The 111,915-nt window shown below is 72.4% G+C and carries 100 protein-coding genes, 1 tRNA gene and 2 pseudogenes (2 of these 103 running past the window's edge); 46 read left to right on the top strand and 57 right to left on the bottom strand.

Features of this window, described 5'->3' with window-relative positions; genetic code table 11:
• On the bottom strand, positions 1 to 121 hold the start of the coding sequence (locus ACIPSE_RS19295; RefSeq protein ID WP_401664133.1) for a response regulator. 554 nt of this gene lie to the left of the window's left edge; only the first 121 of its 675 coding nucleotides appear in the window; the start codon lies at positions 119 to 121; its stop codon lies beyond the left edge, outside the window.
• A 302-nt stretch (positions 122 to 423) separates the two neighbouring features.
• A complete protein-coding gene (locus tag ACIPSE_RS19290; protein ID WP_401664131.1) occupies positions 424 to 3,114 on the bottom strand; it encodes a PAS domain S-box protein in 2,691 nt (896 codons plus the stop codon).
• Positions 3,115 to 3,449: 335 nt separating this feature from the next.
• Between ACIPSE_RS19290 and ACIPSE_RS19285 the strand changes: the two genes are divergently transcribed.
• From ACIPSE_RS19285 to ACIPSE_RS19270, 4 genes are all read left to right on the top strand, one after another.
• On the top strand, positions 3,450 to 3,824 hold the full coding sequence (locus ACIPSE_RS19285) for a response regulator transcription factor (protein ID WP_401664128.1): 375 nt from the start codon (positions 3,450 to 3,452) through the stop codon (positions 3,822 to 3,824).
• A 222-nt stretch (positions 3,825 to 4,046) separates the two neighbouring features.
• Entirely contained in the window at positions 4,047 to 5,003 is a 957-nt protein-coding gene (locus tag ACIPSE_RS19280; RefSeq protein ID WP_401664125.1) for a hypothetical protein, read from the top strand.
• A 334-nt stretch (positions 5,004 to 5,337) separates the two neighbouring features.
• Complete coding sequence (locus ACIPSE_RS19275; RefSeq protein WP_401664123.1) at positions 5,338 to 6,414, top strand: LacI family DNA-binding transcriptional regulator; 1,077 nt, start codon at positions 5,338 to 5,340, stop codon at positions 6,412 to 6,414.
• A complete protein-coding gene (locus ACIPSE_RS19270) occupies positions 6,411 to 7,349 on the top strand; it encodes a carbohydrate kinase (protein ID WP_401664120.1) in 939 nt (312 codons plus the stop codon). The genes ACIPSE_RS19275 and ACIPSE_RS19270 overlap by 4 nt, the downstream gene beginning before the upstream one ends.
• Before the next feature lie 76 nt (positions 7,350 to 7,425).
• Here ACIPSE_RS19270 and uvrA read toward each other — a convergent pair whose 3' ends face one another.
• Positions 7,426 to 10,488, bottom strand: a complete 3,063-nt coding sequence (gene uvrA / locus ACIPSE_RS19265; RefSeq protein WP_401664117.1) for an excinuclease ABC subunit UvrA — start codon at positions 10,486 to 10,488, stop codon at positions 7,426 to 7,428.
• Between the two features lie 225 nt (positions 10,489 to 10,713).
• On the opposite strand from uvrA, the gene ACIPSE_RS19260 reads away from it, so the two are divergent.
• Together ACIPSE_RS19260 and ACIPSE_RS19255 are read left to right on the top strand one after the other, a co-directional pair.
• Complete coding sequence (locus ACIPSE_RS19260; RefSeq protein WP_401664115.1) at positions 10,714 to 11,400, top strand: maleylpyruvate isomerase family mycothiol-dependent enzyme; 687 nt, start codon at positions 10,714 to 10,716, stop codon at positions 11,398 to 11,400.
• A 10-nt stretch (positions 11,401 to 11,410) separates the two neighbouring features.
• Entirely contained in the window at positions 11,411 to 12,067 is a 657-nt protein-coding gene (locus ACIPSE_RS19255; protein ID WP_401664112.1) for an MBL fold metallo-hydrolase, read from the top strand.
• Positions 12,068 to 12,318: 251 nt separating this feature from the next.
• On the opposite strand, the gene aroQ is transcribed toward ACIPSE_RS19255, so the two are convergent.
• Positions 12,319 to 12,792, bottom strand: a complete 474-nt coding sequence (aroQ, locus tag ACIPSE_RS19250; RefSeq protein ID WP_401664109.1) for a type II 3-dehydroquinate dehydratase — start codon at positions 12,790 to 12,792, stop codon at positions 12,319 to 12,321.
• 194 nt (positions 12,793 to 12,986) lie between these two features.
• Between aroQ and ACIPSE_RS19245 the strand changes: the two genes are divergently transcribed.
• Positions 12,987 to 14,261 carry an MFS transporter gene (locus ACIPSE_RS19245; RefSeq protein ID WP_401664107.1) on the top strand — a complete coding sequence of 425 codons (1,275 nt, stop codon included), beginning with the start codon at positions 12,987 to 12,989 and terminating at the stop codon, positions 14,259 to 14,261.
• Here ACIPSE_RS19245 and ACIPSE_RS19240 read toward each other — a convergent pair.
• The 7 genes from ACIPSE_RS19240 to ACIPSE_RS19210 all read right to left on the bottom strand — a co-directional run bounded on the left by ACIPSE_RS19240 (position 14,251) and on the right by ACIPSE_RS19210 (position 22,877).
• On the bottom strand, positions 14,251 to 15,351 hold the full coding sequence (locus ACIPSE_RS19240) for a calcium:proton antiporter (protein WP_401664104.1): 1,101 nt from the start codon (positions 15,349 to 15,351) through the stop codon (positions 14,251 to 14,253). The genes ACIPSE_RS19245 and ACIPSE_RS19240 overlap by 11 nt on opposite strands.
• A gap of 67 nt (positions 15,352 to 15,418) precedes the next feature.
• Complete coding sequence (locus tag ACIPSE_RS19235) at positions 15,419 to 15,730, bottom strand: hypothetical protein (protein WP_401664102.1); 312 nt, start codon at positions 15,728 to 15,730, stop codon at positions 15,419 to 15,421.
• Positions 15,731 to 15,858: 128 nt separating this feature from the next.
• Positions 15,859 to 16,860: a TerC family protein gene (locus ACIPSE_RS19230; RefSeq protein ID WP_401664100.1), complete on the bottom strand. Its 1,002-nt coding sequence runs from the start codon at positions 16,858 to 16,860 to the stop codon at positions 15,859 to 15,861.
• 246 nt (positions 16,861 to 17,106) lie between these two features.
• Entirely contained in the window at positions 17,107 to 19,059 is a 1,953-nt protein-coding gene (locus ACIPSE_RS19225) for a TerD family protein (protein ID WP_401664098.1), read from the bottom strand.
• A 50-nt stretch (positions 19,060 to 19,109) separates the two neighbouring features.
• A complete protein-coding gene (locus ACIPSE_RS19220; RefSeq protein ID WP_401664095.1) occupies positions 19,110 to 19,688 on the bottom strand; it encodes a TerD family protein in 579 nt (192 codons plus the stop codon).
• A 143-nt stretch (positions 19,689 to 19,831) separates the two neighbouring features.
• Positions 19,832 to 21,970, bottom strand: coding sequence for an excinuclease ABC subunit UvrB (gene uvrB / locus ACIPSE_RS19215; protein WP_401664093.1), 2,139 nt, complete (start codon positions 21,968 to 21,970; stop codon positions 19,832 to 19,834).
• 40 nt (positions 21,971 to 22,010) lie between these two features.
• On the bottom strand, positions 22,011 to 22,877 hold the full coding sequence (locus ACIPSE_RS19210) for an MHYT domain-containing protein (protein WP_401664090.1): 867 nt from the start codon (positions 22,875 to 22,877) through the stop codon (positions 22,011 to 22,013).
• Positions 22,878 to 23,154: 277 nt separating this feature from the next.
• On the opposite strand from ACIPSE_RS19210, the gene ACIPSE_RS19205 reads away from it, so the two are divergent.
• The 3 genes from ACIPSE_RS19205 (at position 23,155) to fdhA (ending at position 25,964) form a co-directional block, all read left to right on the top strand.
• Entirely contained in the window at positions 23,155 to 24,030 is an 876-nt protein-coding gene (locus tag ACIPSE_RS19205; RefSeq protein ID WP_401664087.1) for a glycerophosphodiester phosphodiesterase, read from the top strand.
• A 36-nt stretch (positions 24,031 to 24,066) separates the two neighbouring features.
• A complete protein-coding gene (locus ACIPSE_RS19200; protein WP_401664085.1) occupies positions 24,067 to 24,621 on the top strand; it encodes a methylated-DNA--[protein]-cysteine S-methyltransferase in 555 nt (184 codons plus the stop codon).
• Positions 24,622 to 24,731: 110 nt separating this feature from the next.
• A complete protein-coding gene (fdhA, locus tag ACIPSE_RS19195; RefSeq protein WP_401664083.1) occupies positions 24,732 to 25,964 on the top strand; it encodes a formaldehyde dehydrogenase, glutathione-independent in 1,233 nt (410 codons plus the stop codon).
• Between the two features lie 79 nt (positions 25,965 to 26,043).
• Here fdhA and ACIPSE_RS19190 read toward each other — a convergent pair whose 3' ends face one another.
• Positions 26,044 to 26,472, bottom strand: a complete 429-nt coding sequence (locus ACIPSE_RS19190) for a VOC family protein (protein ID WP_401664081.1) — start codon at positions 26,470 to 26,472, stop codon at positions 26,044 to 26,046.
• A 99-nt stretch (positions 26,473 to 26,571) separates the two neighbouring features.
• On the opposite strand from ACIPSE_RS19190, the gene ACIPSE_RS19185 reads away from it, so the two are divergent.
• Positions 26,572 to 27,480, top strand: coding sequence for a pseudouridine-5'-phosphate glycosidase (locus ACIPSE_RS19185; protein WP_401664079.1), 909 nt, complete (start codon positions 26,572 to 26,574; stop codon positions 27,478 to 27,480).
• Positions 27,477 to 28,385, top strand: coding sequence for a carbohydrate kinase family protein (locus ACIPSE_RS19180; RefSeq protein ID WP_401664076.1), 909 nt, complete (start codon positions 27,477 to 27,479; stop codon positions 28,383 to 28,385). The genes ACIPSE_RS19185 and ACIPSE_RS19180 overlap by 4 nt, the downstream gene beginning before the upstream one ends.
• Before the next feature lie 337 nt (positions 28,386 to 28,722).
• On the opposite strand, the gene ACIPSE_RS19175 is transcribed toward ACIPSE_RS19180, so the two are convergent.
• The gene (locus ACIPSE_RS19175) at positions 28,723 to 29,517 is read right to left on the bottom strand and encodes a methyltransferase domain-containing protein (protein ID WP_401664074.1); all 795 of its coding nucleotides are present in this window, start codon (positions 29,515 to 29,517) and stop codon (positions 28,723 to 28,725) included.
• Positions 29,518 to 29,807: 290 nt separating this feature from the next.
• On the opposite strand from ACIPSE_RS19175, the gene ACIPSE_RS19170 reads away from it, so the two are divergent.
• The gene (locus ACIPSE_RS19170) at positions 29,808 to 30,935 is read left to right on the top strand and encodes a magnesium and cobalt transport protein CorA (RefSeq protein ID WP_401664072.1); all 1,128 of its coding nucleotides are present in this window, start codon (positions 29,808 to 29,810) and stop codon (positions 30,933 to 30,935) included.
• 43 nt (positions 30,936 to 30,978) lie between these two features.
• Here the strand turns inward: ACIPSE_RS19170 and ACIPSE_RS19165 are convergent, their stop codons facing one another.
• The gene (locus tag ACIPSE_RS19165; RefSeq protein ID WP_401664070.1) at positions 30,979 to 31,407 is read right to left on the bottom strand and encodes a CBS domain-containing protein; all 429 of its coding nucleotides are present in this window, start codon (positions 31,405 to 31,407) and stop codon (positions 30,979 to 30,981) included.
• Between the two features lie 146 nt (positions 31,408 to 31,553).
• Positions 31,554 to 32,195 carry a uridine kinase gene (locus tag ACIPSE_RS19160; RefSeq protein ID WP_401664067.1) on the bottom strand — a complete coding sequence of 214 codons (642 nt, stop codon included), beginning with the start codon at positions 32,193 to 32,195 and terminating at the stop codon, positions 31,554 to 31,556.
• Positions 32,196 to 32,259: 64 nt separating this feature from the next.
• Between ACIPSE_RS19160 and ACIPSE_RS19155 the strand changes: the two genes are divergently transcribed.
• The 3 genes from ACIPSE_RS19155 to ACIPSE_RS19145 all read left to right on the top strand — a co-directional run bounded on the left by ACIPSE_RS19155 (position 32,260) and on the right by ACIPSE_RS19145 (position 35,236).
• Positions 32,260 to 32,988, top strand: coding sequence for a DUF2293 domain-containing protein (locus tag ACIPSE_RS19155; RefSeq protein WP_401664065.1), 729 nt, complete (start codon positions 32,260 to 32,262; stop codon positions 32,986 to 32,988).
• A gap of 133 nt (positions 32,989 to 33,121) precedes the next feature.
• Positions 33,122 to 33,601, top strand: coding sequence for a DUF1772 domain-containing protein (locus ACIPSE_RS19150; RefSeq protein ID WP_401664063.1), 480 nt, complete (start codon positions 33,122 to 33,124; stop codon positions 33,599 to 33,601).
• 147 nt (positions 33,602 to 33,748) lie between these two features.
• Positions 33,749 to 35,236: a glutamate synthase subunit beta gene (locus ACIPSE_RS19145; protein ID WP_401664061.1), complete on the top strand. Its 1,488-nt coding sequence runs from the start codon at positions 33,749 to 33,751 to the stop codon at positions 35,234 to 35,236.
• A gap of 28 nt (positions 35,237 to 35,264) precedes the next feature.
• Here ACIPSE_RS19145 and ACIPSE_RS19140 read toward each other — a convergent pair whose 3' ends face one another.
• Complete coding sequence (locus tag ACIPSE_RS19140) at positions 35,265 to 35,762, bottom strand: carboxymuconolactone decarboxylase family protein (protein ID WP_401664059.1); 498 nt, start codon at positions 35,760 to 35,762, stop codon at positions 35,265 to 35,267.
• A gap of 47 nt (positions 35,763 to 35,809) precedes the next feature.
• On the opposite strand from ACIPSE_RS19140, the gene ACIPSE_RS19135 reads away from it, so the two are divergent.
• Positions 35,810 to 37,240: a PLP-dependent aminotransferase family protein gene (locus tag ACIPSE_RS19135; protein WP_401664057.1), complete on the top strand. Its 1,431-nt coding sequence runs from the start codon at positions 35,810 to 35,812 to the stop codon at positions 37,238 to 37,240.
• Positions 37,241 to 37,388: 148 nt separating this feature from the next.
• On the opposite strand, the gene ACIPSE_RS19130 is transcribed toward ACIPSE_RS19135, so the two are convergent.
• Together ACIPSE_RS19130 and ACIPSE_RS19125 are read right to left on the bottom strand one after the other, a co-directional pair.
• Positions 37,389 to 37,643 (bottom strand): DUF397 domain-containing protein, encoded by a 255-nt coding sequence (locus ACIPSE_RS19130; RefSeq protein ID WP_109499478.1) that lies wholly within the window; start codon positions 37,641 to 37,643, stop codon positions 37,389 to 37,391.
• On the bottom strand, positions 37,644 to 38,504 hold the full coding sequence (locus ACIPSE_RS19125) for a helix-turn-helix domain-containing protein (RefSeq protein WP_401664055.1): 861 nt from the start codon (positions 38,502 to 38,504) through the stop codon (positions 37,644 to 37,646).
• Between the two features lie 224 nt (positions 38,505 to 38,728).
• On the opposite strand from ACIPSE_RS19125, the gene ACIPSE_RS19120 reads away from it, so the two are divergent.
• The 3 genes from ACIPSE_RS19120 (at position 38,729) to ACIPSE_RS19110 (ending at position 42,592) form a co-directional block, all read left to right on the top strand.
• Entirely contained in the window at positions 38,729 to 39,352 is a 624-nt protein-coding gene (locus tag ACIPSE_RS19120) for an ATP-binding protein (protein ID WP_401664052.1), read from the top strand.
• A complete protein-coding gene (locus ACIPSE_RS19115; RefSeq protein ID WP_401664050.1) occupies positions 39,343 to 39,783 on the top strand; it encodes a hypothetical protein in 441 nt (146 codons plus the stop codon). Before ACIPSE_RS19120 ends, ACIPSE_RS19115 begins: the two co-directional genes overlap by 10 nt.
• 877 nt (positions 39,784 to 40,660) lie before the next feature.
• Positions 40,661 to 42,592: an ABC transporter ATP-binding protein gene (locus ACIPSE_RS19110; RefSeq protein ID WP_401664048.1), complete on the top strand. Its 1,932-nt coding sequence runs from the start codon at positions 40,661 to 40,663 to the stop codon at positions 42,590 to 42,592.
• On the opposite strand, the gene ACIPSE_RS19105 is transcribed toward ACIPSE_RS19110, so the two are convergent.
• The 3 genes from ACIPSE_RS19105 to ACIPSE_RS19095 form a co-directional block, all read right to left on the bottom strand.
• Positions 42,570 to 42,758: a hypothetical protein gene (locus tag ACIPSE_RS19105; protein ID WP_401664045.1), complete on the bottom strand. Its 189-nt coding sequence runs from the start codon at positions 42,756 to 42,758 to the stop codon at positions 42,570 to 42,572. The two genes, ACIPSE_RS19110 and ACIPSE_RS19105, sit on opposite strands and share 23 nt — an antisense overlap.
• Before the next feature lie 166 nt (positions 42,759 to 42,924).
• Positions 42,925 to 43,623, bottom strand: coding sequence for a DUF899 domain-containing protein (locus ACIPSE_RS19100; RefSeq protein WP_401664043.1), 699 nt, complete (start codon positions 43,621 to 43,623; stop codon positions 42,925 to 42,927).
• A gap of 132 nt (positions 43,624 to 43,755) precedes the next feature.
• Positions 43,756 to 45,102, bottom strand: a complete 1,347-nt coding sequence (locus ACIPSE_RS19095; RefSeq protein WP_401664041.1) for an amidohydrolase — start codon at positions 45,100 to 45,102, stop codon at positions 43,756 to 43,758.
• Between the two features lie 126 nt (positions 45,103 to 45,228).
• On the opposite strand from ACIPSE_RS19095, the gene ACIPSE_RS19090 reads away from it, so the two are divergent.
• Complete coding sequence (locus ACIPSE_RS19090) at positions 45,229 to 46,182, top strand: endonuclease/exonuclease/phosphatase family protein (protein ID WP_401664039.1); 954 nt, start codon at positions 45,229 to 45,231, stop codon at positions 46,180 to 46,182.
• Positions 46,183 to 46,196: 14 nt separating this feature from the next.
• Here the strand turns inward: ACIPSE_RS19090 and ACIPSE_RS19085 are convergent, their stop codons facing one another.
• The 7 genes and pseudogenes from ACIPSE_RS19085 to ACIPSE_RS19055 all read right to left on the bottom strand — a co-directional run bounded on the left by ACIPSE_RS19085 (position 46,197) and on the right by ACIPSE_RS19055 (position 53,623).
• A complete protein-coding gene (locus tag ACIPSE_RS19085; protein ID WP_401664036.1) occupies positions 46,197 to 48,038 on the bottom strand; it encodes an FUSC family protein in 1,842 nt (613 codons plus the stop codon).
• A 215-nt stretch (positions 48,039 to 48,253) separates the two neighbouring features.
• Positions 48,254 to 49,453 (bottom strand): FtsX-like permease family protein, encoded by a 1,200-nt coding sequence (locus ACIPSE_RS19080; protein ID WP_401664034.1) that lies wholly within the window; start codon positions 49,451 to 49,453, stop codon positions 48,254 to 48,256.
• On the bottom strand, positions 49,450 to 50,133 hold the full coding sequence (locus ACIPSE_RS19075; RefSeq protein WP_401664032.1) for an ABC transporter ATP-binding protein: 684 nt from the start codon (positions 50,131 to 50,133) through the stop codon (positions 49,450 to 49,452). Before ACIPSE_RS19075 ends, ACIPSE_RS19080 begins: the two co-directional genes overlap by 4 nt.
• A 49-nt stretch (positions 50,134 to 50,182) precedes the next feature.
• On the bottom strand, positions 50,183 to 51,763 hold the full coding sequence (locus tag ACIPSE_RS19070; RefSeq protein WP_401664030.1) for a hypothetical protein: 1,581 nt from the start codon (positions 51,761 to 51,763) through the stop codon (positions 50,183 to 50,185).
• Between the two features lie 13 nt (positions 51,764 to 51,776).
• Complete coding sequence (locus ACIPSE_RS19065; protein ID WP_401664027.1) at positions 51,777 to 52,241, bottom strand: hypothetical protein; 465 nt, start codon at positions 52,239 to 52,241, stop codon at positions 51,777 to 51,779.
• Between the two features lie 230 nt (positions 52,242 to 52,471).
• Positions 52,472 to 53,109, bottom strand: a pseudogene (locus tag ACIPSE_RS19060) (nucleotidyltransferase domain-containing protein).
• Positions 53,110 to 53,167: 58 nt separating this feature from the next.
• Positions 53,168 to 53,623 carry a hypothetical protein gene (locus ACIPSE_RS19055; RefSeq protein WP_401664025.1) on the bottom strand — a complete coding sequence of 152 codons (456 nt, stop codon included), beginning with the start codon at positions 53,621 to 53,623 and terminating at the stop codon, positions 53,168 to 53,170.
• Between the two features lie 138 nt (positions 53,624 to 53,761).
• On the opposite strand from ACIPSE_RS19055, the gene ACIPSE_RS19050 reads away from it, so the two are divergent.
• Positions 53,762 to 54,361, top strand: a complete 600-nt coding sequence (locus ACIPSE_RS19050; protein ID WP_401664023.1) for a hypothetical protein — start codon at positions 53,762 to 53,764, stop codon at positions 54,359 to 54,361.
• Between the two features lie 183 nt (positions 54,362 to 54,544).
• Positions 54,545 to 55,102 (top strand): hypothetical protein, encoded by a 558-nt coding sequence (locus ACIPSE_RS19045; protein ID WP_401664456.1) that lies wholly within the window; start codon positions 54,545 to 54,547, stop codon positions 55,100 to 55,102.
• A gap of 14 nt (positions 55,103 to 55,116) precedes the next feature.
• On the opposite strand, the gene ACIPSE_RS19040 is transcribed toward ACIPSE_RS19045, so the two are convergent.
• Entirely contained in the window at positions 55,117 to 55,503 is a 387-nt protein-coding gene (locus tag ACIPSE_RS19040) for a hypothetical protein (protein ID WP_401664021.1), read from the bottom strand.
• A 218-nt stretch (positions 55,504 to 55,721) separates the two neighbouring features.
• Here ACIPSE_RS19040 and ACIPSE_RS19035 point away from each other — a divergent pair, with 218 nt between their 5' ends.
• Positions 55,722 to 56,135 carry a RidA family protein gene (locus ACIPSE_RS19035; RefSeq protein WP_401664019.1) on the top strand — a complete coding sequence of 138 codons (414 nt, stop codon included), beginning with the start codon at positions 55,722 to 55,724 and terminating at the stop codon, positions 56,133 to 56,135.
• A complete protein-coding gene (locus ACIPSE_RS19030; protein WP_401664017.1) occupies positions 56,132 to 56,719 on the top strand; it encodes a GNAT family N-acetyltransferase in 588 nt (195 codons plus the stop codon). The genes ACIPSE_RS19035 and ACIPSE_RS19030 overlap by 4 nt, the downstream gene beginning before the upstream one ends.
• A gap of 9 nt (positions 56,720 to 56,728) precedes the next feature.
• Here the strand turns inward: ACIPSE_RS19030 and ACIPSE_RS19025 are convergent, their stop codons facing one another.
• From ACIPSE_RS19025 to ACIPSE_RS19015, 3 genes are all read right to left on the bottom strand, one after another.
• Positions 56,729 to 57,781, bottom strand: coding sequence for a glycoside hydrolase family 6 protein (locus tag ACIPSE_RS19025; RefSeq protein WP_401664455.1), 1,053 nt, complete (start codon positions 57,779 to 57,781; stop codon positions 56,729 to 56,731).
• Between the two features lie 399 nt (positions 57,782 to 58,180).
• Positions 58,181 to 58,909 (bottom strand): aspartate/glutamate racemase family protein, encoded by a 729-nt coding sequence (locus ACIPSE_RS19020; protein ID WP_401664015.1) that lies wholly within the window; start codon positions 58,907 to 58,909, stop codon positions 58,181 to 58,183.
• 5 nt (positions 58,910 to 58,914) lie between these two features.
• The gene (locus ACIPSE_RS19015; RefSeq protein WP_401664012.1) at positions 58,915 to 60,417 is read right to left on the bottom strand and encodes an NCS1 family nucleobase:cation symporter-1; all 1,503 of its coding nucleotides are present in this window, start codon (positions 60,415 to 60,417) and stop codon (positions 58,915 to 58,917) included.
• A 145-nt stretch (positions 60,418 to 60,562) separates the two neighbouring features.
• On the opposite strand from ACIPSE_RS19015, the gene ACIPSE_RS19010 reads away from it, so the two are divergent.
• Positions 60,563 to 61,213, top strand: coding sequence for a GntR family transcriptional regulator (locus tag ACIPSE_RS19010; protein ID WP_401664010.1), 651 nt, complete (start codon positions 60,563 to 60,565; stop codon positions 61,211 to 61,213).
• A 27-nt stretch (positions 61,214 to 61,240) separates the two neighbouring features.
• Here ACIPSE_RS19010 and ACIPSE_RS19005 read toward each other — a convergent pair.
• The 3 genes and pseudogenes from ACIPSE_RS19005 to ACIPSE_RS18995 all read right to left on the bottom strand — a co-directional run bounded on the left by ACIPSE_RS19005 (position 61,241) and on the right by ACIPSE_RS18995 (position 64,505).
• Positions 61,241 to 61,614: pseudogene (locus ACIPSE_RS19005) on the bottom strand (hypothetical protein).
• A gap of 24 nt (positions 61,615 to 61,638) precedes the next feature.
• The gene (locus tag ACIPSE_RS19000; RefSeq protein ID WP_401664008.1) at positions 61,639 to 63,156 is read right to left on the bottom strand and encodes a YfcC family protein; all 1,518 of its coding nucleotides are present in this window, start codon (positions 63,154 to 63,156) and stop codon (positions 61,639 to 61,641) included.
• Positions 63,153 to 64,505, bottom strand: coding sequence for a M20/M25/M40 family metallo-hydrolase (locus tag ACIPSE_RS18995; RefSeq protein ID WP_401664006.1), 1,353 nt, complete (start codon positions 64,503 to 64,505; stop codon positions 63,153 to 63,155). The genes ACIPSE_RS19000 and ACIPSE_RS18995 overlap by 4 nt, the downstream gene beginning before the upstream one ends.
• 172 nt (positions 64,506 to 64,677) lie before the next feature.
• Between ACIPSE_RS18995 and ACIPSE_RS18990 the strand changes: the two genes are divergently transcribed.
• Positions 64,678 to 65,163 (top strand): RNA-binding S4 domain-containing protein, encoded by a 486-nt coding sequence (locus tag ACIPSE_RS18990; protein WP_401664004.1) that lies wholly within the window; start codon positions 64,678 to 64,680, stop codon positions 65,161 to 65,163.
• A 101-nt stretch (positions 65,164 to 65,264) separates the two neighbouring features.
• Here the strand turns inward: ACIPSE_RS18990 and ACIPSE_RS18985 are convergent, their stop codons facing one another.
• The 6 genes from ACIPSE_RS18985 to rpsA form a co-directional block, all read right to left on the bottom strand.
• A complete protein-coding gene (locus ACIPSE_RS18985; protein WP_401664001.1) occupies positions 65,265 to 65,708 on the bottom strand; it encodes a DoxX family protein in 444 nt (147 codons plus the stop codon).
• 98 nt (positions 65,709 to 65,806) lie between these two features.
• Positions 65,807 to 66,076, bottom strand: a complete 270-nt coding sequence (locus tag ACIPSE_RS18980) for a DUF6343 family protein (RefSeq protein ID WP_401663999.1) — start codon at positions 66,074 to 66,076, stop codon at positions 65,807 to 65,809.
• A 58-nt stretch (positions 66,077 to 66,134) separates the two neighbouring features.
• Positions 66,135 to 66,515, bottom strand: coding sequence for a tetratricopeptide repeat protein (locus ACIPSE_RS18975; RefSeq protein WP_401663996.1), 381 nt, complete (start codon positions 66,513 to 66,515; stop codon positions 66,135 to 66,137).
• A 50-nt stretch (positions 66,516 to 66,565) separates the two neighbouring features.
• On the bottom strand, positions 66,566 to 67,177 hold the full coding sequence (gene coaE / locus ACIPSE_RS18970; RefSeq protein WP_401663994.1) for a dephospho-CoA kinase: 612 nt from the start codon (positions 67,175 to 67,177) through the stop codon (positions 66,566 to 66,568).
• Between the two features lie 102 nt (positions 67,178 to 67,279).
• Positions 67,280 to 68,218: a PAC2 family protein gene (locus ACIPSE_RS18965; protein ID WP_401663992.1), complete on the bottom strand. Its 939-nt coding sequence runs from the start codon at positions 68,216 to 68,218 to the stop codon at positions 67,280 to 67,282.
• A 193-nt stretch (positions 68,219 to 68,411) separates the two neighbouring features.
• Positions 68,412 to 69,914: a 30S ribosomal protein S1 gene (gene rpsA, locus ACIPSE_RS18960; RefSeq protein ID WP_401663990.1), complete on the bottom strand. Its 1,503-nt coding sequence runs from the start codon at positions 69,912 to 69,914 to the stop codon at positions 68,412 to 68,414.
• A gap of 365 nt (positions 69,915 to 70,279) precedes the next feature.
• Here rpsA and ACIPSE_RS18955 point away from each other — a divergent pair, with 365 nt between their 5' ends.
• Together ACIPSE_RS18955 and hrpB are read left to right on the top strand one after the other, a co-directional pair.
• Complete coding sequence (locus ACIPSE_RS18955; RefSeq protein WP_401664454.1) at positions 70,280 to 71,092, top strand: class I SAM-dependent methyltransferase; 813 nt, start codon at positions 70,280 to 70,282, stop codon at positions 71,090 to 71,092.
• 4 nt (positions 71,093 to 71,096) lie between these two features.
• Entirely contained in the window at positions 71,097 to 73,685 is a 2,589-nt protein-coding gene (hrpB, locus tag ACIPSE_RS18950) for an ATP-dependent helicase HrpB (RefSeq protein WP_401663988.1), read from the top strand.
• Here hrpB and ACIPSE_RS18945 read toward each other — a convergent pair.
• The 3 genes from ACIPSE_RS18945 to ACIPSE_RS18935 form a co-directional block, all read right to left on the bottom strand.
• Positions 73,675 to 74,667 (bottom strand): DUF3068 domain-containing protein, encoded by a 993-nt coding sequence (locus ACIPSE_RS18945; protein WP_401663986.1) that lies wholly within the window; start codon positions 74,665 to 74,667, stop codon positions 73,675 to 73,677. The two genes, hrpB and ACIPSE_RS18945, sit on opposite strands and share 11 nt — an antisense overlap.
• A 22-nt stretch (positions 74,668 to 74,689) precedes the next feature.
• Positions 74,690 to 74,824 carry an SPW_0924 family protein gene (locus ACIPSE_RS18940; protein WP_401663984.1) on the bottom strand — a complete coding sequence of 45 codons (135 nt, stop codon included), beginning with the start codon at positions 74,822 to 74,824 and terminating at the stop codon, positions 74,690 to 74,692.
• A gap of 167 nt (positions 74,825 to 74,991) precedes the next feature.
• Positions 74,992 to 76,701, bottom strand: a complete 1,710-nt coding sequence (locus tag ACIPSE_RS18935; protein ID WP_401663982.1) for a lytic transglycosylase domain-containing protein — start codon at positions 76,699 to 76,701, stop codon at positions 74,992 to 74,994.
• 315 nt (positions 76,702 to 77,016) lie between these two features.
• Here ACIPSE_RS18935 and ACIPSE_RS18930 point away from each other — a divergent pair, with 315 nt between their 5' ends.
• Positions 77,017 to 77,871: a DUF4184 family protein gene (locus ACIPSE_RS18930; RefSeq protein ID WP_401663980.1), complete on the top strand. Its 855-nt coding sequence runs from the start codon at positions 77,017 to 77,019 to the stop codon at positions 77,869 to 77,871.
• 913 nt (positions 77,872 to 78,784) lie between these two features.
• Here the strand turns inward: ACIPSE_RS18930 and polA are convergent.
• Complete coding sequence (gene polA / locus ACIPSE_RS18925; RefSeq protein WP_401663978.1) at positions 78,785 to 81,511, bottom strand: DNA polymerase I; 2,727 nt, start codon at positions 81,509 to 81,511, stop codon at positions 78,785 to 78,787.
• A 283-nt stretch (positions 81,512 to 81,794) separates the two neighbouring features.
• Here polA and ACIPSE_RS18920 point away from each other — a divergent pair, with 283 nt between their 5' ends.
• The 9 genes from ACIPSE_RS18920 to ACIPSE_RS18880 all read left to right on the top strand — a co-directional run bounded on the left by ACIPSE_RS18920 (position 81,795) and on the right by ACIPSE_RS18880 (position 91,682).
• The gene (locus tag ACIPSE_RS18920) at positions 81,795 to 84,074 is read left to right on the top strand and encodes an FdhF/YdeP family oxidoreductase (protein ID WP_401663975.1); all 2,280 of its coding nucleotides are present in this window, start codon (positions 81,795 to 81,797) and stop codon (positions 84,072 to 84,074) included.
• 58 nt (positions 84,075 to 84,132) lie between these two features.
• On the top strand, positions 84,133 to 84,621 hold the full coding sequence (locus ACIPSE_RS18915) for a PaaI family thioesterase (RefSeq protein WP_401663972.1): 489 nt from the start codon (positions 84,133 to 84,135) through the stop codon (positions 84,619 to 84,621).
• Between the two features lie 40 nt (positions 84,622 to 84,661).
• Positions 84,662 to 85,072, top strand: a complete 411-nt coding sequence (locus tag ACIPSE_RS18910) for a hypothetical protein (RefSeq protein ID WP_401663970.1) — start codon at positions 84,662 to 84,664, stop codon at positions 85,070 to 85,072.
• On the top strand, positions 85,069 to 85,677 hold the full coding sequence (locus ACIPSE_RS18905) for a Tat pathway signal sequence domain protein (RefSeq protein WP_401663968.1): 609 nt from the start codon (positions 85,069 to 85,071) through the stop codon (positions 85,675 to 85,677). The genes ACIPSE_RS18910 and ACIPSE_RS18905 overlap by 4 nt, the downstream gene beginning before the upstream one ends.
• A gap of 287 nt (positions 85,678 to 85,964) precedes the next feature.
• Entirely contained in the window at positions 85,965 to 87,194 is a 1,230-nt protein-coding gene (locus ACIPSE_RS18900; RefSeq protein ID WP_401663965.1) for a branched-chain amino acid ABC transporter substrate-binding protein, read from the top strand.
• A 114-nt stretch (positions 87,195 to 87,308) separates the two neighbouring features.
• A complete protein-coding gene (locus ACIPSE_RS18895) occupies positions 87,309 to 88,241 on the top strand; it encodes a branched-chain amino acid ABC transporter permease (protein WP_401663962.1) in 933 nt (310 codons plus the stop codon).
• A 5-nt stretch (positions 88,242 to 88,246) separates the two neighbouring features.
• A complete protein-coding gene (locus ACIPSE_RS18890) occupies positions 88,247 to 90,073 on the top strand; it encodes a branched-chain amino acid ABC transporter permease (RefSeq protein ID WP_401663960.1) in 1,827 nt (608 codons plus the stop codon).
• Positions 90,074 to 90,078: 5 nt separating this feature from the next.
• Entirely contained in the window at positions 90,079 to 90,969 is an 891-nt protein-coding gene (locus tag ACIPSE_RS18885) for an ABC transporter ATP-binding protein (RefSeq protein ID WP_401663957.1), read from the top strand.
• A complete protein-coding gene (locus ACIPSE_RS18880; RefSeq protein WP_401663955.1) occupies positions 90,966 to 91,682 on the top strand; it encodes an ABC transporter ATP-binding protein in 717 nt (238 codons plus the stop codon). The genes ACIPSE_RS18885 and ACIPSE_RS18880 overlap by 4 nt, the downstream gene beginning before the upstream one ends.
• A gap of 84 nt (positions 91,683 to 91,766) precedes the next feature.
• Here the strand turns inward: ACIPSE_RS18880 and ACIPSE_RS18875 are convergent, their stop codons facing one another.
• Entirely contained in the window at positions 91,767 to 92,423 is a 657-nt protein-coding gene (locus ACIPSE_RS18875; RefSeq protein WP_401663952.1) for an ANTAR domain-containing response regulator, read from the bottom strand.
• 101 nt (positions 92,424 to 92,524) lie between these two features.
• On the opposite strand from ACIPSE_RS18875, the gene ACIPSE_RS18870 reads away from it, so the two are divergent.
• Positions 92,525 to 92,597 (top strand) — tRNA-Leu (locus tag ACIPSE_RS18870).
• A gap of 89 nt (positions 92,598 to 92,686) precedes the next feature.
• Here ACIPSE_RS18870 and pyk read toward each other — a convergent pair.
• Together pyk and ACIPSE_RS18860 are read right to left on the bottom strand one after the other, a co-directional pair.
• A complete protein-coding gene (pyk, locus tag ACIPSE_RS18865) occupies positions 92,687 to 94,126 on the bottom strand; it encodes a pyruvate kinase (RefSeq protein WP_401663950.1) in 1,440 nt (479 codons plus the stop codon).
• Positions 94,127 to 94,259: 133 nt separating this feature from the next.
• The gene (locus ACIPSE_RS18860; RefSeq protein WP_401663948.1) at positions 94,260 to 94,967 is read right to left on the bottom strand and encodes an SIMPL domain-containing protein; all 708 of its coding nucleotides are present in this window, start codon (positions 94,965 to 94,967) and stop codon (positions 94,260 to 94,262) included.
• Positions 94,968 to 95,129: 162 nt separating this feature from the next.
• Between ACIPSE_RS18860 and ACIPSE_RS18855 the strand changes: the two genes are divergently transcribed.
• Complete coding sequence (locus tag ACIPSE_RS18855) at positions 95,130 to 96,938, top strand: bifunctional metallophosphatase/5'-nucleotidase (RefSeq protein ID WP_401663945.1); 1,809 nt, start codon at positions 95,130 to 95,132, stop codon at positions 96,936 to 96,938.
• A 21-nt stretch (positions 96,939 to 96,959) separates the two neighbouring features.
• Here ACIPSE_RS18855 and ACIPSE_RS18850 read toward each other — a convergent pair whose 3' ends face one another.
• From ACIPSE_RS18850 to ACIPSE_RS18820, 7 genes are all read right to left on the bottom strand, one after another.
• Positions 96,960 to 98,111 carry a GDSL-type esterase/lipase family protein gene (locus ACIPSE_RS18850; RefSeq protein WP_401663942.1) on the bottom strand — a complete coding sequence of 384 codons (1,152 nt, stop codon included), beginning with the start codon at positions 98,109 to 98,111 and terminating at the stop codon, positions 96,960 to 96,962.
• Between the two features lie 37 nt (positions 98,112 to 98,148).
• Positions 98,149 to 99,570, bottom strand: coding sequence for a lysine N(6)-hydroxylase/L-ornithine N(5)-oxygenase family protein (locus ACIPSE_RS18845; RefSeq protein WP_401663939.1), 1,422 nt, complete (start codon positions 99,568 to 99,570; stop codon positions 98,149 to 98,151).
• Complete coding sequence (locus ACIPSE_RS18840; RefSeq protein ID WP_401663937.1) at positions 99,567 to 100,961, bottom strand: pyridoxal phosphate-dependent decarboxylase family protein; 1,395 nt, start codon at positions 100,959 to 100,961, stop codon at positions 99,567 to 99,569. Before ACIPSE_RS18840 ends, ACIPSE_RS18845 begins: the two co-directional genes overlap by 4 nt.
• Before the next feature lie 156 nt (positions 100,962 to 101,117).
• Positions 101,118 to 103,613, bottom strand: coding sequence for an aminopeptidase N (gene pepN, locus ACIPSE_RS18835; protein WP_401663934.1), 2,496 nt, complete (start codon positions 103,611 to 103,613; stop codon positions 101,118 to 101,120).
• A gap of 56 nt (positions 103,614 to 103,669) precedes the next feature.
• Complete coding sequence (locus ACIPSE_RS18830; protein ID WP_401663932.1) at positions 103,670 to 104,209, bottom strand: two-component system response regulator; 540 nt, start codon at positions 104,207 to 104,209, stop codon at positions 103,670 to 103,672.
• Between the two features lie 177 nt (positions 104,210 to 104,386).
• Positions 104,387 to 104,755 carry a chorismate mutase gene (locus tag ACIPSE_RS18825; protein ID WP_401663930.1) on the bottom strand — a complete coding sequence of 123 codons (369 nt, stop codon included), beginning with the start codon at positions 104,753 to 104,755 and terminating at the stop codon, positions 104,387 to 104,389.
• Positions 104,756 to 104,766: 11 nt separating this feature from the next.
• Positions 104,767 to 105,651: an AraC family transcriptional regulator gene (locus ACIPSE_RS18820; protein ID WP_401664453.1), complete on the bottom strand. Its 885-nt coding sequence runs from the start codon at positions 105,649 to 105,651 to the stop codon at positions 104,767 to 104,769.
• 140 nt (positions 105,652 to 105,791) lie between these two features.
• Between ACIPSE_RS18820 and ACIPSE_RS18815 the strand changes: the two genes are divergently transcribed.
• Together ACIPSE_RS18815 and ACIPSE_RS18810 are read left to right on the top strand one after the other, a co-directional pair.
• On the top strand, positions 105,792 to 107,525 hold the full coding sequence (locus ACIPSE_RS18815; RefSeq protein ID WP_401663927.1) for a beta-galactosidase family protein: 1,734 nt from the start codon (positions 105,792 to 105,794) through the stop codon (positions 107,523 to 107,525).
• Between the two features lie 55 nt (positions 107,526 to 107,580).
• A complete protein-coding gene (locus ACIPSE_RS18810) occupies positions 107,581 to 108,459 on the top strand; it encodes a hypothetical protein (RefSeq protein ID WP_401663925.1) in 879 nt (292 codons plus the stop codon).
• A gap of 10 nt (positions 108,460 to 108,469) precedes the next feature.
• Here the strand turns inward: ACIPSE_RS18810 and ACIPSE_RS18805 are convergent, their stop codons facing one another.
• Positions 108,470 to 109,390, bottom strand: a complete 921-nt coding sequence (locus ACIPSE_RS18805) for an SDR family oxidoreductase (RefSeq protein WP_401663922.1) — start codon at positions 109,388 to 109,390, stop codon at positions 108,470 to 108,472.
• 1 nt (position 109,391) lies between these two features.
• Entirely contained in the window at positions 109,392 to 110,132 is a 741-nt protein-coding gene (locus tag ACIPSE_RS18800) for an SDR family oxidoreductase (protein WP_401663919.1), read from the bottom strand.
• Positions 110,133 to 110,186: 54 nt separating this feature from the next.
• Here ACIPSE_RS18800 and ACIPSE_RS18795 point away from each other — a divergent pair, with 54 nt between their 5' ends.
• The 3 genes in view from ACIPSE_RS18795 to ACIPSE_RS18785 are tightly spaced (each overlapping or abutting the next) and all read left to right on the top strand, a layout consistent with a single transcriptional unit that may run on beyond the window.
• Positions 110,187 to 110,930 (top strand): enoyl-CoA hydratase family protein, encoded by a 744-nt coding sequence (locus tag ACIPSE_RS18795; protein WP_401663916.1) that lies wholly within the window; start codon positions 110,187 to 110,189, stop codon positions 110,928 to 110,930.
• The gene (locus ACIPSE_RS18790; RefSeq protein ID WP_401663912.1) at positions 110,927 to 111,742 is read left to right on the top strand and encodes a CoA transferase subunit A; all 816 of its coding nucleotides are present in this window, start codon (positions 110,927 to 110,929) and stop codon (positions 111,740 to 111,742) included. Before ACIPSE_RS18795 ends, ACIPSE_RS18790 begins: the two co-directional genes overlap by 4 nt.
• Positions 111,739 to 111,915, top strand: the 5' portion of a protein-coding gene (locus tag ACIPSE_RS18785; RefSeq protein ID WP_401663910.1) for a CoA-transferase subunit beta. The gene runs 555 nt beyond the window's last position; the window shows 177 of its 732 coding nt (coding positions 1-177); its start codon is at positions 111,739 to 111,741; the stop codon falls past the right edge of the window. The genes ACIPSE_RS18790 and ACIPSE_RS18785 overlap by 4 nt, the downstream gene beginning before the upstream one ends.

The raw sequence follows: 111,915 nt of genomic DNA, 5'->3' as shown, positions 1-111,915 counted from the left end.
CCTGGCCGGCCACCTCGTACCCGGCCCGTTCGCACAGGCTCGCCAGGCCCTCCCGGAGCAGGACGTCGTCGTCGGCGAGGACGACCCGTCCCCGCCGCTGCTGCTGTGGTGCGTCGTCCATGGTCCCGGCTCCCCGTTGCCCGGCCGATGCTGCGCCCAACAGCCTGCCGGAAGGGCGGGATTACGGCTAGCGGGAACCGGGTTTGGGTGCCTGCCCTGACGACAGACGAGCAGACGTGGACGATTCTCGTACCAGTGCGATCGGCGGTGCGCCGCGGATGAGCACGCGACGGCGGCCCGTGCCGCCCCAGGAAGCGGACGCCGGCCTCTGCGTCCGACACGACCGCCCGGTACGCACGCGAACGTCACCGAAGTCCGAGGTCCCCCCGCCCGGACGGCTCCCCCGGCGTGCGCCCCGGGCGGTCACGCGTAGGGGTGCGGGACGTCCAGGGGCAGCACCGCGCGCAGGGTGGTGCCCGCGCCGGGCGGGCTGCTGATGTCGAGTCTGCCGCCGCTCGCCTCGACGCGGTCGATCAGCCCGATCAGCCCGGAGCCGCGGCCCGTGTCGGCGCCGCCGACCCCGTCGTCGGCGATGACCATCTCCAGCCGGCCGTCCCGGATCCGGGCGCCGACCTCGACCACGTGCGCGTGCGCGTGCTTGGCGGCGTTGTTGAGGCACTCGGAGACGACGTAGTACGCGGCCACCTCCAGCCGCTCGGGCAGCCGCCCGCCGGGCAGCTCCAGGTCGAGTTCGACCGGGACGGCGCTGCGGCGGGCCAGGGAGCGCAGGGCCGGGCCCAGGCCGCCCCTGGAGAGGATCGCCGGGTGGATGCCGCGGGCCACCTCCAGCAGGTCCTGGAAGGCGTCGCCGAGCCCCTCGCCGATGTGCGCGATCTGCTCGGCGAGTTCCCGGGGCGGATCCGTGAGCAGGGACTCGGCCAGCTTCAGTTCGAGCTGGAGGGCGACGAGCCGCTGCTGCACCCCGTCGTGCAGATCGCGCTCGATCCGGCGCCGTGAGGCGTCCGAGGCGGCCACCACGCGCGCGCGTGACGCGGTCAGCTGGGCGCGGCTGTCGGTGTTGGCGATGGCGGTGGCGGCGAGTTCGGTGAAGTCGGCCAGCCGCGACTCGGTCCCGGCGGGCAGCTCCTCCAGCACGGACGTCGCGACGACGATGGCCCACAGCCGGTCCTCGACGACGACGGGCACCGCCACGGCGTGGCCGACGTGGGCCGCGCGCCCGGTCCTGGCGACCTCCTCGACCGCCTTGCGGCCGGCGCCCCGGCGGGCCTCGCGGGTGGCCCACTCGACCGCCTCGGGAAGGCCCCGGGAGGTGCCGAGGAGGGTGTCGCCGCCGTCGGGGTCGTGCCGCAGGACGGCCGCCCGGGTGCCCAGCAGGTCACCGACCTCGGTCGCCACCCGCTGGAACACCTCGGCCGCGGGGGCACCCCGGGCCACGAGCGTGGCGACGCGGCGCAGCGCCGCCTGTTCCCGGGTGGTCCTGCGGCTCTCGGTGACGTCACGGGCGGCGGCGTAGAAAAGGCCCACCTCCGGGACGGGCCGGGCGCTCCACTGGAGCCACCGTTCGGTGCCGTCCTCCCGCACGAACCGGTTCTCGAACCCGGCCAGCGCCTCCCCTCGGGCGAGCCGGTCCAGGGCGGTGCGGGTGGCGTCCCGGTCGGCCTCGTGCACGAACTCCAGGTACGGCCGGGCCAGCAGCGTCTCGGCGGGATGTCCGAGGGTGCGTTCGAAGGCGGGGTTGACCCGCTTGAAGTAGCCGTCGAGTCCGCAGATGCAGAGCAGGTCGAGGGAGAGGTTGAAGATGCCCTCCAGGTCGCGTTCGTCCTTCCTGCGCCGCCCCTGGGCCGCGGCGAAGGACGTCATGGCGCCGTTCACGCCGTCGGCGAGCCGGGCCCAGGTCCCGGCGTAGGCGGTGACGTCCGCGCGGTGGTCGGGCCGGTCGGCGTCGATCGCCGCCGTCATGGCCCGTAGCTCCCCCGCCAGCCGCTCGGCGGTCCCCCGCAGCTCCCTGAAGGCGCCGGCGACGTCCCCGAGCTCGTCGCGCCCCCTGTGCCGGATGTCGTACGCCAGGTCGCCGCGCGACACGGCCCGCGCGGCGACCGCGACCTCGCCGAGGGGCCGGACGACGGAGCGGCGCACGGCCAGGGCGAGTGCGGTGAAGGCCGTCAGGACGGTGAGGGAGAGCGTGAGGTCGCGCACCGCGCGGCTCCGCGCGCCGCGCGCGTCGTCCGCGGCGACGTCGGCCAGCCGCCGGGCGGCCCGGTCCTGGAGGTCGCGCAGGGAGTCGACGCGGGCCCCGGAGACGGCGAGCCAGGTGTCGTACGAGGGCCACGTCAGGGTGCTCGGGTCGGCGGCGTCGAGCAGGGCGCGGACCTGGCTCACGGCGCGGCCGGGTGCCCGTGACCGGATGCCGTGGAGCGCGTCGCCGAGTGCGGTGGTGGTGTTCCGGCGGAAGGTGTCCAGCTCGGCGTCCTCCAGCGCGGACCAGCGGCGGGCGGAGGCGGGGAGCGGGCCGGGCCCCTCGTCGAGCAGGACGGCGAGTTCGACGCGTTCGCGTTCGGCGGCCTCGACGGCCCGCAGCAGGGCGAGGTGGGCGTCGGCGGCCCGGCCCGACTCCCGGGTGGGGCGCCCGGATTCGAGCCGGGCGACGGCGTCGAGGAGAGACCGCGTGCTCGTCGAGTACCGCTGTGCCGTCGCGGGCGCGGTCAGTGCGCCGCTCTCCGTCAGGGCCCGCAGCGCACGCAGTCGGCGGCTCACCGCGCGGAGGCCGCCGGTGACGTCCGTGCCGGTCCAGGAGGCGGCACGGTGCTCGGCGCCGGCCAGGGCCTGCCGGGTGGCGCGCTCGGCCTCCTCGCGCTCGGCACGCGTGCGCGTGCCGGGCCGCAGCCGTGCCTCCACGGCGGCGGTCCGCTCCTGTGCGACGGCGTCGGAGACCTCCGTCACGGAGAAGGCCACCTCCGTCGCCGTGCGGAACGCGCGCAGCCGGCCGGCCTCCTCCCAGCGGGCGACCGCGCCGAACGCGATGAACGTCAGCAGGCAGGTCACCGGCAGCAGCACGAGGAGGGTCAGCTTGCGGCCCACGCTCAGGCGGCGCACGGCAGGACCTCGGCGCCCGGTGCGGGGAGAGGGGCGGCGGCCGGCGACGGCGAACGACGGCCGGGGCACCGGGGGCACGGGGCACGACGGCTGCGGCCGGTGCCGGTTTCCCTGAGCCATGCCCTCATCGCGCACCCCCACTCGACCGGACGTCCGCGGCTCCCCAGGGCAGTCCACATGCTACCGCGCGTCACCTTCCGCCCGCGCTGGGTGAGCGGCAACTGCCCGATTCGGCACAGGACTTCAGCACATTCCTGCTGCCCGTAAGCAACGCGCGTCGACTCTTTGCAGGTAACTGGAAAGCGCAATCAACCATCGGTTGGGACCCTGTCTGCATGTCCATGCGCTGTCTTCTGGTCGATGACAGCATCCGGTTCCTGGAGGCCGCGCGCAGCTTGCTCGAACGCGACGGGATCCCCGTCGTCGGCGTCGCCCTGACAGGCCCGGAGGCTCTCGCCCTGGCTGCCGAACTGGTCCCGGACCTCGTGCTGGTGGACGTCGACCTGGGCGGCGAGAACGGCTTCGACCTCGTGGTCGAGCTGGCCGTCCGCGTGCCGTCGGTCATCATCCTGATCTCCACGCACTCCCCGGACGACTTCGAGGAACTCGTCGCCGCGAGCCCCGCGCGCGGGTTCGTGCCCAAGTCGGCCCTCTCCGCCCGGGCGATCCGGGACGTGCTCGGCGACGGCGGGCCGGTCACCACGACGTGAACACGGGACGGCCGCACCCGTCGCGTCTCGGCCGACAGCGGGCCGCCCGGGGACTGCGGGTGTTGTCGGGACTAGGTCAACACGCTTCAATGCGGGGGAACTCGGGTCCGTGAACGACTGCGTACGGATGTGAAGACTCCTCCACACCGTCGGGGGTGGCCCCGGGTGACCCTCGCCGACGGTCTGACCAGCCGTCGTGAACACCCACAGAAAGGCCCCTGCATGCCGCACGCCACACAGCACGCGGACGACACGGCCGTCGCCGTCGCGGAACTGGACACGGCCCTGCGCGGCGGCCCCTTCCACGTCGCCCTGCGGGCCGCGATCGCCGCCCGGGGACTGCCGCTCCAGCGTGTGCAGCACCACCTGTCCCGTCACGGGGTCAAGGTCGGTGTCACGAGCCTGAGTTACTGGCAGCAGGGTGCGCGGCGCCCTCAGCGCCCCGAGTCGCTGCGCGCGGTGCGGGCGCTGGAGGAGATACTCCAGCTGCCGGAGGAGTCCCTGATACGGCTGCTCGCCGAGGCCGAGGAAGGCGCGTCCGGCCAGCGCCCCGCCGCCCGCTCCTACCGCTCGCTCGTCGAGGCCTCGGGCGTCCTGCAGCGTCTGCTGACCGACCTGGACGCGGCACCGGACAGCGGACTGCACACCCTCGGGCACCACGAGCGGGTCCGGATCGGCACCCGGCGCGAACTGCTCGGCCGTGAGTCGCACCACATCGTGCGCGCCCACAAGGAAGGCGTGGACCGCTTCGTGGCCGTGCACCACGGCGACCCGGGGTGCGCGCCGGAGCGCATGCAGGTGCACGCCCTGGAGAACTGCCGCGTGGGACGCGTGCGGCTGCACCACGACACCGGCGTGCTCGTCGCCGAACTCCTCTTCGGCACCCGGCTGCGGGCCGGTGACACCTACCTCTTCCGCTACGGCGTCGACGACGGCACGGCCGGCGTCTCGCGCGAGTATGTGCGCGGCTTCGGTCCGGCGGGCGGCCAGTACGCGCTCCAGGTGCGGTTCGACGAGAGCGCGCTGCCGACGCGCTGCCACCGGTTCACCCAGCACTCGGCGGCGGCCCCGCGCAGCAGCCGCCAGGAGCTTCCCCTCACCGGCCCGCACCGCTCGGTCCACATCGTGGAGCCGCGCGTGCGGAGCGGGATCGTGGGGATCGGCTGGGACTGGGAGTAGGGGCCGCCCGGACCGCCCATCCGGGAGCAGGCCCGACGGACCGTCCGCCCGGGAACAGGTTCGACGGGCCACCCACCCGGGAACAGGCCCGACGGCCCGCCCACCCGGGAACAGGTCCGACGGCCCGCCCACCCGGGAGCAAGGTCCGACGGACCGTCCGCGTCGAGGGGCGGCAGGGCACAAGGCCGGTCCGACGCGCACCGCGACCGCTGCCCGGCGGTGCGCGTAAACGCTTGCGCAAGCGTTTACGCGCACCGCCGGATGGGCTACCTTCCCGGCAGACGACCGTTCACCGCCGCCGGCCGTCGCCGGACCGTTCGGGGAGGGAGCGCCCATGGCGACCATGGCCGACGTGGCCCGCAGCGCGGGCGTCTCCGTGGCGACCGTCTCGCACGTCCTCAACGGCACCCGTCCCGTCCTGCCCCACACCCGGCAGGCCGTCCTCGACGCGATGGACGAGCTGGGCTACACACCGAACGCCCTCGCCCGCTCGCTGGTGACCTCCCGCACCCGCTCGATCGGGCTCGCGGTGTCGGCGATCGGCAACCCCTACTTCACGGAGATCCTCCAGGGCGTGGAGGCCGAGGCCCTGCGCCACGGCTACGGCCTCCTCCTGGCCGACCCGCACGACGACCCCGTCCATGAACGCGAGGTCGTCCAGCTGCTGCACGAGCGCCGCGTGGACGGCCTGATCGTCGCCCCCTCGGCGCAGCCGTCCGCGCTGCTCGGCTACCTGGAACGGCACCGGGTGCCGGCGGTCTTCCTGGACCGCCTGGTGGACGGCCCGCGGGACATCGACCAGGTGTGCGCCGAGAGCGCCGGGCCGACGGCCGGTCTGGTCACCCATCTCGCCGGGCTCGGCCACCGGCGCATCGGCCTGGTCGCGGGCCTGCCCGGGCTCAGCACCAGCAGCGAGCGCGTCGCCGGGTACCGCGACGGCCTCGCCGCGGCGGGACTGCCCTACGACGAGCGGCTCGTCGCCCATGGGGAGTCCGCGTCGGCCGGGGCGGAGCGCGCGACCGCCGCCCTGCTGTCGCTCGACGCGCCGCCCACGGCCCTGGTGACCGCCAACAACGCGATGACGCTGGGCGCGCTCAGGACGCTCCGCGACCGGGGGCTGTCGGTGCCGGGCGACCTGGCGCTGTGCTGCTTCGACGACTTCCCCTGGGCCGACCTCTTCTCGCCCCGGCTCACCGCGGTCGCCCAGCCGGGCCGGGAGATCGGCGTCCAGGCAGTGCGGGTCCTGCTGGAACGCCTGGACACCCCCGATCGGCCCGCGCGGACCCTGCGGCTGCCCTGCACGTTCGTCCACCGCGGCTCGTGCGGCTGCCCCGAGGAACCTCGGCCGTCCGCCGGCTCCCAGCAGCCCGCGGGCCGGTCCCCGCACTCCACGAAAGGACCCGTCTCGTGATCGTCGTCGCCGGTGAGGCCCTCATCGACCTGGTACCACAGGACACGGGAGCCCTCGCGGGGCTCACGCCGGCGCGCGGCGGGGGCCCGTACAACACGGCCGTCGCGCTCGGCCGTCTCGGCTCCCCCACCGCCTTCTGCTCGCGCGTCTCCTCGGACGCCTTCGGTGAGGCGCTGCTCGACGGGCTGCGGGAGGCGTCCGTGGACGTGTCGGCCGTGCAGCGGGGCCCGGAGCCGACCACGCTGGCGGTCGCCACGATCGACGGCGACGGCTCGGCCGCCTACTCCTTCTACGTCGAGGGCACCGCCGACCGTCTCTTCGCGGTGCCGCCCACGCTGCCGGCCGGTACGCGCGCGGTGTCCTTCGGAACCTGCTCCCTCGTCCTGGAGCCCGGGGCGAGCGCCTACGAGGAGCTGATGCGGGACGCCGCGGCCCAGGGTGTGTTCACCGCGCTCGACCCCAACATCCGGGCGGGGCTGATCCCGGACGCGGACGCCTACCGGGCCCGGTTCAAGAACTGGCTGCCGTCGGTGTCGCTGCTCAAGCTCTCCGAGGAGGACGCCCGGTGGCTGGGCGGCACCCCGCGCGAGTGGCTGGCCGCGGGACCGGCCGCCGTCGTGATCACCCGGGGCGGCGACGGGCTGACCGTCTTCACCCGGGACGGGGGCGAGTACGCGGTGCCGGGCGAGAAGGTCGCCGTCGTGGACACGATCGGCGCCGGTGACACCGTCAACGCGGCACTGCTGCACGGACTGTCCGGGCTGCACGGACTGTCCGGGCTGCACGGGCTGGACGCCCTGTCCTCAGACGGGCTCGCGGCACTGGGCCGGGACGACTGGGAGCGGCTGCTGCGCTTCGCGGCCCGGGCGGCGGCAGTCACCTGTTCACGGGCGGGGGCGGAACCGCCGTACGCGGCCGAGCTGGGGGGCTTCTGACGTTCGTGGCCCTGTGGACGACCGGTGCCCCGTGGGGAGGTTCCCACGGGGCACCGGCCTTTGTCCGTCCGCCGGCTCAGGCCTTGCGGGCCCTCGTCGTCTTCTTGGCGGGAGCCGCCTTCTTCACCGCGGCGGTCGCGGTCTTGGCGGTGGTCGCCTTCTTCGCGGCCGTCTTCGCCGTGGCGGTCTTGGCCGTGGCGGTCTTGGCCGTGGCGGTCTTCTTGGCCGCCGTCTTCTTGGCCGTGGACCGGGCCGTCGTCCCGCGCGGGGCCTTCACCTCGCTCGCGTCGCTGATGCGGTCCGCGCCGAGGACCTCCCGCAGGAACTTGCCGGTGTGGCTGGCCGGGACGCCCGCGACCTCCTCGGGCGTGCCCTCGGCGACGACGAGACCGCCGCCCGCGCCGCCCTCGGGACCCATGTCGACGACCCAGTCCGCGGTCTTGATCACGTCGAGGTTGTGCTCGATGACGATGACCGTGTTGCCCTTGTCGACCAGGCCCGACAGGACCTTCAGCAGCTTGCTGATGTCCTCGAAGTGCAGACCGGTGGTCGGCTCGTCCAGGACGTAGACCGTACGGCCGGTGGAGCGCTTCTGGAGCTCGCTGGCGAGCTTGACGCGCTGCGCCTCACCGCCGGAGAGCGTCGTCGCGGACTGGCCGAGACGGACGTAGCCGAGACCGACGTCCTTGAGCGTGTTGAGGTGGCGGGCGATCGCGGGGACGGCCTCGAAGAAGGACGTGGCCTCCTCGATCGGCATGTTCAGGACCTCGGCGATGGACTTGCCCTTGTAGTGGACCTCCAGGGTCTCCCGGTTGTAGCGGGCTCCGTGGCAGACCTCGCACGGGACGTAGACGTCCGGGAGGAAGTTCATCTCGATCTTGATGGTGCCGTCGCCCGCGCAGTTCTCGCAGCGACCGCCCTTGACGTTGAAGGAGAAGCGGCCGGGCAGATAGCCGCGGACCTTCGCCTCGGTGGTCTCCGCGAACAGCTTGCGGACATGGTCGAAGACACCGGTGTACGTCGCCGGGTTGGACCGCGGGGTGCGGCCGATGGGCGACTGGTCGACATGGACGACCTTGTCGACGAGGTCGTCGCCGTCCACGCGCGTGTGGCGTCCGGGAACGCTGCGGGCGCCGTTCAGCTCGCGCGCCAGGTGCGTGTAGAGGATGTCGTTGACCAGGGTCGACTTGCCGGACCCGGAGACGCCGGTGACCGCGGTGAACACACCGAGCGGGAACGAGACGTCGATGTCCTGGAGGTTGTTCTCGCGGGCGCCGTGCACCGTGAGCCGGCGGGACGGGTCCTGGGGGCGGCGGATGTCCGGCAGCGGGATGGACTTCTTGCCCGACAGGTACTGGCCGGTCTGCGACTCGTCGTTGGCGAGCAGCCCCTTCAGGTCGCCGCTGTGCACCACCTTGCCGCCGTGCTCACCGGCGCCGGGGCCGATGTCGACGACCCAGTCGGCGACCTTGATGGTGTCCTCGTCGTGCTCGACGACGATGAGCGTGTTGCCCATGTCGCGCAGCCGGACCAGGGTCTCGATCAGCCGGTGGTTGTCGCGCTGGTGCAGACCGATCGACGGCTCGTCGAGGACGTACAGGACACCGACGAGACCGGAGCCGATCTGGGTGGCCAGCCGGATGCGCTGGGCCTCACCGCCGGAGAGGGTGCCCGCCGCGCGGTTCAGGGAGAGGTAGTCGAGGCCGACGTCGACGAGGAACTTGAGCCGCTCGTTGACCTCCTTCAGCACGCGCTCGGCGATCTTCTTGTCGCGGGCGTCGAGCTTCAGCTCGCCCAGGAAGTCCGCGCAGTCGCTGATGGACATGGCGGAGACCTCGGCGATCGACTTCCCCATGACGGTGACCGCGAGGACGATCGGCTTCAGACGCGTGCCCTCACAGGTGGGGCAGGGCACCTCGCGCATGTAGCCCTCGAAGCGCTCCCGGCTGGCGTCGGACTCGGCCTCGCTGTGGCGGCGCTTGACGAAGGGGACGGCGCCCTCGAACGGCGTGGTGTACACGCGCTCGCGGCCGTACCGGTTGCGGTACCGCACCTCGATCTGCGTCTTGTGCCCGTACAGCAGGGCCTTCCTGGCGCGCTGCGGCAGGCCCGCGAAGGGGATGTCCGTGCGGAAGCCGAGAGCGTCGGCCAGGGCGTTGATCAGGCGGCCGAAGTAGTCCTTGGTGTGCCCGTGCGACCAGGGGTGGATGGCGCCCTCGTCGAGGGACTTGTCCTCGTCCGGGACGATCAGCTCCGCGTCGACCTCCATACGCGTGCCGATGCCGGAGCACTCGGGGCAGGCGCCGAAGGGCGAGTTGAACGAGAAGGAGCGCGGCTCCAGCTCCTCGAAGGACAGGTCGTCGTAGGCGCAGTACAGGTGCTCCGAGTACATGCGCTCGCGCTCGGGGTCGTCGGCGGGCAGGTCGACGAAGTCGAGGACGACCATGCCGCCGGACAGCCCGAGGGCGGTCTCCACGGAGTCGGTGAGGCGGCGCTTGGCGGAGTCCTTCACCGTGAGGCGGTCGACGACCACCTCGATGGTGTGCTTCTCCTGCTTCTTCAGCGTGGGCGGCTCGGAGAGCTGGACGGTCTCGCCGTCCACGCGCGCGCGGGAGTAGCCCTTGGTCTGAAGGTCCGCGAAGAGGTCGACGAACTCGCCCTTGCGCTCGCGCACGAGCGGCGACAGGACCTGGAAGCGGCTGCCCTCGGGCAGCTCCAGGACCTTGTCGACGATGGCCTGCGGCGACTGGCGCGAGATGGGCCGACCGCACTCGGGGCAGTGCGGCTTGCCGATGCGGGCGAAGAGCAGCCGCAGGTAGTCGTAGACCTCGGTGATGGTGCCGACCGTCGAGCGCGGGTTGCGGGAGGTCGACTTCTGGTCGATGGAGACCGCCGGGGAGAGACCCTCGATGAAGTCGACGTCCGGCTTGTCCATCTGACCGAGGAACTGGCGGGCGTACGAGGAGAGCGACTCCACGTAGCGGCGCTGGCCCTCGGCGAAGATCGTGTCGAAGGCCAGGGAGGACTTGCCCGACCCGGACAGGCCCGTGAAGACGATGAGCGAGTCGCGTGGCAGGTCGAGCGAGACGTTCTTCAGGTTGTGCTCGCGCGCGCCACGGACGATGAGACGGTCGGCCACGCCGGTCCGCACCTTTCTTGAGAGTGGTGACAGGGGCGAGGCCCCCGTGCTTGTTCAGACTAGGGGGAGCCACTGACAACGCCGGACGGATTCCCGGATGGGGAGAACAAATCCCGGTCATCCAGCATGCCCGACGCCGCGTCCGACGATATAGCACGTGCATTCGATTTATGGCACCGCTTCACCACCTTCACCCAAAGGTGTGGCGGGGCTAGGGTCGGCACCATGACTGATCACGCGCATGACCTGGCGTCTGTACGTGAGGCGACCGAACGGCTGCTCACCGCAGCCGCCAAAGTGGACAACGCGTCGGTGGCCGAGCCGTCACGGCTTCCCGGGTGGACCCGCGGCCATGTCCTCGCCCACCTGGCCCGCAACGCGGACGCCCTGGTGAACGTCCTCGGCGGACGCCCCATGTATCCGAGCGGCGAGGCCCGCGACGCCGACATCGAGCGGGACGCCCCGCGCCCACTGGACGAGCAGCTCGCTGACCTCCGCGACAGCGCCGCCCGCTTCCAGGACGCCGGGGCGGCGCCGGCGGACTGGTCGCGCACCGTGGAGCTGCGCAACGGGGTCACCGACCTGGCGTCCCAGGTGCCGTTCAGGCGCTGGGCCGAGGTGGAGCTGCACCACGTGGACCTCGGGATCGGCTACGAGCTGGAGGACCTGCCCGCGGAGTTCACGGAGCGCGAGACCACCTTCCTCGCCGACCGTTTCACGGGCCGCCCCGACGTCCCTCCGACCTGCCTCGCCGACGGCACGCGCGCGTGGAGCACCGGACGGGAGGGCGACGCCCCCGAGGTGACGGTGACGGGCGGTCCGGCCGATCTGCTGGGGTGGCTCGCGGGACGCCGGGACGGGGCACGGCTGACGGTCGAGGGGGGCCCGCTCCCGGCGCTGCCGCCGCTATAGGCTGACGGCCATGACGTACAGCGGACAGGTGACGGTCGGCGGCGCGGCGGACGTGCACGAGCTCAAGGACCTGATGATCACCAAGATCGCGGTCGGCCCGATGGACAACAACGCCTATCTGCTGCGCTGCCGGGCCACCGACGAGCAGTTGCTGATCGACGCGGCCAACGACGCGGAGACCCTGATCGGCATGATCGGCGACGACGGCATCGCGTCCGTCGTCACCACGCACCAGCACGGCGACCACTGGCAGGCGCTCGCCCGTGTCGTGGAGGCCACCGGCGCGCGCACGTACGCGGGGCGCGAGGACGCCTCCGGCATCCCGGTGCCGACCGACGTCCTGGTCGACGACGGCGACACCCTGCACGTCGGCCGCGTCGAGCTGACCGCGCGCCACCTGGCCGGGCACACCCCGGGCTCCATCGCCCTGGTCTACGACGACCCGCACGGCCACCCGCACGTCTTCACCGGCGACTGCCTGTTCCCCGGGGGCGTGGGCAACACCCGCAAGGATCCCGAGGCGTTCGCCCGGCTGATCAGCGACGTCGAGACGAAGATCTTCGCCCCGCTGCCCGACGAGACCTGGGTCTACCCGGGCCACGGCAACGACACGACCCTCGGCGCCGAGCGCCCGCATCTGCCGGAGTGGCACGCGCGCGGGTGGTGAACGGGGGCGCGGAGCGCACCGGTGCGGGCGGTGAGACGGAGCGGGCGCCCGGCGCACGGCGTCACCACGCGCGCCCCGTGTGAACGCTTCACTCACGCCCGTGTCACGCGCACGCTCCCCGCGCGCGTGGTCGCGAGGTCAACTGGTGGCAGCCCCGCGCGGGATGACGGCTCCGGCGCGGTACGGGCCGCCGGTCCTTCCGAACCCCGCCCTCGGCCGGCGGCCCCGGCGCGGCGCCCGGGTCGCGGCGCTCACGTGGCGGCCTGCCCCGTCCCCGCGAGCGCCGCGACCCGCTCCACGCCGAACGCGTACCCCTGCACACCGCACCCCGCGATGACACCGTTCGCGCGCAGGGAGACGTACGAGTGGTGCCGGAAGGACTCCCGCTGGTGGATGTTGGAGATGTGGACCTCCAGCACGGGCAGTCCGTCGCAGGTGTTGAGCGCGTCCAGGATCGCGACCGAGGTGTGGGAGTAGGCGCCGGGGTTGATGACGATCCCGCAGTGGTTCAGCCTCGCCTCGTGGATCCAGTCGACCAGTTCGCCCTCGTGGTTGGACTGCCGGAAGTCGACCGTCCCACCGTGCGCGGCGGCGGTCTTGGCGCACAGGGCCTCGACGTCGGCGAGGGTGTCGGAGCCGTAGATCTCCGGCTGGCGCTGGCCGAGCAGGTTCAGATTGGGTCCGTTGAGGATCATGATCGGGGCGTTGGCCAGGGTGCGGGGCACGGTTCCTCCGGTCCGTCAGGGGATGGCGATCCGTTCGAGACCGCTGCTCCGACCCGGTCTATCACGGTGCGCCACGGGGGTCCCGACCGGCGTACGGCAGCACCCGTCGGCACCACCGCGCGCCCCCGTAACCAGCGGTCACCGTGGGTAGTTGACGCGGCATGCACGACGTACGCAGCGTAAGCACGCCCTCCATGCCGCGGCTCGCCGCCGCCTCGCTCGCGGGGACGGCCATCGAGTTCTACGACTTCTTCGTCTACGGGACGGCCGCGGCGCTGGTCCTGGGCCCCCTGTTCTTCCCGACCTTCTCGCCGCTGGCGGGCACCCTGGCCGCCTTCGGGACCTTCGCTGTGGGGTTCGTCGCCCGGCCGCTGGGATCGGTGCTGTTCGGGCACATCGGGGACCGGCGGGGACGGCGTCCGGTACTCGTGCTGTCGCTGCTGCTGACCGGCGGCGCGACCGTCGCCGTCGGCTGCGTACCGGCGTACGACTCGATCGGGGTGGCCGCTCCCCTGCTGCTGCTCGCCCTGCGGTTCCTCCAAGGGCTGGGGCTGGGCGGCGAGTGGGGCGGGGCCGTGCTGCTCACCGCGGAGCACGCGCCGCCCGAGCGGCGCGCCCTGTGGGCGAGCTTCCCGCAGATCGGGCCCGCGGTGGGCTTCCTGCTCGCCAACGGCGTGATGCTGGCCCTAGCGGCGACGCTGACCGAGGCGCAGTTCGCCTCCTGGGGGTGGCGCGTGCCGTTCTGGGCGGCCGGAGTGCTGGCCGTGGCCGGGCTCTGGCTGCGCTCGTCGCTCACCGAGAGCCCTCAGTTCCTCGCGCTCGACGACCACGCGCGCGTGCCGCTCGCCGAGGTCGTCCGCGACCACTGGCGGCTGGTCCTGCTCACCGCGGGGGCGCTCGCGGTCGGCTACGCGATCTTCTACGCCGTGACGACCTGGTCCCTCGCGTACGCGACGGAGCGGCTGGGGGTGAGCCGTACGGTGATGCTGGCCTGCATCATGGCGGCGGTCGTGGTGAAGGGCGCGCTCACGCCGGTGATGGCGCTGCTCGGCGACCGGTACGGGCGCAGGCCGCTGTGTCTGGCCGGGTGCGGGGCCGCCGCGCTGTGGATGTTCCCCATGGTGGCGCTGCTGTCGACGGGTGCGCCGCTGCTGATGTTCCTCGGCTTCCTCGGGGCGCTGCTCGCGTTCATCACGATGTTCGCTGTGATCGCCGCCTATCTGCCGGAGCTGTACGAGCCCCGGGTGCGCTGCACGGGCGCCGCGGTCGGCTACAACCTCGGCGGGGTCCTCGGCGGCGCGCTGACGCCGATCGTGGCGACCGCGCTGGCCGAGCAGAGCGCCGGCCGGGTGCCCTGGGGCGTGGGGGCGTATCTGACGGGGATCGCGCTGCTGAGCCTCGGCTGCTTCGCGCTGCTGCCGGAGACGCGGCCGGTGCCGGCGGTCGCGGCGGAGCCGGTCACGGGTTGATCGCGAGTTCCAGGTAGGCCGCGAAGAGCACCAGGTGCACGCCGCCCTGGAGCGGGGTCGCCCGGCCCGGCACGACCGTCAGGGAGCTGACGACGACGGTCAGGGCGAGCAGCACCATGTGGGTGGAGCTGAGGCCGAGGACGAGCGGGCCGGAGAGCCAGATGGAGGCGAGGGCGACCGCGGGGATGGTCAGGCCGATGCTGGCCATGGCGGAGCCGAGCGCGAGGTTGAGGCTGGTCTGGACGCGGTCGCGGCGGGCGGAGCGCAGGGCGGCGATGGTCTCGGGCAGCAGCACCAGCAGCGCGATGATCACACCGACGACCGCGTGGTGCAGACCCGCGGCCTCCACTCCGGACTCGATGGTCGGCGAGACGCCCTTCGCCAGGCCCACGACGCCGATCAGCGCGAGCCCGAGCAGGCCGAGGCTGGTCCAGGCGATCCGGGCGGACGGGGCCTCCGCGTGGTCGTCCATGGTGATCACCTCGCCCTGGCGGGTGATCGGCAGGAAGTAGTCGCGGTGCCGCACGGTCTGGGTGGTGACGAACAGGCCGTACAGGATCAGCGAGGACACGGCGGCGAAGGTGAGCTGGACGCTGGAGAACTCGGGGCCCGGCTTGCTGGTGGTGAACGTCGGCAGGACCAGGCTGAGCGTGGCCAGGGTGGCGACGGTCGCCAGGGCCGCGCCGGTGCCCTCGGGGTTGAAGACGGCGGTGCCGTGGCGCAGGGAGGCGACGAGGAGGCAGATGCCGACGATGCCGTTGCAGGTGATCATGACGGCGGCGAAGACCGTGTCGCGGGCGAGCGTCGATCCCTTGTCGCCGCCGTCGGCCATCAGGGTGACGATCAGCGCGACCTCGATGATGGTGACGGCGACCGCGAGGACGAGGGAGCCGAAGGGTTCGCCGACCCGGTGCGCGACCACCTCGGCGTGGTGCACGGCGGCCAGGACGGCTCCCGCCAGGACCAGCGTCACCAGGGCGACGAGCACACCGGGCAGGTCCCGGCCCCAGGTGAGGGCGAGGAGGACGACCGCCAGGGCCGGCACGAGGGTGGTCCACCGAGTGGTCAGCGACCTGAGCCGAGCGATCATGACGCGATCCTCGCAGAGGGCTCCAGGCCCCGCATTCCGGCGTGCTCGCGGGGCCTGGCGCCTGTCATCAGAGCTCGTTCATCCTTTCGAGGTCGCAGTCGGTGAAGGTCGGTGGCCTGGTACAGAGTGCGGCCATCCCCTCGGCGAACCTGGTCGTCTCGGGGTCGTTGTTGTTGGCCATGGCTTCCTCGTAGGAGTCGAACTCGATCACCGCGAGGTAGCGGTTCGGCCGGTTCCTGTCCTTGAGGATGAGGCGGCGCGTGGGGCCGCCGCTGCGGCCCGCCGTGCGCTTGTCGGTCTCGTCGGCCAGCTCGCGCATCTCCTCGATGCGGTCGGTCTCGAAGTCGACGATCTGTACGAACTTGGTCGGTGCGTCCACGGGTTCCTCCACCCGGCCGTGCCTCTCCCGGAGCGGGAGCGTTCCGCACCCAAAGAAGCACCGGGAGCTTCGCTCGGCAATTCATCGCGCGAAGCTCCCGGTGCTGGTTGTTCCTACGTCGTGCGTGGTCAGGCCTCGATGCTGTCCTTCGGAGCGCTCTCGCTCCCGGACTGCGCCGCCTCGGCCGCCGCCTGCTTCCGGGACGCCCTCAGGCTGGTGATCGTGGTGACGATCAGGACGGAGCAGATCACGCCGAGGGAGACCGGGATGCTGATCTCGGGGACATGGACCCCGGACTCGTGCAACGCGTGCAGCACCAGCTTGATGCCGATGAAGCCGAGGATGATCGACAGGCCGTAGCTGAGGTGGACCAGCTTCCTGAGCAGGCCGCCGATCAGGAAGTACAGCTGACGCAGACCCATCAGGGCGAACGCGTTGGCCGTGAACACGATGTACGGGTCCTGGGTCAGACCGAAGATCGCGGGGATCGAGTCCAGGGCGAACAGGACGTCGGTGGTGCCGATCGCGAGCATCACGACGAGCATCGGGGTCATGACCCGCTTGCCGTTCTGCTCGATCCAGAGCTTGGTGCCGTGGTAGCGGTCGGCCACGCCGAAGCGGCGCTCGGCGGCCTTGAGGAGCTTGTTCTCCTCGAACTCCTCGTCCTCCTGGTCGGCCCGGGCCTCCTGGATGAGCTTCCAGGCGGTCCAGATCAGGAAGGCGCCGAAGAGGTAGAACACCCAGGCGAAGCTGGCGAGGATCGCGGCACCGGCTGCGATGAAGATCGCCCGCAGCACCAGGGCGATGAGCACGCCGACGAGGAGCACCCGCTGCTGGTACTGCGAGGGCACCGCGAACTTGGCCATGATCAGGACGAAGACGAAGAGGTTGTCGACGCTCAGCGACTTCTCGGTGATGAAGCCCGCGAAGAACTCACCGGCGGGCTGGCCGCCGCCGAAGATCAGCAGGCCGAACCCGAAGAGACAGGCAAGGGCGATCCAGACGACCGTCCAGATCCCGGCTTCCTTGATGGACACGTCGTGCGGCTTGCGGCCGATGAAGAAGTCGACCGCGATGAGGGCGGCGAGGCCCACGATCGTCAGGACCCACAGGGTCAGGGAAACATCCACTGCGCCTCCGGCAGTACGTAACGGTGGCAAATGTCAGCGCATCGCTGCCGGAGGTCTCTTCCACCCAAGGTGGGCCGACGCCCCGGGACCGGGCCCGATTCGTCAGGCCATGATCCGTATTGACGGGAACGCCGCAGTCGACAGGGAGTACTCCCCTCCGTGAGAAAGAAGGTACCCCAATCACCAAGGAAAGGTAAAGCGATTGGCAAAAGAAAGGTCAAAGCGCCTGGTCAGGCGACTTTACGTCTACTTGGTGCGGGCCTTGGCCACCTGTGCGAGGACCTGCCGGAGCACCTGGCTGCCCGCCGGGGCGAGCGAGGGCTCGTACGTCCAGGCATGCCCCACCCACGGGTCGGCGAGGTGGTCGTCCGGCACCGGCGTGAGTCGCAGCAGTGAACGCCACAGCGGGTCGAGCAGCGGCCCGTACGCGGACGCCTCCTCGCGGTCCGCGACCATCATCAGATGGACCCCGACCCGCGGGCCCTCGTCGGCGAGGTAGCGCAGCTGGGTCACGGCCCGGTCGTCGAAGCCGTGCGGGAAGTCGTTGACGATCAGGAGCTGCTCGGAGGTGTCGAAGCCGGGCGGGAGCGCGTCGGGGGCACCGCCGCGCACGGCCATCTGCACCAGGTCGACGCGCTGGGTGAGCCGCCCCAGCACCTGGGACACCCCGGCCGCTCCGACCGCGGGCGGCTCCGCGAGGACACCGGTGTGCACGAGCGGGGCCAGCGCCTGCGTCCCGGTGCCGGCCGGGTCGAGGACGTGGACGGTGAACTCGCCCGCCGGATAGACGGCGAGCAGCCGGGCGGCGTGCGCCACCGCGGTCTCCATCGCCAGCCGCTTGACCTCGTGGGAGTCGACGTAGGAGCCGTCGAGCGAGTCGGCCCGGCCCGCGTCGATCCACAGGCCCCGCTCCAGCGGCAGCCTGACCAGCATCGGGATGCGCAGCAGCGCGGCCTCGGGCAGATGCAGGTCGCCCAGGCGCACGGCCATGGGGATCTCCATCGGCACCCGGTAGCCGTGCCACACGGGGTTGTCCCAGCGGGCGTAGGCGGGCGGCAGCGCGGGCTCGACGACGTCGGACTCGGCGGTGAGCTGCGCGAGGTCCCGGTCGAGCGCGGCCCGCGCCTGGTCGACGAGCTGCGCGTGCTTGGCCTGGGCCGCGTCGCGCGCCGCGTCGCCCTGGCCGCCGATCCGGCTGCGCGGGTCGGACAGGACCTGGTCGAGCTCCTTCTCCATGCGGGAGTCGGCGAAGTCGACGGCGCTGCGGTACGCGGCCGTGGTGCGGGCGAGATCCTCGAACATGCCCCACACCTGGTTGTAGAGCCGCTCGTCCATGGACCAGCCGGTGGCGTCCCCCGCGACGGGCTGGGCGGGCTGCCCGGGCTGCGCCGGCGGCGCGGTGGGCGGGGGCGGCGGCGGGGCCGCGGTCTGGCGGCCCGGGTGGCTGTAGTTGATGGGGCCGCCGACGGCCGGCGTGGCCGCGGCGGGCTCGCCGACGGTGCCGGGGTCGGGCTCCTGCGCGCCCTGCGGTGCGACGGGAGCCGGGGTGCCCTGGGTGCCGTAGGGCGTGGTGGGCCGGCCCGGGGTGTCGGGGGTCTGGGTTCCGTACGAGCCGGTCGCGGCGTGCGGCGCGGGGACGGAGCGGGCCATGCCCTGGGCCACCGCGTCGTTGATGCCGGTGGCGAGGCAGTTCGCCTCGGACAGGCCCTGGTCGGTGAGGAGTTCGACGAGGCCGCCCGCGTAGCCCTGGCCTATCGCGCGGACCTTCCAGGCGCCCGGTCGGCGGTAGAGCTCCAGGGCGACCACGGCCGACTCGGTCTCCAGGCCGGTGATCGTGTAGGACGCGATCTCGGCGCCGTCGAGGCCGGTGACGGCGAGGAACGGGGCGGCCAGCCCGCCGAAGCGGACGGGACCGCCCACTCCGGTGGGCAGGGCGAGCAGCACACTGATCCGGTGCACGGCCTCCGGCACGGCGTCCAGGTCGACCGCCAGCCGGTGATCGGCGGCGGCCTGCCGTGAGACCTCCAGGCCCGGCAGGGTGGGCGCGCCCGGATGGGCCACCCACTCCACGCCGTGGACCTTGCCGTGCTCGTCGCCGAGCGTCGCGCCGGCCACGACCGGCTTGCCGGCCGAGACCCGGATCTCCAGGCGGGCCTGGGAGAGCGGGTGGTTCTGCCCCCGCACCAGCTCGGCCGTCATGCCTTCGTCCCCCTGTGTCGCTTCGGTGTCGTGTGCCGCTCGCCGGTGTCCTACAGGTGCGGCAGGATCGCCGGCATCAGGTCCTGGAACGTACGGCCGTTGGCGGGCGTGCCGAGGGCCGTCATCGTCCAGGAGGAGCCGGTGCGGTGCACCTTGGCCATGATCTGGGCGGTGTAGGCGCCGCCGCCCGCCAGCGTGTAGCGGGCCAGCTCCTGGCCGTTGGTCTCGTCGACCAGGCGGCAGAACGCGTTCTGCACCTCCTGGAACGTCTGGCCCGTGAAGGAGTTCACGGTGAAGACGATCTGGTCGATGTGGACCGGGACGCGGGCGAGGTCGACGAGGATCGACTCGTCGTCGCCGCCCTGGCCGGCACCGCCCACCAGGTTGTCGCCGGTGTGCCGCACCGAGCCGTCGTCGCTCACCAGGTGGCGGAAGAAGACGACGTCCACGGGCTGCTTGTCGGCGAACAGGACGGCCGAGGCGTCCAGGTCGATCTCCCGGGTACGCGAGCCGAACAGGCCACGCCGGGGGGCCGCCTGCCAGCCAAGACCCATGCGCACCGAAGTCAGGCTGCCGCCGTCGTTCTTCTGCAGACTGATGGCCTGACCCTTGGTCATGTTGACGGTCACGCGCTGATTCCCCTCTCGAACTGTCCCCTGTTGCCGCGAAGTGCGCGGTTGACCAGAACCCTATGCAAGGGCACTGACAATGCCGCTACCCAGGTCCGCACTTTGTGTCGGTCTTGCAACACAGAGCGTGGGACGGGGCGGGCTCAGGCCAGGCCCGCCTCCCGCATCTGACGCAGTTCCTTCTTCATCTCGGAGACCTCGTCGCGCAGTCGGGCGGCGATCTCGAACTGGAGGTCCGCGGCGGCGGCACGCATCCGCTCGGTCATCTGCTCGATCTGCTCGGTGAGTTCGGCCGCGGGACGGTCGGTCGGCACGGTCTCCTTGGCCTTGCCCTTGGCTCCCTTGGCCCCGGTGGCCGCCTTGCCGCCGAGCGAGGGCACGGGGGCCTTGGCGGCCTTGCCGTCCTTCTGCTTGCGGTAACCGCTGCCGAGCAGTTGCTCGGTGTCCACGCCCTCGCGGGCGATCTGCGCCACGATGTCGTTGATCTTCTTGCGGAGCGGCTGCGGGTCGATGCCGTGCGCCTTGTTGTACGCGACCTGCTTCTCGCGGCGCCGGTTGGTCTCGTCGATGGCCTTCTCCATGGCCGGCGTGATCTTGTCGGCGTACATGTGGACCTGTCCGGAGACGTTGCGCGCCGCGCGGCCGATCGTCTGGATCAGCGAGGTGCCGGAGCGCAGGAAGCCCTCCTTGTCGGCGTCGAGGATCGCCACCAGGGAGACCTCGGGCAGGTCGAGGCCCTCGCGCAGGAGGTTGATGCCGACCAGGACGTCGAACTCGCCGGAGCGCAGTTCCCGCAGCAGTTCGACGCGGCGCAGGGTGTCGACGTCGCTGTGCAGATAGCGCACCTGGATGCCGAGTTCCAGGAAGTAGTCGGTGAGGTCCTCGGCCATCTTCTTGGTGAGCGTGGTGACCAGGACGCGCTCGTCCTTCTCGGTGCGGGTGCGGATCTCGTGCACCAGGTCGTCGATCTGGCCCTCGGTCGGCTTGACGACGACCTCCGGGTCGATGAGACCGGTGGGGCGGATGATCTGCTCGACCACGCCGTCGCCGCGCGAGAGCTCGTAGGCGCCGGGGGTCGCGGACAGGTAGACGGCCTGTCCGACGCGCTCCTGGAACTCCTCCCACTTCAGCGGGCGGTTGTCGAGCGCGGAGGGCAACCGGAAGCCGTGGTCGACGAGGGTGCGCTTGCGGGAGGCGTCGCCCTCGTACATGGCGCCGATCTGCGGCACCGTGACATGCGACTCGTCGATGACGAGCAGGAAGTCGTCGGGGAAGTAGTCGAGCAGGGTGTTGGGCGGGGAGCCGGGCTCGCGGCCGTCGAAGTGCATCGAGTAGTTCTCGACGCCGGAGCAGGAGCCGATCTGGCGGAGCATCTCCAGGTCGTACGTCGTGCGCATCCGCAGGCGCTGGGCCTCCAGGAGCTTGCCCTGCTTCTCCAGCTCGGTGAGGCGCTCGCCCAGCTCCTTCTCGATGTCGTTGGCGGCGCGCTCCAGGCGCTCGGGGCCGGCGACGTAGTGGGAGGCCGGGAAGACGTACAGCTGCTGGTCGTCGCTGATGATCTCGCCGGTGAGGGGGTGGAGGGTGGACAGGGCCTCGATCTCGTCGCCGAACATCTCGATGCGGACGGCGAGCTCCTCGTAGACCGGGAAGATCTCGATGGTGTCGCCGCGCACCCGGAAGGTGCCGCGGGTGAAGGCCGTGTCGTTGCGCGTGTACTGGATGTCGACGAAGCGGCGCAGCAGCTGGTCGCGGTCGAACTCCTCGCCGACCTTCAGGGGGACCATCCGGTCCACGTACTCCTGGGGGGTGCCGAGGCCGTAGATGCAGGACACGGAGGCGACCACGACGACGTCTCGGCGGGTGAGCAGCGAGTTGGTGGCGGAGTGGCGCAGCCGCTCGACCTCCTCGTTGATCGAGGAGTCCTTCTCGATGTAGGTGTCCGACTGAGGGACGTAGGCCTCGGGCTGGTAGTAGTCGTAGTACGAGACGAAGTATTCGACCGCGTTGTTCGGGAGCAGCTCGCGGAACTCGTTGGCCAGCTGGGCGGCCAGGGTCTTGTTCGGGGCCATCACGAGGGTGGGCCGCTGGAGCTTCTCGATCATCCACGCGGTGGTGGCGGACTTGCCGGTGCCGGTCGCGCCGAGGAGGACGACGTCCTTCTCGCCGGCCTCGATGCGCCGTGCCAGGTCGGCGATGGCCGCCGGCTGGTCGCCGCTGGGCTGGTAGGAGCTGACGACCTCGAAGGGCGCCACCGAGCGTTCGATCTGGGAAACGGGCCGCATGGGGTCCACCGTACGACCCCGCACTGACAACGCGTGCTGATCAGCGGTTCTGCGGGGTGCGTGAGCCCCGGTGGCCGGTTCCCCGGCGGGGGCGCAGCGCGGGGCGGCGCCCGGAGTGGGAGACGGTCTCGTGGGCCGGGACGCCCGGCTTGTTCTCCAGGGTGGACCATTCGGGCTTGCCCATGACCATCAGCGGGTCGAACATCACGACGACGCCCGCGATCAGCAGGAAGGCGAGCGGGCCCACGAGCATCGGCGCGAGCAGTTCGGCGGCCGAGTCGCCGCCGGTGGGGCCGGAGCCGTTGTGCAGGTGGACGCTGAGGGCGGCCATGCCGGTGTAGTGCATGCCGCTGACGGCGAGCCCCATGACCAGGCTCGCGCCCACGCTCCACATCAGGCCCCTGACCTGGCCCGCGGCCCACAGGGCGGCGGTGGCGGCGACCATCGCTATGACGACGGAGGCGGCGACGGTGAAGGTGTTGTACTCCAGCGCTCCGTTGAGCCGCATGCCGGCCATGCCCAGGTAGTGCATCGAGGCGACGCCGAGGCCGGTGATGGTGCCGCCGGTGAACAGGGCGGTTCCGCGGGCGCCCCGGTAGCCGACGATGAAGATCCCGACGCCCACCATGACGATGGCGACGCCGAGGCTCGCGAAGGTCGTGGGCTTGTCGTAGTGGATCGGCGCGCCCGCGACGGTGAAGCCCATCATGGCGACGAAGTGCATGGTCCATATGCCGGAGCCGATGGCCGCGGAACCGAGGGCCAGCCAGCCGGGCCGCCAGGAGTTCGACACGAGCATGGCTCTGGTGGTGCAGCGCAGGCCGAGGGCCCCGCCCAGGCAGGCCATGAGGTAGGCCACCAGCGGTGTGACGAGTCCGTAGCTGAATCCGTCGACCGTGCCTTGCATGCGCGGCTACCTTCCGCCCTCTTGCGTCCCGGAATGTGCTGAAAAGCGCCCCCTCCCAGGACCGCGCGGGCGGTCAGGGTTGAGGCAGAGAGTATGACTCCCACCGGAATGGTCGAACGATTTTCCGGCAAAGAAACACGCCCTTGTCGCAGTTGTGCGGCACCAGTGAGCGGGGTTGGGCGACCTCGTTCGTTCTGTGGCCATTCTGCACTCCCCTGCCATTGACCCTCTGCTGTCACAGTGGAGCTGTACGTGATGCTCGACGCAAGGAGGCCGCATGCCCTCGCGCGCACTTGCCGCCACGACCACCGCACTCCTGATCCCCGCCGCCCTGCTGCTGCCCGCACCGGACGTCCGGGCGGTCGGGGACGGCGACCCGCCGCTCGTCATCGCCCACCGGGGCGCCTCCGCGTACGCGCCCGAGAACACCCTGGCCGCCGTGGACAGGGCCCACGAGCTGGGCGCCCGCTGGGTCGAGAACGACGTCCAGCGGACCAGGGACGGCGCTCTGGTGGTCGTCCACGACGACAGCCTGCGGCGCACCACCGACGCCGAGGAGGTCTTCCCCGGACGCAAGCCCTGGAAGGTGAGGGACTTCACGGCGGCCGAGATCGCGCGGCTCGACGCGGGCAGCTGGTTCGGGCCCGCGTACGCGGGCGCGCGCGTGCCGACGCTGGAGCAGTATGTGGAGCGGGTCGAGCGCAACGGCCAGAAGCTCCTGCTGGAGATCAAGAACCCGGAGCTGTATCCGGGCATCGAGGGTCAGATCCTGAAGACGCTCGCCAACGAGGGCTGGCTCGACCGGCCGCATCTCGCCGACCGGCTGATCGTGCAGAGCTTCAGCGTGGACACCGTGCGGACCGTCCACGAGCTCAAGCCCGGGGTGCGGACCGGGCTGCTCGGCACACCGGGTGTCTCGGACGTGTCCGGCTACGCGCGCTTCACGGACCAGATCAACCCCTCACGGACCACCGTCTCCACCGGGTACGTGGCCGCCGTCCACTCCTTCACGGGGCCGCACGGCAAGCCGCTGGAGGTCTTCTCCTGGACCGTGAACGACGCGGACAGCGCCCGCCGGGTCACCGAAGCCGGAGTCGACGGGATCATCACCAACACCCCCGACGTCGTCCTCAAGGCCGTCCAGGGACGCTGAGCGGGCGTTGTCAGTGGCGGACCGTACGGTGGGCGCATGGACAGCCATGGGCACAACGAGCAGCGGGTCGTGTGGGCCGTCGTCGGCACCGGCATCGGTCCGCTGCTGCTGGCCGCGAGCCGTGACGGCCTGGTCAACGTCGTCTTCCACGCGGACGAGGCGGTGCGCGACAGGGCGCTGGAGCGGCTCGCCTCCCGGCTGGGCGAGTCGCCGGCCGAGGCCCCGGACTCCCCGCTGCTGGCCGAGGCGATACGCCAGTTCGAGGCGTACTTCGCGGGCGAGCGGCGCGCTTTCGAGCTGCCCCTGGACTGGTCGCTGATCTCGGGCTTCAACCGGCAGGTCCTGCGCGAGCTGGCCGACGGAGTGCCCTACGGCAGCGTCGTGGGGTACGGCGATCTGGCCCGGCGGGTGGGGCAGCCGGGCGCGGCCCAGGCGGTGGGGACGGCGATGGGCGCCAATCCGCTGCCGGTGGTCGTGCCCTGCCATCGCGTCGTGGAGAGCGACGGCGGCATCGGCGGTTTCGGGGGCGGTCTGGAGACCAAGCGGAAGCTGCTCGCCCTGGAGGGCGTCCTGCCCGAGCCCCTGTTCTGACGCCGGCCGCGCGCGACGGCTGGCCGGAACGCCGGGGCGGTAGCAGACTCCGCCATGCGCACAGCCACTGGCATCCGAAGACTTCGGAGCCGAAGGGACGGCGATCACGCATGAGCGCAACCGGGAACAGGGCAGTCGCGTATCTCAAGCCGGGCGCGGTGGAGGTCAGGACGATCGACTACCCCACGCTCGAACTCCAGGACGGACCGGGGGTGGCTCCGGAGAACGTCGGCCGCAAGTGCCGGCACGGAGTGATCCTGAAGGTCCTCGCCAGCAACATCTGCGGCAGCGACCAGCACATGGTGCGCGGACGGACGACCGCGCCCGAGGGGCTGGTCCTCGGCCACGAGATCACCGGAGAGGTCGTCGAACGGGGGCCCGACGTCGAGACGATCGACGTCGGCGACATCGTCTCCGTACCGTTCAACATCGCCTGCGGGCGATGCCGCAACTGCAAGGAGCGCAAGACCGGCATCTGCCTGAACGTCAACCCGGCACGTCCCGGGGCGGCCTACGGCTATGTCGACATGGGCGGCTGGGTCGGCGGTCAGGCCGAGTACGCCCTGGTGCCGTACGCGGACTTCAACCTGCTGAGGTTCCCGGACCGGGACCAGGCGCGCGAGAAGCTGCTCGATCTGACCATGCTGTCGGACATCTTCCCGACGGGCTTCCACGGCGTGGTGTCCTCGGGCGCCGGTGTCGGTTCCACGGTGTACGTCGCCGGGGCGGGCCCGGTCGGTCTGGCCGCGGCGGCCTCCGCGCAGCTGCTGGGCGCGGCCGTCGTCATCGTGGGCGACCTCAACGCCGAGCGGCTCGCGCAGGCACGCGCCTTCGGCTGCGAGACCGTGGACGTCTCCCGGGGCGCCGTGGACGAGCAGATCGCGCAGATCCTCGGGGAGCCCGAGGTGGACGCCGCGGTCGACGCGGTCGGCTTCGAGGCGCGGGCGCACGGCCCGGACGCCCCTGAGGCGCCCGCGACGGTCCTGAACTCGCTGATGGGCATCACGCGCGCGGGCGGTGCCCTCGGCATTCCCGGCCTGTACGTCACCGACGACCCCGGCGGGATCGACGAGGACGCGAAGTCGGGGACGCTGAAGGTGCGCCTCGGGCTCGGGTGGGCCAGGAGCCACCGGTTCACGACCGGGCAGTGCCCGGTGATGAAGTACCACCGGGGTCTGATGATGGCGATCCTGCACGAGCGGGTGCACATCGCCAAGGCGGTCAACGCGACCGTGATCGGGATCGAGGACGCGCCGCGCGGCTACGCCGAGTTCGACCAGGGCGCGAGCCGCAAGTACGTGCTGAACCCGCACGGGGCGCTGGACGGGGTCCGTCCGGTCTGAGGTCCGGGCGGGGGCCACGCGCGCGTGCCCGTACGAGCGCCGTACGGGCGCGTCACGCGCGCGTGCGTCCCCGCCGCCGTCAGTCGTAGTGCCGTGCCTCGATGACGTTCCCGTCCGGGTCGCGGAAGTAGAAGCTGCGTGCGGCCCGGCCGCGGGCGCCGTAGGAGCCGTGGTCGACGGCCGAGACGGGCACCGCCGCCTCCTCCAGGCGGGCGCGCAGGGCGTCGAAGCCCTCGGCGGGCAGGGCCAGGCAGACGTGGTTGACCGGGTGGCCCGCGCTCTCGGCGGCACCGGGGAGCATCCGCATCCGTTCCGCCATGGACAGCGGCATCAGGTCGAGGATGGTCTCCTCGTTGAGCCGTACGGACGGAAAGGGCACCGTGCCCGCGGCGAAGTCGGCGAGCCTGAGGGGCGCCGTGCCGAGCGTCCGCTCGTAGAAGCCGGCCGACGCCTCGGGGTCCCGTACCCACAGGACGACATGGTCGAGACGCGTGGTGTTGTCCGTCATGCGTCCCAGGCTGGTGTCGTCCCCCACAGGCCGCAAGTGTTTGGCCGGGTGCCGCGCCCGCCAGAGTTGAGGGAGAACCCATCGACAGGAGGCGGGCGCGTGGTGCTGGTGGTTTCCGAAGAAGTGCGCGCGGCGATCGACGCGCGTCGACCCGTGGTGGCCCTGGAGTCCACGATCATCGCGCACGGGCTGCCACGACCGCGCAACCTCCAGGTGGCACTGGATCTTGAGGAGGTCGTCCGCGCGGAGGGAGCCGTCCCCGCGACGATCGCCGTCCTCGACGGACGTCCCCATGTCGGCCTGGACAAGGAGCAGTTGGAGCGGGTCGCGAACGAGGACGGCATCCGCAAGCTCGGCCACCGTGATCTGCCGCTCGCGGTGGCGTCCGGGGCGAGCGGGGCGACCACGGTGTCCGCGACGGCGATGCTCGCGGCGCTGGCGGGCGTCCGGGTGTTCGCCACGGGCGGGCTCGGCGGGGTGCACCGGGAGTGGACGGTGACCCAGGACGAGTCGGCGGACCTGGGGCTGCTCGCGCGGACCAGGATCACGGTGGTGTGCGCGGGCGTGAAGTCCATCCTGGACGTCCCGGCGACCCTCCAGCGGCTGGAGACCCTGGGGGTGGCGGTGGCCGGGTACGGCACGGACCGGTTCCCCGGCTTCTATCTGTCGGACTCGGGGCATCCCGTGGACTGGACGCTGGACTCGCCCGCTCGGGTGGGGGACGTGATGCGGGCGCAGGACGCGGTCGGCGGGCCCGAGTCGGCGCTGATCGTCGCCAACCCCGTGCCCGAGGAGCAGCAGTTGGACCCGGAGCTGCACGCGCGCGTGCTCGCCGACGCGCTGCACGCGTGCGAGGAGGCCGGCGTCACGGGCCAGGGGGTCACCCCGTTCCTCCTCGACCATCTGGTCCGGCACACCGACGGTGCCTCGCTGGAGGCGAACCTGGCCGCGGTGCGCGGCAACGTACGGCTGGCGGGACGGATCGCGGCGGCCTGGGCCGGGGCGTGACCTCCGCCGGGGGCGCACTGCTGGTCGCCGGGGACGTCGTCACGGACGTCGTCGCCCGGCACCGGGGGCCGCTCGCGCCGGGCACGGACACGGTCGCGGCCATCCGGACGGTGCCCGGCGGGGCAGGGGCCAACGTGGCCTGCTGGGCGGCGCACCGGGGCGCGGCGGAGGTCCGGATGCTGGGCCGGGTCGGCGCGGACGCGGCCTCGTGGCACGAGCGGGAGCTGGTGGCGTGCGGGGTGCGGCCGCTGCTGGTCGTCGATCCCGAGGCGTCGACCGGCACGGTGATCTGCCTGGTCGACGCGGGCGCCGCGGCCGAGCGGACGTTCCTCACGGACAGCGGCGCGGCCGTGCGGCTGGCTCCACGGGACTGGTCGCCGACGCTGCTGGACGGGGTCGCCCGACTGCATCTGTCGGGCTATCTGCTGTTCTCCGCGCCGGGCCGGGCGTTCGTGGAGGCGGCGCTGGCCTCGGCCCGCGCGCGGGGGGTGCCGGTGAGTCTGGATCCGGCGTCGGTGGGGTTCCTGACGGATCTGGGGGTGGACCGTTTCCTGTCCCTGGTGGACGGGATCGACGTGCTGCTGCCCAGCAGGGACGAGGCGCGTCTGCTGACGGGGCTGCCCGACCCGGCGGACGCGGCGGCCAAGCTGAGCCGCCACGTCCCGCTGGTGGTCGCCAAGCAGGGTGCCCGGGGCGCGCTGGTGGCCCGTTCCGGCGCCGTCGTCGCCCGTGTCCCGGCCGCGCCCGCGACGCCGAAGGACACGACGGGCGCCGGTGATGCCTTCACCGGCGCGTTCCTCGCCGCGCTCCTCGCCGGGGCCGGGCCCGAGGACGCGGCCCTCGAGGGGTGCCGGGCGGGCGCGCTCGCCGTCGGACGAGTGGGCGGCCGACCGCCCCACATCTGAGCGGAGCACCCGCCCTCCGACCCGCCCGCCCCACGGACCGGCGGCCTTGCGGACCGGCGGCCTCACGGATCGCCCGCACCAGGATCCGGCCGCACCGCGGACCAGCAGCCCTCCGGCCCGCCCGCCCCGCAAACCGGCCACGGCCACCCTGCGAACCAGCCGCCTAGCGGATCAACCACCCCGCGAGCCCGTGGCCATCGCGGAGCGGCCACCCCGCGAACCAGCCGCCGTCGCGAACCAGCAGCCGTTGCGGACCGCCCATCCCGAGGCCCGCCCACCCCAGGGCCCGCCCGCCCCGCGAACCACCCGCCTCCCGCCCGTCGCGAACCGCCCGCGGCTATTCCTTGCGTCCCCACGCCGAGATCATCGGTGCCGTCGCCAGGTCCATGCCGCCTGCCGCGACGTTCGCCAGGTGGCGGTCGATCTCCGCGTCCGTGGCGAGGCCGGCGGTGACGAGGTCGGTCCGGATCTGGCGGATCGTGGCGGACTCCAGGGCCGCGCAGGCGGGCGAGGTGAGGGGGAAGTAGGAGTCGGCCTCCACCCGCCGCAGACCGGCCTCGCGCAGCAGGCGGGGCAGGCGGCGGCCGTAGGAGAGGTCGGCGCCGCGGTCGGCGAGGAGGCCGCGGAAGCCCTGGCGCAGCCGGTTCGCGAGCTGTTCGGCGGGGCCGTGCTCGTCGGGGCAGGCCAGCGGCTGGAGGGCGGGATCGGCGTCCTCGACCAGGAGCCGTCCGCCGGGCCGCAGAGCGGCGATCATCGAGCGCAACGCCCTTTCCCGGTCCGGGACATGGACGAGGACGAGCCGGGCGTGGACGAGGTCGAAGCCCTCCCCCGGCGGCTCCTCCACGCCCACGTCGTGGACGCGGACCTCGACCGGCGGGCGGCCGGCCGGGGCGACCAGGGAGGTGTCGATGTCGGTGGCGACGACGCGTCCGGTCGGACCGACCTTCTTGGCGAGCCACGACACCACGGACGTGCCGCCGGCGCCGACCTCCCAGCAGCGCCAGCCGGAGCCGACGCCGAAGCCCTCGAAGTGCCGGAAGGTCGTGGGGTCGAACAGGGCGGCGAAGGCGTCGAAGCGCTCCCCCGCCTCGGTCCGCTGGTTGTCGAGGAGATACCCATCGGTTCGCATCATGTCCCGATCATCCCAGTTGTCCTGCTTGTCCATGGCGGTCGACTCTCCGGTGCGGGCGCGGTCGTACGACGACGAAGGTACGAGGCCACCGCCCGCCCCAACGCGCCGGGTTCAGCGGGCACTCGACGGGGGAACCAGGTTTTCCACAGGCGGGAACAGCGCGGGAACAAAGCGGAATGCCCTGCTCCCACAGGCTTGCACGGCTTTCACCCCGACCTGGCAGACTGGCGCGCCAGAACGCAGCGACGCGACGAGCGCGGACCCGTCCGAGGAGATCCGAGGAGAACCAGATGTCCATGGCAGGGAATCTGCGGAAGGTCACGAGCCTCGGCGGGGTGGGCGGCCTGCGCAAGGTGGCGAGGCTGGCGCGGCGCCGTCCCCGCGTCGACCTCAGCCACCACGCGCGCTCCCCCCTGGGCTCCTCGGTGGTGAACTGCGTGACCTACCGGGACGGCGCCCGGGTCCCGGTCGGCGCCGACCTCGTCGACTCGGTGCAGCAGGTGCGCAAGCACGGCCACGGTTTCGTCTGGCTCGGCCTCCACGAGCCGACGGACCAGGAGTTCGCGGGCATCGCCGAACTCTTCGAGCTGCACCCGCTGGCGGTCGAGGACGCGATCGAGGCCCATCAGCGGCCGAAGCTGGAGCGGTACGGCGAGACGCTGTTCGCGGTGTTCAAGACGGTCTGCTACGTGGAGCACGAGGAGCTCACGGCGACGAGCGAGGTGGTGAACACCGGCGAGATCATGGTGTTCGTCGGCGAGGACTTCGTCATCACCGTCCGGCACGGACGGCACGGCTCCCTGGGCCCGCTGCGCGAGGAGCTGGAGTCGGACCCCGGGCAGCTCGGCCAGGGACCGGCCGCGGTGCTGCACGCGATCGCGGACCATGTGGTCGACGACTATCTGCACGTCATCGACGCGGTGCAGGCGGACATCGACCAGGTCGAGACCGACGTGTTCTCCCAGGCCGGCGCACGGGCCGATCCGGGACGCATCTACCAGCTCAAGCGCGAACTCCTGGAACTGAAGCGGGCGGTGGTACCGCTGGCCCGCCCGATCGAGGAGCTCTCCACCCGGCCGATACGGGTGGTCGCGCCGGAGATACAGGCCTACTTCCGCGACGTCTCCGACCATCTGCTGCGCGCCAAGGAGCAGATCGCCGCCTTCGACGAACTGCTCAACTCGATCCTCCAGGCCCATCTCGCCCAGGTCACCGTCGCGCAGAACGAGGACATGCGGAAGATCACGGCCTGGGCCGCGATCGTCGCCGTGCCGACGATGGTCTGCGGGGTGTACGGCATGAACTTCGACCACATGCCGGAGCTGCACTGGAAGTACGGCTACGGCATGGTCGTCGGCGTCATATCCCTGGCCTGTCTGGCGGTGTACCGCGGATTCCGGCGCAACGGCTGGCTGTAGCACCGGAACCGGACCGCGAGGCGGGGGTGAGGGGTCAGGAGGGTCAGCGGGTCGTGCTCATCGCGTAGACGCTCTCGGCCCACGCGGCGATCTGGTCCTCCGTCAGATGCCGGGCCAGGTCGGCCTCGCTGATCATGCCGACGAGGCGCTTGTTCTCGATGACGGGGAGCCGGCGGATCTGGTGGCTCTGCATCTCCTGGAGCACGGCGTCGACATCGGCGTCCGCGTCGATCCAGCGGGGTGTCCCCTGGGCCATCTCGCCGGCGGTGACCTTGGCCGGGTCATGTCCCATCGCGACGCAGCCGACGACGATGTCGCGGTCGGTGAGGATGCCGCAGAGCCGCTCGTTCTCGTCGCTGATGGGCAGGGCGCCGACGCCCAGCTCGCGCATGAGCTGGGCGGCGCGGTCGAGGGTCTCGTGCGCCGGGATCCACTGGGCGCCGCGGTGCATGATGTCTCCGGCGGTGGTCATGAGGTACCTCCCGTGGCCGGACGGCCGGCGCGGCGCGGAGACGCTCCGCTAGTCCCGGCGCCCAACATTCTCGCCGCCTCGCCCCGCCGACGCACCCGGAACAGGGCGGACCGCCGGCCACCGGGCACCGGGCCGCGTCCGCCGGATCAGCTCCGCCACGCCGGATGCCGGGGGTCGTCGGCGCGGACGAGCACATCGGCGCTGCCGGCCGGGTCGGTCTCGGACGCGTAGCGCTCGAAGGCCTCCAGGGTCCACTGCTCGGCCTCGGGGGTACGGCGGCGCAGGGCACCCGTGGAGAGGAGGACGTGGACGCTCAGATCGAAGGGGAACCAGTGGCGCAGCAGGAGGGGGCCGTGCAGCAACAGGACGGCGCCGGGCGGGAGTCGGACGTAGGGGCTGCGGGTGGCGCGGTCGGTGTCGGGGTCCCACAGGTCGGGCAGGACACGGCCGTCGCCGCCGGGTTCGAGGGGGCCGAAGACCTCGCGCCACAGGGCGCCGGTGTCGAGCCAGCCGTCGTAGTAGGACTCCACGTCGTGGCGGCCGTACTCAAGGCGCAGGGAGGCGGGGCGCAGGAAGCCCCGGGCGCCGACGACGAGGGAGGGGCGCCCGCGGACGCGCAGCGCTTCGGCGACCCGTTCGGCGAGGTCCTCGGGCCGGGCCGCCGGGGCGCCGTCGAAGGCGATCCGCGGCCAGGGGCTGCCGTCGGCCGGTTCCAGGTCGAGCAGCCGGTCGGCGAGGAGGTCGCCGAGCCGGTCCCAGGTGATCGCTTCGAGTCGCACAGGCCCCATGATGCCTGCGGCGGGCGGCGCGCGCGGCGGTGGTTCACGGCCGTCCGGCGGGAATGTACCCGGTATGGCCCGCCTCGTGACGTCCCCGTACCGTGCCGGAACTCCCGTCCACCGGGGCGGACTTCTGGTGATCCAGCCGCTCGGGCGCAAGCAGTGCGCGCAGTGCCGTGGCGGTCCGCTGGCGCTGCTGGTGCTGGAGGAGGGGGCGCCGTGCTGTCTGGACTGCGCCGACCTCGGTCACCTGCTGTTCCTGCCGCGCGGCGACACGGCGCTGACGCGCAGGTCCCGGGAGGAGAGCGGGCTGTCGGTGGTGGTCGTCCGGTTCAACCGGCGCAAGGGGCGTTACGAGCGGCAGGGCGTGCTCGTCGAGGAGGCGGGGCTGGCCCGGGCCGAGGCGCGCTGTCTGGTGGACGCCGAGGCGCGGCGGCGGCGCCGGATGCGGGACGCCCGGCGGCGCGCGGCGGAGGACGTGCGCTTCACGGACGCGTTCGCGGCCGAGATAGGGCGGCTGTTCCCGGGCTGCCCGGCCGAGCGGGCGCGGGGCATCGCCGCGCACGCCTCGCTGCGGGGCAGCGGACGGGTCGGGCGGAGCACGGCGGGGCGCGCGCTGTCCGAGACGGCGGTGGTCTCGGCGGTGGCGGCGTCGGTACGGCATCTGGACACGCCGTACGACCAGTTGCTGATGAGCGGGGTGGCGCGGGGCGCGGCGCGGCGGCGGATCGCGCCGGTGGTGGAGACGGTGCTGGAGGGGTGGCGGGCGGAGCGGGGGGCGACGGGCCAGGGGGCGGGCTGAGAGCGGGCCGCTGGACGCTCGCGCATGCCCGGGCGCCGATCGGCCATGGTGGCGGGCGGCGGACGGGCATGGACTGGTGGTGACGGTTGGCGTCGGGCGGATGCCCGGCCGGACATGGGGATGGGGGAACGGGATGATCGAGGGTCCGTACTTCGTGCTGGTGGTGCTGGGCGTACTGGGGACCGGTCTGGTGGCCGGGGTGTTCTGCGCGTTCTCGACGTTCGTGATGCCGGGGCTGGCCGCGCTGCCGCCCGCGCAGGGGGTCGCGGCGATGCGTGCGGTCAACGTGGCGGCGCTGCGGCCCGCGTTCATGCTGGTGTTCCTCGGGTCGGCGGTGCTGTGCGCGGTGCTGGCCGTGGTGACGTTCGTGCTGTGGCCGGAGGGGAACACCGTGGAGCTGCTGCTGGGCAGCGCCCTGTATCTGTTCGGCTCGTTCGGGGTGACGATGGTGGCGAACGTGCCGCGCAACGACGCCCTGATGAAGCTGGAGCCGGGGACGTCGGAGGCCGCCGCGTACTGGCCTGCCTATGTGCGCGAGTGGACGGTCTGGAACCACGTCCGGATGATCGCCTCCGCCGCCGCGACGGTCTCCTACGTGCTCGCCCTGACGTGAGCGCGCCCGGCCGGGTCCGAGCCGGTCCGCCTCTCGCGCTCGGCCCGGCCGGGCCGAGCGCGAGAGGCGTATGAGTCGTATCGTGGCGAGGAGAGTGCCGCCCGATGACGCACGGCTCCGTCGCACGCGCACATGAGGGAGACGGCCATGGCCGATCCCAAGGGATTCATGACGACGCCCCGCAGGGACTGGCCGCGCAGGCCGGTCGGGGAACGGGTGCGGGACTGGGACGAGGTCTACGTCCCCGGAGCGCTGTTGCCCATCGTCGGCGCGCAGGCCGACCGCTGCATGGACTGTGGCGTCCCCTTCTGCCACGACGCCTGTCCGCTCGGCAATCTCATCCCCGAGTGGAACGACCTGGTCAGCCGGGACGACTGGCGGGCCGCCGCGGACCGGCTGCACGCCACCAACAACTTCCCCGAGTTCACCGGGCGGTTGTGCCCGGCGCCGTGCGAGGCGGGCTGTGTGCTCGCGATCAACCAGCCCGCGGTGACCATCAAGAACGTCGAGTGCGCCGTCGCCGACCGCGCCTGGGAGCTCGGGCTTGCGCCCCCGCGGGCGCCGGACCGGCTGTCCGGGCGGACCGTCGCCGTCGTCGGGTCGGGACCGACCGGGCTCGCCGCGGCGCAGCAGCTGACCCGCGCCGGGCACACGGTCGTCGTGTACGAGAGGGACGACCGCCTGGGCGGGCTGCTGCGGTACGGCATCCCGGAGTTCAAGATGGAGAAGCGGCATCTGGAGCGGCGCATCGCGCAGATGCGGGCCGAGGGGACGAAGTTCCGCACGTCCGCGGCCGTCGGCCGGGACATCGGGGCGGCCGAGCTGAAAGCACGCCACGACGCGGTCGTCATCGCCACGGGCGCGACCGCCTGGCGTGAACTGGACGTCCCCGGGAGGGAGTTGAGCGGCATCCATCAGGCGATGGAGTATCTGCCGCTCGCCAACCGGGTGTGCGAGGGCGACCTGGAGGCCTCTTCTCTGTCGGCCGCCGGGAAGCACGTGGTCATCGTCGGCGGCGGTGACACCGGCGCCGACTGTCTGGGCACGGCGGTGCGCGAAGGCGCCGCGTCCGTGAGCCAGTTGGACATCTACGTCCAGCCCGGCGCCGACCGCGACGAGGACGCCGAACCCTGGCCGACATACCCGAGGATCTACCGGCTCTCGGCGGCGCACGAGGAGGCGCGCGACCTGGTCACGGCTCCCGCGGCGGACGCGGACGCGCGCCTGTTCGCGGCGTCCACGCTCCGTTTCGGCGGGGACGCCGACGGCCGGGTGCGGTCGCTGCGTCTCGTCGCGGTCGACGCGGCGCGGCAGCCGGTGCCGGGCACCGACCGGTCCCTGCCCGCCGACCTCGTGCTGCTCGCCCTCGGGTTCTCGGGGCCCGACCGGACGGACGGGCTCATCGGGCAGCTGGGGCTGGCGCTGGAGGCGCGGGGCACGATCGCCCGCGACGCGGGGTTCGCGACGAACGTGCCCGGCGTGTTCGCGGCCGGGGACGCCGCCCGGGGGCAGTCGCTCGTCGTGTGGGCGATCGCGGAGGGCCGGGCGGTCGCCGCCGCCGTCGACCGCCGGCTGACGGGAACGTCCCGGCTGCCGGCCCCCATCGGCCCGTACGACCGCCCCATGACCGCCTGAGCCGGGCCCGCCGGGAACGCCGTACGGCTCAGGCGCGTTCGTCCGTCCCGGCGACCTTCCTCGTCGCGAGCGCCACCCTGTTCCAGGTGTTGATCGTCATGATCAGCGCGAGGACATGGGCCAGTTCCTCCTCGTCGAACCGGGCGGCGGCCTCGGCGTAGACCTCGTCGGGGACGCCCGCGCCGGCGACCAGGGTGACCGCCTCCGTGAGGGCGAGGGCGGCCTGCTCCCTCGGGGTGTAGAAGTGCCGCGCCTCGCGCCACAGGGGGACCAGCTGGAGCCGGTCCTCGCTCTCCCCCGCCTTGCGGGCGTCGTGGGTGTGCAGGTGCAGGCAGTACGCGCAGCGGTTGAGGTGCGAGGCACGGATCTGGATGAGTTCGACCAGCGCCGGGTCCAGTCCCGCGCGGGCGGCGGCGTCGAAGCCGACGAGGGCGCGGAAGACCTTCGGGGCGGCCTTCGCGAAGTTCAGCCGACCGGGAGCGGCACCGGCGGCGGGGGAGGCGATCGTGTCCGTGTGCGTCGTCATGTCCTCCAACCTACGAGCCGCAAAGACCTCCCGTAGGGTGCATTTCCATGGGGGAATCATGGGTCAATTCCGCGGAGCGGATCGGCTCCGACCTGCATCTGGAGCTGACCGCTCCGGGCGGGCGGCGGGCCGCGCTCACCGACGCGCTGCGCGAGGCCGTGCGCGGCGGACGCCTGGCTCCGGGGACGCGGCTGCCGCCGTACCGCTCCCTCGCCGCGGATCTGGGCGTGGCCCGCAACACCGTGGCCGACGCGTACGCCGAGCTCGTCGCCGAGGGCTGGCTCACCGCACGTCAGGGCTCGGGGACGCGGGTCGCCGAGCGGTCGGAACCGCTGCGCCCCCGCACGCGCGTGCCGAAGCGGACGCCCCCGCGCGCGCGTGGCCCCCTGCACGATCTGCGGCAGGGCGCCCCGGACGCGTCGGCGTTCCCGCGCACGGCCTGGCTGGCCTCCTACCGGCGGGCCCTCCAGCAGGCGCCCACCGAGGCGTTCGGGCCCGGCGACCCCGCCGGGCGGATCGAACTGCGGGAGGCGCTCACGGAGTACCTGGCACGCGCGCGTGGCGTGCGCACCGCGCCGGGACGGATCGTGGTCTGCTCCGGGTTCGCGCACGCGCTGCGGCTGCTGTTCCGGCCCGGGGCGGGCGTCCTGAGAGGCCCGCTCGCCGTCGAGTCGTACGGCCTGCCCTTCCACCGCGGGCTGCTCGCCGAGGCGGGCGTACGGACCGTGCCGCTGCCGCTCGACGAAGACGGCGCCGACGTCGGCCGGCTGGGGCGGGAGCGGGCCGTGCTGCTCACGCCCGCGCACCAGTTCCCGACCGGCGGGCCACTGCATCCGGCCCGGAGGGCGGCGGTGGCCGACTGGGCCCGCGCGCGGGACGCGGTGGTGCTGGAGGACGACTACGACGGGGAGTTCCGCTACGACCGCAGGCCGGTCGGGGCGGTGCAGGGGCTCGCCCCGGAGCAGGTGATCCTCGTCGGCTCGGTCAGCAAGAGCCTGTCACCGGCCGTGCGGCTGGGCTGGATGGTGCTGCCGGAGCGGTACGTCGAGGGGGTCCTCGCCGCGAAGGGCGAGCGGGAGGCGTGGGCGAGCGTGCCGGATCAGCTCTGCCTCGCCGACTTCGTCGCGTCCGGGTCCTACGACCGTCATGTGCGGCGGATGCGGCAGCGCTACCGCGGCCGGCGGAACCGGCTGGTGGCGGCGCTCGCCGAGCGGGCACCGCACATCGGGGTGACGGGGGTGGCGGCAGGGCTGCACGCGGTGCTGCGGCTGCCGTCCGGCACCGAGCGCTCCGCGGTCGAGGCGGCGCGGTGGCGGGGCGTGGCCCTGGACGGGCTGGCCGGGTTCCGGCACCCGGAGGCGGGTCCGGACGCGATCGGCCACGACGGGCTGGTCGTCGGCTACGCGAGCCCGTCGGAGCACGCCTTCGGGGCCGCGCTGGACGCGCTGTGCGAGGCACTGCCCCCGGCCCCCTCCTGAGGGTTCCGGCCGGGAAGGGGCCGCCCCGGCACCCGCACGGCACCGGCCCTACCGGAACGAGGGCCGATGCCCGCCGTGTGCGAACCGCCGCGATGCCGGGTCCGACGCTGCGTCACGACACGTGTCACTGCGCGACGGGCGGAACGTTTCACGAGAGCAGGAAGTCGGCCTCCCCCGCCTTGGCACCCTCGATGAAAGCCGTCATCTCGGCCGTGGTGTAGATCAGCGCCGGTCCGTCCGGGTCCGTGGACTGACGGACGGCGATCCGGCCGTCCGCGAGCTTCATGGCCTCCAGGCAGTTGCCGCCGTTCCCGCCGCTCCAGGGCTTGTGCCAGCCCTCGCTGCCCAGCTCCCGCGCGGGCATGCCGTTGTAGACGGGGATGCGCGGCTTGATGCGATCCATTCACAGCTCCTTGCGGAGATCCCGGAGGATCTCCTTCGTGCGATGTGCCGTAGCGGCCTGTGCCGCCGTGCGGTCCATGACCTCGAGGTAGCTCGCCACCTCTGCGCGCGCGTCGAGATAGACGGCGCCGGTCAGGTACTCGCTGTAAACCATGTCCGGAAGCTCCGGCACGGCGAATCGGAACAGCACGAAGGGCCCGTACGTGCCGGGGTGCGGCCCACTGGCGAACGGGGCGATCTGCAGCGTCACGTTGGGCAGCTTCGTTGCCTCGAGCAGTCGGTCGATCTGGGCACGCATCACCTCCGGGCCGCCGACAGGGCGGCGCAGCGCGGTTTCGTCCATGACCGCCCAGAACCTGGGGGCGTCGGGACGGGTGAGCAGTTCCTGGCGTCGTACTCGAAGGTCGACATGGCGCTCGATGTCCTCCGGCCGGGTCTGGCCGATCGCGCCGGACTTCAGGACGCCTCGCGCGTAGTCCTCGGTCTGGAGCAGCCCGGGCACGAAGTGCGGATCGTACGACCGGATGAGGCCGGCGGCGCCCTCCAGACTCACGTACATGGAGAACCAGCCGGGCAGGATGTCGTGGAAGCGCTGCCACCAGCCCGGCTTGTTGGCCTCCTCGGCCAGCCGTACGAAAGCCTCGGACTCCTCCGCGGAGACCCCGTAGAACTTCAGCAGGAGCTGGAGGTACGGGATCTTGAGGGCGACCTCGGCCGTCTCCATGCGCCGGATCGTCGCGGGCGCGACGTGCAGAACGCGGGCGGCTTCCTCCCGCTTGAGACCCGCGCGCTCCCGGAGGTCGAGCAGGCGCCGGCCGAGCACGACCTGGCCGACCGTCGGCGCGGACCGCGGCTCGCTCACCCTGCACCTCCCTGCCGAGTCGTTGAAAAGTTGGCCAAAACAATCCCGACAGCCGGGCGGCGCCATTCGAAGATCTATTCGAAGACCCGTTCGGATCTCCCGTGATCTCAACTGGCGCCGCGCAACATGCTGTTGCGAGCAGTGTGCCACGGCCGCGCAGACCGTCATACAGCACTCTGCAATTTTCAGAGTGACACTTGCCAAGTGTTCACGGCGGGGAGATAGTGGCAAGCGTGATTCCGTCCGCGCCCTTAGGAACAGATGCCGCCGTGGGACCCCACAACCTCGGTGGCGCTTGGGGAACAGGCCGCTTCGCCGGCCCCCTTCCCGAGCGCCGGTTCCGGTTCGAGCTGGCCGCCCATCCGGGGTCCGTGGCCCAGGCCAGACGCCTGACCAGGACCCGGCTGAACGGCTGGTCGATCTGCGAGGACACCTGCGACACGGCGGCCCTCGTCGTCTCCGAGCTGGTCACCAACGCGATCGTGCACACCGCGAGCAGCCACATCGTCTGCGAGCTGCACGACGAGGACGAACTGGTGCGAATAGCCGTGGGTGATCAGGGCTGCGCACCCGGCGAGCCGGGTGGCCCCCATCCGTGCGGGCCGCGCGCCGAGGAGGAGCACGGGAGGGGATTGCTTCTCGTCGACGCCCTGTGTCACGCCTGGGGCGCCCATGAGCACGACCTCGGTCTGCTGGTCTGGGCCGAGCTGCACCGCACCGCCGGTCCGGAACCCCGCGGCGACCTCGGCTGGGGCGCGCGCCCCAAGCCGGGTCCCGCCGGGGGCCCGGGCGGGGAGGACGACGAGGCGGAGGCCTTCCACCCCGGGACGGGGCGCCGATGGCTCTGAGCACCGCGCTGGGTGGCCAGGTCATGACCCTGGACACCCTGGTCCGTCTCAGGCGCGGACTGCACACGCCGGGCACGCCCCGGCGCCTGGTCGTCCCCGACGGCATGACGGCCCCACTGGGCTGCGACGCGGTGGCGGTACCCGCCCGCTTCGGCCCGCTGGTCATGCCCCGGCTGCCCCGCGTCGGCTGTGTCTACGCCGATGAGGCGCACTGGTGGTGGATCGTCCCGTCCGACTCGGACTACGCCCTGGAGTGGCCCGCGCCCGCGCAGTACGCCGCCGGCGCGGTCGTCCCCGACGCGCCCTCGACCCCCGGCCTGATCCACAAGCCCGAGGGCACGATCCCCTACACTCCGCCGATCCCCCTCTACCTGGCCCTGTGCCGCCTGACGGGCACGACCCCGGCCTGGTCCCGAGCCGTGAGCGCCTGACGGCTCCGCCTCCTGGCCTGAACGACGTCGGCAGGCACACGCCCGAACGGCACCCGCAGCCATCACCTCACACGGCACCGGCCCGCCCCACCGGCCCAGCCCGACCGACTCCCGCCGACGCCACCCGACCGGCCCCCGCCGCCCTGGACAACTACCGCCAGCGCCTGCCCGACCGGCCCCCGCCCCGGACGAACCCACAGGCGCCCGCCTACCCACCGGACCGACCAACCGACCGGGACGACACCCGCAGGCCCCAGCCCCACGCGGCACCGGCCCAGCCCGAACGACCCCCGCCGACGCCACCCGACCGGCCCCCGCCGCCCTGGACAACTACCGCCAGCGCCTGCCCGACCAGCCCCGCCCCGGACGGAACCCGCAACGCCCCCGGCACCCCGAGCAGAAACAGCGCCTCGGCCTCGCTGCGTGCAGCCAGGCCAGCCAGGTCAGCCGGGTCCGGCAGCCATAGCCGCCCGCCTGCCCACCGGCCACCGCCCACCGGCCCGACCAAGCCGGGACGGCACCCGCACCCCTGCCCGCCCACGACTGCACCCGCAGCTACCCGCCTGCCCACCCACCCGGCCCGGGACGACACCCCCGCACCGAGCCCGCCTCCCTGCCCACAACCATCCGCAGCGCGGCGCGCGCCCGCTCCGCGACGGCGTCCTCCGGGCCACTCGGCCGAAGCGGCCGTAGGGACACCCCTGCGCACATGACCGGTGCGGGTCCTGCCCACCACACGTCCGGCCCCGCCGAGGACCGACGCCCGCCGGAGGCTCAGGCGTACGCCCGCGCATACCTCCCGTCCCGCCCCGCGCTCTCCCTCCCGCATCCGCCTCCCGCGATAGTGGCCGTCCGTCCAAGGTGCGGGAGGCAGGCGTTGGCCGACAAGCAGGGCACGGGAAAACCCGAGGTCTCCGAGTCCGAGCAGCTCCTCTTCGGCGGGCCGCTGCGCTACGACACCGGCTGGAACCAGCATTCCGACGCCCGGCTGCGGCTGAGCTTCCCGGCGATGATGAAGAGCCTGCCGGGGCTGCTCGCGCTCAGTTTCCGGCTCGCCTGGCAGGCCGACCGGCGGGCCGCGAAGATCGTCCTGGCCGCCGAGACGGGCCGGGGTCTGGCCCAGGCGGTGAGCCTGCTGGCGGTGAACGGCGTGCTGGGCCGGCTGATGACCGGCGGCCCCATCGAGGACCGGCTGCGCGGCGCCGCCCCCGCGCTCGTCGCGATGGCCGCCGTGATGCTCGTGTCGGCGCTGCTGCGGGCCGCGTCGACGTACGCCACCGGCCGGCTGGAACCCAAGGTGGAGCGGGTCGCCACCGAGCGGTATCTGCAGCGCGCCGCGGCGGTCGAGCTGGCCGCGATCGAGGACCACGCCTTCCACAAGCTGCTGGACACCGCCCAGTACGGCGCCAGCTCCGCGCGCCGCATGATCGCCTACGCCACGCGGGTGATGAACGCGTCGATCTCGCTCGTCGCCGCGGCCGGCGTCCTGACGGTGCTGCACCCGGCGCTGCTGCCGCTGCTGGTGACGATGACCCTGCCGAGCGCGTGGAGCGCCCTGACCAACGCCCGCCGGCGCTACGAGTCCTTCCACACCTGGGTGCAGCACGCCCGCGCCGGGCATCTCCTCAGCGATCTGCTGATCGACCCGGGGGCGGCGCCGGAGATCCGGGTGCACGGCGTCGGCCCGTTCCTGCTGCGGCACTTCCGGGCGATGGCGGAGGTCGCGGAGGCGGAACAGGCGCGGCTCGCCCGGCTCGCCGCCCGGACGGGGCTGATCGCCGCGTTCTGGACGGGCCTCGCGACGGCGGCGACGTACGCGACGCTCGGCGGGCTGCTGCTCGCGGGCGCGATGGCGCTGTCCGTGGCGGGCACGGCGGTGATCGCGATCCGCTCGGGGTCGGCGAGCCTGGACAGCCTGGTCCTGGAGGTGAACCAGCTCCACCAGGAGGCCCTGTTCGTGGGCGATCTCCAGCGGCTGTACGTCGAGGCGGAGAAACGGGCCGTCCCGGCCGGCGGGGAGGACCTGCCCGAGGACACCCGGGAGATCCGCTTCGAGCACGTCACCTTCAGCTATCCGGGCGAGTCCACCCGCCCCGCCCTGGACGACGTGTCCCTGTCCCTGCCGCTCGGCCGGATCGTGGCGCTCGTCGGCGAGAACGGCTCCGGCAAGACGACCCTGGTGAAACTGCTGGCCGGGCTCTACAAGCCGGACCGGGGCCGCATCCTGTGGGACGGCGTGGACGCGGCGGGCGCGGACCGGCGGCGGCTGGCCGAGCGGATCGCGATGGTGGCGCAGGACTTCAAGCGGTGGCCGTTCACGGCCCGGGTCAATGTGGCGATCGGCCGTTCGTCGGCGCCGCTGACCGAGGAGCGGCTCACCGACTCGGTCGCCGAGGCGGGCGCCCAGGAGGTGGTGGCGGATCTGCCGCACGGTCTGGACACGCTGCTGGCCCGGCACTTCAGCGGCGGGCACGAGCTGTCCGGCGGGCAGTGGCAGCGGCTCGGCATCGCCCGCGCCGCGTACCGGCGGGGCCGCATCCTGATCGTGGACGAGCCGACGGCCGCCCTGGACGCGCGCGCCGAACTGGAGGTCTTCGAGAAGATCCGCGCCCTGGCGGGGACGGGGCAGACGGTGGTCCTGATCACCCACCGGCTGGCGTCCGTCCGCCACGCGGACCTGGTGCACGTGCTGGAGCAGGGCCGGCTCGTGGAGTCCGGCACCCCGGACGAGCTGCTGGCCACGGGAGGCGTCTACGCGGAGCTGTACTCGCTCCAGGCACGGCAGTTCACGGCACCGAAGGCGAGCTGACCGCCGTCTCCGCCGGGACCACGACCAGGAAGGCGTCCGTCGCGAGGTCCATCACGACCTCGGCGGGCATGCCCTCCATGCGCCGCGCGTGCGCGAACTCCTCGGCCGGCCAGGACCCGCGCGGCCCACCGGCGGGAAAGCGTTGGAGCACCGTTCGACCGTTCACCCTGCACCTCCCTGTGGCGCTGCTCTTCAATGAGTTAAACGCCGAAGACGGGGTGAACGCCTCGCGAAGTGACGGTACTGAGACGTAGTTGACACTGGTTCAACGCGGCGTGTGAGGAGCATCTCGTTCCTGTGACCGATCTGACCTGCACAGATGACCAGGAGTGTCAGTCCTCGTACTCGTCGTGATAACGGATTCGTTCACTCCCCGCAGGCGCCCCCAGTGCCGACGCGCGCCCCTCCGGTTCCTCCCACGCCTCCTGCCGGCCCAGCGCGGTGAGGTCGAGGAGGCTGGTGGTGGACCCGAGCCCGTCGAGCCCGCGCTCGTAGGCCGAGTAGGTGTGGAAGACCCGGTCGCGGTCGCGCAGGAAGCAGCTGATGCCCGGCCGCTCGACCGGCTCCCCCTCCGCCCCGAGGGTCACCCCGAAGTCCCGGTTGAAGTCGCAGCCGTACGACGAGTACCAGGGCAGCGTCCATCCCATCCGCGCCTTGAACGGCAGGATCTTGGTGTACGGCGCTCTCGACACCGCCGCGAAGGTCGTGCCCCGTGCCTTCAGATGCGCCAAGTGGCCGATCTGGTCCAGGAATCCGGAGCAGCTCCGGCAGCCCGCGTCCCATTCGGGCGCGAACATGAAGTGGTAGACCACGAGTTGGTGCCGGCCCTCGAAGAGGTCAAGCAGCGTGGCCTTCCCGTCGCCGCCCTCGAAGAGGTAGTCGGTGGCGTCGGTGTCGATCTCCACCATGGGCAGGCGCCGCCGTTCGGCGTTCAGCGCGTCGCGCGCGCGGGTGACCGCCTTCTCCTTGGCCAGCAGTTCCTCGCGTGCCGCGCGCCACTGTTCACGCGAGACGATCTCCGGAAGCGACATCGCTCCTCCTGTGCCGACGGTCCGTACAGGGGTGGTGACCGAGGGGCGGGACGGAACTCATCGCTGCGCCGGAAAGTTTTCTTCCGGCCCAGGTCGGCCCGGGTCCGGAAAGTGCTTCCGGCCGTGGCCGGCCTACGTGTCGTACTCCTGGACGCGCCTGCCGTGGCCACGGTCGAGCAGGGCGGGCAGGCGTCCCGCCAACTCCCCCACCACGGCGGGCACGTCGATGGTCAGCAGCTCCCGGTCCCGCATCAGGATCCGGCCGTCGACGATGGTCGTGCGCACGTCGGAGGAGCGGGCGCTGTGCACGAGGGTGGCGGCGAGGTCGTGGACGGGCTGGGTGTGCGGTCCGGACAGGTCGACGAGGACGATGTCGGCGCGGCGGCCGGGCGCGATGCCGCCGATCCGGTCGCCGAGGCCGACCGCGCGGGCGCTCTGGAGCGTCGCGTGGTGCAGGGCCTGACGGGCGGTCAGCCAGCGGGGGTCACCGGTGGCCGACTTCTGGACGAGCGCGGTGAGCGCCATCGACTCCCACACGTCGAGGGAGTTGTTGGAGGCGGCGCCGTCGGTGGCGAGGCCGACGGGAACGCCGATCTCGCGCAGGGCCCGCACCGGTGTGGTGGTGGGCCAGGCGAACTTGAGGTAGCCGCGCGGGGCGCTGGCGACGGCCACCCGGCCGCCCGCCTCCTCCAGCAGGGGCAGGTCGCGGTCGAGGATGCCGGTGCCGTGCGCGATCAGGACGTCCGTGTCGAGGATGCCGGTGCGCCGCAGGACCTCGATCGGGGTGACGCCGTGCCGTTCGAGGCTCACCTGGGTCTGGTCGCGGTTCTCGGAGGCGTGCAGATGGACGGGGAGGCCGTGGGTGCGGGCCAGTTCGGCGGTGGCGGCGAGGTCGGCGTCGTCGACGGTGTAGGGGGCGTGCGGGGCGAGGGCGGTGGTGATGCGGCCACCGGCGGCGCCGCGCCGGCGCAGCGCGAACTCCAGTGATCCGGCCCGGCCCTGAGGCCCCTGGGAGGTGAAGAACGCCTCGCCGAGGTGGGCGCGCATCCCGCACTCGGCGACCACGTCCGCGACCGCGTCCATGGAGAAGTAGTGGTCCGCGAAGCAGGTGACGCCGCCGCGGATCATCTCGGCGCAGGCGAGGAGCGCGCCCAACTCCACGTCCTTCGCGGTGAGGTTGGACTCGACGGGCCAGACGACGTCGTTGAACCACTCCTCGGTGGGCAGGTCCTCGGCGACGCCGCGCAGGGCGACCATGGGCGCGTGCGTATGGCAGTTGATCAGCCCGGGCAGCGCCACCTGCCCGCGGGCGTCGACGCGCTGGCGTGCCTCGACGGGGGTCGCGGCGTCGCTGACGGACTCGATGACGCCGTCCCGTACGACGATCGTGGCGTCCTCACGGAACCCGATGCGCTCGTGCTCGTCGTGGACGAGGACGGTGCAGCCGGTGACGGCGAGGTCGGCGGGAGAGTCGGTCATCACGCCAACGTACGGCGTCGTCGTCGGGTGGCGTGAGCCGAACCGCGCATCCGGTCCCGGCTCTGTCGCGCGGCCGTGCGGTCCAGCACCCTGATCCCACCACCGTCCCTCCGGAAAGGCGCCGGCATGCTCCTCGCCACCTGGAACCTGGAGAACCTGTACCGACCCGGCGGCCCCTTCGGCCCCGCGGACAAGGCCGCCTACGAGACGAAGCTGGCCGCGCTGGCCGCCGTGATCACGGAGCTGGATCCGACGCTGCTGGGCGTGCAGGAGGTCGGCGACCCGGAAGCGCTGCGGGACCTGGTCCCCCTGCTGGGCGGCGACTGGCACACCGCGCTGTCCCGGCACCCGGACGGCCGGGGCATCCGGGTCGGCTTCCTCAGCCGGACGCCGCTGGAGGTGCTGTCCGACACGAGCGCGTTCCCGGCGGGGCTGCGGCCCGTGCAGGCGGACGACGAGGGCGCGGTGGCCGCCGCGACCGGCCGGGGCGTCCTCGCGGTGGAACTGGCCACCGGGCAGGGCCCGTTGAGGGCGGCCGTCTGCCATCTGAAGTCGAAGCTGCTGTCGTTCCCGGGCGGCCGGTTCCAGCCGCGCGACGAGGGCGAGCGGGCCCGGTTCGGGGCGTACGCGCTGTTCCGGCGGACGGCGGAGGCGACGACGCTGCGCGCGCTGGCCGACGACCTGCTCGCGGGGGACGGCCGCGCGCACGGCGTGGCGGTGATGGGCGACCTCAACGACGAGGTGCAGGCGGCGACCACGCAGATCCTGCTCGGCCCCCAGGGTTCCGAGATCGGCACCCCCGGCTACCAGAAGCCCGACCGGGGTGACGCGGCGAGGCTGTGGAACGTGGCCCCGATGATCCCGGCCGACCGGCGCTACTCCCGCGTCAACTCGGGGCGCCGTGAGCTGATCGACCACATCCTGGTCAGCCACCGCCTGGTCTTCGGGGTGACGGCCGCGGGCACGGGCCTGCCGGGCGGGGAGGCGCCGCGGCTGCCGTCGGTGGACGCGGACCCGGCGGACCGGCGCGGCAGGCCGGGGTCGGACCACGCGCCGGTGTGGGTACGGATCGAGGACTAGAGCGGCTCAAGCAGTCATACGGCCAAGGGCAGTTCGGGGAGCCGCAGGGGCATGTGCCGCCGGTCGTCGGCGAGTTCCTCCAGCAGTGCGGCGAGCTGCCGTCCCAGCTCGGGCCCGACGGCGCCCCGGTCCTCGAGGTGGACGGCGCAGGCGGTGGTGGTGTCGACGAGCCGTTCGAGGGTGCCGGCGAGTTCGGCGGCACCCTCCGAGTGCCGTGCGAGCGAGGGGAGTTCGGCGGCGGCCAGCGCGATCGCGGTACGGGCTTCGGCGAGCGCGCGGTAGGCCTCCCGGCGCAGGGTCCAGCGGGTGCCGCGGCTGTTCTCGCCCAGGACGTGCGCGAGATAGGCGTGCGCGGCGCCGCCCGCTGCGGCGATCCGGGCCCGTACGCCCCCGGCGCGCTGTCCCGGCATCGGCAGATGTCCGACGACGAGCACGATCGCGCAGGCCAGCAGCGTCTCCACGATGCGTCCCGCGGAGGCCTGGGGCTCGCCGCCGACCATGACGAGCGCCAGCACGAGGACGGTGACGGCGGCGGTCTGCGCGGCGAAGTGGCGGGTGGCGACGGGAATGAGCGCCCCACAGACGGCGACGAGCGCGACGAGTCCGCCGGGCCGGGGCAGCACGGCGGCGAACCCGGCGAAGACGAGCGCGCCGAGCACCGTCCCCGCGGCCCGGCACAGCACCCGGGACACGAGCGGCCCGAGGTCGGGCTTGACCAGGAAGACGGCGGTGGCGGGCAGCCAGTACCAGTGCTCGTGGGCGCCGTACCAGCGGGCGTGGTGCAGTGCCTGGGCGATGGCGACGCTCGCGCCGAAGCAGAGGGCGACCCGCAGCCCGTACTCCCGTCCGCCGCTCCCGAAGGCGGCCCGCAGCACCTCGCGGGCGGTCCGCTCGCGCAGGTGCAGCGGCCGTCCGCTGCCCTGGTCGAAGGCCTCGGCGGCGTGCAGCAGGGCGTCGTCGAGGGCCCGCAGGGCGGGCGCGGACCGGCCGGGCGCGGGCAGCGGCCCGGTGTGCGCGTTGTCCCGTACGGCGGTGGCGAGCAGCCGGGGTCCTTCGGCGGCCCGCGCGCCCACGGCCTCCCCCTCCCAGGCGAGCGCGGTGGCGGCCTCGGCGAGCGGGAGGGCGGCGGCGTACTGCGCGTGCAGCCGCCGCTCGGCGGAGGAGGAGGCGTACCGGCGCAGGCGGGGCCCGCCGAGCGCGTCCTGGGCGTGGTCGAGGGCGGCGGTGAGCCCGGCGCGCCGGACGGGTGCCCGCTCCGATCCCGCGGCGTCGAGCAGATCGGCGACGGCGTCGTACACGGCGGCGACGGCGTGCCGCTCCCCGTCGAACCGGAAGTCGCCGGCGAGCGCGCCGGGCGTGGGGAGGGCGAGCCGCAGCGCCAGCAGCCATCCGGCCCCGCCGAGGTAGGCGAGCGCCCGTTCCCAGTCGCCCTCCGGCAGCGGCATCCCGGCCCCGATCGCCGCGGCGACCAGCAGTTGCGTGCCCGCACCGGACGCCACGGGTCCCACGGCGCTCATCCCGCCCGCGACCAGTCCGAGCCCGGTGAGCAGGAGGGTCAGCGCGACGGGCCCGAGCCGGTCCCCCGCGAACGTCCCCACGTACAGCCCCGCGGCCCCCGCCGACGCGGGCACCCCGAGCCGTCGCACGGAGGCCCGCCGGCTGCCCGGCCGGTCGTTCACCCCGGCGAGCATCGCCCCGATCGCGGCCACCACACCGAGCCCGGTACGCCCCGCGACCACGGCGGCCAGCAACAGCGGCCCCGCCGCCAGCGCCCCGCGCGTGACGGCACTCCAGGGAACGGGACCCCGCTGGGCGCGGAGCGCGTGGGCAATCCAGGGCGGCAGAGCGAGAGACACGAGCGACGGCTCTCCTGTCGTATCGACGGCGGGTAACGCCTTCGGGCGACGGTGGCCGGGCTGTCACCTTCCACGGTAGGGGGTCGGGAGGGGAGGAAGGGGGCGAGGGTATTTCGGGGGTGTGACGGTTGTTCGGGGGTGTGACGGCTGACGGGAAAGGGGGGCCCTTTGTGAGCGCGATGCCCTGGGGAAGCGTGAACGGGGACCGGGACCGGTCAGGCCCCGGCGCGCGCCGTGAGATACGGGTCACGGCGCAGGGCGTCCCGGCTGCCGAGGAGCGTGCCGAGCGCGAGTCCGACGGTGGGCAGTGTCAGCGCCGCGACGGCCCAGGCCGGTCCGGGCAGCGCGTCCGGGACGGTGATGGGCAGCCCGAGCAGGTCACTGAGCGATCCGGCGGCGGCGACCGAGATCCCCGCGCCCACGAGGACACCGCCCACACCCGCCACCGCGCCGGAGAGCACCGCTTCCCCGAGCAGGATGCGCCGCAGCTCGCCCCGGCCCACGCCGAGGATCCGCAGCACCCCGAACTGCCCGATCCGCGCCCGCGCGCTGTCCGCCGCCCGTACGGCGCCGAGCCAGACGGCTGCGATCGCCAGCACCAGGACCCCGACCCGCATGGCCAGGTCCGCCGCGCCGAAGAGGCCCGGCAGATCGCGTACCCGGTCGGACACGGCGGACGCCGAGAACCCGTCGTCCTGGAGTGCGGCCACGGCCGCAGCGACCTGCGTCTGGTGACCGACCACGGCCACGGCGCTCCGCGCGCCCTCCCGGTCGCGGAACGCCTCGGCCGTCCGCCCGGCACGTGCCGCGGCCAGGAAGGCGGCGCTCTCCTCGGCGAGATAGGCGGCCCCGGGCCCGTCGGCCTGCCAGCTCGGGTCGTACAGGGCGACGATCCGCAGCCGGACGACGGCGGTGGTTCCGGAGGCGGCACCGGTGGCCCGGGTGTACCCGAAGGCGACGGTACGGCCGAGGAGCGGGGTGAGGTCGCTGCCCTGTGTGGCGGCGGGGAGCACGACCTCGTCCCGGCCGAGTCCCGCCGCGGGAACGGCTCCCCGGGTGACGGGAAGATCGTCGCCCGGGGTGAGGGTGTGGGTCGTCAGGTCGTACGTCCCCTCGTCCTCGGCGTACAGCACGGAGGGGTAGTCGGCGACGACCTCGCGAACGCCGGGTACACCGCGGGCGTCCCGCAGCGCGGAGGACGTGAGCGAGCGGACCGACGAGTCCCCCTCGAACGAGGACAGTTCGATCTGGGTGAGCCCGCCCGACCCCAGCACGTCCCGCTCTACGGCACCCGCGGCACCGGCCGCCACTCCGGCGGCGGTGGTCAGCAGCGCGGCCAGAACGGTGAGGGTGGGCAGGGCCCGGCGCAGCGAACGCCCGTCCCGCTTCCAGGTGCAGAGGCTCCAGCGGCTCATCGCAGGTTCTCCTCGCGGGCCGCGGTGAGCACGCCGTCGTCGAGGACGTACCGCTGCCGGCACGTCCCGGCGAGCGCGGGGTCATGGGTGACGAGCAGGACGGCGGCCCCGCGCCCGGCGCAGGAACGCAGGGACCTCATCACGGCGTTGGCGCTCTTCGGGTCGAGTCCCGAGGTCGGCTCGTCCGCCAGGATCAGCACCGGCTCCTTCACGGCGGCGCGCGCGACGGCGATGCGCTGCCGCTGGCCGCCGGAGAGTTCGGTGACCGGCGCGTCGGCGAGCTCCGCCATGCCGAGTTCGCCCAGGAGCGCACGGGCCACCGAGCGGTGCCGTTCCAGGCGGGGGCCGAAGGCGGCGGCGACGTTCTCCCACGCGTTGAGGAACGACAGCAGACCGAGGTCCTGAAGAACGATGCCGATCGAACGCAGCCGCAGCAGGTCCCGCTCCGCCATGGTCAGGGCGTCGATGTCGGTACCGGCGACCCGCAAGGTCCCCTCGGCCGGGGCGAGGATCAGCCCGAGCAGCGCCAGCAGTGTGCTCTTGCCCGATCCGGAGGGCCCCTCGACGGCGGCCGTGGCCCCGCGCTCCAGGACGAGATCCGCCCGAGCCAGTCCGCCCCCGGACGCATAGGTGAAGGCCAGCCCCTCGGCCACGAGGGCGGGCGGTGCAGCGGTGTTCATGGTCGGGGTGTCCTTACCGGGAGGGGAGAGAGGAGCCGTTCGGCTCGGCTCAGGCGAGGAGGTAGTAGGCCGCTCTGGTGGCGTCCGCCGTGGCGGCTCCGCCCGGTGAATCGGCGTAGAGATCGGGGAACTCCGCGTCCCGGCAGCGCCGTACGAGGCCGGGAAGGTCGTCCCAGAAGGTCTGCGGGATGCTCTGGTCCGAGGCGAGGGCCGCCTCGACCGCGTCCGAGGCACCGGGCAGATCGCCTTCCCGCAGAGCCTCACGGGCCTGCGCGACCAGATCGGCGCCGTCCGCCAACCGCCGCGCCTGCGCCGTGCATCCCGCGTCCGCGAGGACGACAATGACGCGGAGCGAGCGGGAGGAGAGCCCGGCGCCCTCGTCCGCGGGCAGGTCGACGGCCGTAGCGCGGCATCCCAGGCCGAACTCGGCGCGCGCCGCCATGGCTCCGTACCAGCCGCGCTGGTTCTCGGCGGTGAGCCGGGCGGGAACCGTGAGCGCGGAGGCCTCCTCGGCGCCTTGGTCGGCCTGTGGTCCGCAGTCCAGGGACAGGCGGTGACAGGTCATGGCGAGCAGGATCCGGTCGGACGGTTCGAGGCCGGGATCCGACCCCATGCGCGTCAGCTTCTTCGTCAGCCAGGCGGGAACGTCCTGCTGACGTGCTCCGGCCGTCAGGGCGCGCGCCGCGTTGTAGGTGGCGGTGAGCGTGCCCAACTGCGCCGGGGACTTGGCGACGAGCCCGTCGGAGCGGATCGCGTCCACCGGAGCGGGCAACGACGCGGCGGAATCGGCGGCGCCGATCCGCAAGGCGCGCCGGACCAGCCATCGGGTCTGGCTGTCGGGGTCGCTCAACGAGGGCTTCAGACAGACGCGGGTCGATGCTGTCAGCCGTTGGCTGAGCAAGGTGAGCGCGGCTCGCTGAATGGGCTCCTGCCGTGCGCAGTCGGTCCGGGACAGCACATCGGCGTCCCGCAGGACCCGCGTGGCCCGTACGTCGACACCCGCCGCCCGCAAGGCTTCGACAGCGTGCAGAGCCGGGACGGGCCGGTCGGTACGGGCGGCGTCCGCGGCCAGGCGCTCCAGGGCCCCGCGAGGGATCGGGGCCCCGTGTCCCAGACAGGCCAGCGTCCGCACGAAGGCAGCCCGGGTGGCGAGCGAGGTCAGTGCGTCGTCCTCGGGGTCCGGCGCGCGCAGGTAGGCCAGCGCTTCCCTCTCGGCAGACTGCCGGATGCCGGCACGGTCCAGGACCTCCGCGGCCTCGACCGACCTGGAACCCTCCAGTGACAAGCACACGTAGTGGGCCCGCCAGGCAGGCGTGTCGAGTGCTTCGGTACGGGCCAGATCCGCAAGGGCGTCGGGACGGACAGCGGGGATCGATGCGCCGGTGCGGTGTCCCGGGGCCAACGCGGCTTCCAGACGCCCGTACGCGGTCGGGTACAGCGCGGGATCGCGCCCGACATCGGTACGGGTGGCGCGTACGAGGTCGTTCGCTCCGCGCAGTGCGGCGAGTTGGCCGGGCAGTTCACCGCCGGGTGGCCCGGGCCGGGCCACCGTTCCCTCGTCGGCCACGGAGACCGCGAGGGCCACAGCGGCGATCGCTGCCAGTGCGGTGACGATCACACGGTTCTTCACGGCGGATCACCGTTCAGTCGTTGGCGCAGGCCGAGGCGAACGCCTTGACGCCGGCGTTGAAGGCACCGCCGTCGGAGCAGGTGGTGATGCTGGTGTTGAGCGATCCGCCCGGGTCCGCGATCCCGCTGACGTCGGCGATCCAGGTGTTCTTGTTCGTCCAGCTCACCTGGCGCGTGTTCTCGCTCACGTAGGTGCCGCTCGGGCTCAGCGAGAGGGTCGCCTGCCAGCCGTTCGCCTTCACGGTGGCCGTGTTCGTGATCTTGCGGACCTTGTACTTCGACCCGCCCTTGGTGGTCTTGGTCGACGTCTTGAACGAGCACTTGTCGGCGTACACATTGCAGTGCCAAGCGTTGACCTCGACCTTCGCCCCCGTGCCGGGCAGCGGCGTCGAGCCGGTGTCGGAAATGGCCGCGCCCGGCACGGCGGTCCCCACCAGCAGGACTCCGACGAGGTGCGTGGTCAGCAGAGCCTTCTTCATCCGTGTCTCCCCGTTGCTCCCGGCACCACGGCGCGTCCGCGCGCTTCGGTTTCCTCTTCGGCCGGGGACCGAGACTGTACGGGTCGGGGAACTGGGCGGAACTGACCGAAAAGCGACGGATGGATCTGCTCTCGTCAACGTTTCTGCAGAACACGGCCGACGTGGCCTCGGCGTCCACGGTCAGCCGCAGCGGCTGGGGCAGTCCCGTTCAGGCCAGCCGGAGGTGCACGTCATTCACCCCTGGGTGTGACACCGCACGTCGCGAAGAGCGCTTGTGTCTCGGACACGGCGTGCAGTCGGCCGTCAGGATCCTTGCGAAGGTCCTCGATGATCCGGTCCATCCCCCGGAGGCCGGCGCGCTCCAGCAGGCGCTTCTCGTTGGTGACCCATTCGCCCCGGGACGCGAGGACGCCGCGGGCGGCCTGGGTGGCGGCGGTGGCGAGGGCGCCGGCCAGTTCGGTGAGGCGGGCGGCGGCGGGGCGGTCCTGGCGAGGGTGGCATGGGCGGCGTCGTGCCAGCGGGTGCCGGCCACGGTGCGCTGGGGTGCGGGGTAGGTGCCGGGGCGCGGGAGTTCGCCGTGCAGGACCTGGTTGATCGCCAATTCGGCCACGAGCAGGTAGCTGGGGATGCTGGCGAGATGGAACAGGAGCGGCTCGACGTGGAACCTGCCTCCCCGTGCCTGCGCCGACTCGTGCTCGACGACGTCGAGATCCTGGTAGTGGACGTCCACGCGCTGCCCTTCGACGGTCAGCCACGCCCCGCAGTTGAAGACGCCCCCGCCCCATCCGCCCACTTCGAAGACCTCGCCCGCCCAGCTGACGGCACGGAGGTCGTCGGGGTCGAAGGCGCGCTGGTAGGAGACCACCAGGTCCCAGTCGCTGTCCGGACGGGTTCCAGGTGATTTCGGGCGCGGCGACCGCCGGCGGTCAGCCCGTCGCCGGTGCTCCGAAGTCCGCTCCCGAAATAGCGCTCAGTTGTTCCTCGATGTGCAGCAACGGCTCGCGCAGGGCGGTGAGTTCGGTGCGCATCGCTGCGGCTTCCGGCCAGGACGCCTCATGGTCGAGAGGTGCGGTGCCCCCAGGGCGACAGGCCTCGTGGGCGGTGAGCCGGGGGTGCCAGGCAGTGGTGAAGGGGCCGATGACGTCGTTGACGAGGGCGTCGCAGAGGCCTGGAACGGTCGGCTGCCCGGCGGCGGCGCGCGTGACGGATGTCCCGTACGCGCGCAGAGTCGCCCGGGTGAAGTCGAGCAAGGACTTCAGCGAGGTCAGCGCCTCACGCAGGCTGCCGGTTCCGGAGTCGAGTTCCTGCACCCCGACCCGGGTGACCAGCTCGACCTGGATGTCGTAGGCGGCCATCCGTTCCGACTCGCTGGACGTTGCCATGGGTGCCTCCTTCCGACCGCCGGGAAAGGCCAGCGTAACCGGAACGCAGCAGTCCGACTGATGGGCGGCGGCCGGCAGATCTCACGCACGGGCACCCGGAAGCCGACTTACCCTACTCTGGTACCGGGGAGGGTGATCATGACCAACAGACAGCGCAGACGACGTCGACCGAGTGGTCCCACTCAGGTCACGGCCAGGCTGGCGATACCGTTCGTCGGCGACATCACGGGCACATGGGAACCGGCCGACGCGGAACGCAGCGCGGCATGGGAGCTGTATCTGGAGCTCGTCACCCGCGTGTCGGTCGAGGAACTCGACCCCGAAGACGGCTTCCTGCGTGAGGCGTTGTCGTCGTTCTACACGTTCTTCAACACCACCCGCGACATCCTGCGCCGCTACGGCCCCGACGTGGCACCGCCGCTCGCGCCGGGCCACGTCAGCTTCGGCGTCCTCGCGGTGACCGTGCTCAACCGGGTGCTCCGCCCACTGCTCGCGCAGTGGCACCCCCGCCTCGCGGCGTACGAGTCGCAGCGGCCGGAAGGGCACGACCCCGTGGCATGGGAACGGCAGTGGGAACACGCGCAGGCGCTGCGCGAGCGGATCGGCGAGGTGCGCCAGAGCCTCGTCTCGCTGGCCCGGACCTTGCAGGAGGTAGCGGACGTGAGCGACCTGATCAACCTCCCGGCGCCCAGGGCTCCCGAGATGAACACCTCCCCTCCCACGCCGCAAGGGGCCTGACCCTCCCGGCGTCCGCCCGATTGTCAGTGGCACGCGTTATCAATGAACTCGTCACTCAGCGTAACGACGGGGGAGCGTGTCATGGCTATGGACGGCGGGCGGCGTGGTGGGGGTTCGGCGGGGTGGGGGGTCGGGGGGCATCTCTCGGTGGCCGGGTTGCGAGGGCGGGGGTGGACCGTGGGGATGGTGCGGCGGCTGCTCGGGGAGCCTGATCTGCTGCTGCGGAACCCGCACTTCCCCTCGGCTCCGCAGAGTCGTCTCTACCGGCTGGAGCGGATCGAGGAGGCCGAGCGGACCGAGGAGTTCCGGGCTGTCGCCGCGGCTGCCGCGCGGCGTTCCGCGGCGGCGCGGGCCGTGGCGCTGCGCAGGCGCCGGGAGGTGCTCGCGCGGATCGCGACGGAACCGATCGACGTGCCACGGCTGTCCCCGGAGCAGCTGACGGCGCTGGCCGTCGATCACCACACCCGTCTCGACGGGGAACGGGCCCGTCGGCGTGACGAGCCCGCCGCGGCGGGCGGCGTCGAGCCCGCGCGTCTGGCCCGCTGGAAGGTCGACTACCTGTGTCACCGGCTCACCCGCCACGGCGAGTTGCTCGCCGGGTTGCAGGGCGCGACCGGGCGCGCGGCGGCGGAGGAACTGCTCACCCGGAGGATCTGCGCGGCCGTCTCGGAGGCTTACCCGGAGCTCGCGGCGGAGTGCGAACGGCGGCTGAGGGAGCGGGGGAAGGGGGCGCGCTCGTGACCGCCGCTCCTCCCTCACGCCTCCCAGAGGTCCCTGTGGCGATGCCGGGTCGGCGGAAGGTCCAGGTCCTCCGCACACGTCAGCAGCGCCTCCTCAGAAGCCGCCGCCCGCAGGGTCAGCCGGGCGGAGGCCCGGAAGCGTTGCAGGGCGGCGCGGGCCCGGCGTTCGTACGGGCTCGTGGACCGGTCGCCGACGGCGCGGGCGTACGTGTACGACGTGAAGCGCCGCACGACCCGCCTGGGCACGGGCCGCCGTCCCTCACGCCGGACGCGCCGCGACTCGGCGTGCGTGCGGCGGAGGTCGGGGACGGCGTTGCCGGTCCACGGCCCCGGCAGACCGAGCGACCAGAAGGCGGGGAGGGTGCGGTGCCGGCTGGGGACGTGGTGGGCGGTGCGTGCCATGGTGAACCTCCGGCTCCCCGCGTCGGACGGTGGAGTCCGCGAGAGGGGATCCCAAAGAGTAAATCGGATGCGGTGTCGGTGTGCCCTCTGGATGATCGGTTGGTTGGCTGTCCTCTGCTCGCGCCCCGCCGTCCGCTCTCGTTCTCGCCGTCCAGGCGCGCCCCGCCGTCCGCTCTCGTTCTCGTCGTCCGCTCTCGTTCCCGTCACCGGAGCTTCCCGTGATCCAGCGTGTCACCGTACCCACCCTGTTCCCGCCGCCCACGTACGCGCACGCCTCCGTCGTGGAGGCCGGTACGAAGCTCGCGTTCCTCGCCGGGGCCGTGCCGCTCGACGCCGAGGGGAGACTCGTCGGAGAAGGGGATCCCGTACGGCAGGCCGAGCGGGTGATCGCCAATCTCGGGGAGCAACTGCGCGCGGTGGGCAGCGACTTGGCGCATGTCGTGGCGACGGACGTGTACGTCGTGAGCGCTGAGCCCTCGGCGCTGTCCGCCGTCTGGGAGGTGGTGGAGGCCTCCGGGCTCAGCGCGGGCCCGCACTCCTCGACGCTGCTCGGCGTGGCCTGCCTCGGCTACACCGGTCAGCTGGTGGAGATCACGGCGACGGCTGTGGTCCCGGAGGAGACCCGCGCGTGACCTCCCCGAACCCGAACCCGACCCCGCATCCTCCTCGCCCCGCGATCACCCTCCGCCGTGCCACCGCCCCCGACGCCGCCGCGACGGCCGACGTCTGGCTCCGCTCCTTCACCGCGGCCCTGCCGACCGTCGTCCGTCCCCGGTCGGACGACGAGATACGGGACTACATCCGGGACGTGGTCGTACCCCACCGGGAGACATGGGTCGCACAGGCCACAGAAGCGTCGGACTCGTCAGATACGTCGGATGCATCGGATCCCTCGGACGCATCCGATGCGTCCGAGGCTTCAGACACCCCTTACCCAGGCCGCGGCAGCAGCGCCATCGTCGGGATGATGGTCCTGAACGGCGGCCTCCTCTCGCAGCTCTACCTCGCCCCCGACTGGCGCGGCCGGGGCATCGGGGACCGGTTCATCCGGCTCGCCAAGGACCGCTCCCCCGACGGCCTGCACCTGTGGGCGTTCCAGGTCAACGAACCCGCCCGCCGCTTCTACGAGCGGCACGGCTTCGTCGCCGTCGAGTACACGGACGGCAGCGGCAACGAGGAACGCGAACCCGATGTGCGCTACGAGTGGAGGCCGTGAACGCCCGTGTCATCCGCGGGCGTTGCGCGCCAGCTCCAGTGCGTAGGACGGCCACCACTCGCCCGCCGCCGGTCCGCCCCGGCAGGTGCCGTCGGATTCGCCGGGCCGTTTGATCCACAGGTAGGCGTCGATCGGCGCGGCCCCCGTGACGGTGGTCGGCGCCCGGCCCAGTGCCCGGCCCGGCGGGTTGCACCAGCTGCCCACGGAGGCGTCGGCCCCGACCGTACCGGTGTAGGGGCCGTTGCCGTTGCGGCTGGTGTCGACGACGTAATGCTTGCCGCCGAGGTCCCGCGACAGCCGGTCGCCGTACGTGGAGGTGGCCGCGTCCGTCTGGAAGTTGGAGACGTTGAGGGCGAAGCCGTCCGCCTGGGCGACACCCGACGCGGTGAGCCCGTCGACCAGGCGCCAGGGCTCGGGGATCCAGGAGGAGTTGCCCGCGTCGAGGTAGACATGGGTGCGGGGGCGGCGGGTGAGGCGGTCGACCGCGTAGGCGAGCAGGGCGTAGCGCTCCTCGGCGACGACTCGGGTGCAGCCGGCCACGATCTGGGCGACGGCGTCCGGTTCGACGACGACGTAGCCTCCCCGGTCGCCGAGGGCGGCGGCGAACTCGTCGACCCAGCGGCGGTAGGCGGCGCCGTCCGGGGCGCCGCCGCTGGAGAACTGCCCGCAGTCGCGGTGGGGGACGTAGTAGGCTACCAGCACGGCGAGCCGTCCCGCGCGGGCGGCGGCCATGGTGCGGGCGCGCACGACCGGACCGGGGTCGGGTCCGACGAGCCATTCGGCCTGGGGACGGGTGGAGATACGTTCCAGCAGCGCGGCGTCCGTGAGCCAGCCCTCGCGCCGCCACTCCGCCACCTGCCGCGCGGCCCGCGTACCCGGATCGGTCCACAGCTCCTCACCGGACATCCCGAGGGAGATCCCGAGGGACACCCCGCGCACCCCGCGCACCCCGTCACCGGACACCCCAAGAGACACCCCGGGCGAGGCCACCTCACGCGCCCCCGCACCGGGCACCCCCAAGGACACCTGGCGGAACCCCGCCCCCGCCCTCCCGAGGGACACCCCGCCGAACGCCCTCTCGTCGAACGCCCCCTCGTCGTACGCCCTCTCCCCGAACACCCTCTCCCCGAACGCCCCCTCGTCGTACGCTCCGGCGCAGCACAACCCGCCGAGCACCGCGGCAACCGCGGCGACCGCGGCGACCGCGGCGACCGCGGCGACCACCAGCCCGCGCGAGACCCCGACGGCACGCCGCCGCACCCCGCGCCCTCGTGCGCCACCCGTCCCCGTCCCACACGCCCGCACCCGGGACGTCCCCGCCCCACGCGTCCGCCCGCCGGGCGTCCATGAGAACAACCTGCCCACAGCGCGACTCCGTTCCGGCGGTGGCCCGCCCTGACGGGGAGTCTGCGACCGGGCGGCGCCCGGCGGGACGTACGACCGGACGGGCGGGCTGAAGGATCACCCCGACGGAGGCGCCTGCCGCCCCCAGACCCGGCGTTTGGGCAGCGGCCGGGCGTAGCCGCCCGCGCGGCTGGTGCTCAGCCCGAGCCCGACCAGCGACTCGGCGAGCTTCACGGCGGCGCCCACCCCGTCGACGACCGGGAGGCCCAGTTTCCGGCCCACGGCCCGCTGGAGGCCCGTCATCCCGGCGCAGCCGAGGACGAGGACGTCGGCGCCCGCGTCCCGGACGCGTTCGGCGGCGGCGAGGAAGGCGGCCTCGGTGCGGTCGGCGTCGGTCAGTTCCAGGACGCCGAGGCCCGTGCCGACGACGGCGACGCAGTTGCGGCCGACCCCGGCGAGTTCGAGGCTGTCCTCGATCTGGCCGCAGGACCGGCCCAGGGTGGTGACCACGCCGTACCGGCGGCCCAGCAGGCAGGCCAGATGGGCGGCGGCCTCCGTGATGTCGACGACGGGGACGTCGACGAGTTCACGGACGCCCTCGCGCCCGTGCTCGCCGAAGCCGGCCATGACGACCGCGTCGTAGGCGGGGCCGTCGTAGGTGCGCAGGGCGTCCAGGACCGCCGCGGCGGACAGATAGCTGTCGAGCCAGCCCTCCGCGGACTCGGGGCCCCAGTGCGGGGTCAGCCCGGTGACGGTGGTGCCCGGACCGGCGGCGGCCCGGGCACCTCGTACGATCTCCTCGGTCATCTCCCGCGTGGTGTTGCAGTTGGTGACGACGATCCGCACGTCCGTCAGACTCCTTCCTCCGCTGTCGCCCCCGCGCTCTCGCCGGCGGCCTGCTCGGCGACCGGCCGCGCGCGCTCGTCGCGGCACAGCAGCGCGTACAGGCCGGCCGCCAGGGCCGTGCCGATGAACCAGGAGTACGGCGCCACGTCGCTGAACGTCGTGACCAGGGCCAGGACGGCGGCGACCGCGGCGGCCGGGAGGAAGGCGGCCAGCGCCTTCGGGTTGACGCCGCCGCGGTAGTAGTAGCGGGAGCCCGGGGCGCCGGAGAACAGGGCGTCCACGTCGATCCGGCCGCGCTTGACCCAGTAGTAGTCGAGCATGATCACGCCGAACAGCGGGCCGAGGAAGGCGCCGAGGCCGCCGAGGAAGTAGTTGACGACCGTGGGGTTGGAGAACAGGTTCCAGGGCGTGACCACCAGGGCGGCGACCGTGCTGATCAGACCGCCGACCTTGAAGCTGATCTTCTGGGGCCACACGTTGGCCAGGTCGTAAGCCGGGGAGACGAAGTTGGCGACGATGTTGACGCCCATGGTGGCGATGGCGAAGGTGAGCGCGGCGAGGACCAGGACCCAGGTGCTGCCGACCTTGGCGACGAGTTCCGCCGGGTCGGTGATGGCCTCGCCCCACACCTCCAGGGAGCCGGCGGTGACGATCACCGAGACGACGACGAAGGCCGTGGAGTTGATGGGCAGGCCCCAGAAGTTGCCGCGCCGCACGGTCCGGTAGTCGGGGGCGAAGCGGGAGAAGTCGCAGAAGTTGAGCATGAGCGTGCCGTAGGTGGCGAGGATGAGCCCGATCGCGCCGAACCACTGCCGCCACTGCTCGCCGACCGGGACCGGGTGCGGGGTGGAGGTGAGCGAGATGGACCAGCCGGCCTTGGACAGCACCCACACCGCCAGCGCGATCATCACCAGCCAGATCGCCGGGCCGCAGAAGTCCTGGAACTTGCGGACGGACTCCATGCCCTGAGTGATGATCAGCGCCTGGATCAGCCACAGCGACACGAAGGACAGCCAGCCCAGCGCGTCCAGTCCGAGGAACGAGCTGTGCGTCCACGACTCCAGGCCGGGCCAGGCGGCGAGCAGCATGACGTTCACCGCGACGGAGGCGAGGTAGGTCTGGATGCCGTACCACATGATGGCGATCACGGCCCGGATGAGGGCGGGGATGTTGGCGCCCCAGACGCCGAAGCTGATGCGGCTGACGACGGGGAAGGGGACGCCGTGGCTCTGGCCGATGCGGCCCATCCAGTTCATGCCGACGTAGATGAGAACGAAGCCGACGAGGAGCGAGGTGAAGACCTGCCACACGTTCATGCCGAGGACGAGCAGACCGGCCGCGAACGTGTAGTTGCCGAGGTTGTGGACGTCGGACATCCACATGGCGAAGAGGTCGAAGACCTTCCAGTTCCGCTTGCCGGCGGGGGCGAGGTCTTCGTTGGTGAGCCGGGGGTCGGGGACGAACGCGGTCGGGGTGCCTGTGGCGCGGGCACTTCCGGCGAGGGACACGGGGCCTCCAGTGACGGGGACGGGAGAGCGCTGCAGCCGTTTGGTATACCAAACTGCGGACATGGTCCCGCCGTCAAGCGTTCCGACCGATGTCCGCCCCGTTACGGGTCCGTAAAAGCCCCCTCGCGTCGGCGAAGATGGGCCCATGACGAAGATCGAGCCCCTCGGCGCGGTGCGCGAGCGGGTCCTGGCCGCGCTGCGGCAGGACATCATCGCGGGCCGCATCGGCCCCGGCGACCGGCTCGTGGAACGGGAGCTCGCCGAGCGGTTCGGGGTCTCCCGGGTGCCGGTGCGGGAGGCGGTCCGGGCCCTGGTCGCCGAGGGGTTCGTCCACTTCGAGACCCCGCGCCGGGCCGTCGTACGCCGTCTCACCCCGAAGGACGTGGAGGAACTCTTCGAGCTGCGCGAGGCGTTGGAGGTGTACGCGGCGGGGCTGGCGGCGACGCGGGCGACCGCCGAGGCCCTGGCCGAACTGAGGGACCTGCTCGACCAGGCGGCCACGGCCACGCACAAGGGCGACGCGGAGACCATCACCGACGCCAACACCCGTTTCCACGACCGCATCCTGGCCCTGGCCGGCAACAGCCTGCTGATCTCCGTCATGGAACCGGTCGACGGCCGGCTGCGCTGGCTGACCCGGCGGAACGAGGAGTGGCCCCAGCTGCTCACCGAGCACAAGGAGCTGTACGAGGCGATCGCCTCCGGCGACCCGGAGCGGGCCCGCGCGCACGCCCTGCGCCATGTCCGGGCCAACCACCGCTCGACGGTCAGGCACCTGTTCGGGGAACCGGCCTGAGAGGACGCCCCGCCCGTACACCCCCCGCTACACGTCCGCCGCCGCGCGCGGCACCCCGCGCAGCATCCGCGGCGTCAGCCGTCCCGTGAACGTGGTGCGCCGACTGACGTGGCAGCAGCCGAAGAGGTCCAGCCCGTCGAGGGAGACCGGCGAGGTGACGCGGACGCCGCGCGGCTCCAGCCCGTCGCCGGTCGCCGTGGACGTCGGCTGCGAGGCTAGGCCGACGACCGGCAGGCGCGCGTCGGGCGGCCCGAAACCGGGCACGGGCCGCCCCCAGCAGGTCTGGTCTGGTCGGCGAAGGCGGCCCGTTTCGTCCGGGCGACCTCCTCGCGCCGGTCGACGAGACGCGGGCAGGCCCGGCAGCCGGCGACACGCCGGTCGAGTGCGGACGGGGCGGACAGGGCGGACACACCGCCACCGTACGGCTACGTCCAGGCCGCGCCCACCGCCACGAACCCGCAGATCAGCAGGAACAGGACCGCCAGGAGCGGCCACACGAACCGCAGGTAGCGGTCGTAGCCGACCTTCGCGAGGGCGACGCCGCCGATGGTGACGGCGGTGGTCGGCACCCAGAGGTTCATCCAGCCGCTGGCCGACTGCCAGGCGGTGACGACGACCGCGCGCGAGACGCCCGCGAAGTCGGCGAGCGGGGCGAGGATCGGCATGGCGAGGGTGGCGTGACCGGAGGTGGAGGGGATCAGGAAGGCGAGCGGGAGGTTGACGAGGAACACCAGGATCGCGAAGACGCCCGCCGACGTGCCGTCGACGACGCCCTCGATGGAGTGCAGGACGGTGTCCGTGATCTGCGAGTTGTTCATGATGACGGTCACCCCGCGCGCCAGGACGATGACCAGCGCGGGCGAGATGAAGTCGGCGGCGCCCTGGACGATCGTCGCGCTGAGCTTCTGCTCGCCCATCCGCGCGACCAGCCCGATCAGCACGGCCGCGCAGAGGAAGAGCGCGGCGAGCTGCGGGAAGGACCAGCCGAGCTCGAAGCCGTACGGGGTGGCGTCCGCGTCCCCGGTCAGGGCGCTGGACCAGGGCACCACCGAGAAGATCATGAAGGCGAAGACGAGGGCCATGGCGACGAGGACGGCCTTGTGCAGGGCGGTCAGCTCGGGCGCCTCGTCGGCCACGGCCTGGTCCCGGTCGCCGGGCAGGAACCCGGTGAGCGACCGCGCCGGGTCCCTGCGCACCCGGCGCGCGTAGCGGATGACGTACGCGACCGTCACCGCCGTCAGCACCACCCACATCACGAACCGCAGCACGATCCCGTCGCCGAGCGAGATGTCCGCCGCGGAGGACGCCACCCCGGTCGCGAAGGGGTTGACGGTCGAGCAGAGCACGCCGATGCCCGCGCCGAGGATGATCGTGCCGACGGCGACCATCCGGTCGTAGCCGAGCGCGAGCATCAGCGGCACGATCAGGCCGTAGAACCCGAGGGTCTCCTCGGCGAAGCCCTCGACCGTGCCGAGCACCGAGAAGACCACCATGATCCCGGCGATCAGCAGCGCGCCGCGGTCGCGCAGCCGGTGCGCGAGACGGGCGATGCCCCGGTCGAGGGCGCCGGTCGCGAAGACGACCGTGATGAACGCGCCGATCGCGAGCACGAACAGGAACACGCCCGCGCTGCCGTACAGTTCACCGGCCAGGTCCGGGCCGACCTGGCCCGACTTCGCGTCCTGGACGCCGTAGAGGCCGTTGACCGGGGCGAGGAAGAGGTCGTCGAGGCGGTCGGCGAAGCTCTGCGTGGAGTCGACGCGGTGGTACGTGCCCTGCACGGGCGCGCCCGAGTCGTCGCGGTCGTACTCCCCGGCGGGGATCAGGAACGCCACCAGCCACACGGCGACGGTGACGATCGCGAGGACGGTGAGCGCGCTCGGGAAGGTGAACTTCCTCCTCGGCCGCGGCTCCCGGGTCGGCGGGGCCTCGGTGACGCTCATCCGGCGGCCCCGGCACGGAAGTCCGCGGCGTACCGCTCCACGAAGGCGCACATCGCGACGACGGTGTTGCGCAGCTCGTCGAAGAGCACCCGTTCGTTGGGGGCGTGCAGATTGCACATGCTGTCCTGCGCGCCGAACAGCAGCACCTCGGCCCCGGGCGCCGCCTCGGCGAGCCCGTTGACCAGCGGGATCGACCCGCCGGTGGCGACGTACGACGGCTCCGTCCCCCAGGCCTCGCCGAGCGCGGCGAGCGCGGCACGGTAGGCGGGTCCGCCGGTGCGGGCCTCGTAGCCGGGCCCGGTGTCGCCGGGGGTGACGGTCAGCGGCACGCCGAAGGGGCGCAGCGAGCGCAGATGGCCGACGAGCCGGTCCTGGGCCTCGCGCGGGTCCTGCCGCGGATGGAACCGCAGGTTGAGCTTGGCGCGGGCGTACGGCACGACGGCCGAGGCCGCGTGGTCGACGCCCGGCGCGTCCAGTCCGACGACGGTGATCGCGGGGCCGCTCCACAGCCGCTCGCCGAGACTTCCGCTGCCGACGAGCGGCACGCCGTCCCGCACACCCGCGAGCTCCCGGAACTCCTCCTCGGTGTACGTCGTCCCGGTCCACTCCTCGCGCCGCAGCCCGGCCACGGCGACGTCACCGTGCACGTCGTGCAGCGTGGCCAGCGCCTTGAGCAGGACGACGAGCGCGTCCGGGGCGGCGCCGCCGAACTCCCCGCTGTGGCGCGGCTCGTCGAGGGTGCGGACCTCGACGGTCACCTCGGCGGCGCCGCGCAGCGCGGTGGTCAGGGTCGGGGTGCCGGGGCGCAGATTGCCGAGGTCGGCGATGACCATGGCGTCGCAGGCGAACCGCGCGGGGTCGGTGGGCGGGTACGCGTCGAAGGGGCTGCCGTACTCCTCCTGCCCCTCGAACACGATCTTGATCCCGACCGGCGGTCGCCCCTCGAACGCCCGCAGCATCCCCAGGTGCGCGATGACGTTCGACTTGTCGTCGGCGATCCCGCGCGCCCGCAGCCCGCCCTCGACGGGCGTCGGCTCGAAGGGCGGTGACAGCCAGAGATTCTCGTCGCCCGGCGGCTGGACGTCGTAGTGGGAGTAGAGCAGGACGGTCGGTGCGGCCGGGTCGGGCGGCGGGATCTCGGCGTGGATCACGGGCGCGGTACCGGGCAGGTCGATGCGCTCGATCCGTTCGACCCCGGCCTCGCGCAGCAGGTCGACGAGCAGGTCGTGCGCATCCTGGACGGGGCCCGCGGGGTATCCGGGGAACGCCACGGACGGGATCGCCGCGAGCCGCTCCAGGTCGGCCTTGAGTCCGTCCATCAACCCGTCGACCTTGGCCGCTGTACCCATGCCGCTCCTCGCTGCTCCCTGGCCCGGGGCCTGCCCCGCCGTGTTCCCACAGCCTCGGGGGGCGGGGTGGGGGCCGCATCCGGGGTGGGCCAGGAGGAGGGCGCGGGGCAGCGGGCGGGCCGCTGGGGGAAATCCCTTCGGAGCGGTCCGCGGGGGCGGCTAAGGTCGGGGCATGGTTGCTGAACGTGCGGATGACGGCGGGAAGGCCGCGGTGGCCGCCGCCGAGGCCGCGGCTCCCCCGGGCGGGGAGACCGTCCGGGTCGACAGCTGGATCTGGTCCGTCCGCCTGGTCAAGACCCGCTCGCAGGGGGCCGCGGCCTGCAAGGGCGGCCATGTCCGGGTGAACGGCGAGCGGGTCAAGCCGGCCCACTCCCTGCGCGTCGGCGACGAGGTACGGCTCGTCCACGAGGGCCGGGAACGGATCGTCAAGGTCAAGCGCCTCATCCGCAAGCGGGTCGGCGCCCCCGTGGCCGTCGAGTGCTACGCCGACAACAGCCCGCCGCCCCCGCCCCGCGAGGCCGTCGCCCCCGCCGGTGTCCGTGACCGGGGTGCGGGCCGCCCCACCAAGCGGGACCGCCGTGAGATGGACCGGCTCAGAGGAGTGGCCGCCCCGCCGCACCCCTCCCCCGGCACCGGGGGCCGCGCCGAGGGACGCTAGGAACAGCTCCGGCGCGCACGGCGACGGCGTCCGGTCCGGCCCTTCGGCCCTCCGGACGCCACAGCCCTGCGCGTCGATGCCGGCATCGGCACGACGACCGTTCACGCTCCTCGTCGCACCAGCCGCGGCAGCCGGGCGTTCTGCTCGCGCCGGGCCCAGGCCACGAGGGCCAGCGGGACGATCAGGATGAGCGGTGTCGCGGCGTTCTCCCCGTCGAAGACGGAGACCTGGACGACGAACGCGCCCACCATCAGCCCGCTCAGCGCCAGCGCCGCCACCGACTGGAGCACGGGCACCAACAGGGCGACGGCACCGGCCAGTTCGAGGGTGCCGATGACGTACATCCCCGTGTCGCCCCAGCCGATCTCGGCGAAGCTGTCCACGGCGGCGGGGAGCGCGATCAGCTTGGGCAGCGCGCTGGCGACCGCGAAGAAGAGGGCCAGCAGCACCTGCACGGTCCGCAGGGCGGCGCGGGCACGGCGCCCACGAGCGGTCGCGGACTCGGCGACGACGGGGGCGGCGGCGGAGGCGGTGATCTCGGACATCGGGGTCTCCTGTGGGAAGCGAAGCGGTGCGTCGTGCTGTCACAGGGATGGACCGCGCCCGGCACCGGAACTCATCGCTTCCGGGCCGGGCAGTCGCCTCAGCCGTCCGTGTTCCCCCGGCTCGGCCGGTACGGCGGGACGTCCGGGCCCGGCTGGTAGTGGGGGCCCTGGCGGATGTGGTGCAGGACCACGGTCAGGTCGACGGTCGTCACCAGCCACAGCACACCGCAGGCGATCGCCCAGCCGGGACGGCCCACCAGGGCGAACGCGGCCGTGCCGAAGATCGCCCAGGCCACGCCCCACAGACACAGCCACAGGCGGGCCCGCAGCGCGCTGCGCGCGGTCTTCGGCTCACTGCCCGTACGCATCGGGACCACCACTCTCCCCGCCAACGTACTCCCCCGGCGCGCCGGGGGCCGCACCCCGCTACGACTCGAAGCGGGCGGCCTTCAGGTACCGCGGGTTGGGGTCCAGTGCCGCCGCCAGCCGGAAGTGGCGCTTGGCCTCGTCGGGGCGGGCCTGCCGCTCGTAGGTGCGGCCGAGCGCGAAGTGCGCGAACGCGTTGTCCGGCTCCCGCTCCAGGACGATCGTGAACTCCAGCTCCGCGGGCCGCAGTTGCGCGGCGGCGAAGAAGGCACGTGCGCGCAGCAACCGGGCGGCGGTGTTCTCGGGGTGCGCGGCGATGACGGAGTCGAGCAGTTTCACCGCGCCCCGGGGGTCCCGCGCGGCGAGCAGCTGCTCGGCGGCGCGGAAGTCGATGACATGCGTCTCCGGAGTACGTCCGGTCGAACCGCTGGTCTCGGGCACGGCAGAGTCCTTCCCTCTCTCGACGGGTTCAACGCCCGCGACGCGCAGGGCTATTCCGCCGGCTGCCCGGCGGCCCGCCGCGTCAGCAGCGTCCACACCTCGCGCACCCGGCGCCGCAGCTGTTCGAGGGGGACGTCGTTGTCGACGACGACGTCGGCGATCTCCAGCCGCTTCTCCCGGGTCGCCTGCGCGGCCATCCGGGCCCGGGCGTCCTCCTCGGTCATGCCGCGCAGCCGCACCAGCCGGTCGAGCTGGGTCCCGGGGCTCGCGTCGACGACGATCACGAGGTCGTACAGCGGCGCCAGCCCATTCTCGGCGAGCAGCGGCACGTCGTGCACGACGACGGCGTCCTCGGCGGCGGCCGACTCCAGGGCGCGGGAGCGGGCCCCCACCAGGGGATGCACGATCGCGTTCAGCACGGCGAGCCGTTCCGGGTCGGCGAAGACGATGGAGCCGAGCCTGGGCCGGTCCAGCGTGCCCTGCTCGGTGAGCACGTCCGTCCCGAAGGCGTCGACCACCGCGGCGAGCCCGGGAGTACCCGGCTCCACGACCTCGCGCGCGATGCGGTCCGCGTCGATCAGCACGGCGCCGCACTCGACGAGCAGCCGTGACACCTCGCTCTTGCCGGCGCCGATCCCACCGGTCAGGCCCACTTTCAGCATGAGCCGAAGCTTAGGTCCTGCCTCCGGCGGCGGAACCCACCGGTCGCCGGCCGCCCTGCCGGTGCGCCCAGGGGACGGTGCGGAAGTCCCGCACAGCACCCCCTAGTTGTCGCCCTCCCGCTCCGCCAGGAAGCGCTCGAACTCCTGCCCGATCTCGTCGGCCGAGGGGATGTCCACCGGCTCGGCGAGCATGTTCCCGCGGGTCTCGGCGCCCGCGGCGGCGTCGTACTGGTGCTCCAGTCCCTGGACGAGGGAGACCAGTTCCTCGTCGCCCTCACGGATCTGCCGGTCGATCTCGGTCTGGGTGCGGTGGGCGTCGGTGCGCAGGGCGTGCGCGATGCCCGGCAGGACCAGGCCGGTCGCCCCCGTGATGGCCTCCAGGACCGTCAGGGCCGCGTCCGGGTAGGAGGAGCGGGCGATGTAGTGCGGGACGTGCGCGGCGACGCCCAGCACGTCGTGGCCTGCCTCCATGAGGCGGTACTCGACGAGCGCCTCGGCGCTGCCGGGGACCTGCGCCTCCTCGAAGGGGCTGCGGTGGCCGGGGACGAGGTCGGTGCGGCTGCCGTGCGGGGTGAGGCCGACGGGGCGGGTGTGCGGGACGCCCATCGGGATGCCGTGGAAGTTCACCGACAGCCGGACGCCGAGCCGCTCCACGATCTGCTGGACGGCCACGGCGAACCGCTCCCACTCCACGTCCGGCTCCGGTCCCGACAGCAGCAGGAAGGGCGCTCCGGTGGCGTCCTGGACGAGCCGTACGTCCAGCGTGGGGACCTCGTAGTCGGTCCAGCGGTCGCGTTCGAAGGTGAGCAGCGGGCGGCGGGCGCGGTAGTCCACGAGCCGGTCGTGGTCGAATCTGGCGACGACCTGGTGGGGCAGCGAGTCGAGCAGCCGGTCGACGATCTGGTCGCCGGTCTCGCCCGCGTCGATGTATCCGTCGAAGTGGTAGAGCATGACAAGGCCTGCCGACTCCTGGGCGAGCGCCACGTCGACGACGGCCAGGCCCTTCGGCTCCCATGCGTACAAACCCTGCGGATCAAGCACAGTGACCGCTCCTCCTCGTGTTCGTACTGCACAACGCCCTTCAGGAGAGGGGCATTCCCGCCCGGGGCGCTGATCAGGCACCTCTTACGGCCTTCTCATGCCCCGTTCCACCGCGTCACGAGCCCGGACACGCCGAAGGCCCGTACCTCGGAAGGTACGGGCCCTCGATCAGGATCTACTGCTCAGAGCGTGTTCAGCTCTGGCCGCCCGCGAGCTTCTCGCGGAGCGCGGCGAGCGCCTCGTCCGAGGCCAGGGCACCGGAGGTGTCCGCGCCCTCGGAGGAGTACGAGCCACCGCCGCCGCCCGCGACCGGAGCCGCACCGGCAGCGTCGCCGCCCTCGGCCGCGGCAGCGGCGTCGGCCTCGCGGCTCTTGATGACCTGCGCCTGGTGCTGCTCGAAGCGGGTCTGCGCCTCGGCGTACTGGTTCTCCCACACCTCACGCTGGGATTCGAAGCCCTCGAGCCAGTCGTTGGTCTCGGGGTCGAAGCCCTCGGGGTAGATGTAGTTGCCCTGGTCGTCGTAGGACGCGGCCATGCCGTACAGGGTCGGGTCGAACTCGACCGAGGCCGGGTCGGCACCGAAGGACTCGTTGGCCTGCTTCAGCGAGAGGCTGATGCGACGGCGCTCGAGGTCGATGTCGATGACCTTGACGAAGATCTCGTCGTTGACCTGGACGACCTGCTCCGGGATCTCCACGTGGCGCTCGGCCAGCTCGGAGATGTGGACCAGACCCTCGATGCCCTCGTCCACGCGGACGAACGCACCGAACGGAACCAGCTTCGTGACCTTGCCGGGCACGACCTGGCCGATCTGGTGCGTGCGGGCGAACTGCTGCCACGGGTCTTCCTGGGTCGCCTTCAGCGACAGGGAGACACGCTCGCGGTCCATGTCGACGTCGAGGACCTCGACGGTGACTTCCTGGCCGACCTCGACAACCTCGGAGGGGTGGTCGATGTGCTTCCAGGACAGCTCGGAGACGTGGACCAGACCGTCGACGCCACCCAGGTCCACGAAGGCACCGAAGTTGACGATCGAGGAGACCACGCCGGAGCGGACCTGACCCTTCTGAAGGGTCGTGAGGAACGTCTGGCGGACCTCGGACTGGGTCTGCTCCAGCCAGGCACGGCGGGACAGGACCACGTTGTTGCGGTTCTTGTCCAGCTCGATGATCTTGGCCTCGAGCTCCTTGCCCACGTAGGGCTGGAGGTCGCGAACGCGGCGCATCTCGACCAGGGAGGCCGGGAGGAAGCCACGGAGGCCGATGTCGAGGATGAGACCACCCTTGACGACCTCGATGACGGTACCGGTGACGATGCCGTCCTCTTCCTTGATCTTCTCGATCGTGCCCCAGGCGCGCTCGTACTGGGCACGCTTCTTCGAGAGGATCAGGCGGCCTTCCTTGTCCTCCTTCTGGAGAACAAGGGCTTCGATCTCGTCACCGACGGCGACGACCTCGTTGGGGTCGACGTCGTGCTTGATCGAGAGCTCGCGGCTCGGGATGACACCTTCGGTCTTGTAACCGATGTCGAGGAGAACCTCGTCCCGGTCAACCTTGACGATGACGCCGTCGACGATGTCGCCATCGTTGAAGTACTTGATCGTCTCGTCGATAGCGGCGAGGAAGGCTTCCTCGTTACCGATGTCGTTGACCGCAACCTGCGGGGTGGTGGCGGTGGTCTCGGTGCTGCTCGTCATGTGGGAAAGGGCTCCGGTACGGACATTGAGTCGTAGGTACTGCTACGCCGGGAGCCCGTATCGCTCTGAAGAAGCCGGACAGCCAAGGAAGCGCCCCACCGACAAAGGGTGATGCGCCTCGACAACCGAGGGGACATACAACAGATGCGAGCGCAGCCTGCTACGTCTGAGGTGCGCAGGCCCGCAGCGCAACTTGTAGCATACGGGGGCAGCCGGGCAGGGTCAATGCGCGAAGGCGCACACCCGGGGCGGATCGCCGCATACCCGGCACAAGAACTGTCTCACCAGGCCGCGCAGGCCCGGGGAAACCTCTTCCGTGACACCCGTGGGGTCGGGTTGGAGGGAAGAGTACGACGAGGGAGCCGATCATCCAAGAGCGCGAGGCGTTCGAGCCGGAAGCCACCCGCCGCGCGGCGGACGTGTCCGAAAGCTCCCGGGCCAACCGGGGCTGGTGGGACCGGAACGCGGACGAGTACCAGGTCGAGCACGGCACGTTCCTCGGGGACGACCGCTTCGTCTGGGGCCCCGAGGGGCTCGACGAGGTGGAGGCCGAACTGCTCGGCCCGCCGGAGGACCTCAAGGGCAGGCAGGTGCTGGAGATCGGCGCCGGGGCCGCCCAGTGCTCCCGCTGGCTGACCGCCCAGGGGGCCCGCCCGGTCGCCCTGGACATCTCCCACCGCCAGCTCCAGCACGCCCTGCGGATCGGCGGCGCGTTCCCGCTGGTCTGCGCCGACGCCGGCGCGCTGCCCTTCGCGGACGGCTCCTTCGACCTCGCGTGCTCGGCGTACGGGGCGCTGCCCTTCGTCGCCGATCCGGTGCTGGTGCTGCGCGAGGTGCGCCGGGTGCTGCGGCCGGGCGGCCGGTTCGTCTTCTCCGTGACGCACCCGGTCCGCTGGGCCTTCCCCGACGAGCCGGGCCCCGAGGGACTCTCGGTCTCCGCCTCCTACTTCGACCGCACGCCGTACGTCGAGCAGGGCGAGGACGGTCAGGCGGTGTACGTCGAGCACCACCGCACGATCGGCGACCGGGTCCGGGACGTGGTCGCGGGCGGGTTCCGCCTGGTCGACCTGGTCGAGCCGGAGTGGCCGGCCTGGAACACGGCGGAGTGGGGCGGCTGGTCCCCCCTGCGCGGCAACCTGATCCCGGGAACGGCGATCTTCGTGTGCGAGCGGGACTGACCGCGTGATACGCCGTGACGCCCTGGACGCCCTTCCCGTACGCGGCGCCCTGCCGGGGCTGACCGGCGCCCTGGAGGCGCACGGCACCGCCGTGCTGGTGGCGCCGCCCGGCACCGGCAAGACGACGCTCGTGCCGCTCGCGCTCGCCGGGCTGCTCGACACCGGCGCTCCCGCGCGCCGCGTGGTCGTGGCGGAGCCCCGGCGGATCGCGGCCCGGGCCGCCGCGCGCCGGATGGCGTGGCTGCTGGGCGAGAAAGTCGGGCAGAGCGTCGGGTACACCGTGCGCGGGGAGCGGGTCGTCGGGCCGCACACGCGCGTGGAGGTCGTGACGACGGGTGTGCTGCTGCAACGGCTCCAGCGGGACCAGGAGCTGTCCGGGGTCGACGCCGTCGTCCTCGACGAGTGCCACGAGCGCCATCTGGACGCCGACACCACGGCGGCCTTCCTGTGGGACGTGCGGCAGACGCTGCGCCCGGAGCTGCGGCTGGTGGCCGCGTCGGCGACGACCGACTCCGCGGGGTGGGCGCGGCTGCTGGGCGGTGCGCCGGTCGTCGAGGCGGAGGGGGTGTCGTACCCGGTGGAGACGGTGTGGGCACCGCCTGCGCGTCCGGTGCGCCCGCCGCACGGGATGCGGGTGGACCCGGCGCTGCTGTCCCATGTGGCGTCGGTGGTGCGGCGGGCGCTGGCCGAGCGGACCGGGGACGTGCTGTGCTTCCTGCCGGGCGTGGGCGAGATCGCGCGGGTCGCGGGGCAGCTCGGCGGGCTCGGTGACGTGGAGGTGCTCCAGGTGCACGGGCGGGCGCCGGCCGCCGTGCAGGACGCGGTGCTGGCGCCGGGCGAGCGCCGGCGGGTGGTGCTGACGACGTCCGTGGCGGAGTCCTCGCTGACGGTCCCGGGCGTGCGTGTGGTCGTCGACTCGGGCCTCGCCCGGGAGCCGCGCGTCGACCACGCGCGCGGGTTGAGCGCGCTGGCGACGGTGCGGGCCTCGCAGGCGGCGGGACGGCAGCGGGCGGGCCGGGCCGGGCGGGAGGCGCCGGGTGTGGTGTACCGCTGCTGGACGGAGGCGGAGGACGGGCGCCTGCCGCGCTTCCCGGCGCCGGAGATCAAGCTGGCCGACCTGACGGCGTTCGCCCTCCAGGCGGCCTGCTGGGGCGATCCGGACGCCTCGGGGCTGGCGCTGCTGGACGCGCCGCCCGCGGGGGCGATGGCGGCGGCCCGGTCGGTCCTGACGGCCATCGGCGCCGTGGACCCGGCGGGCCGGGCCACCGGCCGGGGCGCGCGGCTCGCCCGGCTGGGGCTGCATCCCCGGCTGGGCCGGGCCCTGCTGGACACCGGCGGGGAGGGTGCCGAGGTGGTGGCGCTGCTCTCAGAGGAGGTGCCCCGGGAGTACGGCGACGACCTGGCGGCGGCGCTGCGCACCGCGCGGCGCGGGGGTGACGCGTACGCGGGGCGCTGGCGGGCCGAGGTGCGGCGCCTGCGGGCGGTCGTCGCGGACCGGGACCGGGACCGGACCGGAGGGCGGGACGAGGAGCGGACCGAAGCACCGGCCCAGGAGCGGACCGTACGCCCGTCCCACTCCTCCTCCCCCTCTTCCCCCTCCTCCCCTTCCCCCGCGTCCTCGGACGAGCGGATCGCCGGTCTGGTGGCCGCGCTGGCCTTCCCCGAGCGGCTCGCCCGCGCGGACGGCGGCTCCTGCCTCATGGCGTCCGGGACCCGGGCCGAGCTGCCGGAGGGGAGCCGACTTCGGGGCGCGCCGTGGATCGCCGTGGCCGCGGCGGACCGTCCGGTGGGCAAGGGGCACGCGCGCGTGCAGCTCGCCGCGGTGGTGGACGAGGACATGGCCCGGTCGGCGGCGGCGTCCTTGTACTCGCGCGGCCAGGAGGTCCGCTGGGCCGACGGGGACGTGGTGGCGCGGCGGGTGGAGCGGCTGGGGGCGATCGAGCTGACGGTGCGGGCCCTCAGGGACCCGGACGCGGCCCTGGTGCGCGGGGCGCTGCTCGACGGGCTGCGTACGGACGGGCTCGGGCTGCTGCGGTGGTCGGCGGAGGCGGGGGTGCTGCGGCAGCGGCTGGCGTTCCTGCGACTGCACCTGGGTGACCCGTGGCCGGACGTGTCCGACGAGGCGCTGCACGCGCGCGTGGACGAATGGCTGGAACCGGAGCTGGGCCGGGCGCGGCGGCGGGCGGATCTCGCGCGGATCGACGCGGGTGCCGGGCTGAACCGGCTGCTGCCGTGGGCCTCCGGTGAGGCGGGCCGGCTCGACGAGCTGGCCCCCGAGCGGATCGCCGTACCGAGCGGGTCCAGGATCCGGGTCGACTACGGCGATCCCGGACAGCCGGTGCTCGCGGTGAAGTTGCAGGAGATGTTCGGGCTGCACGCGTCGCCGTCGGTGGCCGGGGTGCCGCTGCTGGTGCATCTGCTGTCCCCCGCGGGCCGGCCCGCCGCCGTCACCGCCGATCTCGCGTCATTCTGGAGGGACGGCTACAAGGGTGTGCGGGCCGAGCTGCGGGGCCGCTATCCGAAGCATCCGTGGCCCGAGGACCCGGCGGACGCCGAGCCGACGCGGTTCACCAACGCGCGGCTCAGGCGGTGACCGGCTCGGGGTCGCCGACGTCGGCGGGCAGCGGATCGGCGGGGCGCCGGGCGCGGTACTCCAGCCACAGGGACAGGGCGAGCAGCAGGATCCCGAGGCCGAGGAAGCCCCAGGGGAGGTAGGAGGTCATCAGCAGGACGAGGGTGCGGTTGGACTTGACGAGGTCGACGGTGTACTCGATGTAGTCCTCGCGCATCTTCACGTGTCCGGCGAAGGCGGTGACCTTCTCCCGGCCGCCGAGGAGGGTGCCGCCGCGCAGTTCCTCCTTGTGGATCTCCTCGCCGTAGACGGGGGCGCCGGTGGTGGGCTCGACCCAGAACTTGCGGACCGTGGTGTACCAGCGGGTGGTGCCGGTCTTCGCGACCTGCTCGGGCGTGATGCCCTCGACGGGCATCGACTTGGGGAACCTCACCTGGGTCCAGGGGATGGTCTGCTCGAAGTAGTAGACCTCCAGGCCGCGGAAGTTCTGGGTCCCCTCGTAGTGGATGGGGCTGCTGGTGCGGGTCTGCGCGTCGAAGTACTCGTAGTCCCGTTTCTCCGTCAGGAAGGGCCACTTGAACTCGATGCCCTCGCGTTTGACGGGGTCGCCGTCGACCATCTCGCCGGTGGCGTGGACGGGGTCCTGGGTGTGGGCGTCGAAGATGTAGCGCTCGGGGATGTGGGCGACCATCTGGCCGTCGGGGCCGACGGCGTAGGAGAGGCTGTCCCAGACGACGACGTCCTTGCCCGCGGTCTTCTCGATCTTCTCGGAGGCTTCGACGTTGCCCTTGAGGGTCTGCACGATGGTGATCTCGGGGACCTTCTCGGCCTGGAGCGTCGTGTAGTTCAGGAGGGTGGCGTCCTTCGCCTCCAGGACCATGTCCTGGTACTGGTTCGCCGGGACCTTGGCCAGGCGCGGGAAGGCGTACCAGCGCAGCAGTGGGGACAGGGCCGTGCAGAACACGGCGAGGGCGAGCAGGATCAGGCTGGCCTTGCGGCGCATCTCGGCCTCCCTCCCGGGGCGGTCACGGGTGTGACGGCACCGTCGTCAGCAGCGGTTTCGGGGAGGTCTCACCGGCCGGCGAGCCCATCGCGGTGATCGTGAACACCAGGGCGAGCGCGACGGCCAGGCCGATCGCGGCGGCGATCAGGGCACGCATGACGGCCTCCCACCGAGCGGAACTGATGCATCGTCAGGTCCGGCACCGTAGCAACGGGCGGGTGAGATGAGAACACGTCGCGCACACAACGGCGGCGCCCCCTCGAAGAAGAGGGGGCGCCGCCGTCGTCGTGCGGGAGCGGGACCGGGTACGGGAGCGGGTGCGGGTCAGGCGCTGGGGCTCGCGGAAGGCGTGGCCGACTCGCTCGCCGACGGCTCCGGCGTGGCCGTCCCGGCGGGCTCGGTGACCGTCAGCGTGAGGGTGAGCGTGGCGCCGCCCGCCGTCTCGATGCGGAGCAGGTAGGAGCCGGCGGTGTCGTCCGCGTACAGCTTCGGGAGCTTCAGCAGACCGTTCTCGTCCGTCTTCAGACCCGTCAGGTCGCGTACGGCGTTGCCGTCGGCGTCCTTGAAGTAGGGGCCCGTGTCGTTCGGGGTGGTGTCGAGCAGTGAGGTGATCAGCGTGGCGGAGACCGCGACGTTGTCCGCGACCTCGCCCTGGTACGTCGCCTTCACCTCGACCTGCTCGGCGAACTCGCCGCCCGTCTCGCAGGTCAGCGCGGTGGAGGTGGTGCGGGCGAGGGCACTGGCGACGCGCTCGGTGACGGTGGCCGTGTAGTCGAGGCCGGTGACCGTGCGGCCGACGACGGTGGTGCGGATCGTGAAGTCGCCCGTCGTCTCACCGGCGTACAGGACCGGCGCGACCGCGACGCCCGTGCTGTCGGTGAGCACCGTGGCGACGCTCTCGCCTCCGCTGAAGGTGGCGTCCGAGTCGCCGACGATCGTGAAGCGGACGCGGACCTTGCCGACCGCCACGCCCTGCGAGGTCTCCGCGCGTGTGCTGATCCGCTTGGTGAACGCGTCGCCCGCCGTCGCGGTGAGCTTGGCGGTGCCCGCGTCCTCCAGGTGGTCCACCGTGTCGGTGGGGGTGGGCGTGGGCGAGGTCGGGGTGGTGGGGGTGGCCGGGGTGGTCGGCGTCTCCGAGGGCGTGGTGGGGGTGGCGGGCGTCGACGGCGTGGTGGGCGTGGGTGTGGGGCTCACGTCGACGGTGTCGTCGCTGCGGTTGCCCGGGAGGGTGCCGGTGCCGTCCGGGATCTCGTGGGTGCCCTTGCGGTAGTACTCCAGCCACGACAGGACCGTGGTCAGGTAGTCCTGCGAGTTGTTGTAGCTGAGGATCGCGCTCTTCAGGTCGGCCGGGACGGACAGGTCCCAGCCGAAGCGGCACAGGTAGTGGCCCGCGGCGAGCGCGGCGTCGTAGACGTTGTTGGGGTCCTTCTTGCCGTCGCCGTTCCCGTCACGGCCGGCCCACTCCCAGGTGGAGGGGATGAACTGCATCGGGCCGACCGCGGCGTCGTACGTGCTGTTGCCGTCGTAGACGCCGTTGTCCGTGTCCTTGATGAGGGCGAAGCCGTTGCCGTCGAGCTGCGGGCCGAGGATCGGGGAGGTCGTGGTGCCGTCGGCGGTGACGCGTCCGCCGCGGGCCTGGCCGGACTCGACCTTGCCGATCGCGGCGAGGAGCTGCCAGGGCAGGTTGCAGCCGGGCTTGGCCTCCTGGAGCGCCGCCTCGGCCTTCTTGTAGGCGTCCAGGACGGTCGCGGGTATGCCGGCCTCGCTGGACACCGGGTCCCCGATGACGCCGGTGGTCGGCGAGGGGCTGGGGCTGTCGAGCGGCGGCAGGTCCATGTAGTACGGGGAGTCGCCGGTCGCGCCGTTGTCGTCGGCCGCGTCGGGGGCGGGCTGGGCGCCGGTGGTGGTGGATCTGCCGTCGGCGTCGACCGTCACACCGGGCGCCTGGGACGCCGAGAGTGCCGCGACGGCCGCCGCGGCGACGGTGGTGGCCACCGCCCCCTTGCGCAGCCTCCTGCCGATGTGCGCCGCCATAGCGTGAACCCCTCCCGTCGGCGCCCGAGCGCCGTTCTCCGACGTGCGTGTCGTCATCTACTGACGATCGACCCGCCCCGCGGGTTGCCCTCGCGGCAGCTTTCGATGCCGCGCACTTCACCGGTCTCGTGTTCGACCCGTACTCCCCGGCACGGGGACTCAGGTGACCCTACGGCAACTTCGTTTGCACGGGCACCTGTTCGTGCCCGGTTTTCACCGGTTGGCCATGTCCTGGTTGCCCACCCGGGACGTCTTGGCGAAATCCGTGTCCCTTCATACTGTTCCGGTCCCCGTCGCCGCCCTCCGGGAGCCCTCTTGCCGTTCACGCTGAGCCACGCCGCCGCCGTCCTGCCCGCCGTGCGCGCCGACGGGACCGGCCGAGGTCGGCTGATTCCCGCCGTTCTCGTGGCGGGTTCCTTCGCGCCCGACATGACGTACTTCGCGGCGAGCGTGCTCGACGGGGCGATGGAGTTCGGGGAGTTCACGCACTCCTTCACGGGCGCCTTCACCGTAGACGCGCTCGTCGCCTGGACTCTGGTGTGGCTGTGGCTCGTGGTGCGGGAGCCGCTGGTGGCGTTGGCACCGGCGAAGTGGCGGGGGCGGCTGGGGACGCTGCTGGGCTGCGGGACGCCCCGCGCGCGGGTGACACCCCCGCTGGTGCTGCGGTGGTACGCGTCGGCGGTGCTCGGCGCGCTGACGCACGTGGTCTGGGACGCGTTCACGCACCACGACCGGTGGGGGATGCGGCTGTTCCCGGTCCTCGGCCACACCATCGCGGGCTCACCGCTGTACTGGTACCTCCAGTACGGCAGTTCGGCGGTCGCCGCGGTCGTCATCGCCGTGTTCGTGGCGCACGCGCTGCGGCGCACGCCCGCGCGGGACGGAGCGGCGGGTGTGCCGGTGCTCTCGGTACGGGACCGGTGGGTGGCCGGGACGCTGATCGTCGGCTGCGCGGTGGTCTGCGCGGTGCAGCGGGCCGCACGCTGGTGGACCTACTGGAAGGCCACCGCCAAGCCGTGGGAGCTGATCCCCTCGCTCTGCTTCGGCGGCGGCGCGGGACTCGTCGTCAGCGGGCTGCTGTACGCCGTCGCCGTCAGGGTGTGGCGCCCGGTTCCGGCGTCCTGCGATCCGGCCGAGGCCGGTCGGGAACGGAGCGGTTCGGCCCGGTGACGGGGGCGAGCGTCGCCGTGAAGACGGTGACGGTCCGCGTGGGACGCGGCCTCTGCAGCACGGTGAGGAGCAGCGCCAGATAACCGCGGGCCTGGTCCGCCCACAGCCTCACCCTGGCCTCCACCTCCGCCCGCCGGGGCCTGCGCAGCGACGCCCTGAGGTCGGCCGGGACGCGTGCGGTACTGGCATCCGCCGCGTGGGGCGGGACCGCCGGGGGCCGTGGCGCCGGTTCCGCATCGGTGCCCGCCTGCGCCGGGGCGTGATGCCGGTGGAGCGTGCGTATACCCATGCCCGCATCCTTACGGGCGGAAGCCGGGGGCGGCGAGTGGGGCGGTGGTTACGGGGGCCAGGTGAGTGACGGTCCCTCCGGGGGCGAGCGGGGATGAGCCGGGGGGCCTCGGGTGGAGGCGGACGGGTGCTCGACCGGCCCCACCGGGGGCGAACGGGGACGAGCGGTGGGCCTCCGGCGGGGCGGGCGCTCGGCCGAGGTTGGGCGGGGGCGCATGGGGGTGGGGTGGAGGCTGCGACATCCGCTTTAGGGGAGCGGTGCTCGTGAGTGCCCTCGGGGGCGCAGCAAGCCAGCAGGGACTACCCAGAGGCACCCCCGGGACGGAGCCGCGCCGCACCAGCGCTGTCCGACCGCCGGCCGGGACCGGCTCGCAGGGCGCCCGGCGCCACCTGCGGGGCGGGGCCCGGGGTCACGTCGGCCGGCGGTCGGTGCGGCGGGGAACCCGTCCGCGCCGCACCACGGTCATCTCGTCGCCGCTCGCCGCCGGAGGCGTCTCGCGGCCCGGCGCTCGTGGAGCCGTGCCCGGCCCCCCGCCCCGCCGCCCACGCCCGGTGCGAGCCCGATGCCGCCCCGCACAGCGAGCCGCACCCGGACAAGGGGCCCGACCCACTCGCCACCCGAGGGCTAGTGCGCCGCCGATTCCCAGTCCGGGCCCACGCCGATCGAGACGTCCAGCGGGGCGCGGAGCTGGACCGCGTCGGCCATTTCGCGGCGGACGAGTTCCTCGACCCGGGGGCGTTCGCCGGGGGCGATCTCCAGGACGATTTCGTCGTGGACCTGGAGGAGCATCCGGGAGGTGAGCCCGGCCGCCCTCAGAGCCTTGTCGACGTTCAGCATGGCGATCTTGACGATGTCGGCGGCCGTGCCCTGGATGGGCGCGTTGAGGGCCATGCGCTCGGCGGCCTCTCGGCGCTGGCGGTTGTCGCTGTTGAGGTCGGGGAGGTAGCGGCGGCGGCCGAAGAGGGTCGCCGTGTAGCCGGTGGCCCTGGCCTCGTCGACGACCCGGCGGAGGTAGTCCTGGACGCCGCCGAAGCGCTCGAAGTAGGTGTCCATGAGCCCGCGCGCCTCAGCCGGTTCGATGTTCAGCTGCCCGGAGAGGCCGAAGGCGGACAGACCGTAGGCCAGGCCGTACGACATCGCCTTGATCTTGCGGCGCATCTCCGCGTCGACGGCGGTGCGGTCGACGGAGAAGACCTGTGCGGCGACCGTGTTGTGGAGGTCCTCGCCGGAGGTGAACGCCTCGATGAGGCCCTCGTCCTCGGAGAGGTGGGCCATCACGCGCAGTTCGATCTGGCTGTAGTCGGCCGTCATCAGGGACTCGAAGCCCTCGCCGACGACGAAGCCGCGCCGGATGGCCCGGCCCTCGTCGGTGCGGACCGGGATGTTCTGGAGGTTCGGGTCCGTGGACGACAGCCGGCCCGTCGCGGCCACCGTCTGGTTGAAGGTGGTGTGGATACGGCCGTCCGCCGCGACCGTCTTGATCAGGCCCTCGACGGTGACGCGGAGCTTCGCCTGCTCGCGGTGGCGCAGCATGATGACCGGCAGCTCGTTGTCCGTCTGGGCCGCGAGCCAGGCGAGCGCGTCGGCGTCCGTGGTGTAGCCGGTCTTCGTCTTCTTCGTCCTGGGCAGGCCCAGTTCACCGAAGAGGACTTCCTGGAGCTGCTTGGGCGAACCGAGGTTGAACTCGTGCCCGGCGGCGGCGTGGGCCTCCTTGACGGCCTGCTGGACGGCGCCGGCGAACATCTGCTCCATGGCCTCCAGATGCGCCCGGTCGGCGGCGATGCCGTGCCGCTCCAGCCGGGCCAGGAGCGCGGAGGTCGGCAGCTCCATGTCCCGCAGGAGGTCGGCCGCGCCCACCTCCTCCAGACGGCCGCCGAACGCCTCGCCGAGGTCGAGGATCGCGCGGGCCTGCACCATCAGTGCCTCGGCCTCGGCACCCTCGTCCGCGCCGAAGGCGAGCTGCCCGTCGGCCGCGGCGGCGGGCGCCAGCTCCCGGCCCAGGTACTCCAGGGACAGGGCGTCCAGGTCGAAGGAGCGGCGGCCGGGCTTGACCAGGTAGGCGGCGAGCGCGGTGTCCATGACGACGCCCTCGATGCTCCAGCCGTGCTCGGCGAAGACCCGCATCGCGCCCTTGGCGTTGTGGAAGGTCTTGGGCCGGTCCGCGTCGGCCAGCCACGCCGCGAACGCGGTCTCGTCGGCCTCGTCGAGCTGGGACGGGTCGAACCAGGCGGCGGGCCCGTCGCCCGTGGCGAGGGCGATCTCGGCGACCGAGCCGGTGCCGAGCGCCCAGGTGGCGACGGTGGCGACGCCGAGGGGCTCGCCCGCGTGCCCGGTCAGCCAGTCCGCCAGCTCGCCGGTGGCGAGGACCTTGCCGTCCAGTGCGACGCCCTCGGCGACGACCGGGGCCTCCTCGGCCTCCTCGGCGCCCGGGTCGACGGCGAGGAGCCGCTCGCGCAGGGAGGGGTTGCGGATCTCCAGGGTGTCCAGGACGACCGCGAGGGCCTTGCGGTCGTAGGGCGCGCGCTCCAGTTCGGTGACCGTCCTGGGCAGTTCGACGGTGCGGACCATCTCGGTCAGGCGCCGGTTCAGCTTGACGGCCTCCAGGTGGTCGCGGAGGTTCTGCCCGGCCTTGCCCTTGACCTCGTCGACCCGCTCGACCAGCTCCGCGAACGAACCGAACTGGTTGATCCACTTCGCGGCGGTCTTCTCGCCGACTCCGGGGATGCCCGGCAGGTTGTCCGACGGGTCGCCGCGCAGGGCCGCGAAGTCGGGGTACTGGGCGGGGGTCAGCCCGTACTTCTCGAACACCTTCTCCGGGGTGAACCGGGTCAGCTCGGAGACGCCCTTGGTGGGGTAGAGCACGGTGGTGTGCTCGGTGACGAGCTGGAAGGAGTCGCGGTCGCCCGTGACGATCAGCACCTCGAAGCCCTCGGCCTCGGCCTGGGTGGCGAGGGTGGCGATGACGTCGTCGGCCTCGAAGCCGTCCACCGCGAAGCGGGAGACGTGCATGGTGTCGAGGACCTCGCCGATCAGCTCGACCTGGCCCTTGAACTCGTCCGGGGTCTTGGAGCGGTTCGCCTTGTACTCGGTGAACTCCTCCGAGCGCCAGGTCTTGCGGGACACGTCGAACGCCACCGCGAAGTGCGTGGGCGCCTCGTCGCGCAGCGTGTTGGCCAGCATCGAGGCGAAGCCGTAGATCGCGTTCGTCGGCTGGCCCGTCGCGGTGGTGAAGTTCTCCGCGGGCAGCGCGAAGAACGCGCGGTACGCCAGTGAGTGCCCGTCCATGAGCATCAGGCGCGGACGGTCGCCGCCGGGGGTCTTGTCGGTCTTCTTCGATGCTGTCTCTGCCACGCCCCCGATCCTGCCACGCCCCACTGACAGTCAGGCCCGCCCGGCACCGGCGGCACGGAAGAAGCGGCACCGGCGGCACAGTGCGAGCGGCCCCGGCGGCACGGTGAAGGCGGCACCGGCGGCACGGTGGAAGCGGCCCGGCCGCGGGCCGCGCACCCCTCGCGGCCACCCCTTCCGCCGCCCTGCCGCCACCCCTTCCACCGCCCCTGCCCCACCGCGCCGTCGGTCACGCGTGCGAGGATCGGAGGTACAGCTCGCACGTGTACGCGAAGGAGAGTGCGCGATGGCCACCAAGCCGCCTCAGAGCGATCCCGTCCAGGACGCCCCGGAGGTCGCCGCGCCGAAGCACGTGGCCGCCGGGCTCCCCGCGGTCGGGCACAGCCTGCGGATGTCCCAGCAGCAGATGGGCGTGAAGCGCACGACGCTGACACTGCTGCGGGTCAACCAGAAGGACGGCTTCGACTGCCCGGGCTGCGCCTGGCCGGAGCCGGAGCACCGGCACACCTTCGAGTTCTGCGAGAACGGCGCGAAGGCGGTCGCCGAGGAGGCCACCCTGCGCCGGGTGACGCCCGAGTTCTTCGCCGCGCACCCGGTCGCCGACCTCGCCCACCGCAGCGGCTACTGGCTGGGGCAGCAGGGGCGGCTCACGCATCCCGTGTATCTGCCCGAGGGCGGCGACCGGTACGAACCGGTGTCCTGGGAGCGGGCCTTCGACATCGTCGCCGAGGAGCTCCAGGCCCTGGACTCCCCCGACGAGGCCCTCTTCTACACCTCGGGCCGCACCAGCAACGAGGCCGCGTTCCTCTACCAGCTGTTCGCGCGCGAGCTCGGCACGAACAACCTGCCGGACTGCTCCAACATGTGCCACGAGTCCTCGGGTTCGGCCCTGACGGAGACCATCGGCATCGGCAAGGGCAGCGTGCTGCTGGAGGACCTCTACCGGGCCGACCTGATCGTCGTCGCCGGCCAGAACCCCGGCACGAACCATCCGCGGATGCTCTCCGCGCTGGAGAAGGCCAAGGCGAACGGCGCGAAGGTCATCAGCGTCAACCCGCTGCCGGAGGCGGGCCTGGAGCGGTTCAAGAACCCGCAGACCCCCAAGGGCCTCACCACGGGCGCCGCGCTCACCGATCTGTTCCTCCAGATCCGCATCGGCGGCGACCAGGCCCTGTTCCGTCTCCTCAACAAGCTGATCCTGGAGACCGAGGGCGCCGTCGACCAGGCGTTCGTCGACGAACACACCCACGGCTTCGAGGAGTTCGCGACCGCGGCCCGCGCCGCCGACTGGGACGAGACGCTCGCCGCGACCGGCCTCACGCGCGCGGAGATCGAGGAGGCCCTGCGCCTGGTGCTCGCCTCGGAGCGCACCATCGTGTGCTGGGCGATGGGTCTGACCCAGCACAAGCACTCCGTGCCGACCATCCGCGAAGTGGTCAACTTCCTTCTGCTGCGCGGCAACATAGGCCGGACGGGCGCGGGCGTGTGCCCGGTGCGCGGCCACTCCAACGTGCAGGGCGACCGCACGATGGGCATCTTCGAGCGGCCCGCGCCGGCGTTCCTGGACGCGCTGGAGAAGGAGTTCGGCTTCGCTCCCCCGCGCGAGCACGGCTACGACGTGGTGCACGCGATCCGCGCGCTGCGCGACGGCAGGGCGAAGGTGTTCTTCGCGATGGGCGGCAACTTCGTGTCCGCCTCCCCCGACACGGAGGTCACCGAGGCGGCCATGCGGCGCGCGCGGCTGACCGTGCACGTGTCGACGAAGCTGAACCGCTCGCACGCGGTGACCGGCGCGCGGGCCCTGATCCTGCCGACGCTGGGCCGCACCGAGCGCGATCTCCAGGGCGGCGGCGAGCAGTTCGTGACCGTCGAGGACTCCATGGGCATGGTGCACGCCTCCCGGGGCCGGCTGGAGCCCGCGAGCACGCAGCTGCTGTCCGAGCCGGCGATCGTGGCGCGGCTGGCCCGCCGGGTGCTCGGCGAGGGGTCCCGCACCCCGTGGGAGGAGTTCGAGAAGGACTACGCCACGATCCGGGACCGCATAGCCCGCGTGATACCGGGCTTCGAGGACTTCAACGCGCGCGTGGAGCACCCCGGCGGCTTCGCCCTGCCGCACGCCCCGCGCGACGAGCGCCGCTTCCCGACGGCCACCGGCAAGGCCAACTTCACCGCCGCGCCGGTGGAGTTCCCGGAGCTTCCCGAGGGCCGTCTGCTGCTCCAGACGCTGCGCTCGCACGACCAGTACAACACCACGATCTACGGCCTCGACGACCGTTACCGGGGCATCAGGAACGGCCGCCGGGTCGTCCTGGTCAACCCCGGGGACGCGGCGCGGCTGGGGCTCGCCGACGGGTCGTACGTCGACCTGGTGAGCGAGTGGCGGGACGGCGTCGAGCGGCGCGCGCCCGGCTTCCGGGTGGTGCACTACCCGACGGCGCGCGGCTGTGCGGCGGCCTACTACCCCGAGACCAACGTCCTGGTCCCGCTGGACTCCACCGCCGACACCAGCAACACCCCGGCCAGCAAGTCCGTCGTCGTCCGTCTGGAACAATCGGCGACCGACTGAGCGTTTGCTCAGTCGGATGTGTTCCAGTGAGCGATCCCGACGAACGGAGCCGGGCCCGATGGGCGAGCAGCAGCAAGTGACGTTCCCGCAAGAGGTCATCGACGAGTACGCCGCTCTCGGCGTGGATCTGCCCGCCCTGTTCTCGGCGGGGCATCTCGGCACGCGGATGGGTGTCCAGATCGTGGAGGCCTCGGCCGAGCGGGTCGTCGGGACGATGCCGGTGGAGGGCAACACCCAGCCGTACGGGCTGCTGCACGGCGGTGCCTCCGCGGTGCTGGCGGAGACCCTCGGCTCGGTCGGGGCGATGCTGCACGGCGGCAGCTCCAAGATCGCCGTGGGGGTCGACCTCAACTGCACGCATCACCGGGGCGCCCGCTCCGGTCTGGTCACCGGCGTGGCCACGCCCGTGCACCGGGGCAGGTCGACGGCGACGTACGAGATCGTGATCAGTGACGAGGAGGGCCGCCGGGTGTGCACCGCGCGGCTGACGTGTCTGCTGCGTGACGTCCGTCCCGGCGACGGGGCCCCGGTCGGCGTGGACCGCTGACCTCTGGCCGGGCCGGGCCCCGAGGGCCTAGCGTCGGGACATGCGAACGGGAGGCGCCCGCGCGGCGCTCGGGGTCGGGGCGGCACTGGGGCTGGCGCTGCTGACGGTCACCGGATGCGGAGGATCCGCCTCCCGAACCGCATCGGCACCGACACCGACACCGGTTCCGACACCGGCTTCCGGCCGCCCCGCACCTCCCGAGGACCTCTGCGCCCGTCTCGTGGCCCACTGGTCGCGCGAGGTGCTCGACACGGACACCTACGGCGACTACCAGTCGATGGGCCTGTCGAACGGCCAGTACGAGATCCTCATCGGTGTCGTGGACGCCGCGCGGGCCGCGAGGAAACGTGAAGGTCCCGCCGCCGCGGACGAGTTGATCGACCGCCGGGCCCGCCGGGGCTGCGTGGAGTGGTACCGCGACGGCGGTCCCGGCGACGGGCCCTGGCAGTGAGCGGCGTCGGACCGGTCGAACCCGGCGAGGGCACGCACACCTGGGATCTCCTGGAACCCGACGTCCCGCGTCCGCCCCGTGGACGCCTGGGGACGTTCTACGGCCGCCACCGCCGCGCCGCGCTCGCCACCGTGACCGCCGTGACCGTCCTCGCCGGCGGCGGCTACCTCTACGCGACCCGGCCCGAGCCGCCCGCGCCTCCCCCGCCGCCGTACCCGTCGCAGGTCACCGACCTGCACTACCTCAGTGGCGAGCCCGGCCCGGCGGGCGACGAGGCGCGCGGCTTCAGCTTCTCGCTGGAGCTGCGGGTGCTGGCCGGGCCGCCCGTGACCGTGGAGCGTATTTCCCAGCCGTACGCGGGGATGTCGGTCACCTCGTCCCCCAAAGCCCCTTTCCGCACGAATCCCGGCACCACCCGCAAGATCGTCGTGACCATGCACGTCACGCAATGCCGGAAAGTGCCATGGAACGCCGGACTCCCTTTCCTGGACGTAACTCTACGTAATACGCGCGCAATAGAAGTCCACAGCTACATCCTCGGACAGCGGTATGCGCAACACCTGTCAGAGGCCCTACAGGTAGCCTGCAGCAACGGTTTGGAGTAATTACCAAAACCCCCGAGACGCCTGAACAACCCTGGGCGGATCCTGCGGGTTCTCACAATGCGGACCGGGCGAATCGGCCTGAATTCCGCTGTTCCACCCAGTCAGTACCGCTCTGCATTACGACGTGTCATAACAAGAGAGTCACAGCCTGAGTCAGACCCTCCTCCGCGATCCCCGCACACGCTTAGAGTCACGCCCAGTCACCGCGCCACCGAATACCACTTCGCGCCAGCGCATCGACTCGGCGACTTCTATGGGGGAGCGCCGCGCCAGTGAAAGGACGAATCGTGCGTCAACGTTCGCTCATCACCGTCACCGCCGCGCTGGCGGCGGGAGCACTCACCCTCACCGCCTGCGGCTCGCGCGACGATGACAGCGGCTCGGACTCCGGCAGCGGCGGCACCAAGGTCGTCATCGGCGTCGACGCCCCGCTGACGGGTGACCTGTCCGCGCTGGGTCTCGGCATCAAGAACTCCGTCGACCTCGCCGCGAAGACCGCCAACAAGCAGAAGCTCGTCGACGGCGTGACCTTCGAGGTCAAGGCCCTCGACGACCAGGCGCAGCCGTCCTCGGGCCAGCAGAACGCCACCCAGCTGGTCGCCGACAAGAACGTCCTCGGCGTGGTCGGCCCGCTGAACTCGTCGGTCGCCGAGTCCATGCAGAAGGTCTTCGACGACGCGAAGCTGGTCGAGGTCTCCCCGGCCAACACCAACCCGGCGCTGACCCAGGGCACCAACTGGCAGACCGAGAAGGCGCGCACGTACAAGTCGTACTTCCGCACCGCGACCACGGACGCCATCCAGGGCCCGTTCGCCGCGCAGTACGTGTACAACGACGCCAAGAAGAAGAAGGTCTTCGTCATCGACGACAAGAAGACCTACGGCGCCGGTCTGGCCGCCACCTTCACCGAGGAGTTCAAGAAGCTCGGCGGCACCATCGCCGGCACCGAGCACATCAACCCGGACACCAAGGACTTCTCCGCGGTCGCCACCAAGGTGAAGGCCTCCGGCGCGGACGTCGTCTACTACGGCGGCGAGTACCCGCAGGCCGGTCCGCTGAGCAAGCAGATCAAGGCCGCGGGCGCCAAGGTCCCGCTGGTCGGCGGTGACGGCATCTACAGCGCCGACTTCATCAAGCTGGCCGGCGACGGCGGCACCGGTGACCTCGCCACCTCGGTCGGCGCGCCCGTGGAGGAGCTCGCCTCCGCCAAGGAGTTCGTGGCCAACTACAAGACCGCGGGCTACAAGGAGGCCTACGAGGCGTACGGCGGCTACTCCTACGACTCCGCCTGGGCGATCATCGAGGCCGTGAAGAAGGTCGTCGAGGACAACGACGGCAAGCTTCCCAGCGACGCCCGCGCCAAGGTCACCGAGGCCATGCAGAACGTCTCCTTCGACGGTGTGACCGGCAAGGTCTCCTTCGACGAGTACGGCGACGCCACCAACAAGCAGCTCACCGTGTACGCCGTCGAGAACGGGACCTGGAAGGCGGTCAAGTCCGGCACCTACACCGGCTGATCCTCACTCCCGCATCATCCTGAGCCGCGCGGGGCGCTGTTCCACTGGCGCCCCGCGCGGATCCACATCCGGCCCCATCCGTCGAAACATCCGAAACGCCTCGGAGGACATGCGGTGAACGAACTGCCGCAGCAGCTGGTCAACGGCCTGCTACTGGGATCCATGTACGGGCTCGTCGCCATCGGCTACACGATGGTCTATGGCATCGTCCAGCTCATCAACTTCGCCCACGGCGAGATCTTCATGACCGGAGCGTTCGGCGCTCTGACGATCTACGTGTACGTGCTGCCCGACGGCACCTCCATGTGGGTCGCGCTGCCGCTGATGCTCATCGGCGCCGCCCTGGTGTCGACCACCTTCGCCGTCGGAGCGGAACGATTCGCTTACCGACCCCTCCGCAGCGCGCCACGCCTCGCGCCGCTCATCACCGCCATCGGTCTCTCCCTGGCGCTCCAGCAGGCCGTGTGGGCCTGGTACCCCGAGGCGAAGTCCGCCCGGACCTTCCCGCAGATCCCCGGCGGACCCTTCGAGATCGGCAATGTCACCATCCAGACCGGTGACATCTTCCTGCTGGTCGCCGCCCCCATCAGCATGGGCGTCCTGGCCTACTTCGTCATGAAGACCCGCACCGGCCGCGGTATGCAGGCCACCGCGCAGGACCCGGACACCGCCAAGCTCATGGGCGTCAACACCGACCGGATCATCGTGGTCGCCTTCGCCCTCGGCGCGATCTTCGCCGCCGTCGGCGGTGTCGCCTACGGCCTCAAGTACGGCCAGATCGACTTCCGTATGGGCTTCATCCTCGGTCTGAAGGCCTTCACCGCGGCCGTCCTCGGCGGCATCGGCAACATCTACGGCGCCATGATCGGCGGCGTCGTCCTCGGTGTGGCCGAGACCCTGGCCACCGCCTACATCGCCGACATCCCCGGCATGGACAAGTTCGGCAGCCAGTCCTGGGCCGACGTCTGGGCCTTCGTACTCCTCATTCTCGTGCTGCTGCTCAGGCCCCAGGGTCTGCTCGGCGAACGCGTCGCGGACAGGGCGTGACACCGATGACCACACAGACCACCGACACCACCGACGCCCCGGCCGGCAAGACCGGCGCCCCCCGCGGCCTCATCGGCATCCCGGCCGCCACCGGCCGCGCGCTCGCCCTCGGCGGCAGCGTCCTGACGATCGTCTCCACGTTCCTCGCGTGGACCTGGACCTCCGCCTTCCCCGGCGACCTCACCGTCTACGGCTACCCGGGCGGCCTCCAGGTCCTCGTGCTGGTCGGCGGCGTCATCGCCACCCTGTTCTGCCTCTCCTCCTACGGGGTCAGGGGCCTGGCCTGGCTGACCCCCGCCGGTCCCGACGCGGCCATCCGGTTCGCCACCCTGGCCGTCTTCGCGACCAGCTGGTACACGGTCCTCGCCATCACCGTCGACCTCGGCGGTGTCGTCAACCTCGAACCGGGCGGCTACATCGTCGCCGTCGCGAGCCTGGCCGCCTTCCTCGGCGCTCTCGCCCTGCCCTTCGAGCGGCCCGAGCCCGACCCCGTCGACCCCGACGACACCGGCTGGGAGCTCTTCCGGCACGAGAGCGGCCAGAAGTGGCAGACGCTCAAGGCCGCCTTCGCCGCCGGCACCCCGCGCCGCCTCGGCACGCTGCCCTCGTACGCCGAGATCCTGGTCATCGTCGCCGTGCTCGCCGTCGGCCTGACCGTCTTCACCTACGGCATCGGCACCGAGTACGACGAGCAGTTCATCGGCTTCCTGATCACCGCCGGCTTCGGCTTCGCGGCGCTCAACAAGGCCGGTCTCGTCGCCCAGGCCTCGCAGATCACCGCCCGGCACCAGAACATCACCATCTGCGGTGCCTTCGTCGCCGCCGCGATGTTCCCCTTCACCCAGACCGACGACCAGTACGCGACCATCGGCGTCTACATCCTGATCTTCGCCACCGTCGCCCTCGGTCTGAACATCGTCGTCGGCCTCGCCGGTCTCCTCGACCTCGGCTACGTCGCCTTCCTCGGTGTCGGCGCCTACGCCGCCGCCCTGGTCTCCGGCTCGCCCAGCTCGCCGTTCGACGTCAAGTTCCCGTTCTGGGCCGCCGTCCTCGTCGGCGCCGCCGCCTCCCTCGTCTTCGGTGTCCTCATCGGCGCCCCGACGCTGCGGCTGCGCGGCGACTACCTCGCCATCGTGACCCTCGGCTTCGGTGAGATCTTCCGGATCACCGTCAACAACCTCGACGGCACCTCCGGGCCCGACCTCACCAACGGCTCCAACGGCATCTCCTCGATCCCGAACCTCAACATCCTCGGGTTCGACTTCGGCCTCGAACACAGCATCGCCGGGTTCACCATCGGCCGGTTCGCCAACTACTTCTTCCTGATGCTGCTCATCACGGCCGTCGTGGTGCTGGTCTTCCGCCGCAGCGGCGACTCCCGCATCGGCCGCGCCTGGGTCGCCATCCGCGAGGACGAGACCGCCGCGCTCGCCATGGGCATCAACGGCTTCCGGGTCAAGCTGATCGCCTTCGCGCTCGGCGCCTCCCTCGCCGGCCTCGCGGGCACCGTCCAGGCCCACGTCACCTACACGGTGACCCCCGAGCAGTACCTCTTCGCCGGGGTGATCCCGCCCAACTCCGCCTTCCTGCTCGCCGCGGTCGTCCTCGGCGGCATGGGCACCATCAGCGGACCCCTGATCGGCGCGTCGCTGCTGTTCCTCATCCCCAACAAGCTCCAGTTCCTCGGCGACTACCAGCTCTTCGCCTTCGGCCTCGCGCTCATCCTGCTGATGCGTTTCCGCCCGGAGGGTCTGATCCCCAACCGGCGGCGCCAGCTGGAGTTCCACGAAGACGCGGAAGCGCCCACCGTCCTGACGAAGGCAGGGGCCTGACCACCATGACCACGGACACCACCACCGCCGCCACCGGGACGACCGTCCTCGACGCCCGCGGCGTGACCATGCGCTTCGGCGGTCTCACCGCCGTGCGCAATGTCGACCTCCAGGTCAACAGCGGCGAGATCGTCGGTCTCATCGGCCCCAACGGCGCCGGCAAGACGACCTTCTTCAACTGCCTCACCGGCCTCTACATCCCCACCGAGGGAGAGGTCCGCTACAAGGGCACCGTCCTGCCGCCCAAGTCCTTCAAGGTGACCGCCGCCGGCATCGCCCGCACCTTCCAGAACATCCGTCTGTTCGCGAACATGACGGTCCTGGAGAACGTGCTGGTGGGCCGTCACACCCGCACCAAGGAGGGCCTGTGGAGCGCCCTTCTGCGCGGCCCCGGCTTCCACCGCGCGGAGAAGGCCTCCCGGGAACGCGGCATGGAGCTCCTGGAGTTCGTCGGCCTCGCGAACAAGGCCGACCACCTGGCCCGCAACCTGCCCTACGGCGAGCAGCGCAAGCTGGAGATCGCCCGCGCGCTGGCGAGCGAGCCCGGTCTGCTCCTGCTCGACGAGCCCACGGCCGGCATGAACCCGCAGGAGACGCGGACGACCGAGGAACTCGTCTTCGCCATCCGCGACCAGGGCATCGCCGTCCTCGTCATCGAGCACGACATGCGCTTCATCTTCAACCTCTGCGACCGCGTCGCCGTGCTCGTCCAGGGCGAGAAGCTCGTCGAGGGCGACAGCGCCACCGTCCAGGGCGACGAGCGCGTGGTCGCCGCCTACCTCGGCGAGCCCTTCGAGAACGCCCCGGGCGACGCCGAGGCCGCGGAGGTCGAGGCGGCCGAGGCCCAGGCCGAGACCACCAAGGACGCCGCGCCCGGCAAGGAGACCGACCGATGACCGCTCTGCTCGAAGTCGAGGACCTCCGGGTCGCCTACGGCAAGATCGAGGCCGTCAAGGGCATCTCGTTCAAGGTCGAGGCCGGCGAGGTCGTCACCCTGATCGGCACCAACGGCGCCGGCAAGACCACCACCCTGCGCACCCTGTCGGGGCTGCTCAAGCCGGTCGGCGGCCAGATCAAGTTCGACGGCAAGTCGCTCAAGAAGGTCCCCGCCCACGACATCGTCGCGCTGGGGCTGGCCCACTCCCCCGAGGGCCGGCACATCTTCCCCCGCATGACGATCGAGGACAACCTGCGCCTCGGCGCCTTCCTGCGCAACGACCGGCAGGGCATCGAGAGCGACATCCAGCGCGCGTACGACCTCTTCCCGATCCTGGGAGAGCGGCGCAAGCAGGCCGCGGGCACCCTGTCCGGCGGTGAGCAGCAGATGCTGGCGATGGGCCGCGCGCTCATGTCCCAGCCGAAGCTGCTGATGCTGGACGAGCCGTCCATGGGTCTGTCGCCGATCATGATGCAGAAGATCATGGCGACGATCGCCGAGCTGAAGTCCCAGGGCACGACGATCCTGCTCGTCGAGCAGAACGCCCAGGCGGCGCTGTCGCTGGCCGACCACGGCCATGTGATGGAGGTCGGCAGCATCGTCCTGTCGGGCAGCGGCCAGGACCTGCTGCACGACGAGTCGGTGCGCAAGGCGTACCTCGGCGAGGACTGAGACCGCCCGCTCGTCCGTACCGACGACGAGGCCCGCGCCCCCGGAAGGGGACGCGGGCCTCGCGCGTGCGGGGGTGGCCCGGGGTCAGCCCTTGGCCGCCTTCTTCTCGTCGGCGTCCTGGATGACGGCCTCCGCGACCTGCTGCATCGACATGCGGCGGTCCATCGACGTCTTCTGGATCCAGCGGAACGCGGCCGGCTCGGTGAGGCCGTACTCCGTCTGGAGGATCGACTTGGCGCGGTCGACGAGCTTGCGCGTCTCCAGCCGGAGCGTGAGGTCGGCGACCTCCTTCTCCAGCTCCTTCAGCTCCGTGAACCGCGAGACGGCCATCTCGATCGCCGGCACGACGTCGCTCTTGCTGAACGGCTTCACGAGGTAGGCCATCGCGCCCGCGTCCCGGGCCCGCTCGACGAGGTCGCGCTGCGAGAACGCGGTCAGCATCAGGACCGGCGCGATGCGCTCCTCGGCGATCTTCTCGGCGGCCGAGATGCCGTCCATCTTCGGCATCTTCACGTCGAGGATCACCAGGTCCGGCTGGTGCTCACGGGCCAGCTCGATGGCCTGCTCGCCGTCACCCGCCTCCCCGACGACGGTGTAGCCCTCCTCCTCCAGCATCTCTTTGAGGTCGAGGCGGATCAGCGCCTCGTCCTCGGCGATGACGACACGGGTCGTCAGCGGAGGCACGTGCGACTTGTCGTCGTCGGGCGCGTCTACGGGCTGGGGCGACTCGGGGGCGGTCACGGGGGCTCCTTGATCAGGGCGGGGTGCTGCTGACAAGAGCCTACAGAGCTGCGATAAGGTAGGGGCACGGCGGGTGACCGCCTACCTTTGTTTTACAGGGCGCCCCGGTAGCCCAGCGGTAGAGGCAATGGTCTCAAACACCATCCAGCGTCGGTTCGAATCCGACCCGGGGTACTTTTCCTTCGATTCCAAGTTTCCATTCTGGAAGCGGCTGTCCGGGTGGATCCCGGGCCCCGACGACAGCCGCGCCCCGCGCCGAGCCGCTACTTCGGACTGTCGTCCTCACCGATGTGGTGCACGCGCACCAGGTTCGTCGCCCCGGCGACACCGGGCGGGGAACCGGCCGTGATGACGACGATGTCGCCCTTCGCGCAGCGCCCGTGCTCCAGCAGCAGTTCGTCGACCTGGTCGACCATCGCGTCGGTGGAGTCGACGTGCGGGCCGAGGATCGTCTCGACGCCCCACGTCAGGTTGAGCTGCGACCGGGTGGCCGGCTCGGGGGTGAAGGCGAGCAGCGGGATCGGCGACCGGTAGCGGGACAGCCGCCGCACGGTGTCGCCGGACTGGGTGAAGGCCACGAGGAACTTCGCGCCGAGGAAGTCGCCCATCTCGGCGGCGGCACGGGCGACGGCACCGCCCTGTGTGCGGGGCTTGTTCCGTTCGGTCAGCGGCGGAAGGCCCTTGGCGAGGATGTCCTCCTCGGCCGCCTCGACGATCTTCGCCATCGTGGTGACGGTCTCGACGGGGTACTTGCCGACGCTCGTCTCACCGGAGAGCATCACCGCGTCCGTGCCGTCGATGACGGCGTTGGCGACGTCGGAGGCCTCGGCCCGGGTGGGGCGGGAGTTCTCGATCATCGAATCGAGCATCTGCGTGGCGACGATGACGGGTTTGGCGTTGCGCTTCGCCAGTTTGATCGCGCGCTTCTGGACGATCGGAACTTGTTCGAGCGGCATCTCGACGCCCAGGTCACCGCGCGCGACCATGATGCCGTCGAACGCGGCCACGATGTCCTCGATGGCCTCGACCGCCTGCGGCTTCTCGACCTTGGCGATGACGGGAAGGCGGCCGTGCCCCTCCTCGTCCATGATGCGGTGGACGTCGTCGATGTCCCGCCCGGACCTGACGAAGGACAGGGCGACGACGTCGAAGCCGGTGCGCAGCGCCCAGCGCAGGTCGGCCTCGTCCTTGTCGGAGAGGGCGGGGACGGAGACGGCGACGCCGGGGAGGTTGAGGCCCTTGTGGTCGGAGACGACGCCGCCCTCGACGACGGTGGTGCGGACGCGGGGTCCGTCGACCCCGGTGACCTCCAGGCAGACCTTGCCGTCGTCGACGAGGACGCGTTCACCGGCGGTGACGTCGGCGGCGAGTCCGGCGTAGGTGGTTCCGCAGGAGTGGCGGTCCCCCTCGGCGCCCTCCTCCACCGTGATGGTGAAGGTGTCGCCGCGTTCAAGGAGTACGGGACCTTCGGTGAAGTGGCCGAGGCGGATCTTCGGGCCCTGAAGGTCGGCGAGGACGCCGACGCTGCGGCCCGTCTCCTCGGAGGCCTTGCGGACGCGCTGGTAGCGCTCCTCGTGCTCGGCGTGCGTGCCGTGGCTGAGGTTGAAGCGGGCGACGTCCATTCCGGCTTCGACCAGGGCTTTGATCCGGTCGTAGGAGTCGGTGGCGGGGCCCAGGGTGCAGACGATCTTCGCTCGGCGCATAACACGACCCTACGGCTTACCGGCCGGTAGAGAATTCGCGCCGTGTGGCCCACCAACAACCTTTGGGTGAAGGGTTGTTGACAAGGGTTGAAGTGTGCGGGCGGATGCTCCGATGAGCATTCCGGCGTGCGGTTCACAGCGTCGGCGGTCGCATGGTGAAGCGGGCGTTCACCTGTGCGTGCACCTGCTGGCGCTGGGGCTCCAGGTCCAGCGGCGCGGGTCCGGCGTCCTCGGCGGCGAAGGAGGCGGCGCGCATCCGGGCGGCCGGGGCGTAGGGGCGGGCCTCCTCGGCACCGATGTCGGCGAGTTCGACGAGCGCGGCGAGCGTGGTGCCGAGGGCCTCGGCGTACTCCCGGGCGCGCTGCACGGCCTCGCGGACCGCCTGGCGGCGGGCCTCGGCGTGGACCGGGGAGCCGGGGCGCAGCGCCCACCAGGGGCCGTCGACCCGGGTGAGGTCGAGGTCGGCGAGGCGGGTGGCGAGTTCACCCAGCGCGGTGAAGTCGCTCAGTTCCGCGGTGACATGGACCTGGCCGTGGTAGGCGTGGACGCGTTCGCCGCGCCCCTTCTCGCGGAGCTCGGGGGTGACGGCGAAGGCGCCGGTCTCCAGGCGTTCGACGGCGTCCCCGTAGCTCTTGACGAGGTCGAGGACGGCGGCGTTGCGGCGGGTGAGGTCGTCGAGGGCGGCGGCGCGGTCCTTGCCGCGGGCGAGGACGGTGACGCCGATCCGGGCGATCTCCGGGTCGACTTCGAGCCGCGCCTCGCCCCGGACGGCGACACGGGGCGCGTCGGGGGTGCCGTAGGGGACGAAGGGTCCGGTGCCGCCCGTTTCCGCTGAAGTCATACGACCCACTCTGTCACTTCTTGACGGGTTACGGGTCGGCCGGTTCACCGCTTTGGTCACCGGATCGAAACCTCTTGGGTCTATTGCCGTCCGTCATGCGCGGGTCAGAATCTACGCGCGTTATCTACGCGCGTCGTTGACGTATCGCGAGGAGTTCGAGAGATGCCGTTGAACCGCAGGAAGTTCCTGGAGAAGTCGGCCGTGACCGGAGCGGGTGTCGCGCTGGCGGGCGCCGTGGGTGCTCCTGCGGCCCAGGCCGCCGGGAACAAGGGTCCCAAGGGCAAGCCGGTGAAGCGCTACTCCCTGACCGTCATGGGCACGACCGACCTGCACGGGCACGTCTTCAACTGGGACTACTTCAAGAACGCCGAGTACACCGACACCAAGGGCAACGCGCAGGGCCTGGCGCGGATCTCGACGCTGGTGAACCAGGTGCGACAGGAGCGCGGCCGGCACAACACGATGCTGCTGGACGCGGGCGACACGATCCAGGGCACCCCGCTGACGTACTACTACGCGAAGGTCGACCCGATCACCGCGAAGGGTGGTCCGGTGCACCCGATGGCGGCGGCGATGAACGCCATCGGGTACGACGCGGTGGCGCTCGGCAACCACGAGTTCAACTACGGCATCGAGACGCTGCGCAAGTTCGAGGAGCAGTGCCGCTTCCCGCTGCTCGGCGCCAACGCGCTGGACGCGAAGACGCAGAAGCCCGCGTTCCCGCCCTACTTCATGAAGACGTTCCGCCCCGCCGCCGGTCCGCCGGTGAAGGTGGCCGTGCTCGGTCTGACGAACCCGGGCATCGCGATCTGGGACAAGGCCTACGTCGAGGGCAAGCTGACGTTCCCGGGTCTGGAGGAGCAGGCGGCGAAGTGGGTGCCCAAGCTGCGGTCGATGGGCGCGGACGTCGTCATCGTGTCGGCGCACTCGGGCTCCTCGGGCACCTCCTCCTACGGTGACCAGCTGCCGTACGTCGAGAACTCGGCGGCGCTGGTGGCGCAGCAGGTGCCCGGCATCGACGCGATCCTCGTGGGCCACGCGCACGTGGAGATCCCGGAGCTGAAGGTCACCAACACGGCCACGGGAAAGACCGTCGTGCTGTCGGAGCCGCTGTGCTACGCCGAGCGGCTGTCCCTCTTCGACATCGAGCTGGTCCTGGAGAAGGGCTGCTGGAAGGTCGAGTCGGTCGCGGCGTCGCTGCTCGACTCGAAGACGGTCGCCGACGACCCGAAGATCACCAAGCTGCTGAAGGACGACCACGACGTCGTCGTGGAGTACGTCAACCAGGTCGTCGGCACGGCGACCGAGACCCTGACGACGGTCGAGGCGCGGTACAAGGACGCACCCATCATCGACCTGATCACCAAGGTCCAGGAGGACGTCGTCAAGGCGGCGCTGGCGGGCACGGAGTACGCCTCCCTGCCGGTCATCGCGCAGGCGTCGCCGTTCTCGCGCACCTCGGAGATCCCGGCGGGCGACGTCACCATCCGGGACCTGTCGAGCCTGTACGTCTACGACAACACCCTCGTGGCCAAGCTGCTGACGGGCGCTCAGGTCAAGGCGTACCTGGAGTACTCGGCGGAGTACTTCGTGCAGACGGCGGCCGGCGCGGCGGTGGACGTGGAGAAGCTGACGAACGCCAACAGCCGTCCGGACTACAACTACGACTACGTGTCGGGTCTTTCGTACGACATCGACATCGCGCAGGCCGCCGGCGCGCGGATCAAGAACCTCACCTACAACGGTGCGGCGCTGGACGACGCCGAGCAGTTCGTGTTCGCGGTGAACAACTACCGCGCCAACGGCGGCGGCGCGTTCCCGCACGTCGCCTCGGCCACGGAGATCTGGTCGGAGTCGACCGAGATCCGCACCCGGATCGCGGAGTGGGTCACCGCCAAGGGCGTGCTGGACCCGGCCGACTTCGCGTCGGTGGACTGGAAGCTCACCCGCGAGGGCACGCCGGTCTTCTAGAAGCTCGGAGCCGCCGGAGGCTCAGAGTTTGAGGAGGGACAGGTCGACGGCGTCGGCCACCGCCTTGGCGCCCGCGTCGTTGAGGTGGAGGCCGTCGCCGGCGTTGTACTCGTCGCGGATCCGGTCGGGGCGGTCCGGGTCGGCGACGGCCGCCGCGATGTCGATGACGGCGTCGAAGGGATGGTCGGGGCCTCGGAGCCAGTCGTTGACCTGGCGGCGCACGGCCTGTCCGCCGGGAGTGTCGACGCCGTCGTAGACGGTTCCGGCGTAGGGGCCGAGGGTGCCGCCGATGACGGTGAGCCCGGCGGCGCGGAGCCGGCCGGCGAGTTCGGTCAGACCGGCGACGAGCGTGTCGGCGTCCGGGATGTCCGCCGGGGGTTCGGGGAACGACTGGGCGCCGGGCAGGCCGAGGTCGTTGAGGCCGATGTGGATCAGGACGTGGCTGACACCCGGCACGGCGAGGACGTCGTGGTCGACGCGGGACAGCAGACGGGCGCCGACCCCGTCGGTGAGCAGCCGGTTGCCGGAGATGCCCTGGCCCACGATCCAGCCCCGGTCCAGACGGCGGCCGAGCTGGGCGGGGAAGCTGTTCGCGGTGCCCGGTGTGGTGAAGGCGCCCTCGATCCAGGAGTCGCCGAACGCGACGGCGATCCGGGTGTCCTCGGGGGCGAGGACATCGACACCGGTCAGGTAGTGGCCGGTGGGCAACTCCTGCGCCCCGGTGAGGACTTCGGCGGTGAGCCGGTCGCCCGGGACGGCGTACCCGGTGTCGTAGGGGACGGCCGTGTAGGTGCTCAGGCCGGTGGCGCCGGGCAGATGGAGGCTGACGGTGAGCTCCTGCCCGGCGCGCACGGGGCGTTCGACGGGGTCGCTGACGGTCTCCTCACCGGCGGCGAGGGTCACCGTGGTGGAGCCGGAGAAGCTGAGCGGGGTGTCGCTCGCGGGGTCGATGCCGCTGCCATGGGTGCGTACGGCGAGGTGGGCGCCGCCGATGCGCAGGGGCTGTGTGCCGTAGCGGTTGCTCAGGTGCACACGCAGCGCCTCACCCCCTCCCGCGAGCCGCAGGGACTGTCTGACGGTCTGGTCGGTGAAACCGCGGGGCTCGAACAGGCTGAAGCCGAGATGCGGGTCGATGACGGCGGCGCGGTGGGCGGCGATCCAGGTGGCGGTCATGCAGGGGCCAACAGGGGCGCCGCCCGTCGCATTCCGTTCAGCAGCCCTCGACCAGCGGGGTGAGGACCGCCGGTTCCTGGCGGGCGGCGGGGACGCGGGGCTGCGGTTCGAGGCCGAAGGTCGTGAAGGCCGTTCGGGTGGGGAGCGGGTAAGGGGTTTTCCCCGTCAGGGAGTTGAGGATCGTCGCGCTGCGCCAGGCCGCGAGGCCGAGGTCGGGGGCGCCGACGCCGTGGGTGTGGCGTTCGGCGTTCTGGACGTGGAGGGAGCCGGTGACGGACGGGTCCATGACCAGTCTGAACCGGTCGTCGACGCGCGGGCGTTCGCGGCTGTCGCGGCGCAGGTAGGGGTCCAGTCCGGCGAGGACGCGGTCCAGGGGGCGTTCGCGGTAGCCGGTGGCGAGGACGACGGCGTCGGTGGTGAGCCGGGAGCGGCTGTTCTGTTCCGTGTGTTCGAGGTGGAGTTCGACCTTGGTGGCGGCGAGGCGGCCCGCCGTGCGGACGCGGACGCCGGGGGTGAGACGGACGTCGGGCCAGCCGCCGTCGAGGCTGCGGCGGTACAGCTCGTCGTGGATCGCGGCGATGGTGTCCGCGTCGATGCCCTTGTGGAGCTGCCACTGGCCGGCGGTGAGACGGTCCCGGGCGCCTTCGGCGAGGGCGTGGAAGTAGCGGGTGTAGTCGGGGGTGAAGTGCTCCAGGCCGAGCCTGGAGTACTCCATGGGGGCGAACGCGGGGGTGCGGCCGAGCCAGTGCAGGCCCTCGCGGCCGGCTGGGCGCGCTCTGAGCAGGTCGAGGAAGACCTCGGCGCCCGACTGCCCGGTGCCGATGACGGTGACGTGGTCGGCCGCGCGCAGCCGGTCGCGGTGGGCGAGGTAGTCGGCGGCGTGCAGGACGGGGACGCCTGCCGCGTCCACCAGCGGCTTGAGGGGGTCGGGGACGTACGGTTCGGTGCCGACGCCCAGGACGATGTTGCGGGTGTACGTCCGGCCGAGCGCCTCCGCCTCGCCGTCGGCGTCGAGCTGGGTGAAGTCGACCTCGAAGACGTCGCGTTCGGGGTTCCAGCGGACGGCGTCGACCTGGTGGCCGAAGCGGAGTCCGGGGAGGCTGTCCGCGACCCAGCGGCAGTAGGCGTCGTACTCGGCGCGCTGGATGTGGAAGCGCTCGGCGAAGTAGAAGGGGAAGAGCCGCTCGCGGGTCCTGAGGTAGTTGAGGAAGCTCCAGGGGCTCGTGGGGTCGGCGAGCGTCACCAGGTCGGCGAGGAAGGGCACTTGGACCCGGGCGCCCTCGATGAGCAGGCCCGGGTGCCAGTCGAAGGCGGGGCGCTGGTCGTAGAAGACGGCGTCGAGTTCGGTGAGGGGCTGGGCGAGCGCGGCCAGGGAGAGGTTGAAGGGGCCGATGCCGATGCCGACGAGGTCGCGGGGGCTGTCGGGCTCGTGGTGGGGCGGGGTGGGGGTGGTGCTCATCGGGGGGTGTGTCCTTCCACGAGTCGTGCGACGAGAGGGAGCAGGGCGGCCAGGTCGTCTGCCCTGGTACGGGGGTTGAGCAGGGTGGCCTTGAGCCAGAGCCGGTCCTGCGTCCGGGCCCGGCCGAGGACGGCGCGCCCGTCGGTGAGCAGCGCCCGGCGTACGGCGGCGACGGTGTCGTCGTCGGCCCGCGCGGGGCGGAAGAGGACCGTGCTGAGGGTGGGGGCGGCGTGGAGCTCGAAGCCGGGGTGGCGGTCGATCAGGTCGGCGAACTCCCGCGCGCTCGCGCAGACCTGGTCGACGAGACGGCCGAGTCCGGTGCGGCCGAGGGTCTGGAGCGTGACGGCGATCTTGAGGATGTCGGGGCGCCGGGTGGTGCGCGGGGAGCGGCCGAGGAGGTCGGGCAGTCCGGCCTCGGTGTCGTCGTCGGCGTTGAGGTAGTCGGCGCGCTGTCCGAGGACGGCGAGGTCGCGAGCGTCCCGGACGGCGAGGAGGCCGGCGGCGACGGGCTGCCAGCCGAGCTTGTGCAGGTCGAGCGTGACGGTCGCGGCGGCGTCCAGGCCGGTGAGCAGATGGCGGTGGCGGGCGCTGAACAGGAGCCCTCCGCCGTAGGCGGCGTCGATGTGGAGGCGGGCGCCGTGGGAGCGGCAGACGGCGGCGATCCGGGGCAGCGGGTCGATGAGTCCGGCGTCGGTGGTGCCCGCGGTCGCGGCGACGAGATGCGGGCCGGGGAGACGGGTGAGGGCCTCGTCGAGGGCGGCCGGGTCGAGGGTGCCGGTGGGGGTGGGCAGGATGTGCGGCTCGGGCAGGCCCAGCAGCCAGGCGGCGCGGGGCAGGGAGTGGTGGGCGGCGGCGCCGCAGAGGAGACGGACGCCGGGGTGGGTCTCGCGGGCGAGGAGGAGGGCGAGCTGGTTGGACTCGGTGCCGCCGGTCGTGACGAGCGCGTCGGGGGCGGAGGCGGCGGACGGGATCGCCGGGCGGTAGACCTCGGCCGCCAGGGCCCGGGTGACGGCCGCTTCCAGCTCGGAGGCGCCCGGTGCCTGGTCCCAGGAGTCCAGGGACGGGTTGAGGGCGGAGGCGGCGAGGTCGGCGGCGGTGGCCACGGCCAGCGGCGGGCAGTGCAGGTGGGCGGCGCACAGGGGGTGGGCCGGGTCGGCGGCGGTCTCGGCGAAGGCGGTGACGAGACGGCGCAGGGCGTCGGGGTCGCCCTCGTCGGGCAGCGGGTCGCCGAGGGCGGCCAGGAGACGGGCGGCGACCGGTCCGGAGCCGCCCGCGGGGAGGGGGCCGCCGCGGGCGCGGGTGCCGTCGGCGAGCGCGTCGAGGACGGTGTCGAGCAGCGGGCGCAGGGCGTGCGGGCCGTCCGGGCCCGAGGCGAGCGGCACGGTGCTCATGAGGTCCTCCCGGGCGCGCTGGTCTAGAGGAGTCCAGCTTGGATGCGGCCTGGTGGGCGCGCCCGGGAAGCTCAACGATCGGTACCCGAAAGGGGGTACGTCCGTGCGGGGAAAGCGTGTCGGGGTCCGCGGGAAGGTCCCGCGGACCCCGTGGGGTTACCGCTGTCTCACCCGCAACGCGCGGGCGAGGTCGTCGAGTTGGTCGACGAGCTTCCTGCGCAGGGCGGGGGTGGGCTCGCCGTCGCTCAGACAGCTCTCGCCGAGGCGGAGGGTCTCGGCGTCGACGGCGTGCACGGGGAACGCCCAGCGTCCGGCGGCCTCGGCCATGGCGGGGCCGCGGCGGGCGGCGAGCGCGAGGGCGTCCTCGTAGAAGCGGGCGACGTACGGGCCTACGAGGTCGGCCTGTTCGGGCTGCCAGAAGCCGCGGGCGGTGGCGGTGAAAAGGTAGTTGGAGAGGTCGTCGCCGCCGAACATGGACGCCCAGGCCTTCTCCTTGGCGTCGGCGTCGGGCAGTGCGGCACGGCAGCGGGCTGCGCCCTCCTGGCCGGTGGCGGAGGGGTCGCGGTCCAGTTCGGCGGCGATCGTGGCCTCGTCGGTGGCGCCGAGGACGGCGAGCCGGCCCAGCACGCGCCAGCGCAGCTCGGGGTCGAGTTCGGGGCCGCCGGGCACGGTCCCCTCGGCGAGCCAGGCGGCGATGGTGTCGGGGTGGGCGGCGACGTCGATGAAGTGGCGTACGGCGATCAGGCGCAGGCCGGGGTGGTCGCCGTCCTCGGTGCGGCGGATGAGGTCGCGGCACAGGGAGGTGAGGGTGGCCAGGGCGGCCGGGCGCTCGTCGGGGGCGAGGTAGCGGTCGGCGACCTGTCCGGCGGCGAAGGCGAGGACGCCCTGGACGAGGGCGAGGTCCGTCTCGTGGGGCAGATGGGCGCGGGCCGTCTCCAGGTAGGCGGCGGCGGGGAGTTCGCCGTCGCGGACGGCGTCGCGCAGGGCGTTCCAGACGACGGCGCGGGTGAGCGCCTCGGGCAGTCCGGACAGGCTGGTCCTGATGGTGTCGAAGGACTCGGCGTCGAAGCGGACCTTGGCGTAGGTGAGGTCGCCGTCGTTGAGGACGAGCAGGGCGGGGCGCTTGCCGATGGGCAGGGTGCCGCTCTGCGGGACGTCCGCGTCGAGGCGTTCGCGCAGCACGAGGTGGCGGCCCTCGTCGGCGACGTCCAGGTCGTAGAGGCCGACGGCGATGCGGTGCGGGCGGCTGCCGGTGTGCCGGATGTCCAGCGTCCAGGTGCCGCTCTCCGCGCCATGGGCGACCTCGGCCTCGATCGTGTCGACGCCGGTGGTGCGCAGCCAGGCCTCGGCCCAGGCGTGCACGTCGCGGTCGGTGGTGCTCGCGAGGGAGTCGATGAAGTCGGCGAGGGTGGCGTTGGCGAACTTGTGGCGCGCGAAGTGGGTGTTGATGCCGGCGAGGAAGTCCTTCTCGCCGAGCCAGGTCACCAGCTGCCGCAGTGCGGAGGCGCCCTTGGCGTAGGAGATGCCGTCGAAGTTGAGCATGGCGGAGGCGGTGTCGGGCACGGCCTGCGGGTCGGGGGCGACGGGGTGGGTGGAGGGGCGCTGGTCGGCGTCGTAGCCCCAGCCCTTGCGGACGACCCCGAAGTCGGTCCAGGTGTCGGTGAAGCGGGTCGCCTCGGTGAGGGTCTGGTAGCCCATGTACTCGGCGAAGGACTCGTTCAGCCAGATGTCGTCCCACCAGCGCAGGGTGACGAGGTCGCCGAACCACATGTGGGCCATCTCGTGGGCGATGACCATGGCGCGGGTCTGGCGCTCGGTGTCGGTGACGGCGGAGCGGTAGACGAACTCGTCGCGGAAGGTGACCAGTCCGGGGTTCTCCATGGCGCCGGCGTTGAACTCGGGGACGAAGGCCTGGTCGTAGGAGTCGAAGGGGTAGGGCTCGTCGAACTTCTCGTGGTAGCGGTCGTAGCACTGCCGGGTGATCTCCAGCAGTTCGTCGGCGTCCGCGTCGAGGTGTTCGGCGAGCGAGCGGCGGCAGTGGATGCCGAAGGGCAGGCCGCGGTGCTCGGTGGTGACGGAGTGCCAGGGGCCGGCGGCGACGGCGACGAGGTAGGTGGAGATCGGCGGGGTGGGCGCGGCCTGCCAGCGGCCGTCCTCCTGGCGGGTGGTGACGCCGTTGGCGAGGACGTGCCAGCCTTCGGGGGCCCGGACGGTGAGGGTGAAGACGGACTTGAGGTCGGGCTGGTCGAAGGCGGCGAAGACGCGCTGGACGTCGTCCATGAAGAGCTGGGTGTAGACGTAGGTCTCGCCGTCGGTGGGGTCGGTGAAGCGGTGCATGCCCTCGCCGGTGCGGGAGTAGCGCATGGCCGCGTCGATCCGCAGTTCGTGCTCGCCGGCGGTGAGGTCCTTCAGCGGCAGCCGGTTGCCGTCGAGGGCCGCGGGGTCGAGGGCGTCGCCGTCGAGGGTGACGGACCGCAGCTCGGCGGGCTTGAGCTCGACGAAGGTGTCGGTGTCCGTGCGCGCGGTGAAGCGGATGACGGTACGGGAGTCGAAGGTGTCGTCCCCGGTCGTCAGATCGAGGTCGATCGTGTAACCGTGGACGTCCAGGAGCTTGGCACGGGTCTGCGCTTCGTCGCGCGTCAGTACGGACATGGTGGACATGCTGCCTGATGGGAGGGGCACGGCACAGGGGCGGGCCGGTACGCGGCCTATGTCCGGTCCTGTTCGAGGCGTTCGCCGTGCGCGCCCTGGCCGCGCTGCGGGGGGACGCGGGGGTACCCGTTGTCCGGGTGGCCGTTGCCGCCGCGGCCCTGGTTCTCCAGGAGGGCGCGCAGCTCGCGGACCTCCTCCTCCAGGGCGAGCCGCCTGCGGTGGGTGTCGTAGAGGTAGCGGACCTTGGTACGCAGCGTCCAGGGGTCGATGGGCTTCATGATCAGGTCGGCGACGCCGAGCCCGAAGGCGGTGGCGGTCAGGTCCTGGTCGGCTCCGAAGCCGGTGAGCAGGACGACGGGGATGTGCTGGGTCTGTTCCACGCGGCGCATGTAGCGCACCACGTCGAGGCCGCTGACGCCCGGCATGCGCACGTCGAGCAGGAGCAGGCCGACCTGGCCGCGGAGCACGTGCTTGAGCGCCTCGTCGCCGCTGGTGGCGCGGGTGAGCCGGTAGCCCAGCGGGGCGAGGGCGCTCTCCAGCGCGTACAGCGTGTCCTCGTGATCGTCGACGATGAGGATCGTGGCATCCGACGGCATGGCCCGACGTCCCTCCCGCGATGGGACAACCAGCTTATGCGCAACGCGCTGACGGGGCGTGCCCGTCGGCTGACAAGGAGTGCACGGCGCGGCATGCCCCGGCCGGGCCCTCCTGTCACGTCCCGGGCGGAACCGGCTGGTGGACCGGCCCCTCGGCCCGCTGATCGCCGCCGTCCGTCAATCCGCCGCGGAGGGACGGCCGTTCACGGTGTTCGTCGTGTTCTCGACGGTCTCCGCGATGCGTTCGTGGTGGCGGATCACCTCGGCGATGATGAAGTTCAGGAACTTCTCGGCGAACGCCGGGTCGAGCTTGGCGTTCCCGGCGAGGCTGCGCAGCCGTTCGATCTGCCGGGCCTCGCGGGCCGGGTCGGCGGGCGGCAGCTGGTGCTGGGCCTTGAGGTGGCCGACCTGCTGGGTGGCCTTGAAGCGTTCGGCGAGCATGTGGACGACGGCGGCGTCGATGTTGTCGATGCTGTCGCGCAGCCGGGCGAGCTCCTCGCGCACGGCGGGGTCGACGTCACCGGATCCTGTGTTGCTGGTGGTCATGGTCGCCCACCCTACGGGGCGGGCGGAGCGTGGATGACGGGTGGATCGGCGGGGTCGGGGACCCGGTCGGTGAAGCCGCCGGGGACGGTGCGGCCCTGCTGGGCGCGGAACCGGACGGGCGCGGTGCCGACACGGCGGGTGAACAGCCGGGAGAAGTAGGCGGGGTCGTCGTAGCCGACGCGGCGGGCGACGGCGGCGACGGGCAGTTCGGTGCCGGCGAGGAGTTCCTTGGCGCGGCCGAGCCGGATGCCGAGGAGGTAGTCCTTGGGGCTGCATCCGGCGCCGCGCCTGACCGCCGTGCGCAGTTCGGCGAGGGTCATGTGGTGCCGGGCGGCGTGCTCGGCGACCGACAGGGGCAGGCAGGCGTCCCGGGCGAGCGCCTTCAGGACCTGGTGGCCGTCGGGGGTGAGGTCGGCCCGCGCGCGGCGCAGCGCGACGAGGAGCTCGTGGACGGCGGCGCCCGTCTCGACCTCCAGGAGCGGGTTGTCGCGGCGGGCGGCGCGCGCCATGCGTCCGATCACGGCACGGGGTCCGGTCGCGTCGGTGAGGGGCACCACGGGCCGGTCGGGCTCGATGTAGCCGAGGTCGGTGTAGGAGGCGGTCGCGGGCCCGGCGAAGTCGACGAACCCCTCGTCCCAGCCGGTGCCGGGGTCGGGCCCGTAGTGGTGCGGGACACCCGGGGTGAGCCACAGCAGCGCGGGCGCGGTGACGGCCGTACGGCGGCCCTGGGGGTCGGCCGGGTCGGTGTACCAGCCGGCGCCGGAGCTGATGACGACGGCGACGTGGTGGTCCAGGGTGCGGGGTCCGACGGTGGGCAGCGCGCCGTACTGGAGGCCGACGCCGAGGCAGACGAGGCCCAGGCGGTGGTGGGCGGGGCCGGGCGTGAAGAAGCGCATCCAGGTCTGATAGGTCACCGGCGGGCCCCTTCCGTCTCCGTGCCCGTGCGCGCCCCCGCTCCGGTCGGGGTCCGTCCGTCCAAGCCGGTTCGATCTTTGTCCATGGACCCTGACCTGCGCCAGAGGCGATGGTGGCCGGTATGAGCGAGTTCACGGTGGGGGACGACGACTTCCTGCTGGACGGGCGGCCGGTGCGGCTGCTGTCCGGCGCGCTGCACTACTTCCGGGTGCACGAGGCGCAGTGGGGTCACCGGCTGGCGATGCTGCGGGCGATGGGCCTCAACTGCGTGGAGACGTACGTCCCGTGGAACCTGCACGAGCCGCGGCCCGGCGTGTTCCGGGACGTGGAGGCGCTGGGCCGGTTCCTGGACGCGGCGCGGCGGGCGGGGCTGTGGGCGATCGTGCGGCCGGGCCCGTACATCTGCGCCGAGTGGGAGAACGGCGGGCTGCCGCACTGGGTGGACGGAGCGGCACGCACGCGTGACGCGCGCTACCTGGCGCGGGTGGAGTCCTGGTTCCGGCGGCTGCTGCCCGGGGTGGTGGACCGGCAGATCGGCCGGGGCGGCCCGGTGATCATGGTGCAGGTCGAGAACGAGTACGGCAGCTACGGCTCGGACGCGGAGTACCTGGCCCGGCTGGCGGGGCTGCTGCGCGAGGCGGGCGTCACTGTGCCGCTGTTCACCTCGGACGGGCCCGAGGACCACATGCTGACGGGCGGCTCGGTGCCCGGGGTGCTGGCGACGGTGAACTTCGGCTCGGGCGCGCGGGAGGCGTTCGCCGCGCTGCGCCGCCACCGGCCGTCGGGCCCGCTGATGTGCATGGAGTTCTGGTGCGGCTGGTTCGACCACTGGGGCGCCGGGCACGCCGTGCGCGACGCGCGGGACGCGGCGCGGACCCTGCGGGAGATCCTGGAGTGCGGGGCGTCCGTGAACCTCTACATGGCGCACGGCGGGACGAGCTTCGCGGGCTGGGCGGGCGCGAACCGGGGCGGTGAGCTGCACGAGGGCGTGCTGGAGCCGGACGTGACGTCGTACGACTACGACGCCCCGGTCGACGAGTTCGGCGCACCGACGGACAAGTTCTGGCGTTTTCGCGAGGTGCTCGCCGCGTACGCGGAGGGTCCGCTGCCGCACGTGCCGCCCGCGCCGGCCGCGCTGGGCGGGCGGGCCGCGGCGGAGCTGACGGGCTGGGCGCCGCTGGGCGAGGTGATGAGGGCCCTGGGCGGCCCGCCGGGCGTCTTCGCGGTCCCGCCCACCTTCGAGGAGCTGGACGTCGACCGGGGCCTGGTCCACTACGAGGTGACGGTGCCGGGGCCCCGGCAGCCGTATCCGCTGACCGCGCGCGGGCTGCGCGACCTCGCGGTGGTGTACGTCGACGGCGAGCGCGCCGGGGTCCTGACCGAGACCGACGCGCGCCTGGCGGAGCCGGTCGCCGGGCACGCGCGCGTGGAGCTGTGGGTGGAGTCCCTGGGGCGCGTCAACTACGGCCCGCGCACCGGCGAGCCCAAGGGGATCACCGGAGGGCTGCTGCACGAGCGGCAGTATCTGCACGGGGTCCGCGCGCGCGGGCTGCGTCTGGACGCCCTGGACGACGTGACGGACGTGGTGTTCGGGGCGCCCGGCGACACCACCTCCCCCGGCCTGTACCGGGGCACGCTCACGGTCCGCGGCGCCGGTGACGCGGTGCTCGAACTGCCCGGCTGGACCCGCGGTTTCGTGTGGATCAACGGGTTCGGCCTCGGCCGCTACTGGTCGGCGGGCCCCCAGCGGGGTCTGTACGTCCCCGGGCCGGTCCTGCGGGAGGGCGCCAACGACATCCGGGTGCTGGAGCTGGAGGAGGCGGCCCGGGCGGCGCCGTATCTCAGGAGCCGGTGACCTGGTGCGCGGACGTACAGTGGAGGTGGGTTGTCGGCGTCTTGGGGGTACGGGCGTGTCGAACGACGGACCGGTCGAGCACGGCTACCCGCATCTGACGACGGTGCGGGAGTCGATCACCGCGCTGTACAGAAGGCTGTCGTACGACGGTGTCCGGATGTTCGAGGCGAGCGTCGCCCCCGTCGACGTGGCCTTCTGCGACACCGACGACCTCCATCTGGGCACCCAGCGCGTGGCCCGTGAGCTGGTGCGGCACTACCGGCTCCCCGACGCCCGGTTCATCGTCGGCTTCCGGGAGATGCGGCATGCGGCGAACGTCGAACTCGCGGCCGGGCCGGAGTACTTCGTGGAGCTGAACGACCGGTTCCGCACCCATCGGCGGGACATCGGGGCGGCGCTGGCCCATGAGGTGATGCACGTCTATCTGCACCGCCTCGGCCTGTCCTTCCCCGGCACCCGGGAGAACGAGATCCTCACGGACACGGCCGCGACCTATCTGGGCGCCGGCTGGCTGCTCCTGGACGCCTTTCGCGAGGACGGGGCGTCCTCGCAGAAGCTCGGCTATCTGACGCCGGAGGAGTTCGGGTACGTGCTGGCCAAGCGGGCGCTGCTGTTCGGCGAGGACCCCTCGGTGTGGTTCACCAGCGCGCAGGCGTACACGGCGTACACCAAGGGCATGGTCCGGGCCCGGCAGGACGGGCAGCAGCCGCCGCTGACCGCGGCGGGCTGGGCGGGACGGCGCCGGTACGCGCGCGACCGCCGGCACGGCGCCCAAGGGCAGACGGAGGTGCCGTACGCCTTCACCCCGGACGGCGGCGGGCTGCGGGTCTCCTTCCCCTGCCCGACCTGCCACCAGAGGATCAGGGTCCCGGTGAAGGGCCGGGTGCGGGCGCGGTGCGCGCTGTGCCGGACGGTGCTGGAGTGCGACACCTAGGGCGTGCCACCTAGGGCGTGTCCGCGGCCCCGTAGACGGCTCCCGGCGGCTCCGAGCGGGCCAGGAGTTCCAGGGCCGCCTCGCCCGCCTGGGCCGGGGTCCAGCGTGCGCCGCGGTCCGCCGTCGGGCCGGGCCGCCAGCCCTCCATCACGGTGATGCGTCCGGCCTCGGCCTCGAAGACCCGTCCGGTGACGCCCTCGCTCGCCGCGGAGCCCAGCCAGACCACCAGCGGGGAGACGTTCTCGGGGGCCATCGCGTCGAAGCCCTGTCCGGGGGCGGCCATGGTCGCGGCGAAGGTCCGTTCCGTCATCCGGGTCCGGGCGGCCGGGGCGACGGCGTTGACCTGGACGCCGTACCGGGCGAGTTCCGCCGCCGCGACCAGGGTCAGGCCCACGATCCCGGCCTTGGCGGCGCTGTAGTTGCCCTGCCCGACCGAGCCCAGCAGGCCGGCGCCGCTGCTGGTGTTGACGATCCGCGCCACCGGGGTCCGTCCGGCCCTGGCCTCGGCGCGCCAGTGGGCGGCGGCGTGCCTGAGCGGCAGGAAATGGCCCGTGAGATGGACGCGCACGACCGCGTCCCAGTCGTCCTCGCCGAGGTTGACGAGCATCCGGTCGCGCAGGAACCCGGCGTTGTTGACGAGGGTGTCGAGCCGGCCGTACGTCTCCAGCGCGCGGGCGACGAGGGACGCCGCGCCCTCGGTGGTGGCGACGTCCCCGGCGTGGGCGACGGCCTCGCCGCCCGCCTCACGGATCTCGTCGACGACGTGCGCGGCCGGGGAGCCGTCGGAGCCCGGGGTGCCGTCGAGGCCGACGCCGAGGTCGTTGACGACGACCCGGGCGCCCTCGGCCGCGAACGCCAGTGCGTGCGCCCGCCCGAGGCCGCGTCCGGCGCCGGTGACGACGACCACCCGTCCGTCGTGGTTCGCGCTCATCTCATGTCTCCTTGTGGGCGGTCGATGCGTCGAGGAACGCGGGCCGTTCCCCTCCCCCGTGCACCAGCAGGGAGGACCCGGTGAGGTACGCGGCGGCGTCCGAGGCGAGGAAGACGGCCGCCGCGCCGACGTCGGAGGGCTCGGCGAGGCGGCCGAGCGGGACGGTGCGGGCGACGGCGGCGACCCCGTCCTCGTCGCCGTAGTGCAGAGAGGCCAGCTCGGTGCGGACCATGCCGACGACCAGCGTGTTGACCCGGACGTCCGGGGCCCACTCCACCGCCATCGAGCGGGCCAGGCTCTCCAGCCCCGCCTTCGCGGCCCCGTACGCGGCGGTGCCCGGTGAGGGCCGGGCCCCGCTGACGCTGCCGATCATCACGACACTGCCCCGCGCCCGGCGCAGCCCCTCGTACGCGGCGAGGGAGACCGTCAGCGGGGCGAGGAGGTTGAGCTCGACCACCCGCGCGTGCCGGGCCGCGTCCGCGTCGGCCAGCAGCCGGTAGGGGGCGCCGCCCGCGTTGTTGACGAGGACGTCCAGCCGGGGCAGCTTCTCGAAGAACTGCCCTACGGCGTCCGCGTCCCGTACGTCGAGCGGCGCGAACTCCGTTCCCGGGAGGAGCACTTCGGGTGGTCTGCGGGCGCAGACGACGACCTCGGCGCCCGCCTTCGTGAACGAGCGCGCGATCCCGGCGCCGACCCCGCGCGTGCCGCCGGTGACGACCGCGACCCTCCCCTTCAGCTCCATTCGCGGCTACCCTCCGCCTAACAAACGTTTGGTGGAAAGGTAGCTGATGCGCCCATGGGTGTCTCCACCTCCCCTCCGGAAAAAGGGATCGCGGTCGTCACGGTCGACTTCCCGCCCGTCAACGCGCTGCCGGTGAAAGGCTGGTTCGACCTGGCCGAGGCGGTGCGTGCGGCGGGACGCGATCCCTCGGTCCGCTGTGTGGTGCTCCGGTCCGAGGGGCGCGGCTTCAACGCGGGCGTCGACATCAAGGAGCTCCAGTCGGCCGGGCCGAGCGCCCTGATCGGCGCCAACCGGGGCTGCTCCGCGGCCTTCTCGGCGGTCTACGAGTGCGAGGTCCCGGTGGTGGCTGCCGTGCGCGGCTTCTGTCTGGGCGGCGGGGTCGGGCTGGCCGGGAACGCGGACGCGATCGTCGCGAGCGAGGACGCGGTCTTCGGACTGCCCGAGCTGGACCGGGGCGCCCTCGGCGCCGCCACGCATCTGGCCCGGCTGGTCCCCCAGCACCTCATGCGGGCCCTCTACTTCACCTCGCGCACCGCGACCGCCGCCGAACTGCACGCGCACGGCTCGGTGTGGCGGGTCGTCCCGGGGGACGAACTGGATCGTGCCGCACGGGAGTTGGCGGGCGAGATCGCCGCCAAGGACGGGGAGCTGCTGCGTCTGGCCAAGGCGGCCATCAACGGCATCGACCCGGTCGACGTCCACCGCAGCTACCGCTTCGAGCAGGGCTTCACCTACGAGGCGAGCGTGAGCGGGGTCGCCGACCGGGTCCGGAACACGTTCGGACAGGAGGGCGCGTGAGCGACAAGACGATGACGGCCGCCGAGGCCGTCTCCCGGCTGCGCAGCGGCATGACGCTCGGCATCGGCGGGTGGGGCTCGCGCCGCAAGCCGATGGAACTGGTGCGGGCCCTGCTGCGCACCGAGGTCACCGACCTCACCGTCGTCTCCTGCGGCGGCCCCGACGTCGGCATGCTGGCCGCCGCCGGGCGGGTGCGCAGGCTCGTCGCCCCGTTCGTCACCCTGGACTCGATCCCCCTGGAGCCCCACTACCGGGCGGCCCGCGAGAACGGCACGCTCGAACTGACCGAACTCGACGAGGCGATGTTCCTGTGGGGTCTGCGCGCCGCCGCGCACCGGCTGCCGTTCCTGCCGCTGCGGTCCGCTCTCGGCTCCGACGTCATGCGGGTCAACCCGGAGCTGCGGACGGTGACCTCGCCCTACGCCGACGGGGAGACGTTCGTCGCGGTGCCCGCGCTGCGCCTGGACGCGGCCCTGGTGCATCTCAACCGCGCCGACCGGCACGGCAACGGCCAGTACCTGGGCCCCGACCCCTACTTCGACGACCTGTTCTGCGAGGCCGCCGACACCGCGTACCTGTCCTGCGAACGGGTCGTGGACACCGCCGAGCTGACGAAGGAGGCACCGCCCCAGTCGCTGCTGGTCCAGCGGCACACGGTCACCGGTGTGGTCGAGGCGCCGGGCGGCGCGCACTTCACGTCCTGCGTGCCCGACTACGGCCGCGACGAGGACCTCCAGAAGACGTACGCGACCACGCCCTGGCCCCGGTTCGCCGAACGGTATCTCCGCACCGACAGCGGGAGGACGGCATGACGGCGGCGACCCGCGCCGAGTACTGCGTCATCGCCTGCGCCGAGACCTGGCGCGGCGGCGGCGAGATCCTCGCGAGCCCGATGGGCCTGATCCCCTCGGTGGGGGCCCGGCTGGCGCGGCTCACCTTCGCTCCCGACCTGCTCCTCACCGACGGCGAGGCGATGATCGTGCGG

It is taken from the genome of Streptomyces sp. NPDC090106, from assembly GCF_044747265.1.
Lineage (GTDB): Bacteria > Actinomycetota > Actinomycetes > Streptomycetales > Streptomycetaceae > Streptomyces.
This window is presented reverse-complemented; position numbering and strand designations above follow the sequence as displayed.

Bases quoted from the DNA above. Each gene is read 5' to 3' on its own strand.
- ACIPSE_RS19285 (WP_401664128.1), top strand. From the start codon at position 3,450: ATGTCCATGCGCTGTCTTCTGGTCGATGACAGCATCCGGTTCCTGGAG.
- ACIPSE_RS19280 (WP_401664125.1), top strand. From the start codon at position 4,047: ATGCCGCACGCCACACAGCACGCGGACGACACGGCCGTCGCCGTCGCG.
- ACIPSE_RS19275 (WP_401664123.1), top strand. From the start codon at position 5,338: ATGGCGACCATGGCCGACGTGGCCCGCAGCGCGGGCGTCTCCGTGGCG.
- ACIPSE_RS19260 (WP_401664115.1), top strand. From the start codon at position 10,714: ATGACTGATCACGCGCATGACCTGGCGTCTGTACGTGAGGCGACCGAA.
- ACIPSE_RS19255 (WP_401664112.1), top strand. From the start codon at position 11,411: ATGACGTACAGCGGACAGGTGACGGTCGGCGGCGCGGCGGACGTGCAC.
- ACIPSE_RS19245 (WP_401664107.1), top strand. From the start codon at position 12,987: ATGCCGCGGCTCGCCGCCGCCTCGCTCGCGGGGACGGCCATCGAGTTC.
- ACIPSE_RS19240 (WP_401664104.1), bottom strand. From the start codon at position 15,351: ATGATCGCTCGGCTCAGGTCGCTGACCACTCGGTGGACCACCCTCGTG.
- ACIPSE_RS19225 (WP_401664098.1), bottom strand. From the start codon at position 19,059: ATGACGGCCGAGCTGGTGCGGGGGCAGAACCACCCGCTCTCCCAGGCC.
- uvrB (WP_401664093.1), bottom strand. From the start codon at position 21,970: ATGCGGCCCGTTTCCCAGATCGAACGCTCGGTGGCGCCCTTCGAGGTC.
- ACIPSE_RS19210 (WP_401664090.1), bottom strand. From the start codon at position 22,877: ATGCAAGGCACGGTCGACGGATTCAGCTACGGACTCGTCACACCGCTG.
- ACIPSE_RS19205 (WP_401664087.1), top strand. From the start codon at position 23,155: ATGCCCTCGCGCGCACTTGCCGCCACGACCACCGCACTCCTGATCCCC.
- ACIPSE_RS19200 (WP_401664085.1), top strand. From the start codon at position 24,067: ATGGACAGCCATGGGCACAACGAGCAGCGGGTCGTGTGGGCCGTCGTC.
- fdhA (WP_401664083.1), top strand. From the start codon at position 24,732: ATGAGCGCAACCGGGAACAGGGCAGTCGCGTATCTCAAGCCGGGCGCG.
- ACIPSE_RS19190 (WP_401664081.1), bottom strand. From the start codon at position 26,472: ATGACGGACAACACCACGCGTCTCGACCATGTCGTCCTGTGGGTACGG.
- ACIPSE_RS19175 (WP_401664074.1), bottom strand. From the start codon at position 29,517: ATGATGCGAACCGATGGGTATCTCCTCGACAACCAGCGGACCGAGGCG.
- ACIPSE_RS19170 (WP_401664072.1), top strand. From the start codon at position 29,808: ATGTCCATGGCAGGGAATCTGCGGAAGGTCACGAGCCTCGGCGGGGTG.
- ACIPSE_RS19165 (WP_401664070.1), bottom strand. From the start codon at position 31,407: ATGACCACCGCCGGAGACATCATGCACCGCGGCGCCCAGTGGATCCCG.
- ACIPSE_RS19160 (WP_401664067.1), bottom strand. From the start codon at position 32,195: ATGGGGCCTGTGCGACTCGAAGCGATCACCTGGGACCGGCTCGGCGAC.
- ACIPSE_RS19155 (WP_401664065.1), top strand. From the start codon at position 32,260: ATGGCCCGCCTCGTGACGTCCCCGTACCGTGCCGGAACTCCCGTCCAC.
- ACIPSE_RS19150 (WP_401664063.1), top strand. From the start codon at position 33,122: ATGATCGAGGGTCCGTACTTCGTGCTGGTGGTGCTGGGCGTACTGGGG.
- ACIPSE_RS19145 (WP_401664061.1), top strand. From the start codon at position 33,749: ATGGCCGATCCCAAGGGATTCATGACGACGCCCCGCAGGGACTGGCCG.
- ACIPSE_RS19140 (WP_401664059.1), bottom strand. From the start codon at position 35,762: ATGACGACGCACACGGACACGATCGCCTCCCCCGCCGCCGGTGCCGCT.
- ACIPSE_RS19135 (WP_401664057.1), top strand. From the start codon at position 35,810: ATGGGGGAATCATGGGTCAATTCCGCGGAGCGGATCGGCTCCGACCTG.
- ACIPSE_RS19130 (WP_109499478.1), bottom strand. From the start codon at position 37,643: ATGGATCGCATCAAGCCGCGCATCCCCGTCTACAACGGCATGCCCGCG.
- ACIPSE_RS19115 (WP_401664050.1), top strand. From the start codon at position 39,343: ATGGCTCTGAGCACCGCGCTGGGTGGCCAGGTCATGACCCTGGACACC.
- ACIPSE_RS19100 (WP_401664043.1), bottom strand. From the start codon at position 43,623: ATGTCGCTTCCGGAGATCGTCTCGCGTGAACAGTGGCGCGCGGCACGC.
- ACIPSE_RS19095 (WP_401664041.1), bottom strand. From the start codon at position 45,102: ATGACCGACTCTCCCGCCGACCTCGCCGTCACCGGCTGCACCGTCCTC.
- ACIPSE_RS19090 (WP_401664039.1), top strand. From the start codon at position 45,229: ATGCTCCTCGCCACCTGGAACCTGGAGAACCTGTACCGACCCGGCGGC.
- ACIPSE_RS19080 (WP_401664034.1), bottom strand. From the start codon at position 49,453: ATGAGCCGCTGGAGCCTCTGCACCTGGAAGCGGGACGGGCGTTCGCTG.
- ACIPSE_RS19075 (WP_401664032.1), bottom strand. From the start codon at position 50,133: ATGAACACCGCTGCACCGCCCGCCCTCGTGGCCGAGGGGCTGGCCTTC.
- ACIPSE_RS19065 (WP_401664027.1), bottom strand. From the start codon at position 52,241: ATGAAGAAGGCTCTGCTGACCACGCACCTCGTCGGAGTCCTGCTGGTG.
- ACIPSE_RS19055 (WP_401664025.1), bottom strand. From the start codon at position 53,623: ATGGCAACGTCCAGCGAGTCGGAACGGATGGCCGCCTACGACATCCAG.
- ACIPSE_RS19050 (WP_401664023.1), top strand. From the start codon at position 53,762: ATGACCAACAGACAGCGCAGACGACGTCGACCGAGTGGTCCCACTCAG.
- ACIPSE_RS19045 (WP_401664456.1), top strand. From the start codon at position 54,545: ATGGTGCGGCGGCTGCTCGGGGAGCCTGATCTGCTGCTGCGGAACCCG.
- ACIPSE_RS19040 (WP_401664021.1), bottom strand. From the start codon at position 55,503: ATGGCACGCACCGCCCACCACGTCCCCAGCCGGCACCGCACCCTCCCC.
- ACIPSE_RS19010 (WP_401664010.1), top strand. From the start codon at position 60,563: ATGACGAAGATCGAGCCCCTCGGCGCGGTGCGCGAGCGGGTCCTGGCC.
- ACIPSE_RS19000 (WP_401664008.1), bottom strand. From the start codon at position 63,156: ATGAGCGTCACCGAGGCCCCGCCGACCCGGGAGCCGCGGCCGAGGAGG.
- ACIPSE_RS18995 (WP_401664006.1), bottom strand. From the start codon at position 64,505: ATGGGTACAGCGGCCAAGGTCGACGGGTTGATGGACGGACTCAAGGCC.
- ACIPSE_RS18990 (WP_401664004.1), top strand. From the start codon at position 64,678: ATGGTTGCTGAACGTGCGGATGACGGCGGGAAGGCCGCGGTGGCCGCC.
- ACIPSE_RS18985 (WP_401664001.1), bottom strand. From the start codon at position 65,708: ATGTCCGAGATCACCGCCTCCGCCGCCGCCCCCGTCGTCGCCGAGTCC.
- ACIPSE_RS18980 (WP_401663999.1), bottom strand. From the start codon at position 66,076: ATGCGTACGGGCAGTGAGCCGAAGACCGCGCGCAGCGCGCTGCGGGCC.
- coaE (WP_401663994.1), bottom strand. From the start codon at position 67,177: ATGCTGAAAGTGGGCCTGACCGGTGGGATCGGCGCCGGCAAGAGCGAG.
- rpsA (WP_401663990.1), bottom strand. From the start codon at position 69,914: ATGACGAGCAGCACCGAGACCACCGCCACCACCCCGCAGGTTGCGGTC.
- ACIPSE_RS18945 (WP_401663986.1), bottom strand. From the start codon at position 74,667: ATGCGCCGCAAGGCCAGCCTGATCCTGCTCGCCCTCGCCGTGTTCTGC.
- ACIPSE_RS18940 (WP_401663984.1), bottom strand. From the start codon at position 74,824: ATGCGTGCCCTGATCGCCGCCGCGATCGGCCTGGCCGTCGCGCTCGCC.
- ACIPSE_RS18935 (WP_401663982.1), bottom strand. From the start codon at position 76,701: ATGGCGGCGCACATCGGCAGGAGGCTGCGCAAGGGGGCGGTGGCCACC.
- ACIPSE_RS18920 (WP_401663975.1), top strand. From the start codon at position 81,795: ATGGCCACCAAGCCGCCTCAGAGCGATCCCGTCCAGGACGCCCCGGAG.
- ACIPSE_RS18915 (WP_401663972.1), top strand. From the start codon at position 84,133: ATGGGCGAGCAGCAGCAAGTGACGTTCCCGCAAGAGGTCATCGACGAG.
- ACIPSE_RS18910 (WP_401663970.1), top strand. From the start codon at position 84,662: ATGCGAACGGGAGGCGCCCGCGCGGCGCTCGGGGTCGGGGCGGCACTG.
- ACIPSE_RS18890 (WP_401663960.1), top strand. From the start codon at position 88,247: ATGACCACACAGACCACCGACACCACCGACGCCCCGGCCGGCAAGACC.
- ACIPSE_RS18885 (WP_401663957.1), top strand. From the start codon at position 90,079: ATGACCACGGACACCACCACCGCCGCCACCGGGACGACCGTCCTCGAC.
- ACIPSE_RS18880 (WP_401663955.1), top strand. From the start codon at position 90,966: ATGACCGCTCTGCTCGAAGTCGAGGACCTCCGGGTCGCCTACGGCAAG.
- pyk (WP_401663950.1), bottom strand. From the start codon at position 94,126: ATGCGCCGAGCGAAGATCGTCTGCACCCTGGGCCCCGCCACCGACTCC.
- ACIPSE_RS18860 (WP_401663948.1), bottom strand. From the start codon at position 94,967: ATGACTTCAGCGGAAACGGGCGGCACCGGACCCTTCGTCCCCTACGGC.
- ACIPSE_RS18855 (WP_401663945.1), top strand. From the start codon at position 95,130: ATGCCGTTGAACCGCAGGAAGTTCCTGGAGAAGTCGGCCGTGACCGGA.
- ACIPSE_RS18850 (WP_401663942.1), bottom strand. From the start codon at position 98,111: ATGACCGCCACCTGGATCGCCGCCCACCGCGCCGCCGTCATCGACCCG.
- ACIPSE_RS18845 (WP_401663939.1), bottom strand. From the start codon at position 99,570: ATGAGCACCACCCCCACCCCGCCCCACCACGAGCCCGACAGCCCCCGC.
- ACIPSE_RS18840 (WP_401663937.1), bottom strand. From the start codon at position 100,961: ATGAGCACCGTGCCGCTCGCCTCGGGCCCGGACGGCCCGCACGCCCTG.
- pepN (WP_401663934.1), bottom strand. From the start codon at position 103,613: ATGTCCGTACTGACGCGCGACGAAGCGCAGACCCGTGCCAAGCTCCTG.
- ACIPSE_RS18830 (WP_401663932.1), bottom strand. From the start codon at position 104,209: ATGCCGTCGGATGCCACGATCCTCATCGTCGACGATCACGAGGACACG.
- ACIPSE_RS18825 (WP_401663930.1), bottom strand. From the start codon at position 104,755: ATGACCACCAGCAACACAGGATCCGGTGACGTCGACCCCGCCGTGCGC.
- ACIPSE_RS18820 (WP_401664453.1), bottom strand. From the start codon at position 105,651: ATGCGCTTCTTCACGCCCGGCCCCGCCCACCACCGCCTGGGCCTCGTC.
- ACIPSE_RS18815 (WP_401663927.1), top strand. From the start codon at position 105,792: ATGAGCGAGTTCACGGTGGGGGACGACGACTTCCTGCTGGACGGGCGG.
- ACIPSE_RS18805 (WP_401663922.1), bottom strand. From the start codon at position 109,390: ATGAGCGCGAACCACGACGGACGGGTGGTCGTCGTCACCGGCGCCGGA.
- ACIPSE_RS18800 (WP_401663919.1), bottom strand. From the start codon at position 110,132: ATGGAGCTGAAGGGGAGGGTCGCGGTCGTCACCGGCGGCACGCGCGGG.
- ACIPSE_RS18795 (WP_401663916.1), top strand. From the start codon at position 110,187: ATGGGTGTCTCCACCTCCCCTCCGGAAAAAGGGATCGCGGTCGTCACG.